The 115,343-nt window shown below is 29.6% G+C and carries 101 protein-coding genes, 4 tRNA genes, 2 pseudogenes and 2 other annotated features (1 of these 109 running past the window's edge); of the genes and pseudogenes, 24 read left to right on the forward strand and 83 right to left on the reverse strand.

The genetic code is table 11. From position 1 onward, the window contains the following. Positions 1 to 145: 145 nt before the first annotated feature. The 4 genes from WY13_RS12475 to WY13_RS12490 form a co-directional block, all read right to left on the reverse strand. Positions 146 to 427 carry a hypothetical protein gene (locus tag WY13_RS12475; protein ID WP_063555971.1) on the reverse strand — a complete coding sequence of 94 codons (282 nt, stop codon included), beginning with the start codon at positions 425 to 427 and terminating at the stop codon, positions 146 to 148. A gap of 326 nt (positions 428 to 753) precedes the next feature. After that, positions 754 to 2,154, reverse strand: coding sequence for a methyl-accepting chemotaxis protein (locus WY13_RS12480; protein WP_063555972.1), 1,401 nt, complete (start codon positions 2,152 to 2,154; stop codon positions 754 to 756). Positions 2,155 to 2,731: 577 nt separating this feature from the next. Further along, positions 2,732 to 3,010, reverse strand: coding sequence for a hypothetical protein (locus WY13_RS12485; RefSeq protein ID WP_063555973.1), 279 nt, complete (start codon positions 3,008 to 3,010; stop codon positions 2,732 to 2,734). Between the two features lie 508 nt (positions 3,011 to 3,518). Further along, on the reverse strand, positions 3,519 to 3,845 hold the full coding sequence (locus tag WY13_RS12490; protein WP_063555974.1) for a hypothetical protein: 327 nt from the start codon (positions 3,843 to 3,845) through the stop codon (positions 3,519 to 3,521). Between the two features lie 351 nt (positions 3,846 to 4,196). Between WY13_RS12490 and WY13_RS12495 the strand changes: the two genes are divergently transcribed. Together WY13_RS12495 and WY13_RS12500 are read left to right on the forward strand one after the other, a co-directional pair. Beyond that, a complete protein-coding gene (locus WY13_RS12495) occupies positions 4,197 to 4,817 on the forward strand; it encodes a hypothetical protein (RefSeq protein ID WP_063555975.1) in 621 nt (206 codons plus the stop codon). A gap of 169 nt (positions 4,818 to 4,986) precedes the next feature. After that, positions 4,987 to 6,477, forward strand: coding sequence for an AAA family ATPase (locus WY13_RS12500; protein WP_063555976.1), 1,491 nt, complete (start codon positions 4,987 to 4,989; stop codon positions 6,475 to 6,477). 344 nt (positions 6,478 to 6,821) lie between these two features. Here WY13_RS12500 and WY13_RS12505 read toward each other — a convergent pair whose 3' ends face one another. The 6 genes and pseudogenes from WY13_RS12505 to WY13_RS12530 all read right to left on the reverse strand — a co-directional run bounded on the left by WY13_RS12505 (position 6,822) and on the right by WY13_RS12530 (position 12,905). Next, a complete protein-coding gene (locus WY13_RS12505; protein ID WP_063555977.1) occupies positions 6,822 to 7,457 on the reverse strand; it encodes a hypothetical protein in 636 nt (211 codons plus the stop codon). Beyond that, positions 7,454 to 7,957 carry a hypothetical protein gene (locus tag WY13_RS12510; protein ID WP_082848496.1) on the reverse strand — a complete coding sequence of 168 codons (504 nt, stop codon included), beginning with the start codon at positions 7,955 to 7,957 and terminating at the stop codon, positions 7,454 to 7,456. Before WY13_RS12510 ends, WY13_RS12505 begins: the two co-directional genes overlap by 4 nt. 116 nt (positions 7,958 to 8,073) lie before the next feature. Beyond that, positions 8,074 to 8,304 (reverse strand): annotated as a pseudogene (locus WY13_RS20605) (transposase domain-containing protein); the annotation flags it as partial. An 809-nt stretch (positions 8,305 to 9,113) separates the two neighbouring features. Continuing rightward, positions 9,114 to 10,097 carry a hypothetical protein gene (locus WY13_RS12520; protein WP_156499034.1) on the reverse strand — a complete coding sequence of 328 codons (984 nt, stop codon included), beginning with the start codon at positions 10,095 to 10,097 and terminating at the stop codon, positions 9,114 to 9,116. 275 nt (positions 10,098 to 10,372) lie between these two features. Next, positions 10,373 to 11,416 (reverse strand): potassium channel family protein, encoded by a 1,044-nt coding sequence (locus WY13_RS12525; RefSeq protein WP_063555980.1) that lies wholly within the window; start codon positions 11,414 to 11,416, stop codon positions 10,373 to 10,375. Positions 11,417 to 11,594: 178 nt separating this feature from the next. Further along, positions 11,595 to 12,905 (reverse strand): SH3 domain-containing protein, encoded by a 1,311-nt coding sequence (locus WY13_RS12530; protein WP_063555981.1) that lies wholly within the window; start codon positions 12,903 to 12,905, stop codon positions 11,595 to 11,597. Positions 12,906 to 13,202: 297 nt separating this feature from the next. Between WY13_RS12530 and WY13_RS12535 the strand changes: the two genes are divergently transcribed. Together WY13_RS12535 and WY13_RS12540 are read left to right on the forward strand one after the other, a co-directional pair. Next, positions 13,203 to 14,780, forward strand: coding sequence for a deoxyguanosinetriphosphate triphosphohydrolase family protein (locus WY13_RS12535; protein ID WP_063555982.1), 1,578 nt, complete (start codon positions 13,203 to 13,205; stop codon positions 14,778 to 14,780). Between the two features lie 103 nt (positions 14,781 to 14,883). After that, positions 14,884 to 16,020: an HNH endonuclease gene (locus WY13_RS12540; protein WP_063555983.1), complete on the forward strand. Its 1,137-nt coding sequence runs from the start codon at positions 14,884 to 14,886 to the stop codon at positions 16,018 to 16,020. Between the two features lie 619 nt (positions 16,021 to 16,639). Here WY13_RS12540 and WY13_RS12545 read toward each other — a convergent pair. Then, positions 16,640 to 17,311, reverse strand: a complete 672-nt coding sequence (locus tag WY13_RS12545) for a recombinase family protein (RefSeq protein ID WP_063555984.1) — start codon at positions 17,309 to 17,311, stop codon at positions 16,640 to 16,642. Positions 17,312 to 17,526: 215 nt separating this feature from the next. Beyond that, entirely contained in the window at positions 17,527 to 18,591 is a 1,065-nt protein-coding gene (locus WY13_RS12550; RefSeq protein WP_063555985.1) for a GTP pyrophosphokinase, read from the reverse strand. Between the two features lie 277 nt (positions 18,592 to 18,868). Between WY13_RS12550 and WY13_RS12555 the strand changes: the two genes are divergently transcribed. Beyond that, positions 18,869 to 20,098 carry a hypothetical protein gene (locus WY13_RS12555; protein ID WP_063555986.1) on the forward strand — a complete coding sequence of 410 codons (1,230 nt, stop codon included), beginning with the start codon at positions 18,869 to 18,871 and terminating at the stop codon, positions 20,096 to 20,098. A 590-nt stretch (positions 20,099 to 20,688) separates the two neighbouring features. Here WY13_RS12555 and WY13_RS22325 read toward each other — a convergent pair. The 9 genes from WY13_RS22325 to WY13_RS12595 all read right to left on the reverse strand — a co-directional run bounded on the left by WY13_RS22325 (position 20,689) and on the right by WY13_RS12595 (position 30,472). Further along, on the reverse strand, positions 20,689 to 20,859 hold the full coding sequence (locus WY13_RS22325) for an Ig-like domain-containing protein (protein WP_082848516.1): 171 nt from the start codon (positions 20,857 to 20,859) through the stop codon (positions 20,689 to 20,691). A 35-nt stretch (positions 20,860 to 20,894) separates the two neighbouring features. Further along, the gene (locus WY13_RS12560; RefSeq protein WP_082848498.1) at positions 20,895 to 21,146 is read right to left on the reverse strand and encodes an Ig-like domain-containing protein; all 252 of its coding nucleotides are present in this window, start codon (positions 21,144 to 21,146) and stop codon (positions 20,895 to 20,897) included. A gap of 38 nt (positions 21,147 to 21,184) precedes the next feature. Continuing rightward, positions 21,185 to 21,595 carry a GIY-YIG nuclease family protein gene (locus WY13_RS12565; RefSeq protein WP_063555988.1) on the reverse strand — a complete coding sequence of 137 codons (411 nt, stop codon included), beginning with the start codon at positions 21,593 to 21,595 and terminating at the stop codon, positions 21,185 to 21,187. Positions 21,596 to 22,165: 570 nt separating this feature from the next. Next, positions 22,166 to 23,005, reverse strand: a complete 840-nt coding sequence (locus WY13_RS12570) for a tyrosine-type recombinase/integrase (RefSeq protein ID WP_063555989.1) — start codon at positions 23,003 to 23,005, stop codon at positions 22,166 to 22,168. A gap of 234 nt (positions 23,006 to 23,239) precedes the next feature. Next, complete coding sequence (locus WY13_RS12575) at positions 23,240 to 24,037, reverse strand: hypothetical protein (RefSeq protein WP_063555990.1); 798 nt, start codon at positions 24,035 to 24,037, stop codon at positions 23,240 to 23,242. A gap of 931 nt (positions 24,038 to 24,968) precedes the next feature. Next, positions 24,969 to 25,595, reverse strand: coding sequence for a hypothetical protein (locus WY13_RS12580; protein WP_063555991.1), 627 nt, complete (start codon positions 25,593 to 25,595; stop codon positions 24,969 to 24,971). A gap of 91 nt (positions 25,596 to 25,686) precedes the next feature. After that, complete coding sequence (locus WY13_RS12585; protein ID WP_063555992.1) at positions 25,687 to 26,115, reverse strand: GNAT family N-acetyltransferase; 429 nt, start codon at positions 26,113 to 26,115, stop codon at positions 25,687 to 25,689. Between the two features lie 959 nt (positions 26,116 to 27,074). Further along, on the reverse strand, positions 27,075 to 28,964 hold the full coding sequence (locus WY13_RS12590; RefSeq protein ID WP_063555993.1) for a DEAD/DEAH box helicase family protein: 1,890 nt from the start codon (positions 28,962 to 28,964) through the stop codon (positions 27,075 to 27,077). 422 nt (positions 28,965 to 29,386) lie between these two features. Then, positions 29,387 to 30,472: a DUF3883 domain-containing protein gene (locus WY13_RS12595; RefSeq protein ID WP_063555994.1), complete on the reverse strand. Its 1,086-nt coding sequence runs from the start codon at positions 30,470 to 30,472 to the stop codon at positions 29,387 to 29,389. 505 nt (positions 30,473 to 30,977) lie between these two features. Here WY13_RS12595 and WY13_RS12600 point away from each other — a divergent pair. Next, a complete protein-coding gene (locus WY13_RS12600) occupies positions 30,978 to 31,277 on the forward strand; it encodes a hypothetical protein (RefSeq protein ID WP_063555995.1) in 300 nt (99 codons plus the stop codon). Positions 31,278 to 31,587: 310 nt separating this feature from the next. Here WY13_RS12600 and WY13_RS12605 read toward each other — a convergent pair whose 3' ends face one another. Next, positions 31,588 to 32,286: a metallophosphoesterase family protein gene (locus WY13_RS12605; protein WP_063555996.1), complete on the reverse strand. Its 699-nt coding sequence runs from the start codon at positions 32,284 to 32,286 to the stop codon at positions 31,588 to 31,590. Between the two features lie 64 nt (positions 32,287 to 32,350). After that, positions 32,351 to 32,560: a cyclic-phosphate processing receiver domain-containing protein gene (locus WY13_RS21055; RefSeq protein ID WP_063555997.1), complete on the reverse strand. Its 210-nt coding sequence runs from the start codon at positions 32,558 to 32,560 to the stop codon at positions 32,351 to 32,353. Positions 32,561 to 32,755: 195 nt separating this feature from the next. Here WY13_RS21055 and WY13_RS12615 point away from each other — a divergent pair, with 195 nt between their 5' ends. Beyond that, positions 32,756 to 33,604, forward strand: a complete 849-nt coding sequence (locus WY13_RS12615; protein ID WP_063555998.1) for a GIY-YIG nuclease family protein — start codon at positions 32,756 to 32,758, stop codon at positions 33,602 to 33,604. A gap of 165 nt (positions 33,605 to 33,769) precedes the next feature. Here the strand turns inward: WY13_RS12615 and WY13_RS12620 are convergent, their stop codons facing one another. From WY13_RS12620 to hflX, 10 genes are all read right to left on the reverse strand, one after another. Next, positions 33,770 to 34,303, reverse strand: a complete 534-nt coding sequence (locus tag WY13_RS12620) for a hypothetical protein (RefSeq protein WP_063555999.1) — start codon at positions 34,301 to 34,303, stop codon at positions 33,770 to 33,772. A gap of 866 nt (positions 34,304 to 35,169) precedes the next feature. Continuing rightward, complete coding sequence (locus WY13_RS12630; RefSeq protein ID WP_242866488.1) at positions 35,170 to 35,622, reverse strand: hypothetical protein; 453 nt, start codon at positions 35,620 to 35,622, stop codon at positions 35,170 to 35,172. A 4-nt stretch (positions 35,623 to 35,626) separates the two neighbouring features. After that, positions 35,627 to 36,004 carry a hypothetical protein gene (locus WY13_RS12635; protein WP_063556001.1) on the reverse strand — a complete coding sequence of 126 codons (378 nt, stop codon included), beginning with the start codon at positions 36,002 to 36,004 and terminating at the stop codon, positions 35,627 to 35,629. After that, entirely contained in the window at positions 36,004 to 36,249 is a 246-nt protein-coding gene (locus WY13_RS12640; protein WP_063556002.1) for a hypothetical protein, read from the reverse strand. The genes WY13_RS12635 and WY13_RS12640 overlap by 1 nt, the downstream gene beginning before the upstream one ends. Beyond that, the gene (locus WY13_RS12645) at positions 36,249 to 37,169 is read right to left on the reverse strand and encodes a tyrosine-type recombinase/integrase (protein ID WP_063556003.1); all 921 of its coding nucleotides are present in this window, start codon (positions 37,167 to 37,169) and stop codon (positions 36,249 to 36,251) included. Before WY13_RS12645 ends, WY13_RS12640 begins: the two co-directional genes overlap by 1 nt. A gap of 166 nt (positions 37,170 to 37,335) precedes the next feature. Beyond that, entirely contained in the window at positions 37,336 to 38,076 is a 741-nt protein-coding gene (locus tag WY13_RS12650) for a YebC/PmpR family DNA-binding transcriptional regulator (RefSeq protein ID WP_063556004.1), read from the reverse strand. 124 nt (positions 38,077 to 38,200) lie between these two features. After that, the gene (locus WY13_RS12655) at positions 38,201 to 38,857 is read right to left on the reverse strand and encodes a YigZ family protein (RefSeq protein WP_063556005.1); all 657 of its coding nucleotides are present in this window, start codon (positions 38,855 to 38,857) and stop codon (positions 38,201 to 38,203) included. A gap of 233 nt (positions 38,858 to 39,090) precedes the next feature. After that, the gene (locus tag WY13_RS12660) at positions 39,091 to 40,512 is read right to left on the reverse strand and encodes a PLP-dependent aminotransferase family protein (RefSeq protein ID WP_063556006.1); all 1,422 of its coding nucleotides are present in this window, start codon (positions 40,510 to 40,512) and stop codon (positions 39,091 to 39,093) included. Positions 40,513 to 40,654: 142 nt separating this feature from the next. Continuing rightward, positions 40,655 to 41,551: a nucleotidyltransferase domain-containing protein gene (locus WY13_RS12665; RefSeq protein WP_063556007.1), complete on the reverse strand. Its 897-nt coding sequence runs from the start codon at positions 41,549 to 41,551 to the stop codon at positions 40,655 to 40,657. 155 nt (positions 41,552 to 41,706) lie between these two features. Further along, the gene (gene hflX / locus WY13_RS12670; RefSeq protein WP_063556008.1) at positions 41,707 to 43,494 is read right to left on the reverse strand and encodes a GTPase HflX; all 1,788 of its coding nucleotides are present in this window, start codon (positions 43,492 to 43,494) and stop codon (positions 41,707 to 41,709) included. Between the two features lie 308 nt (positions 43,495 to 43,802). Between hflX and hpt the strand changes: the two genes are divergently transcribed. Continuing rightward, positions 43,803 to 44,324 carry a hypoxanthine phosphoribosyltransferase gene (gene hpt / locus WY13_RS12675; protein ID WP_063556009.1) on the forward strand — a complete coding sequence of 174 codons (522 nt, stop codon included), beginning with the start codon at positions 43,803 to 43,805 and terminating at the stop codon, positions 44,322 to 44,324. A 174-nt stretch (positions 44,325 to 44,498) separates the two neighbouring features. Here the strand turns inward: hpt and yunB are convergent, their stop codons facing one another. Continuing rightward, positions 44,499 to 45,137, reverse strand: a complete 639-nt coding sequence (yunB, locus tag WY13_RS12680; RefSeq protein ID WP_063556229.1) for a sporulation protein YunB — start codon at positions 45,135 to 45,137, stop codon at positions 44,499 to 44,501. A 156-nt stretch (positions 45,138 to 45,293) separates the two neighbouring features. Here yunB and WY13_RS12685 point away from each other — a divergent pair, with 156 nt between their 5' ends. After that, positions 45,294 to 47,651, forward strand: a complete 2,358-nt coding sequence (locus WY13_RS12685) for a transglycosylase domain-containing protein (RefSeq protein ID WP_063556010.1) — start codon at positions 45,294 to 45,296, stop codon at positions 47,649 to 47,651. Positions 47,652 to 47,856: 205 nt separating this feature from the next. On the opposite strand, the gene sigF is transcribed toward WY13_RS12685, so the two are convergent. The 4 genes and pseudogenes from sigF to WY13_RS12705 form a co-directional block, all read right to left on the reverse strand. Continuing rightward, positions 47,857 to 48,612, reverse strand: a complete 756-nt coding sequence (sigF, locus tag WY13_RS12690; RefSeq protein ID WP_063556011.1) for an RNA polymerase sporulation sigma factor SigF — start codon at positions 48,610 to 48,612, stop codon at positions 47,857 to 47,859. A gap of 9 nt (positions 48,613 to 48,621) precedes the next feature. Beyond that, positions 48,622 to 49,050, reverse strand: a complete 429-nt coding sequence (gene spoIIAB / locus WY13_RS12695) for an anti-sigma F factor (protein ID WP_013240024.1) — start codon at positions 49,048 to 49,050, stop codon at positions 48,622 to 48,624. A gap of 14 nt (positions 49,051 to 49,064) precedes the next feature. Then, entirely contained in the window at positions 49,065 to 49,400 is a 336-nt protein-coding gene (gene spoIIAA / locus WY13_RS12700; RefSeq protein WP_063556012.1) for an anti-sigma F factor antagonist, read from the reverse strand. Positions 49,401 to 49,837: 437 nt separating this feature from the next. After that, positions 49,838 to 51,600, reverse strand: a pseudogene (locus tag WY13_RS12705) (Eco57I restriction-modification methylase domain-containing protein). A 154-nt stretch (positions 51,601 to 51,754) separates the two neighbouring features. On the opposite strand from WY13_RS12705, the gene pdaA reads away from it, so the two are divergent. Together pdaA and WY13_RS12715 are read left to right on the forward strand one after the other, a co-directional pair. Next, a complete protein-coding gene (gene pdaA, locus WY13_RS12710; RefSeq protein WP_063556013.1) occupies positions 51,755 to 52,621 on the forward strand; it encodes a delta-lactam-biosynthetic de-N-acetylase in 867 nt (288 codons plus the stop codon). A 134-nt stretch (positions 52,622 to 52,755) separates the two neighbouring features. Further along, on the forward strand, positions 52,756 to 53,169 hold the full coding sequence (locus tag WY13_RS12715) for an RrF2 family transcriptional regulator (protein ID WP_063556014.1): 414 nt from the start codon (positions 52,756 to 52,758) through the stop codon (positions 53,167 to 53,169). Positions 53,170 to 53,234: 65 nt separating this feature from the next. On the opposite strand, the gene WY13_RS12720 is transcribed toward WY13_RS12715, so the two are convergent. The 21 genes from WY13_RS12720 to WY13_RS12820 form a co-directional block, all read right to left on the reverse strand. Next, positions 53,235 to 53,948: a WecB/TagA/CpsF family glycosyltransferase gene (locus WY13_RS12720; protein ID WP_063556015.1), complete on the reverse strand. Its 714-nt coding sequence runs from the start codon at positions 53,946 to 53,948 to the stop codon at positions 53,235 to 53,237. A gap of 1 nt (position 53,949) precedes the next feature. After that, positions 53,950 to 54,603: a sugar transferase gene (locus WY13_RS12725; RefSeq protein ID WP_063556016.1), complete on the reverse strand. Its 654-nt coding sequence runs from the start codon at positions 54,601 to 54,603 to the stop codon at positions 53,950 to 53,952. A 104-nt stretch (positions 54,604 to 54,707) separates the two neighbouring features. Further along, complete coding sequence (locus tag WY13_RS12730) at positions 54,708 to 55,715, reverse strand: acyltransferase (RefSeq protein ID WP_242866490.1); 1,008 nt, start codon at positions 55,713 to 55,715, stop codon at positions 54,708 to 54,710. Positions 55,716 to 55,740: 25 nt separating this feature from the next. Next, positions 55,741 to 57,291, reverse strand: coding sequence for a murein biosynthesis integral membrane protein MurJ (gene murJ, locus WY13_RS12735; protein ID WP_063556017.1), 1,551 nt, complete (start codon positions 57,289 to 57,291; stop codon positions 55,741 to 55,743). Between the two features lie 14 nt (positions 57,292 to 57,305). Continuing rightward, a complete protein-coding gene (locus WY13_RS12740; protein WP_063556018.1) occupies positions 57,306 to 58,409 on the reverse strand; it encodes a glycosyltransferase family 4 protein in 1,104 nt (367 codons plus the stop codon). A gap of 519 nt (positions 58,410 to 58,928) precedes the next feature. Beyond that, positions 58,929 to 60,188, reverse strand: a complete 1,260-nt coding sequence (locus WY13_RS12745) for an O-antigen ligase family protein (RefSeq protein WP_063556019.1) — start codon at positions 60,186 to 60,188, stop codon at positions 58,929 to 58,931. Positions 60,189 to 60,221: 33 nt separating this feature from the next. After that, a complete protein-coding gene (gene wecB, locus WY13_RS12750) occupies positions 60,222 to 61,274 on the reverse strand; it encodes a non-hydrolyzing UDP-N-acetylglucosamine 2-epimerase (RefSeq protein WP_063556020.1) in 1,053 nt (350 codons plus the stop codon). Between the two features lie 20 nt (positions 61,275 to 61,294). Continuing rightward, positions 61,295 to 62,044, reverse strand: a complete 750-nt coding sequence (locus WY13_RS12755; protein WP_063556021.1) for an acyltransferase — start codon at positions 62,042 to 62,044, stop codon at positions 61,295 to 61,297. Positions 62,045 to 62,112: 68 nt separating this feature from the next. After that, positions 62,113 to 63,216 (reverse strand): Gfo/Idh/MocA family protein, encoded by a 1,104-nt coding sequence (locus WY13_RS12760; RefSeq protein WP_063556022.1) that lies wholly within the window; start codon positions 63,214 to 63,216, stop codon positions 62,113 to 62,115. Between the two features lie 36 nt (positions 63,217 to 63,252). Further along, positions 63,253 to 64,569: a nucleotide sugar dehydrogenase gene (locus WY13_RS12765; protein WP_063556023.1), complete on the reverse strand. Its 1,317-nt coding sequence runs from the start codon at positions 64,567 to 64,569 to the stop codon at positions 63,253 to 63,255. Between the two features lie 81 nt (positions 64,570 to 64,650). Then, entirely contained in the window at positions 64,651 to 65,856 is a 1,206-nt protein-coding gene (locus WY13_RS12770) for a maltose ABC transporter substrate-binding protein (RefSeq protein ID WP_063556024.1), read from the reverse strand. 40 nt (positions 65,857 to 65,896) lie between these two features. Beyond that, on the reverse strand, positions 65,897 to 67,438 hold the full coding sequence (gene murJ / locus WY13_RS12775; RefSeq protein WP_063556025.1) for a murein biosynthesis integral membrane protein MurJ: 1,542 nt from the start codon (positions 67,436 to 67,438) through the stop codon (positions 65,897 to 65,899). A gap of 180 nt (positions 67,439 to 67,618) precedes the next feature. After that, complete coding sequence (locus WY13_RS12780; RefSeq protein ID WP_063556026.1) at positions 67,619 to 68,599, reverse strand: acyltransferase family protein; 981 nt, start codon at positions 68,597 to 68,599, stop codon at positions 67,619 to 67,621. Between the two features lie 51 nt (positions 68,600 to 68,650). Continuing rightward, positions 68,651 to 69,940, reverse strand: a complete 1,290-nt coding sequence (locus WY13_RS12785) for an O-antigen polymerase (protein WP_063556027.1) — start codon at positions 69,938 to 69,940, stop codon at positions 68,651 to 68,653. Positions 69,941 to 69,978: 38 nt separating this feature from the next. Further along, positions 69,979 to 70,980, reverse strand: a complete 1,002-nt coding sequence (locus WY13_RS12790) for a glycosyltransferase family 2 protein (RefSeq protein ID WP_063556028.1) — start codon at positions 70,978 to 70,980, stop codon at positions 69,979 to 69,981. A 32-nt stretch (positions 70,981 to 71,012) separates the two neighbouring features. Then, positions 71,013 to 72,125 carry a glycosyltransferase gene (locus tag WY13_RS12795; RefSeq protein WP_063556029.1) on the reverse strand — a complete coding sequence of 371 codons (1,113 nt, stop codon included), beginning with the start codon at positions 72,123 to 72,125 and terminating at the stop codon, positions 71,013 to 71,015. Between the two features lie 7 nt (positions 72,126 to 72,132). Further along, positions 72,133 to 73,314 carry a glycosyltransferase gene (locus WY13_RS12800; protein ID WP_063556030.1) on the reverse strand — a complete coding sequence of 394 codons (1,182 nt, stop codon included), beginning with the start codon at positions 73,312 to 73,314 and terminating at the stop codon, positions 72,133 to 72,135. Between the two features lie 19 nt (positions 73,315 to 73,333). Beyond that, complete coding sequence (locus WY13_RS12805; protein ID WP_063556031.1) at positions 73,334 to 75,172, reverse strand: nucleoside-diphosphate sugar epimerase/dehydratase; 1,839 nt, start codon at positions 75,170 to 75,172, stop codon at positions 73,334 to 73,336. A gap of 240 nt (positions 75,173 to 75,412) precedes the next feature. Beyond that, a complete protein-coding gene (galU, locus tag WY13_RS12810; protein ID WP_063556032.1) occupies positions 75,413 to 76,330 on the reverse strand; it encodes a UTP--glucose-1-phosphate uridylyltransferase GalU in 918 nt (305 codons plus the stop codon). Between the two features lie 35 nt (positions 76,331 to 76,365). Next, positions 76,366 to 77,448 (reverse strand): tetratricopeptide repeat protein, encoded by a 1,083-nt coding sequence (locus WY13_RS12815; RefSeq protein WP_063556033.1) that lies wholly within the window; start codon positions 77,446 to 77,448, stop codon positions 76,366 to 76,368. 23 nt (positions 77,449 to 77,471) lie between these two features. Continuing rightward, entirely contained in the window at positions 77,472 to 79,199 is a 1,728-nt protein-coding gene (locus tag WY13_RS12820) for a phospho-sugar mutase (RefSeq protein WP_063556034.1), read from the reverse strand. A 263-nt stretch (positions 79,200 to 79,462) separates the two neighbouring features. Here WY13_RS12820 and WY13_RS12825 point away from each other — a divergent pair, with 263 nt between their 5' ends. Beyond that, on the forward strand, positions 79,463 to 80,923 hold the full coding sequence (locus WY13_RS12825) for an aminotransferase class I/II-fold pyridoxal phosphate-dependent enzyme (protein ID WP_063556035.1): 1,461 nt from the start codon (positions 79,463 to 79,465) through the stop codon (positions 80,921 to 80,923). A 352-nt stretch (positions 80,924 to 81,275) separates the two neighbouring features. Here the strand turns inward: WY13_RS12825 and tyrS are convergent, their stop codons facing one another. After that, positions 81,276 to 82,499, reverse strand: a complete 1,224-nt coding sequence (tyrS, locus tag WY13_RS12830; protein ID WP_063556036.1) for a tyrosine--tRNA ligase — start codon at positions 82,497 to 82,499, stop codon at positions 81,276 to 81,278. Positions 82,500 to 82,553: 54 nt separating this feature from the next. Then, positions 82,554 to 82,814 (reverse strand) — a binding site (T-box leader). 739 nt (positions 82,815 to 83,553) lie between these two features. Between tyrS and WY13_RS12835 the strand changes: the two genes are divergently transcribed. Together WY13_RS12835 and WY13_RS12840 are read left to right on the forward strand one after the other, a co-directional pair. Then, the gene (locus WY13_RS12835) at positions 83,554 to 83,772 is read left to right on the forward strand and encodes a helix-turn-helix transcriptional regulator (protein WP_063556037.1); all 219 of its coding nucleotides are present in this window, start codon (positions 83,554 to 83,556) and stop codon (positions 83,770 to 83,772) included. A gap of 3 nt (positions 83,773 to 83,775) precedes the next feature. Next, positions 83,776 to 84,117, forward strand: a complete 342-nt coding sequence (locus WY13_RS12840; RefSeq protein ID WP_063556038.1) for a hypothetical protein — start codon at positions 83,776 to 83,778, stop codon at positions 84,115 to 84,117. A gap of 141 nt (positions 84,118 to 84,258) precedes the next feature. Here WY13_RS12840 and WY13_RS12845 read toward each other — a convergent pair whose 3' ends face one another. From WY13_RS12845 to ytxC, 15 genes are all read right to left on the reverse strand, one after another. Further along, complete coding sequence (locus WY13_RS12845; protein WP_156499036.1) at positions 84,259 to 84,564, reverse strand: hypothetical protein; 306 nt, start codon at positions 84,562 to 84,564, stop codon at positions 84,259 to 84,261. A gap of 319 nt (positions 84,565 to 84,883) precedes the next feature. Beyond that, complete coding sequence (locus WY13_RS12850) at positions 84,884 to 85,189, reverse strand: hypothetical protein (RefSeq protein WP_063556040.1); 306 nt, start codon at positions 85,187 to 85,189, stop codon at positions 84,884 to 84,886. A 533-nt stretch (positions 85,190 to 85,722) separates the two neighbouring features. Beyond that, positions 85,723 to 86,739 (reverse strand): alpha-hydroxy-acid oxidizing protein, encoded by a 1,017-nt coding sequence (locus WY13_RS12855; protein ID WP_063556041.1) that lies wholly within the window; start codon positions 86,737 to 86,739, stop codon positions 85,723 to 85,725. Positions 86,740 to 86,860: 121 nt separating this feature from the next. Further along, a complete protein-coding gene (locus WY13_RS12860; RefSeq protein WP_063556042.1) occupies positions 86,861 to 87,325 on the reverse strand; it encodes a DUF523 domain-containing protein in 465 nt (154 codons plus the stop codon). 14 nt (positions 87,326 to 87,339) lie between these two features. After that, positions 87,340 to 89,700: an endonuclease MutS2 gene (locus WY13_RS12865; protein WP_063556043.1), complete on the reverse strand. Its 2,361-nt coding sequence runs from the start codon at positions 89,698 to 89,700 to the stop codon at positions 87,340 to 87,342. 56 nt (positions 89,701 to 89,756) lie between these two features. Further along, entirely contained in the window at positions 89,757 to 92,126 is a 2,370-nt protein-coding gene (locus tag WY13_RS12870) for a DUF3656 domain-containing U32 family peptidase (RefSeq protein WP_063556044.1), read from the reverse strand. 82 nt (positions 92,127 to 92,208) lie between these two features. Beyond that, the gene (locus tag WY13_RS12875) at positions 92,209 to 92,808 is read right to left on the reverse strand and encodes a cell division protein ZapA (RefSeq protein ID WP_063556045.1); all 600 of its coding nucleotides are present in this window, start codon (positions 92,806 to 92,808) and stop codon (positions 92,209 to 92,211) included. A 162-nt stretch (positions 92,809 to 92,970) separates the two neighbouring features. Further along, entirely contained in the window at positions 92,971 to 95,352 is a 2,382-nt protein-coding gene (gene pheT / locus WY13_RS12880; protein WP_063556046.1) for a phenylalanine--tRNA ligase subunit beta, read from the reverse strand. Positions 95,353 to 95,633: 281 nt separating this feature from the next. Then, entirely contained in the window at positions 95,634 to 96,647 is a 1,014-nt protein-coding gene (gene pheS / locus WY13_RS12885; protein ID WP_063556047.1) for a phenylalanine--tRNA ligase subunit alpha, read from the reverse strand. Positions 96,648 to 96,708: 61 nt separating this feature from the next. Next, positions 96,709 to 96,934: a binding site (T-box leader), on the reverse strand. A 63-nt stretch (positions 96,935 to 96,997) separates the two neighbouring features. Then, the gene (locus WY13_RS12890) at positions 96,998 to 97,780 is read right to left on the reverse strand and encodes a TrmH family RNA methyltransferase (RefSeq protein WP_063556048.1); all 783 of its coding nucleotides are present in this window, start codon (positions 97,778 to 97,780) and stop codon (positions 96,998 to 97,000) included. 78 nt (positions 97,781 to 97,858) lie between these two features. Continuing rightward, positions 97,859 to 98,218: a 50S ribosomal protein L20 gene (gene rplT, locus WY13_RS12895; protein ID WP_063556049.1), complete on the reverse strand. Its 360-nt coding sequence runs from the start codon at positions 98,216 to 98,218 to the stop codon at positions 97,859 to 97,861. Positions 98,219 to 98,246: 28 nt separating this feature from the next. Next, positions 98,247 to 98,444, reverse strand: a complete 198-nt coding sequence (gene rpmI / locus WY13_RS12900) for a 50S ribosomal protein L35 (protein ID WP_013240073.1) — start codon at positions 98,442 to 98,444, stop codon at positions 98,247 to 98,249. 19 nt (positions 98,445 to 98,463) lie between these two features. Then, the gene (gene infC, locus WY13_RS12905) at positions 98,464 to 98,985 is read right to left on the reverse strand and encodes a translation initiation factor IF-3 (protein ID WP_063556050.1); all 522 of its coding nucleotides are present in this window, start codon (positions 98,983 to 98,985) and stop codon (positions 98,464 to 98,466) included. A 199-nt stretch (positions 98,986 to 99,184) separates the two neighbouring features. Then, on the reverse strand, positions 99,185 to 101,098 hold the full coding sequence (thrS, locus tag WY13_RS12910; protein WP_063556051.1) for a threonine--tRNA ligase: 1,914 nt from the start codon (positions 101,096 to 101,098) through the stop codon (positions 99,185 to 99,187). 872 nt (positions 101,099 to 101,970) lie between these two features. Beyond that, a complete protein-coding gene (gene ytxC / locus WY13_RS12915; protein ID WP_063556052.1) occupies positions 101,971 to 102,870 on the reverse strand; it encodes a putative sporulation protein YtxC in 900 nt (299 codons plus the stop codon). Positions 102,871 to 103,184: 314 nt separating this feature from the next. On the opposite strand from ytxC, the gene WY13_RS12920 reads away from it, so the two are divergent. From WY13_RS12920 to WY13_RS12935, 4 genes are all read left to right on the forward strand, one after another. Continuing rightward, positions 103,185 to 103,260 (forward strand) — tRNA-Val (locus WY13_RS12920). Positions 103,261 to 103,323: 63 nt separating this feature from the next. Next, positions 103,324 to 103,399, forward strand: a tRNA-Phe gene (locus tag WY13_RS12925). A 12-nt stretch (positions 103,400 to 103,411) separates the two neighbouring features. Then, positions 103,412 to 103,486, forward strand: a tRNA-Gly gene (locus WY13_RS12930). A 5-nt stretch (positions 103,487 to 103,491) separates the two neighbouring features. Continuing rightward, positions 103,492 to 103,565: transfer RNA gene (locus WY13_RS12935), tRNA-Cys, on the forward strand. Between the two features lie 139 nt (positions 103,566 to 103,704). On the opposite strand, the gene WY13_RS12940 is transcribed toward WY13_RS12935, so the two are convergent. Continuing rightward, entirely contained in the window at positions 103,705 to 104,367 is a 663-nt protein-coding gene (locus WY13_RS12940; RefSeq protein WP_063556053.1) for a L,D-transpeptidase family protein, read from the reverse strand. Positions 104,368 to 104,494: 127 nt separating this feature from the next. Between WY13_RS12940 and WY13_RS12945 the strand changes: the two genes are divergently transcribed. Beyond that, positions 104,495 to 105,646, forward strand: a complete 1,152-nt coding sequence (locus WY13_RS12945; protein ID WP_063556054.1) for a pyridoxal phosphate-dependent aminotransferase — start codon at positions 104,495 to 104,497, stop codon at positions 105,644 to 105,646. A 75-nt stretch (positions 105,647 to 105,721) separates the two neighbouring features. Here the strand turns inward: WY13_RS12945 and dapB are convergent, their stop codons facing one another. From dapB to WY13_RS12960, 3 genes are all read right to left on the reverse strand, one after another. Continuing rightward, positions 105,722 to 106,474: a 4-hydroxy-tetrahydrodipicolinate reductase gene (gene dapB / locus WY13_RS12950; RefSeq protein ID WP_063556055.1), complete on the reverse strand. Its 753-nt coding sequence runs from the start codon at positions 106,472 to 106,474 to the stop codon at positions 105,722 to 105,724. A 139-nt stretch (positions 106,475 to 106,613) separates the two neighbouring features. Next, on the reverse strand, positions 106,614 to 107,495 hold the full coding sequence (gene dapA, locus WY13_RS12955) for a 4-hydroxy-tetrahydrodipicolinate synthase (RefSeq protein ID WP_063556056.1): 882 nt from the start codon (positions 107,493 to 107,495) through the stop codon (positions 106,614 to 106,616). Positions 107,496 to 107,551: 56 nt separating this feature from the next. Continuing rightward, positions 107,552 to 108,544 (reverse strand): aspartate-semialdehyde dehydrogenase, encoded by a 993-nt coding sequence (locus WY13_RS12960; RefSeq protein ID WP_063556057.1) that lies wholly within the window; start codon positions 108,542 to 108,544, stop codon positions 107,552 to 107,554. Positions 108,545 to 109,037: 493 nt separating this feature from the next. On the opposite strand from WY13_RS12960, the gene WY13_RS12965 reads away from it, so the two are divergent. The 4 genes from WY13_RS12965 (at position 109,038) to dapD (ending at position 111,955) form a co-directional block, all read left to right on the forward strand. Further along, on the forward strand, positions 109,038 to 109,307 hold the full coding sequence (locus tag WY13_RS12965; protein WP_063556058.1) for a small, acid-soluble spore protein, alpha/beta type: 270 nt from the start codon (positions 109,038 to 109,040) through the stop codon (positions 109,305 to 109,307). Positions 109,308 to 109,443: 136 nt separating this feature from the next. Next, on the forward strand, positions 109,444 to 110,184 hold the full coding sequence (locus WY13_RS12970; RefSeq protein WP_063556231.1) for a class I SAM-dependent DNA methyltransferase: 741 nt from the start codon (positions 109,444 to 109,446) through the stop codon (positions 110,182 to 110,184). Between the two features lie 29 nt (positions 110,185 to 110,213). Next, the gene (hslO, locus tag WY13_RS12975) at positions 110,214 to 111,104 is read left to right on the forward strand and encodes an Hsp33 family molecular chaperone HslO (RefSeq protein ID WP_063556059.1); all 891 of its coding nucleotides are present in this window, start codon (positions 110,214 to 110,216) and stop codon (positions 111,102 to 111,104) included. Between the two features lie 134 nt (positions 111,105 to 111,238). After that, on the forward strand, positions 111,239 to 111,955 hold the full coding sequence (dapD, locus tag WY13_RS12980) for a 2,3,4,5-tetrahydropyridine-2,6-dicarboxylate N-acetyltransferase (RefSeq protein ID WP_063556060.1): 717 nt from the start codon (positions 111,239 to 111,241) through the stop codon (positions 111,953 to 111,955). A 76-nt stretch (positions 111,956 to 112,031) separates the two neighbouring features. Here dapD and WY13_RS12985 read toward each other — a convergent pair whose 3' ends face one another. From WY13_RS12985 to pdaB, 3 genes are all read right to left on the reverse strand, one after another. Continuing rightward, positions 112,032 to 112,757 (reverse strand): single-stranded DNA-binding protein, encoded by a 726-nt coding sequence (locus WY13_RS12985; RefSeq protein WP_063556061.1) that lies wholly within the window; start codon positions 112,755 to 112,757, stop codon positions 112,032 to 112,034. 80 nt (positions 112,758 to 112,837) lie between these two features. Beyond that, the gene (locus WY13_RS12990; protein ID WP_063556062.1) at positions 112,838 to 113,335 is read right to left on the reverse strand and encodes a hypothetical protein; all 498 of its coding nucleotides are present in this window, start codon (positions 113,333 to 113,335) and stop codon (positions 112,838 to 112,840) included. A 163-nt stretch (positions 113,336 to 113,498) separates the two neighbouring features. Then, complete coding sequence (gene pdaB, locus WY13_RS12995; RefSeq protein ID WP_063556063.1) at positions 113,499 to 114,251, reverse strand: polysaccharide deacetylase family sporulation protein PdaB; 753 nt, start codon at positions 114,249 to 114,251, stop codon at positions 113,499 to 113,501. Positions 114,252 to 114,441: 190 nt separating this feature from the next. Between pdaB and WY13_RS13000 the strand changes: the two genes are divergently transcribed. Further along, complete coding sequence (locus WY13_RS13000) at positions 114,442 to 114,969, forward strand: DUF4364 family protein (protein WP_063556064.1); 528 nt, start codon at positions 114,442 to 114,444, stop codon at positions 114,967 to 114,969. Between the two features lie 4 nt (positions 114,970 to 114,973). Here the strand turns inward: WY13_RS13000 and WY13_RS13005 are convergent, their stop codons facing one another. After that, positions 114,974 to 115,343, reverse strand: the 3' portion of a protein-coding gene (locus tag WY13_RS13005) for a YncE family protein (protein WP_063556232.1). Its footprint extends 518 nt past the window's final position; 370 of the gene's 888 nt are visible here — the last part of the coding sequence; its start codon lies off the right edge, out of view; its stop codon occupies positions 114,974 to 114,976.

Raw genomic sequence — 115,343 nt, forward strand, 5'->3', positions numbered from 1 at the left:
ACTAATTTTGCTTTGAATTCAGAACTATAATTTTTTCTCATGTGATTCACCATCCTTAATAAAAATATTATGGAGAACCTAACTAAAAAGCAAGCATTTTTTTGTCTTAATTCTTGGGTCCATTATATTTTGTAATAGAAATAAACTATTTTATCCTAAATCTCCTCTTCAATTCTTCCATTGCATTAATAACTTTAGTAATATCACTTACCCCATTCTTATCAGGTTCTATCATATAATGTGGTGGATTTGTATGTGTTTCTAAGTGACCTTTATACTCCATCAGAACATAAATAACAGGTTTAAAATTTCCATTTTTGCCCCAACTTACATCACCACATCTTACAACATATTTAGTTGTCGGACTATGCATTGATTGAACCTTAATTTCATCATAAACTTCACCATAAACAATACCCTCATTCATTTTAAAACCATCCTCCGATATTTTATATCTACATTATATTACTCAGCTTGCTTTTTATGAAATTTGATATAATCTAGATTTTCCTATAACGTTACATAAGATGTTATATAGTTATCTCCTTCTTACTCTCTACAGTGCAATTTTACAAAAAAGAAAAGCAGGATAATTCCTACTATAATCTTTATAAAACTTAAATTTTATTAACAACACCAAAATCTTATTAAAATTATCTTAATAAAAACTTATACATTTTATTACAAGTCTAAATGTATATCTTTAACCTTAACTGTGATATTGGTTATTTTAATTAAGGTATTAGTATTTATCTACTCGTTATCAATCACATAATCTAGAAGTTTAATAGAACTGCTAGAAAGATTATTAACTGATTCTTTTATCTTTATAGTTGTACTTTGAATCTCCCTTACTGTATCTTTTGATTGTTCTGCAAGGTTTCTCATTTCTTTTGAAATAACATTAAAACCACTTCCTAAATCTCCAATTCTTGCAGCCTCAACTGATGCATTTAATGCTAATAAATTTGTTTTCTTATTTATTATAAACATAGATTCAAATAAAGTATTAATTTCTTCTACAACTTTTGCATTTAGTATAGCTTCTTCTAGTTGTTTTTTAGTACTTATAAATGACTCTTGATTCTTTTTCTTTAAAGTTCTACCTTCATCATTTATTTCATCTAATTTCTCTTGTATTTTCACTCTAACTATTTCAAAATATTTTTCATGTTCTTGTAATGTTGCCACCATCTCTTTCCAAGATAAATTTCCATTCTCCATCAATATGGAAACATCCGTAATTTCAGTAGATATTCTATTAATATCTGTCTCTAGATTATTCAATTTATTAATCGCCAATGATACGTCATTCTTTATATCATCTGTTTCTAATTTAAAATTATATATCATTTCACTAGTAGATTTCTTAATAGTGTTCACAGTTTCATTAATATATTTTGTATTATTATTAATTTCGGCATAATTTCTATTCATCTTATTATCATTTCTATTTTGTATAAAGGCTTGGAATACAGAATCAACAATTATGAATGTTAAAATTGCTTCTTTAATAGGAGGTAAGACATTTAATAATAAGGTTTGGTAATCCGTATAATTCCATTGCTTATTTATGATAGGTAAATAGTAGAACAATTGACTAAACAAACCTCCAGAAAGAATACTTAATGTACTAAATAAATATACAAATATACCTACTATATATATTCTTTTTCTATACTTTAATACAAATAAAAAAATTGAACTAAGGATTGTAAATATTAAGTAAAATAATCCCATTATTATATTGTCATCAATGTCATACATTTTTTTACAGTAATTCAATACATCATCTACCTCTAGGTTATGTTCATCTAAATAGCTTAAATATTCTTTATTCTCATTAATATACTTTTTGCTTATTACACGATTATTTGAAATCACCCCATAGATATCTTGATTTCTTGTTATTTTGGTAACTTTTGCTTTTTCTACAATTTTACTTATTGTTACGTCTAGTATCTTTGTTCTATCATTTATTTCCTTTGTAAAAAACATTTCCTTGTCATATTTGCCGTCTGTTCCATATCTGTAATATATTTTGGGACTAATTTTATTCATCAACGGAAACATCTGGGAATACAACACAAACACCACAACTATAGATGTTAGTGATAATACTATTGCTATAATAGGTCTTTTACATTTGTTCATAAGTTTATACCCCCTTACTTCAATTAGTTTTTTTCATTTGCATCTAATAAAACTGATATTTTATGTTAATCTAAACTTTATTCAATTATCGGTTGCTCATCTACCTCAAATGCATACCACTCTTCAATTTTCTGCTTACTCTTTTCATTTTTATTTCTACCTTATGCAGTTAATTTACTTTTGCTTCCGTTCTGTCTCAGCCTTAGTTCTGCATTTGGATATGTTATCTCCAATAAATGCTACTCCTATAAACTTTGCTGAATCTAAAATATCCTTCTCAATTATTATTCACCTTTCAAAATAAACTCTGTCTTTGATTTACTTATTTAATAAGAACTTTTGTACTATACACCGTAAATCTTTGATATATTCAACCATATCTTTATCTATCCAAAATGCATCAATGTCTGCATATTCATCTAAATACTTAAACCAATCTGCATCTGTATTTCCTTCTAAACATCTGCTTCTGCATATGCTCCTTCTATAGGAAGAACCCCAATAAAGTTTCCTATTGAGTTCTGATAGTCTTCCAATCTTTCATGTTCAGTCACTCTATCTAATTAAAACTTATGTTTTATTTTCTACTATCAAATATTTTATCATTCTTTAACTTAATGACAATGTATCTAAATTTGTTTATGTCATAAACAAACATACTTTTTACCTGTCTTTTTACATCATTGAATATTATATTCACTGAATTTTTATTCTTACTTGCTTCATTATGCATATATATACCACTATAATCAAAATTTTTAGTGTACTCAGTATCAATATCTGTCTCAATATATTCAATCTCAACTCCATAATTTCTATTGCAAAAGCTAACCAACTTATCTAAAATGTTTTTCATAATAAACCAATCCCCTTTATTTTTTGTAAATAAAACTAAACCTTTATTCTCTATAATATATATTATACCGTATATTGGTAGTATTAGAAATTACCAAATGATTAATCTATTATACATAAGCTTCATATAATGCATATAAGCTGTTTATTGCAATGAAAAAGTGTAACATTATACAATTCAATTGATAGGAATTTTAATTTTGCATTTGCAGGTTTAAAAATGCATTATAGCATATTTATTATTATATCAACGGTATAGAAACCTCATCACTCTGTGGATTCGCCATTGACTTAATAATAAATATGCAAAATGGTTGGTAAGAACCTGCAAAAGCACCTCTAACTATTAGAAATAGTTCAAATAAAAAATCATTGGTTCTTGTTACACTTTTATATTACACTAAACATCTTGGCGCAATTCCTTTTCTCCGATGATTTAGATGAACTGCCATACAAGAAAGACGTTTACAATTGTAAGAAAATATCATGACTCCAATCCTACTATTGCTCTAGCTTAAATCCAAGGTATTCCATCCATGTTCGATAATAGCATCTCTTATGTTTTGAAAATCATCTATACTATTAAATTCAATCTTAATCATACTGGGTTTTGTAAAAAACTTGATATAACATGATTTGGTAAAACTATCCCTCTGACCTACATTTCTATCTCTTTTCCTAATTTTTTGGCTCTCTATATCACTTGACCTTTGTTTTATAATCCGATATTCAATCCAGTTATTATTGCATATCTGAAAATCTATAAACTCAATTAATTTTGTTTCCTCATTGAGGTATTCAATTCCCTTGCTTGAAATACTTTGTATTATGTTCATATATCAATCTCTCACTCCTTTTAATCTTAAAATAATTATACATATATTTCCTTTGTATTAGCAACACAATTTAAAAAATCAGAATTTCTCCTGCTTATTTTAACTTATAAAATTTCGATTTTATATAGTTAACGCAAATTCCATTTTAATACAATATTTAACAAAGTATTACTTATAACTTTAAATACTCCCTAGTATATTTCTAGTATTATCCTAAAACCTTATATTTAAATTTTACATTTACTGTATTATAATGTAATTAAGTATATTATTATAACACTTATTATCTACTTTTAGAAATATATATTTTTTGTTTTATATAAATCTACAAATATGAGGAGGATATAAATTATGGATAAGTTAACCGATATTAAAAGCAAAAGATTTAAATTTATGGAAATATTATATGAAGCAACTGATGGCAATCAACATGCATTTGTAAACATGTCGGAGATAGGTAAGGAACTTGGATTTAACCGTAAAGAAACAGATTTAATAACCCAGTATTTAGAAGGTGAGGGATTGATTAAATTTGTTGCCCTCGGAGGTGAAATATCAATAACTCATTATGGGGTAACTCAAGTGGAAGAAGCACTTTCCGAGCCAGATAAACCAACTGAATATTTTCCACCAATAAACATAATAAATGTTCAAAATATGATTGGTTCACAAGTCCAACAAGGAACTACTAATAGTACTCAGAGAGAAACTTTTTCAACATCAGATATAGACAAGCTTACTGATTTTATCCAAGAACTTGATACAAAAGTTTCACAACTTAACCTAAAGCCAGAAGATAAAGATGAGTTAGATGCGGAAATATCAACTATTAAGGTACAATCTTCATCTAGTAGACCAAAACCATTAATTATTAAAGAGAGCTTAAAAACTATAAGAAACTTATTAGAAGGCATGACTGGAAGTATACTTGCAACCGAGTTATTAAATAAGTTATCTAATATTATTTTTTAAGGAACTTATACTTGGATATATACTAATACTTATTACCATACTATTGTCTCAAAATCATTTAACATGCGTTTAGACAAGTTGGTTTAGTAATAAATCTACTGATAAATACCTATGAATTGAAGTATTAACTAATTTAATAATTATAATTCTATACAAAGGAGATAGCAAAATGGAATATTTAAGTGAAATTAGAGATAGCCAAATTAATTTTTTATTAGAAAAAGTAGAACATAGAAATTATGGAAAATACCTGTATGAAGTTAGCCTTACTAATGTAAGAGGGTTTGTAAACGAAGTTCTAAGATTTGACTTCCCAGTTACAGCAATAATTGGCCCTAATGGTGGAGGTAAAACTACTATATTAGGTGCTGCCGGATGTGCTTATAAAGAAACAAAGCCTGGTAGATTCTTCACTAAGAGTGGAGTATATGATAATAGTATGCAACATTGGAAAATAGAATATAAGATAGTTGATAAAGCCATTAATTCAAGAAATTTAGTAAGCAGAACAGCTGCCTTTAATAACTATAAATGGACAAGGGATAACTTACTATCTAGAAAAACCCTCATATTCGGAGTCTCAAGAACCGTTCCAGCTACTGAGAGAAAAGAACTAAAAAAATGTGCTAATACAAGATTTTCTGTCCCAGCAAATCAAGTTTTTTCATTAGATACTCATATCTGTGAATGTGTTGGACGAATATTAGATAAGGATATAAATAATTTTTCTCAAATAAAAGTTGATAACAGAGGAAAAGTAACCCTTTTAACTGGAAGAACAGAACAAGGCTTAACTTATTCAGAATTTCACTTTGGTGCAGGCGAATCTAGTGTTATAAGAATGGTAATAGAAATAGAAGCATGCGATGATAACTCTTTAGTGCTAATTGAAGAAATTGAAAATGGCTTACACCCTCTTGCCACTATTAGATTAGTTGAATACTTAATAAGTGCAGCTGAAAGGAAAAAAATTCAAGTCATTTTTACAACCCACTCAAATGACGCATTAGTACCACTACCTCATAAAGCAATTTGGGTTGCTTTAAATAATAAAATATTTCAAGGAAAATTAGATATTCATTCTTTAAGGGCAATTAATGGACAAATATCATCTCAATTAGTTATCTTTACAGAAGATTTATTTGCAAAAAAGTGGATAGAAGCCATATTAAGTCTTGCTGATGAATTTATTCCAGGGTCAATTGAAGTTCATGCTACTTCTGGAGATGGAACGGCTGTAAATATAAATAAATATCACAATGAAAATCCTTCAATAAGAGTACCTTCTATTTGCTATATCGATGGAGATTCTAATCAAGAAACAAGTGAAACCCAATATGTCTTTAGACTCCCAGGAGAAATGCCGGAATCATACATATTTTTAAAGATACGTGAAAAAATTGATGAAATTATAGGAGAATTAACAGTATCATTACATAAACCTTATGAATCACAAGAAAAAGTTAAACAAGTTATAAACGAAGTTTGGCGAACAAATATCGATAGGCATTTACTATTTTCACAAATTGGTAAAAACTTAGGCTTTATATCTGAGGAAGTAGTAAGAAGTGCTTACCTTAATATCTGGTGCCGTTGCTATCCTAACGAGGTACAACCAATTTTATTGAAAATTAAAGAACATTATTCTGATGTTTGCTGAATAGAAAGCAAAATGTCCAAATCCTTCAGAAAAAGCTTACTTTTAGACAGCCCAAAACCTTAAATTAATATGATAAAAAAGAGTTTCAAAAAGCATCTTAACAACGCCCTTTAACATTTCCTAAAAAACACTAAAGACAAAATAGAAGTTTTATCTGCCAACATATATCAATAAAATCCGCTATACAGTCTGTCAGTTGTTAAAAAATAGTGTTGATAGCGATATAAGGTTACTTTTTTAGAAGCTCCCTTAATTTTCGTATTAAGTAATGTACGACGAGACTAAAACTAAAATTATGTTACATCAGCTTTACAAATTTAAATTTGGCAGAGAGCCTTATGTTATCAAAGGTTATTATAATATTTAACAAGGGCTTTTTCCATGTGTTCTAATGCGTACTTGTCAGCATCTTTTTCTTTTGGGATTTCTCTGTATTCAAGAGATAATTGCTTAAACAATGCTTTTTCCTTGGCAGTCAAGGGACAACTATTTCCACGTCTTATTCTTTCATCCCGCTGAATAAATGCCTGCTGCATTTTATCAAAATTTGCTTTGCTTAGTTCAATATCTTCACTTAAAAAGGCTTTAATTTTATTTGACATATTGGCAAACTGAATCCAATGTCCAACCTCGTGTAAAAAGATATAGATAACAAACACAATATCTTCGGACATATCATCTGAAAAAAAGGAACTTAATATATCCTTTGTTATTTCAAGTGACCCTGTTCCATCACACTCATAAATGTTTACCAATTCACGTACCGACAGGTCTGGCAAATGTATTGATGGTGTATTACTAACAAAGTTTGACTTATCTTTGCATCTTTCATAAAGCAATTTCTCTTTTTCATCCACACAAGTAAAATATATTGGATTCGTGACACCTGCACCTAACCTTCTAGCAACAATTTCAGGGCTATCAAAAACAACGGTAGCATTAGATGTATTTATTGTTTCAATCAGATATTTGACTCTCATTTGTTTGCTCCTCTACTTTCACACTTCAACAGTAAATTCAACTCTGTCCTTTCTTTTTTCCAAACGTCTTCATACATATTTCTTCCATCAGGACGTTGCTCTAAACATTGATTAAGTTTTTGATACTTATCAATATAATAACATTCTCTTGATGCCAAGTATTGCATATCTTTATTGTAGTTTTCATATTGAAAAGTAACTTCTTCAAGAACTCTAATGTCAATCCTCTTGTCCTCATTTTGCATGGCCTCACTTATAACTGAATTATATAATTTAGTTTCTTTAAGCTTTACTAAATGTGCTTTTTTTCCACAAAACATTCTTTTATAAATATTTGTTGCTTTGCCAATATAAGCACAGAATTCCTCTGAGTGAGATTTATCTACAACAAAAATACCATATATTCCTCTGTTCTTCTTGCCATCTAAAATCTCTAGAGGAACTGATATCTTATTTTTCATTACCCCGTTTATCCACTTTACTGTTTCATTCTTATTCAACTTTTGTAACCTCCCTACAAATTACTATTTATTGAGTTGTTTACATCGTAAGCGATAAACTACCCGGTGTATAAGCATAAAAATAAACGACCATTCATTAAAATGGTCGTAATTTATTATGCTTTCTTTTTGCAGGAAGATTGAACCCATGGGTCCCAGGGCAAGTATTCTTCTAAGAATTCAGGATGTGCTCCAAATTGAACGCCTGGTAAATTTTTAAACAAAAACTTGAGATAACTATAGGGTTCAAGTCCGTTAGCTTTAGCCGTTTCAATTATACTGTAAACTGCTGCACTGGCTTCAGCTCCCCTTGGACTTCCACTGAAAAGCCAGTTTTTTCTTCCTATTGCTCATTCCCTCAATGTGTTTTAAAATAATTTTCTGTTTCTATAACAATTCAATCACCTCCTACTATCCTCCTATTAGCATATTGCTAATAGGATATCATAATTTCTTTGTGAAGTGACCTAGTTTTCAATGAGCACTTGGCCTAATATTAGATTAGCATAAACAGCATTCACATATAGCTTTAATCCACTTATTCATTCTATAATCCTGTGTTGTTTTTTGTACATCCATTTAAAATCTCCTAATTAAAGTTTTTCAAGTTAACTTTAAAAACTTTAAAAACTTTAAAACTTATTTTAGAAGATTATCTCACATTTTTTAAACACTTTCTATCCAATTTCTTATTTGACGCTTACTACCAATTACTTTTAAAGCTTCCTGTTTGTCCATTATTATTTTATCCCCTTGTATTCTAATAAAAAAGGGGGATATCCACCGCAGTGAATCATACCCTTTTTTAACGACTGATTTTTTTGTTGTCCGCCAACTACATACCCATTCGTGGTGCATTCATTTCGGATTATTAAGGTGTTAGTCCACCAAAATTATACCTATAATCAACTATTTTTATGTAAACCTGAATAAATACTACTTTCAACTTTATTTTATTATTGCCCTAAAAAGGTCAAGTACGTTGCTATAAACTCTTCATACTTAATAACATTATTATATAAAACCTCAATGGCATTATTAAAAATTTCCCTTGAGAGTGAATTTCCAATAACATACATAACTAGACTTATTTCGTTCTTTTTACTTCAATTTTTAGATACATCTATCGCATAACTTCCTTAAATATTATAACTAATTAGCATTTATCTTTTATTATTCCAGCACGCTTCATTAAATTATTTCCCTCATAAAAGTACAATACTGCATAACCAGTATTACTTTCTTTGACTACATATCCTCTTTCCTCTAAAACAAATTTAAATTCTAAACTTTTACTAAAACATTTTGCTCCTGTTATATTTTCAACATCTTTTTTTATACTTCCATAACTATTTCTAAAATATTTCTCAATGTCTATCATATCTTCTAAAATATTATCAGCTTTCATTGTGTGTACTATATTTGTTCCAGCACTTGTTAACCCTCCACCTATAGGAATATATGTTTTTCCATTAATGTTATATAGTAAATAATCACCTTTTTTTCTTTTATCATTGATTTCTTTATCATTTAATTTAGGAACAAAGGTTTTAGGTTGAAGATTATTTTCTAAAAGAAAGTGCCAGTTTCTATCCAAAGTTTCTACTAGCTCCATTCTTGAAAATACATTTTTCTCATTATGATATAATATGTCTATAAAATATACTTCATTATTAGTTACTTTTACAAATAATAAATATTTTGACCTATTTCCATTTGTTTTACCATGCATTTGTTTTTCATTTCCTGCATCTTTTTCATTTAAATGAATATGATAAATACCCCAGTCATCTAATAAATAATCTCTCGATTTATTGTATATTTTGTTATCTTTATTTGAAAATAAATCAGCATAGTATATATTCGCACTTAAATGTCCATTCATATCTATTCCATTTTCAAAATTATTTTTAAATTTTAATAAAGCATTTATATATTTTTTATCTAATTTATTATAATAAATTATTTTTTTAATATTATCAGAAATAAACACGTTTCTTTTTTTTATCGTTATTGTTCTATTTAACGCATTTAAATAATTTATTAACAATTTATCCGTTGAATCTTGTTCATGAAATCTAATTTTTCCTTTTTTAAATGATTCAATTATTTGTTCTCTTAAATCTTTTTCAAAATTCATATTTAAATTTTTAATGAGAAAATATATGACAAATACCAAATTCTCATTAAAGTTCGCCTTCTTTTTAAACTATTTTATATACTTATAAAACCTGAACTTACTTGCTTGTCCTAAAATTTAATATAAAATACCTTTTATATTAAGTATCCCTTTTAACGCAATATATATTTAGATTATTCTAACATTTATTACTTCTTTTTATAACAATAGTAGTTTTTATATTATCATTTATATTTAGAAGATAATATAAAGATTTATACCTTTGAATTAAGTATTTATTTCTCTTCACTAATTTCATCTATACCATAAATACACTTAGTAGTTAACTCAACTATTTCATTATTAAGGCCTATATCTATATCCTTCATCCTGTCATTAATAAGATATTCTCTTAACTTTATTAAAAACTGCTTAAATTGCAATAAATTAATCTCCTTACGAGTGCCTACAAATTTATGAAATTCAACTTCTAATTCTAAGTCAAGTTTGTTCATTAATACATATCTCAAATATTGAACGAACTTATAATAATATTCTACATTCTTGTTTCTATAATCAACAAAGTCCCACTCTAATCTAAATTTTTCATACATTTCCTTTAATTCATAATTCAACCTAACACCAAATATTGTAGTTATCTTACCATTTGAATTCATTAAATGTATATTATACATATCCTTGTTATCTCTCTTAGATTTTATTTTTGCTAAATATTTAGAAAATATTTCTAGAAAGTGAAACCCCTCAATTGAAATTTTTTCGAAAAAAAGTATATCATATCCTTTGAATATAAACATTCTCAACATATCTTCTTTTTTACTCATTTCACTTAAATTTGACAAAATCATTGATATAATTATTCCTGTCAAAGCTACACCTAAAAAGCCCTCTATAATTGGAAATATCCTCACAATTCCGCTAACTGTTACATCACCATATCCAATAGTAAAAAAAGTCATACTACTAAAGTACAATAAATCTAGAAAGAATAGAGCAAAATTTCCATTATAGTCTGAAATATTAATACCTTTGATATGAAGAAAACTATTTACTATTTCTTTCTTTTCACAACTCGAAATATTCATACCATTAAACCCATTAGGATATTTTTGTTTGAAATTTTGTAAGTCTATAACAAATACTAATATATAAATAATCGCAAAAACAGCTATTAATAAAATAGCTGTAATAAAATAGCTAAACAAAGCCTTTCTGAAAATTTTAACTTTCTTAATAAAAACATACATTACTATTGGCATTATAGCAATTAACAAAATAATCAATATAGGAATTAGACTTAGATAAGATGATTCATTCATAGTATTACCCCCTAAAATCTAATAATATGTCTATATCAGCTTTAAGTACAAAAACCATTTCTTGTCACCTCCAAACTTTTCAACTTTACTTTTTTTATTTCTCTTATCTGTTAAAAACTTTCCTTTCAAATAAAATGGCATCATTAAGGAAATAACTTATAAAAATTTTAGCTCATATTTAATCAAATCTACTAATATAACGTGTATTTACCCAACCTTTTATATTTATTGTATTTTCATCATTAGTGTACTCAATTAAAGTCCAATTTTTATTCTTATTTATTACGTTAACTACTTGTCCTATATGTAATTGATAAATAACTGGAGATTTTTCTGTATTATTTCTTCTAACATTTATCACATTAACAGAAACAAATCTATAATCATTTAAAATTGCTTTCTTTATACTTTTGTCATTTAACTTTTTTTCTAATTCTTTCGTTACTTCTACTTTAATTTCTTTTTTATTAACATTTATATTTTTTAAGCTTGAACTATCAGTAAATTTTAGTGATATACTTTTTGCCTTTTCTTTTACTATATCACTACCATACGAGTATAGTGGTTGTATAATAAAAAAATTAAACATAAGGCAAAAAATTAAATATACAACAAAATGTTTCTTTTTAAATTTTTCAAATTTATCATACAAAGGAATATCTTCACTTGCTATTTCATCTATCTCATTACTAGTTTGCCCTATATCAATAGCTTCATCTAAATAGTTTACAGTTCCATCATTATTTATTTTGATAGAATCAAAATCTATTGACATTAATCCTTTTCGTAATTCTTTCGATGGAATACTTATCTTTGCTAACATATCACCTAACCCTTTTGTATTATTGAAAACATTACTTACTCCTACTGAAGAAATGCTAAAATTCATCGACTTTCTCATAGCTTCACTCATTTGTCTTAGTGTTGAACTTATCCCTAGTGCACTATCCATTCCTACTCCCACGGCTCCACTTAACCCTGCTATGTTCTTTAACGCATTATTTATATCTATTGAAGTATTCAACTCCATCGACTTTCTCATTGAATCACTTATTTGCCCTAGAGTTGGTGCTAATCCTCCCATATTGAATGACATACTCACTGCTGGAGAAATGCTTAACTCCATTGCCTTTCTCATTACATTACCCATTTGACCCAGGGGCGAGCTTATTCCTCCTATATTACTTAATGCATTACTCATTCCTGCATAATCACTTAATCCTGCTATATTATTTAATGCCCTATTTACTACTGAAGTGTTTAACTCCATCGCTTTTTTTACCGCATCACTCATTTGCATCACTGTTGAAGTTGCACTTGCTATATTATTTAATGTATTATTCATTTGCATAGATTCACCTAATCCTATGGTATTCTTTAATATATTTATTGCATCTGTTTTCTTTCCCGCTATATTACTTTGTTTAATACACTTTTCTGAATCATCTATTTCATTTAAACTTATTCTATTTTCTCTTTTTTCCTCCATATGTTTTCCACTCCTACATATATCTTTTTCTCAGTTGAGCATAGTCATATTTTTCATAGTCAAACATTTAAAGTATTATATTCCTATATTATCATAAAACTATTTCTTATTCATCAATACTTAAAACTATATTCAGATAAAACTTCGATTTTATTATAGAATACATATCCAAATATTTTACTACAACAACAATCAACGTTTGTCACTATACCTCAACATATTGATTATATTATTGATTTATATAACAATTATGTAATAAAATAGTGTTAGAGTTTTATTTACGGGGGGGGAATAAAAATGGATAATGATTTTAGTTGCTTAGCTATAAATGATGAATATGCTACAAGAATAAAACATGAAGATAAGCATCCTATAAGAAATCAATTCGAAAGAGATAGAGATAGAATACTGTATTCAAGAGCATTTAGAAGGCTTAGTGGAAAAACTCAAGTATTTTTAGCTTGGAAAGATGACCATGTAAGAACAAGATTAACACATACACTAGAAGTTTCTCAAATATCAAGAACTATATCAAAAGCCCTTGGATTAAATGAGTACTTAACAGAAGCAATTGCTTTAGGTCATGATATAGGTCACACACCATTTGGACACGTTGGTGAAAGAATGCTTAATAGAATAATGAATGGATGTTATGAAATAAGAGATTTTAATACTAATAATAAATTTTTAGATAATTCCAGAGGCTTTAAGCATAACTGGCAGTCTGTTAGAGTAGCTACTGAATTAGAAAGTAACATTAACTTAACTGACTATACATTATGGGGAATGTTACATCATAGCAACTTAAAAAACAAAAGTTGTGAAACATTATCTAAAAAGAATGAATGTCTTTTTAGGCATGAAATAAGCAAATTATGCAAAGTAAATTTAGCCGATAAAGAATCCTTAAACTTTTATAAGAACATGAAAATGTCTTATATTAATGTATATGATTTTATAAAAGAAAAATGGAGCTTTGAAGGTGTTATTGTCAGCCTCTCAGATGAGATAGCTCAAAGACATCATGATATAGAAGATGCATTAGAATATGAAATAATAGATAAACATGAACTTTATAATAAATTAAATCAAATACTTAATTTGAAAGAATATGAAGCAAAAATCAAAGAGGAATACTGCAATAATCCAGACCATGCCAATGAATTGTTAAATTCCATAGCTGAACATACTAAAAATTTTGAAGATGTAAAAAATTATATAAATACAGATTCCGTAGACTTATGCAAATCAGCATTATCAAAATTTATAGTAAATTTATTAACTACTGATGTTATATATAGTACTGCAAACAGATTTTATGATTTAACTAAAAATTTTAATATTAAAAATCAAAAAGACTTTTTTGAGAATAGAGAAAAAATTAATACTTCTAAAGACATAGAGGAAGATTTTGTTAGCTATAGTGTTTTTTTAAAAGAAAAAGATAATGAATTACAAGATTTTTTACGAAATAGAATTTTAAATTCTTACAAAGCACAAACGATGGATGGTGTTGGTCAACATGTAATTAAGGAACTCTTTAAGGCATATATTTTAAATCCACAACAACTACCAGATAAGACCATAGTTAAATTATTTAAAAATTTGTACAAAGAAGATGAACAAGAACTAAAAAAATATAAAGATGGAAGAACTAAAAATTATAATGTTGGAATTCTAAGAAACATTTTATCAAAATATCACTATAATGTTAAAAAGGATATCAATGATAGAATATATTATAAGAATATTGATTATGAATATTACAAAACTCAATTATTAAGAACAGTATGTGACTATATAGCAGGCATGACAGATAAGTATACCATAGACCAACATAGAAAATTATATAATATTGAAACATCCTCAAATTGATGACCATATATAATATATCATATGTTGTAGATAAAGGATGTCAAGTAATAACTTATTTTTAATAATACAAAAAACTAAATTTATTAAAGTAAGGAGAATGAATATGAAAAATTGTTATGTTTGTGGATGTGAATTAACAAAAGCAAATCAATCATTAGAACACATAATATTAAATTCTATTGGTGGAAAACTAAAATCTAAAAAACTATTATGTAAAACCTGTAACTCAAAATTTGGCGGTAATATTGACGATAAATTAGCAAAACAATTAAATGTATTTGCTAATTTACTTAATATAAAGCGAGAAAATGGTAACCCACAATCTATAAAAGTACTAGATGAAGAAACAAATGAAGAATATATTATTGAGCCAGGAGGCAAACCTGCGAGGTCAAAGCCCCTTGTTAAGATTACTAATGACGGGAATGAAGTTAAAATTAATGTCACTGCACGTAATATTATTGAATCAAAAAGAATTCTTAAACAACTAAATAAGAAATATAATCAAATTAATGTAGATGATTGGCTAAAAAACGCGGAAGTTAAATCTAATCCTATTAGTAATATAACATTACATGCATGTTTTGGAGGAAAAGAAAGCTTTAGGTCTATTTGTAAAACCGCTGTAGATTATTATTTGTGCACTGGAGGTATACAAAAATTTATAAACCATTTAATACCTTATATAGATGGGGAAATTGATTTAAATGTAGTTAATTTTTATTATTCTAAAAACAATACCCCAAAATTTAAAAAGATAACACATTCTATAATCGTTAAAGGCGATAAAAAAAATAAAATACTTTATTCTTACATAGAATTTTTTAATGTATGTAAATTTATAGTTTTATTAAATGGGAACTACACTGGTAAGTCATTTATCCAAAAATATTGCTATGATGTTATAAAAACAAAAGAAATAAAAGATAATAAAGAACTCGATTTAGGATTAGATGAAATTACCAGTTCCCTAAATAATAACGATTTACCTTATCATCGAATAGAAGAAGAGTTTGGGAAATTTCTTGAGTTTTGGACAGAAAAAACTACTAAGGAAAAAACAGATGAGATAGTTATCAATGCGGTTGAAGAAATGCAAACCAAATTTGCTAATGAAAAATTTATAACAGAAGAAATGATATCTTTCTTGTCAGATAAAGTAGCCCGTGAATTTGTGAAATTAGTGTGTAAAAGAAATGAACATCAAAGTAGCTTCACAGATAAAAAACCCTCTCCATAAAGTTCATATTTATCTTTATTCTCATGCGTCATTTGTAAAAAGGCTGAAAAACTTCTTAATTTATTTACAGTTTTGCTAAAATTGAAAAACTTCCTCATATTAATATTACCTTTATAAAATACCTTATCCACATTCTATATTTCTTATAACTTTTACACCATCAATTTATTATATAATTTCTATACTTTTACAAAGGTTACAATTACCTCTACATCATGATAAAATGTCTACTCTAAAAACAAATAAGTCAGGTAGCAACTGACTTATCTGTTCTCATGAAACACTTAAAATTTTTATTTTTCTATGTATTCTAATATTATTTACCTTATAAGAAATTTTATACATTAGTTGCCATTAAAACTTATATATTATAAAATCTATACATTTTCAAAATAATGGCATCCATTTGGACAATTATAAATCCATATTAACTGTTCTAACTCCTATTCACCCAATCCCCTATCATTTATTAGTTTCTTATTTTCAATCTCAATATTTTTCTATATGCTAAGAAATTAAGTGGGTGTAGTTCAAACAGTGTGATATCATTTTGGAGAATAGCCTTATTATAAAATGGAAAATACCCCCTGTTCTCATACTTTACACAAATAAAAAAATCTTATTCATTATTTCCTACTTCAATTACCTTAATATATTTTTTTAATGTGTTTCTACTAATGTTATGCTTATTCATTAAATCAATTTGCTTTATACTTCTATTGCTTAAGAACTCTTTTATATCTGCTTTTAGTTCCTCTGTCATTTTATCTAGTGTATTAAATTTTCTACCACTTTTTTTATTACTAGCTTCAATACCTTGCTTGATTCTTTTAACTATTATTTCTCTTTCCTTTTGTACTCTATCAAGTTCTACAATTAGTAGCAGCTTTATAGTGCTTTCTAACGCAGTTTTAGCAACCAAGTCCTGTTCCGTTGCTACTTTGCATAAATTTTTTATATAATCTGTACTTACTGTTGGATTATCTATAAATACTAAATTAATACCCTCATTCATCAATTCCATATACTTCTCATAACCTTCATTCGCCTGTCTCGTGAAACGTGATATTTCCTTGAATACTATCGTATCACCTTTTTGTAACAATCTTTCTAATTTTTGCCATTGTGGTCTTTTAAATGTACTTCCAGTTATATCATCCTTGAATTGTAGTAAATATTCTATATTGTTACTATCTGCATATACTTTTAAACTCTTCTCTTGTCTATTAAAGCTCTGTTTATCTGTACTCTCTTTCGTGCTTATTCTTAGATAACTATATACATTACTCATAACATCTTACCTCTTAAATATCAATTAATCTATACTTTAATTGATACTTGTATTATATAATCATTTAATGTATTCGTCAATATATTTTGACACTTTTATTGCAAACATTTTAGTGTATAGTTTATATGACATTTTCTGTATTAATAAAAGTATACTCTAAGTAATCACTAGTAAGTGGCAATATTAAAAAGAGCATCTCAGCTCTTTTCTTAACCTCAATTTTCGGATTCTAATATTTTTTTTGTTTCATTCAATACTGATTTAAAATCTTTTCCTAATCTAAACTTCTTTATAAAACAATCTAAAAGTTCCTCATCATTTTTTGATAGTACAATAATATATACAAGATAAAATAGTGATACTGTATTATACTGTCTTCCTGTTTGAGGATATACCTTTGAAAATTCTTTTATGTATTTTACAATTATTTCTTTATATTTCTCTAGATATTCATTTATTTCTTCAATTGTTTTTAATCCTAAGAATATAAATCGCTTCGTTATCATATTAATTCCAATATCACCTTTATAACTATCTTCTATCAATTCTCCAAACTCTTTAACAATTTTTAAATTAATCTCCTTAATAGTATCATTTTCAATGCAAAATTTATATAAACTTTCATCAGAAATCTCTATATTATATTCTTTGTTCCCAATCTTATCGTCTATTTTCTTACTTTCTTTTTCTTTTTCTAGACTTAACATTTGAAATTCATCATCTGCAATTTCTAATAGCGCTGATAAGCGATATATTCGTCGTTGTATATCTTCTGAAACTTTTTCATATCCTTTATATCCAATATCATGTTCATAATCAGGCCAAGCATGTTGCAAAATTGTTCTAACTTGTATTTCAAATTTTAAGTTTTTCAATAACTCATATTCAGGTAAGTTTTCTCGTTGCTTATCTAATTGACATATAATATGTAAAGACTTGTATCTAAATTCCTCAATATTTTTTTTCCTTTTATCTATGGTGTTTTTTTCATCAATTTTAAACTCTTTCTTAATAATTTCTGCAATTTTATCAACATAAGAATTTATAGGAACAATTATTCTCATACCAATAATATCTGTAATATCAAAAATACTTTCGTACTTACTTTTGTCAGCTATCTTTTTCAATAAAGATTTTTTAGTTTTTACTCTTGCTTCAATTTTAAAATATGTCTTTCTATCCAATATATTTAATAATAAAGATTGAATAATATTTTTTCCATGCTCTAATTTGTCTGAATTTTTATCATACCACTTTCCAGCATCTACTTCGCCTAACATATTTTTTCCCCCTAATGCAATATATATTACAATAATTATATCCTAGCCTTTCTATTGTATTCCATAATCATTCATAATTTAAATAATTTTGTAACATTTAAGTGAACGTATGTAAATTAAAAAGAGCATTTCTGTTCTTTTCTTCACCTCAATTTTCGAATGTAAGTTTTGGCACCGACCTACATATTGGCACTATGCTGTTACTTGTAATTTAAATTGCAATGCTGTAAAATTTTTATAAACAAACTTATTATGTTAAGTTTCTGGAGGTATTGAATTGAATATTATCGATGATATAGTGAATCAATTAAAAGAGCATTTTCTAGATACAAATATAGTTATACATAGTTATGATGAAGAAACAATTGTTTTTCGTGATACATATTGTAATGTATCTGTTGAGTTAACTTGGGAGGATTTTCTTTATGACCAAATAGACTTTGATAAACTAAAGGAAATTTTTAGTGACAATTTTAATATTCTTATCACTTTTCACTCCATTTCAGATAGCAATAGTTACATTCATTCTAATGATTCACTTAAAATATTTGGTAAAAAGATAAATTCTTTTAAAGACAGATGGATACAGGGTTTTTTCAAAGATAGATACGCTGAATTTTTAATTGAAGAAAATGTAAGATATTTAATCAATACTGAATATGATAAAGATACTATTTTGTACAATTTTTCCATAGGGGAAGTAGATGTGTCTATAAACTCTCCAAGTGACATTTTCAAACTCATTTTCTCTAGCAATAATACCTTTATTGCACTTTCTGGTTGGGAATACTATATTTCACTTTCACTAAAAAACGTGCCAGATGATGAATTAGAAAGTTATCTTCAGCAATCAATATTTATCCTCAATACTTATAATCCAAATGTATTTATATTTGGCAGTAGTGAAGTACGTCAAAATTTTCCTAACTATGGTGATATAAATACACTAAATTATAAAAATTTTAATGAAGCAAAACACATAGAGGCGTTGTGCTATTTTAATGAAGCAAAAAATTCAAATGACACAAGCAGTTTTTTATATTTTTATAATGTCTTAGAATACTTTTATACTGTGAATAAAAAGTCTTTATTGTTATATAAAATAAATGAATTTACTAATAATACAGCAAATTATACTAACCAAGATTTATTTAATAAGGTAAATGGTATTTTTACTAATAACGAAGAAAAAATGTTGAAAAATTTATTAATGAACCCTAACATAATTGAAAAAGTGACTCGTATTATAAATAATAATCATTTATTTCCAAGTCGTAGTGAAATTTCTATTAACAAGTTTGCAGAAAAATTATATAAATATAGAAACAGTATTGTTCACAGCAAAGAAGAGAAAAAAAATATAGCACGAATACCATATTTATTAACCGATTATAATGATATTCCTAAGGTAAGTGATTATGTAGTTAAAACTTGGAATGAGATATGTAAAAGTTTAGCACTTATATGCATACACTACTTTTGTTACAATAATAAAATAGAATTCTAACAAACACCATATAATTAAATTAAATCTTTATCATCAAGACTGATACTACAACCCTCAGTGGAATTGTATAGTAATAACGCTCTTTCATCTCCCATTACACCAACAGATTTCGATAGATTTTTAACACTACATTAGAAGCCACTTTGTAAATCCTTTAGATATAATAAAATACATTCTCAATATTTCCCAATTTTACTATATTAATGATACCATTATATTCTCTGTAAAATCAAGTATAACTTTGAAGTATTCTCTCAATATTAATCGAATTTTATCCTTTAAAAGATTCCTGCTTATAGTATGAAGAATTTTCACATCTACCACACGCTTGAATCAATCGTTACCCTTACAGATTTAGTTACATTAACATCATCAGCTAAGTATGCTTTCACCGTTACAACCCCAACATCACTATCACTCTTTAATGTACAGCTATTACTTGTAACATTTGTCAATGTACACTTACAAGCAGAACCATCAATAACAAACTTAACTGATGGTCCACTTGGAACTGTAGTACCTGTTATCTTTGAAGTACTGTAAGTACCAATCTTTGTTGAACTTGCAGTTACCGAAATTAATTGCTGAATTTAAGAACTTACATCAATATTAACTGTCTTTGAAATAGTAGTATTTTTGATTGTTATATTAATTGTAGAGTTTCCACTGGCAATTGCTGTAATAAGTCCACTAGCGCTAACTGTTGTTGCTGAATCATTACTTGATGTATATACTATTTCTCCACCATTTGGTGTTGTAATTTCTGTTAACTAAACTGTCTGCCCTATATTTAGATTTATTGGAGATGTATTCTGTATAATTTATCTGTGTAATGCGAAACTGCCATTATCTTAATCTCAACACTAACTATAACATTAGTATCTTTTATATTACATATCATAGTAGCTTTTCCTGCTTTCATTCCAGTTATAGTTCCATCTTCTTTAACTGTTGCAATGCTACTATCTGAAACTGAGTATTCCACAGCACCTCCAACTGGATTAGTGGTTACATATAAATTAATTAATAGGCCCTCTTTTATTTGTATATAATAACATTAACCTAAACCTGCAACAGCCTAAATCTTTAATGCTCTTTTTCGATGTACTTAACATTAAACATAAAGGACATCAATCCTTCAATTCTTCCACGTTCATTCATATCCCCAATTTTCATAAATTTAAAATAGCAATTATTTTTTAAATATTCTTTTGCTTCCTTCATTGATTTTATATTAGTTTCATTCAAGTCCTCGACCAAATACTTTTTCAAACGTGCTGTTGACTGATTTCCTTGTAAATGATTAGTATATATCCTTCTTCTCATATTTGTTGTTCTTCCAACATATAGAATTTGATTAGTTTCTTTATGTGCAATCAAATACACACCTGGAACTTCTTCAATCATTGAAGGCTTCAAATTATTAAATTCTAATATCTCATTGTCTTGTATTTTTTCACATAGTAGTTTTGCCTGTTCTAATTTCTTTTTAAACATAAAATCCATCCTTTTAATCTAATCATGATATAATTAATCATATCATGATTAGATTAATTCGTCAACTTTTACTTTCTCCTAAGATTTGCATAAAGAAAATTCACCACTCTCTTACCTATATTGGTCTATAACCTCAATATGACCCATTTCAATAATCTACAGCCGACTATACGTACTGCTATACTCCACAGAAATGCAGAATACATTCCAAGTTGTTAATTATCCCCCCTGTATGCTCACATATCGTAAAAAGTAACAGTGTTCACTGATTTATGTCATCTTTAATAACAGTAGCGTTAACAGTATGAAAATTTATATTTCAACATTTTTGATTATAACTTACCATATTAAAGTGTCAATTCAATTTACCATTGAATTTTTACAATTTATCTTTTTTTATCACTAAGCTACTTAAAATTACTCCTACAAATACTTTCATTTTAATGATTTATATGTCTATTATAATAACAGTCATATCCAACTGAACATGCTTTAAGAGCATATTATAAGGTGCTTAACTACTCCTGTACTATCTGCTACAACAAAAAGAGATGTCTTTTTAAACATCTCCTATAATAATTCTGCTTTACTTTTCATTTTTTCTTTCGTTGGGTTAGTATAAAGTAATGTTGTATGAATATTATGCCCTGCTTGATTTGCCACTTCATGTACTGAGTATCCAGATTCTAAAGCATTACTACAATAAAAATGTCTTAATGTGTGTGGAGTAATCTTATCTGAATATTTGTTGAATACCTTGTTCATAACTGTCCTATCAATCTTGTTTCCTTTATTTGATATAAATAAATAATCACATTCAACTTTTTTACGCTCCTTTAAATATTCCTTTACAGCTTCAATAATTTTAGAATTTATATAAACTAATCTTTCTTTTTTTCCCTTACCTTCTTTAACTCTAATCTCCTTTGAAATCAGATTTATATCATTCAAATTTAAATTTAGACATTCGGATACTCTAAGTCCTGCATAAGCCATTATAGTTACTATAGCATAATTTCTATTACCTTCATGTTTTAATATTTGTTGCCTAAATGCTTCAATATCTTGCTTGTTTACTGTTGCCAATGAAGCAGACTCATTTTGTATTTTTACGTTGTCCTTTTTACTCACCACTATATCTTTTTGAATTCCTTTCTCTTGTAGATACTCATTGAACTTTACTAGAGCCGACAACTTAGCATTTATTGTTTTAGCACTTTTAACACCCTTATCAACATTTTGTAAATATGCTTTATATTCTAATACATTCTGTCTATAAAGTTGAGTTGGTTTTTCACCAAAAGAATCATTATACCACTTAAAATAACCTTCTACATGAAGCAAATAAGATTTAATAGTATTTACTGACTTACCTTCTTGTATTAAATAATCTTCAAATTGTTCTAACATATAATCACACTCCGTAAATTATGTTGCATTTTTGTTTATCATTTCTTTATTCACTAATACATAAATTAGATTTAATGTTTAATAGGGCTTTCATTACTTTTAAGTTATAGTACCAATTCATTAAAAATAAAAAGAGCATTTCTGCTCCCTATGCTCCGCAATAAAATAATAATTTGAATCCAGCCAAACGTTCAAAATACCCTAGTGTCGAATGTTTGCCATGTAAAATACTATCTATATTTCACCTAAAAAAATGTTTTGTACTTTATTAATAAAGTCTTTCTTATTTCCACCTATATTAACATCATGCAAATAGAATTTTCCTGAACCAATTAGCCAAAATACTTTGTCAACATTATATGGTGTGTCATTACAAATATTAGCCATTTCTATAACTGCTTTATAAGCTTCATAATCATTATCCTCACACAAACCAAAAGAAGAGAAAATATCCTTTATATGTACATCAGGCTTTGGATATTGAGAATACCCCATCTCCTTTAAAAAATCGCAAGCTAAAGTAAACCCAAGACCAAACACTTCTTTTTCAAGTATCAACGGCGCTGCAACTGACGACAATCTATTATTTGAAAAGCTAGAAATAAAATTATCAAAATCAACTGCGGTCTCAAACCCACTAATAAATTTTGATGCAGAGATAATTGATTTAGAATATCTCATCCATAGGTTATTTTTACTATCTTTGTTTTTAACATTAAAATTAGCACAGAATTCTTCATATAAGGAATCTGCATCATATTGTTGTAGAATACTTTCTGCATCATATTGATATAAAATTTGTTCAAAAATATCTCTTCTATTTTCATTCCATAGTCCAATTACATTAGGCATTCTATTACCATTTTGAAGTGAGCCTAATAATCCATATAAAATATCACTTTTTGTTTTAAAAGTCTTTTCAATATTAAAATATTTCCTTAATTCTTCTCCCTGTAGCTCTAATGGTGTGATTTCTATTAAATATTCTTTTGCCTTCGTATAACAGATTTGCATCTTTTCCTCTTTTTTCATTATTAATGTTTCTCCCCATTTTATATGTATAAATTATAAATGTTACATCCACCAATGTAATATCAACCATATATTTTATTATTGATAGTATACATCTTTTCATATTATTTTTCATGAATAAAAAAGGCTAAAGTTATCTATTCAAGCAATCTTAATTATCAAAAGTATTCTTTTATTCACTCTAATACCTATTTGATGTTATAAAATAGTGTTCTATCCATTTATATTCTTTTTTTCTCATTTATACTTTGATTTACTAAGTTTTGAGTTTCAAATCCGCATATAAAATATGTATTTTATTACAAAATTACCTACAACTATTAAAATTGAATTCAAAAAAAGAAAATAGCCACTTTCGGCAAAGTAGCTACTTTCTCTAACAATCATTTGTTAACATTTTAACCACTGAAATATATTTTCTTCTTTTTTCTATTATAACCATAAAAATATATAACATTCATGTATTTAAAAATTTAATTCTTTAGCTATATCTTCTTGAGAAATTCGGACATTTTGTCCGTTTTTCTGTCTATTCCCAAAATATTTGCTATCCGTGTTTTGTTATATCCTTTTTTAAATAATGTTTCTATTGTTGTATGCATTCCTACCCCCCAGCATTTATTTCATCTCCTTTGTAGTATTTATTTAATTTAACTACAAAGGCAACTTTTTTCCATCCAAGTGGGGAATTTTCTTGCACTTTTTTGGGTAATTTTATCTTACCACTAACATTAATGTTGTAAGGTCTTCTCTTATTATTACTGATACTAGCTCAAATCATTAACTGATTTTAATACATCTCTTTGTTCTTGAAGTGATTTTATTGTTACTCTTGGCATTATGTTAAACTTCCGTTTAGTAATTAATTTATAAACCATTTTAAGTATACTTTATATGTTAATATAGTTCAAATATTAATGATAATTTAAATTTAACATTTTCTATAAACCTCTTCAGTTATACAACTATTACTTAATAAGGCACATTTACTACTTAATCTATTTTTATTATCAATGCTTAAAATAAATAATTCATAATCAAAGTTTGTCCCACCATAAGCAAGAGGCATTTGTCCTTTATTCATCATCCCAATTCCATGCAATATTATTTTATCATTTACAGACCAATTCAATGAGTATACATTATTTTTCTCATTTTTAACAATTCTTAAATCATAAGTTGGAGATTCATTTCCTTTAATGAAATATCTAACTTTATAATTGCCTTCTAAGTTTTGACTGGTATCTTCTCTTAATGCGATTCCAGAACCTAATGTATTGAAATTTTGCGTAGAAGCCCAAAGTGCAGAATTTGACCTTAAGTCACCTATTGGTCTATATAAACCTACTCCTCCTCCATGCACTTTGTTAGAAAATCTTGATATAAGTAGTTGGTTATCAACAAGCATCCCAATTCCTAAATATTCTTTTTGAACATCTTCCTTATTTATTTTCCAAGTACATTTGTATGTTTCTCCTGTCTTTTCAATATTAAGAGTTCCTTGCTCATCATTTAAATTCCAATTTCCTAAAAAACAAATATCTTCAGAATAACTCATTACTATTCCCTCTCTTTGATATTATTTAGAATAATTAGCCACAATTTACACTTATGTCACATAATTAGAAAATTTCGAATCAACTCAAAGGTTATTTTAAATGTTTTACCATTTCATAAGGTGCTGTTTCTGTAAATCCAATTGACGGATAAAACTTTTGTGCTTCTACATAATCAGATGAGAATCTTGTATATATCGTATCAATGTCTTGCTGTATAGCAAATTCCTCTGTCTTTTTATAAAGCTTTTTACCTATTCCTTGCCTTTTCATTGTAGATTTAACATAGAGCCTTTTTAACCACATTTCATTTTTTGAAACAATTTTAGTTCCAATACTTCCTATAACCCTATCATTATCATCAGTTGCTATCCAAAACATATTTCCAGTTGAAATATAATTAGCAGCAATATCAAGTAAGTCTTCATTTAAGCGTGGTATTCTTCCTAATGCGTTTTTTCCTTCCAGAATCATAAATATCATATCATCTCTATATTTTTGCTCAAATACTTTAATTTCCATTTTAGCACCTCCTAAATTAATTATTACGCCATAAATTACAATTATGAAGCAACTACTATATAAATTATACCAATAATTGCTATGTATTTATATATTTTTATAAATATTGGCATAACTAATCTTAAGCTGTTTATTATATAAATTAAAAATTCTTGTTATCGTACCTGCCATCGTGTTTATAAAATATTAAAGTAAGCAAGTTACAAATACTAAAGAACTTCTTAATATTTAATCATCTTTTATAAAAGTAACTGTTAACGTGATGCAATCGTGTTTAGTCATCATAAAGTCTAAGAAATTGTTTCCTATAATGCCAAAAACTTGCCTTAACCACCAGTTAAAAAATTTCTGTTCTGTTTTGGTGTAGATGCATCTGATATATTTTAGTAAATGCATCCCCATCTTTCCATTAGATTCTTCTTCTAGACTCTTCTTCAAGCACTATAGATTCTAAAAAATACGGTAAACTTCCACAAAACAGGCTGCTAAAATTTTTTCTTTCCTTTGTTATGTATCCTTGTTCTTCGTTTTTTTCATAAAATTTAATATGTATCTAACCTCTATGCTCATTATATAAATATTTGTATCTTTCATAATTCCTCCTAAGTAAATATACGTTCTTTTCTTTTACACCATCTCTATGGCATAAGGGCTAGTATGTCACTACCGTTCCTACTATCCCTAGACCATTCCATAGACCTATGCAAAAAGAAAATAACCAAAAGAAATGCATAATAATATTTTATTTTTGTACAACTTTTTCCATTCTTAATTCGGGGGGATTTTTCAACATCAAAATCTCTTTATTTTTCTAATGAAAAAATCAATTTTTATCCTTTAAGGGTCTCCAAGGTCTATATATATATTATATAAAGAGATGGGAGACCCTTATGTAATAAAAATCATCGTTAAATTAACTAATATTAATAGTTTTAGTCGTTTAAAAAATCCCCCCTTATTTAAAAATTGACCACTACAATATTATTTTTAAATTTAATTCCTAATTCTTTTTCATCAACTTTATTAGCAATATCCCGGGAAAAGTGTGTATTATCTATTCCTAATGTCTCATAAAACAACCGCTTGTCAACCTCATAATGATTTTTCTTGCCTCTTTTAACAGCTTTTTCCTTCTTACATGTTTTTCTATTAGTAATCTTATAGTTATTGTAGACTCCTTCTCGAATTTCACTTATTAAAAAATAAAAGTCATCGGCAATCTTCATATTTTGATTATCTGCATCTGCAACTATTCTTACATTTAATAGTTCCTTTTGTACTTGTTTTATAACATCTAAATTATTATTGTATATGTGGAAATTCCCAATAGGTTCCTTGGTTCTGCATATTCTCTTACATGCTTGATACAGCGCAGATATTTCATCACTTAATAATAAACTATCAAGAATTTCATCTTCAAATCCTACAGTATTATTTCCTCTGTGCTTGCCATAAGACATATTTATACCGCAAGCATTATCTATTTTTTTATAATACATATACATTAAAACATATATAGGAAAAGCGAATCGATGAGTATGAACAATAAAACACTCTTCATATTCAGCATATTTATCTACTCCCCGCATATTAAAAAAATTGAGAAGAGCATATTCTTTAAACTGTTTTTTAAATTCATCATTTAAAAATCTTTTATCTAGAGCTTCACACTCCGCTTTGTATGTTATTATTAACACTTTTGTGTCTTTTCTTGCTTTTTTCTTAATATCTTGAACTATAAATTTTCTCCATTCTGTCAATTCATTGTTATCACCATTTTTCTTTTTTGCACTCTTAGAAGTATTAATATTATGCCAATACAAACAACATCGTGAGTGGTCTATAATTCTTTGAGATTTAACAACATCAAACATATTACCTATTGTATATAACTTGTTGAATTTGGCAGAAGCATCAAGTAATACATTATTACTCAGCATTAGAAATCTAAAATTGAAATTACAACTGTATAACGTCCCATTCCAATATAATGTTCTATCAAGTGGTATATTCTTGCATAATATATTTATCTTCTGGATTTCCTCAATAATCTCATTTTTAGTAACATTCACTTTATTGTCCACGTTATAATCATTTATAACCTCATTATCAACAGAATTAATTAAACTTATAAGATTGTTGTATTCTTCACTTGTAAAGATATTGTCTATACCTACCTCCTCGGCCACAATAATTCTATTTTTTAAATTCTTTATATTTTCATAGAATTTTATAGTTCTCTTTGGTTGTTCACACAATTTATCAAATAAATTCAATATTTCATCATTATCAATAGATTTAATTAGTTTTAACATATTTTTATATGTATAATCACTGTAGCTACATAGGTTATTTACTACTGCATTTATTTCTTCATCAATTATTAGAAAACTAAAGTTTCCTTTGATATAATTCCGATAATCTCTATGAAATTCATTCTTTGGAGAGCATAAATTTAAATAAGTAGCATGAGTCACAATCAGCACTTGCTTTTCTGCACAATCATAAAAATTCTTACTCGATATTCCGCTCTTTTCTTCTCCTTTCTGAGATGGATTATAATACATAGCGACATTTTCTCCGACTTCTTTATTTATCAGTTCTGCTACTCTACTGCACTCCTCTAATGTATGTGTCGTAAATACATATTTTATTGGACTTCCACCTTTAATAGCTTTCGCTATAGCATAAGCGGTTCCTATTGTCTTGCCTCTACTTGTTTCTAAGGTAAAGACCTTAAATTTGTATTTACTACGTAATCCAATTAATGGATTTGATATATAGTTTATCATTTTCATTAAATCTTTATCTTTTTTGTTTATTATATTTTCTAATCTTTCCGTTACCAATAATTTACCTCCTAACTTACTACTTTAGGAAGTATTCAGCAACGGCTTGTCTTACCGCCGCTGAATTATTGAATATGTATACATTATAATTAGGATTTAAATTATCCACATCTTCTCTTTTCATTTTGAATCCTTTGTCTGTTAAATATTAGATAAATATATGCTAAGTCAAAGGAAAGTAGCTATAGAATGTCATATAAGACCCTCTACATTAAAGATGTATGTTGATAACACTATACAAAGAATCAATAAGGAAGATTTAGAGAGTCTATATAATTTTTTTAATAGGCTAGATGATAGGATTACCATAAGTGACATTGTTACTTTTAAAAATAATAATGAAAGCAGATAAAAATTTGAAATTCAGCGATATAGTTGAGCACGTAGATGTTGAAGTAAAATATGAGAAAACTCTATAATTCTTATTTTAGCTTCTTTATATAATCTTGAAACTTTTTGTCTTCATTCTTTTTTAGAAGTTCTCTTTCTATTGATACTTGTAAACAAGGAATATTAATACTTACATATTTATCTTTTCTGACTTTAAAAATTGGGTTGATATCATGTTTACTAACTAATTTTATAGGATTAGATATTATATAAAGTTTATAAGGCTTGTTATTTAAAAGTCTCAGTATGAACAGTTTATATTTTTCTTGTTTGTTATTAGCTTCCTCTAATTCTTTACGAGTCATATATATTGTAATCTTGCCATTAAGTTTCTTAGTTGATTTCACTTCTATAAATTTCTTCTCGCCCATAATATTAGCTTCTAAATCATACCCCTTACCACTTTTCGTTACATTTTCAATTAAAGCTTCACCTTTAAATATGTAATGTAAATAATCTTCAGTTGTTCCTTCACCCATTTTACCTATTTCTTTCTTAGACTTCAAACTGCTGTCTTCTTTAAAATCAGATGTTCTGGAACTTACAGACTCAATTTGTTCTCCAAAAAAATCAGTAAATAATAAATCTTTCTGCTTTTCATAACTATATTCATTTTCTCTATCAACTATATACTTCTTAAAAGCGTCTAATTCTGAATTTGTCTCAAGGTATTTTAAATCTAGGCTTTCCTTATAATATTTTAATTTATCATATTCACAGCAATGCTTTTTTCGATTCATAAAGATACTTTGTATCATATTACTACTAAATCTTTGCTTTATTGATAAATCTATTTTTTTATATTCATTATTTATTATATCTTGTATTTTGGCTTGAGCATCTCCAAAAAATTTTCTCTGCTGTTTAGTACGTTTTTTTCTACTTACATACTCCAATATAAGTTTATATAGGACTTTTTCATCCTCTTTACTCAATACTATGCATTTCATATAATTCAGTGCATTAAGAATGTTTGTATTAACAGTTTTTGCAGTATATAACTTTCCACAGCCGAGATTATTTTTATAAGCATATGCATCAAGATATATTAAAGCATCATATATACTATTTTTTCTTGATACATTTTTTAGTATTTTTTCAATTGCTAATTTATCCATTTTTACTTCATCCATTTCATCTTTTAATTAATATTAGTTTACCTAAATATTTTAGTAATATTATTTTCATATTTAATAACAATTATCTCTTTTCTTATTATGTAAATACTAGTAATATAAATTTGATGAAAATGGCTAAATATATAATTGAATTTAAAATGATTTTATGGTATTAGAAATAATGTTGTGACTGACAAAGTTATATGGAGATATTTTAGCCAACATACTTACCAAATTTTTACCATCATAAATCGATTACTATTCACATTAAACCTCTGAGTAGTCTGATTATAAGCACTTAAGTCTCGCCTCATAGTAGAATAAAGGCCTTGCAAATTGATAGACTATACCTTCCTCAATGTCAACAGAAACTATAAAAGCTGCAACAACATATAAAAAATTGATATTATTATAGTTATTAATAAATTACACTTTGCAAATTTTGATATGATTTTGTAAAATATAAGTTATTACATTTATTTCTTACATAAAGGAGGATTTTTAATTGAGCGCTAAATTGATTTTTAAATTTAAGAAGAACTTGTTACAAATATTTCAATGGAGTAGTGCCAATGCTGTTATTGATGGGAAAAATACTATAAAAGTGCCTTGGACTCAAGAAACAGAATTACTTATTAATGAGGGACATCATAGAATTCAGATGTCATTTCCTTATATGGGTAGTGAATCTGGAAAAGCAAGTATAGAATTTAATATACGAGATGAAGAAACTTTTATAATTACTTATAAGCCTCCACTAACAATCTTAACTGGTGGTACAATTTTGGTAGAAACCAACAATTGATTCTAATGTTAATACTTTTAAATATGCATTTTAAGAATAAATAATATTAGACAGACTTTAAACGGTGGAATATGCAAAAACTACCGTTTATCTATTTTAATAAAGCTTTTTTCGTCATACACTTAATTTACAATTTTATTACTAATTCTATTTCGCTTTTTTATCTAAAACATTAGTTATACTTTTCATATATGTTGATTAATATCAATTGCACTCTCAAGCATATATTTATTGAGATTAGCTTAATACTTAATAGTACTATAAAATCAGTCTATGCCCCACACCTTAGTACTTTGCTACTTTAATGATATTAAATATTATCTATTCTAATTATCTTTTCATATACTAAAGTATGTTTATCATCCACCTCTATATCCTCATGAAAGTGACCAAAGTACCAATGGTTATATTTACATTTTTCTTCTATTACCTCTAGATATTTGTTAACAGCATCTTCTGGTTTAGGTTGAAAACCAAATATTTCAGTTATCTTGTTAAGAATAGTTGTTGGACAAGTATGAGTCATTATGTAATCAACTTGCCAGTTATTTTTTTCAAGATTATTTAGTCCCTCTTCACATTGTGCATAATCTGGAAGCTCTTCTTCCCACCAAGAGATAGACCTGATTCGATTTTCCTTATCAACAGATGATGCTCCGCCAATTGTGAAAAGCTTTAATCCATTTATAGTATATACTTGTCCTCGCATTAGATGATAAATACTAGCATTTATTTTATGTATTTTTCCACCATTCCATTTTTCTACAGGAAAAGAGTTTAGCAAATCAAAATTTTCATGATTACCATCTACAAACAATGTAGTAAAATTTCTACTTTTTAACCACTTTCTCCAATATAATTCCTCTTTGCTTTCATTCCAAATGCCACCAAAATCCCCACAAATTATTACATAATCATCTTTATTCATGGCTTTCTGTTGAGGAAAATTATTGATATCTAATTTATGAATATCATGGGGTATATGAGTATCCCCTGTCACGTATATCATACATATTCTACCTTTCAGTATATTTATTTTGTGTAAAAGGATAATTATTTTATCATCCCTTAATTCATTCCCACAAATATATTTTATTTAATCCATATCCTGTTGAAATTAAGTTTCTGTCTTCACCTAAATCATGGTCTAACAAAATGATTTTTACATGATAATTTTCTAAATAATATATTGCTTGTTCTACAGTTTTTGCTAATATAAAATTTTTAGGAAAGTCACGCAGCTTATCAAGAAGTATATTTATATTTTGTATTTTTTCATTCATATATGTTTTTAATTATAAACATTTAGTTTTTAAATATACATATATACATACCTCAAAAATACTTATTATAAAGCATAAATATAATAAATGTGCCATTAAAATATCTTTAATTAACAAAATTGGGGAATGTATATTAAATTTCAAATTGTAAATAATAACCATTAGTTTAATATCTACAAAAAGGGTGATTATTATATGTATTGGGTATATAAGATTTTTGATAAAAATATAGTTTTATTATATGTTGGTAAAACAACCGATTTGCTTAATCGTCCTAAAGCTCATTATAGCGACCCTTGGGGTAATGAAATTGATAAAATAGTAATTACAGAATACAAGTCTGCAACTGATATGGAACTTTATGAGACTTATTATATTAATAAGCTAAAGCCAAAATACAATATAGCAAAAGTTATGGATACACCTACTGTTAATCTTCCCGAACCTAACCTTTGGTTAGATTATGAACAAGAATACCAAAAGAGAGAATTAGAAAATAAAAGCCAAAACAAATCTATCAATTATAAAAATGCTAAAGAAAATTTACTTAAACCTAGAAACTGTGATATTATATTAAAGAAAGATGAAAAAATAAATTTATTTTGCCTTAAAAAGTATTCTCCCGACAAAAGTATTCGCTATTACCTCAACGAAATGGATTATATGGAAATTAATCCATGTGGAAAGCCCGATACTATTATAGAAGATTTTCTATTATACTTTTTACAGTATGGAGAAAGACAATCCAATTACAACGATAAACTTATAATATTCTCTCGAACAGAAGATGTTTTTCAACATTTTGGTGTAAATTTTAGTGAAGAAAGTATTAATGATATTCTGATAAGACTTATGGTTTCACTTAAGCTCCTTAGTATTAACGGTTCAAATCGGAGTTTTTCTATTCTTCAATATTATAGTATAGATAACCTCTATATTAGTTTTTCTATTCAACACTTATCGTTATTAGCCAAGTATTTTAGATTGAATTCCATAGATTTTGAGACCATCTTTAAAAAATGTAATATTGAATACTCATTTTAAAATCACCAATTGAGAGACATAGCTTCCTTTTATTATGGTGCCTACAAAGTTATAAAGCTATATATGTAGATACTCAATGTCAATGGTTAATATATCTATTTTGAAATTTATATGCATTTTTATGGTTCTTTCCGCGTTATTATATTCCCATCTTAGCTATTATACTTATTTTTCACTTTTCCCATCATCTAATTCTAATGCTTTGGCCCATATCCCTTTGGAAGCAAATTTAACTACAGTTTCTATGCCAACATTTGCCATGAGCAAAGCTAATAGTTTGCAACATGTTATTTTATCACCAAAAGCATACCCATTAAAGCATTCCATCTTTTCTGGACTATATTTATCAAATTCTTCTACATCTAGTTCTTGTCCTTTCAAGCTAGGTATTAATCTACAAATAGGTTCTTCATTATTCAATACGAATTCTGCTTTATCTTCACGACTATACTCTCTTTCCCCATCTAGGCATAACTTTAAATAAGTCAATTCTGAATTGGTTGTATTACCATATTTATAATCCAATCCATTAATTGTCCAATATGCATTAACAAGTAAATCTTCATTTTGTAATCTAAAAATATCACTCTCATCTATACGTTCTCTTACAAGCTTTGCAGCAATTTTTCTACTAATTTTATTTTCCAATATATTATTAACTAATTCTTTTAACGTCTCTTTAATATCTAAATCTAACATTTATCTCTTCCACCTTATAAATTTTTAATTTACCAGTTTCTTTCAATATATTCATAAAAAGCATAGATAGATATGAGAAGTAGCCCCATTGAGAAAAAATATGACATAAAATCCTTCTTGCGCCAAAAAGCACATAAAGGTATAAACACACAACATAATATAAGTCCCAAATTAATCGAAATTGTAAGTACTAACTTTATAATTTTTAACTTTTTTTCTCTATTTGCATACATTGTAAATCTTCCTTTACATATTTCTCAAGTATAATATTCCATACTTTCTATTTTGCCCATATATATTTATTATAATAAAATAAATATACAAAATATAGATATTTATGTACTATTGCTACACATCTAATTTAGAATACTAATTTACTTTTGGATGTAAACTAGTATTAATACAATATATAACTGTAGTTTACATCCAAAAATAAACAAGTATATTTCTCTAATAAAAAAAATTACTTAAAAGCCACCCTTTAATTTTTAACTTTTATAATTTACAACAACTACCAACATAATACTCCTAATATAATCTGTAATTACATTTTACAACAACAAATAAACCTTTCTATAAACTATTTTTAAAAAGGGTAACTTTAATAAACATGCTCTTCTAATTTTTTGATAAAAGTTAGAAAAAATGATATAATATTATTAATGTTAAGTATATTAAATTTTAACGTTTTTGAAGGATTATGTAAGGTGCAAACTTATATAATCTCTTTTGTTTTTATATCATTCTATTTTATCCCAGCCTAATAACTTTTTCTCTAAAGCATCCCAGTCATACGTCCTTTGTTTGAAGTTATTAAATGTACTTACCTTGTTACCATTGCTATAATGGTTCTTATATTTCCCTTTCTAGCTCCCCTGATTCTTTTCATTTTTAGCCTTAAGTTCTTCCTGCTGTGCCTGAAATATTTGTTTAAGTAGTTCCAGCATTTCCTTCTTCTTTTGCATTATATAATAATTTGCTTTATTTAATCCCTGGCGTACCTTTACAAAAGGACATAAGGAGCTTTCCGACATACGGCTAATACAATGAGACATATATTCTCTAGTATACCCTAATTCGTTCGCTATTTCTTTCTGAGAGGCATATACTATCATGTAATTACTATTGTTATCATCCGTGTTAACACGACATTCCATGAAGTCTAATATCATGCTACAAGTACCTCGTATTCCTTTAGGCAATGATTTTAAGAAGTTTATTTTAATATTTAGTGCACTAGCATTACTAAATATTTTAAGATTCTTTAGGGGCATAAATTCTTTTCTTAATTGTTCCTTTAATTTTTGACTTAATAGCATAATTCTACCCCCTTACCTGCAATCCCATTTCTCTGAATCTAGTTTTCCATTTTGGCTTTATGAAAATTATTTCTATCCATTCAGGGTGATTATTTAATGCAATTATATATTTGTTAAAAGCTTCATCAGTTTTTATTTTTACGCATTCTTTTAATTTATCATAGTCCGGCATTTCTCCAAAAAACCAAACATGGTACTGTAAATAGCGAGTAAGTATTTGGCATTTAGTTTTATCATGTTTTCTTTCATAAGTTTCATCATTGTTCTTTAATAATAAATCCATATAATTTTCAGTATAAGGTGTACAATCTGGTTCAACAAAATCTTTTAGTACTTTAAATGTAATTTTATCTAAATTTATTTCTTCTCTTTTTTTTCTCATTATACTTCTGCCCCCCTTTCCTCCATAGCTTTTACCATATCTTTTTCTATGGTAAAAGATTCTACAGATATATCATTATTGTACCTTATTCCTTTGTATATTCGGTATCTGTTATATGACATAGCAACAATAATTGTAATTATCTCAAAATTATCTTTATGCTTGTGGGTTTGATAAATAATTTGTTCTTTATAATTACATAATATATTCATTTTTTCTAAAACTTCTTGTTGAAGATTCAACATTATTTTCTGCCCCCTTTAAAATTCATCAAAGGGCTTGTCTTAATAGACATTTCTACTATATCTTTATCATCCAGTGATTGAAGATATCGCTTGGTAATCATTATATTCTCATGCCCTAATACTCTTGACAACGAATATACATCTAAACCATTTTTAAGCTGTGTCTGAGCAAAATAATGTCTAAATGTATGTGGGGAACATCTTATCTCTTCTCTAACACCTGCACGTTCTCCTGCTAACCTTACAACACGTTCCAAAGCCTCTACCGTGAGTGGATTTCCACTATAAGACAGAAAGTAGTTATCGTGTCTTACAATTTTATCCTTAAAGTAAAATCCTTTAATCCTCTCATACTTAATCATAAATTTCTTTAACTGAGGACTTACACCAACATGCCTGTCTTTGTTTCCTTTTCCATGGATAGTTATATATGTTTCATCTATATCCTTAATCTTAATACTACATGTCTCATAGTTTCTTGCACCAGTATCAACGAGGAAAGCCAAAATAGTTTTATTCCTAGCATTAAGATAATTTGAAAAATTATAAGCATTAATCATATTTACTACTTCAGTGTCGGTAAAGGTGTTAATTAAAGTCTTTGGCTCCCTTTGCCATGATACCTTTAAACATGGACTTTTATTAATGTATTCCTCTTTTACACAATAAACAAAGAACGCTCTTAAACATTTTAGAATACTATTTACATATACTTCTGTTAATCCTTTATCTATTAAAAATTTAAAATAACTTTTTATGTGCAGATGAGTTACTTCCTCTAGTTCTACAATTTGATATTGTCCTTCTATATAATTAAAAAAACGCTGATTATTGTTTCTATAGCTTTTTATGGTTCTGTTACTCATTTTTCTTATTTCACAATCAAAAATATATTCCTTTAATACATCTTTTAATAACACAAAAACACCCTCCTATACTGGTATATACCAATATAAAAAGGTGTTCAAATCGTGCATCCATAATGCAAGATTTAAAATTCAAACATACATCTTAACCTATCAAGAATTGACGTTCGTATATCGTAATCCATCAGTTTTTACTATATGTAAAATATCTCTCAATCCTTTATCCTTCAAATTCCTCAGGAAATTCGGCATTGTGATAAACGTCCTGAACATCGTCATCGTCCTCAAGTTTATCTATAAGTCTTTGAACCTTTCCTGCTGTTTCCATATCAACAGCTACAGTATTATCTGGTATCATCGTAATATCTGCAGACAGGAATTCAAAACCCTGTTCCTCTAATTTTTCCCTTACTGTACCAAAGTCTTCTACAGCAGTAATTACCTCAAAGACTTCTTCTTCAGCAGTAAAATCTTCAGCACCTGCATCCAATACCTGCATCATTATTTCGTCTTCATCCATGTCTTCTTTTCTCTCTATTACTATCTGGCCTTTAGCCTGGAACATCCATCCTACACAGCCGTTAGCACCTAAATTACCACCATGTCTTGAAAATGCTGCCCTTACATTGCTAGCACTTCTATTTTTATTATCAGTTAAAGCTTTTACTATCATAGCAACTCCACTTGGTCCATAACCTTCATAGGATATTTCTTCGTAGTTTACCCCTGTAAGTTCTCCTGAACCCTTTTTAATTGCCCTCTGTACTGTATCCTGAGGCATATTATTTGCCTTAGCTTTTGCTATAACATCCCTTAATTTTGAATTGGAATCCGGATTTGACCCGCCTTCTTTAGCAGCAATTGCCAGTTCCTTACCTATTTTAGTAAATACCTTACCTCTTTTTGCATCTGCTTTACCTTTTTTTGCTTGTATATTATGCCATTTTGAATGTCCTGACATACAAATTTCCCCCTAACTTACGGTTATAATTATTTATATTAATTATGCAAATTGTATTATATCATATAAAAGCTGTTAAACACAAATGTACCCTACCTGCAATTAGTCATTTAGGAATTCAATGTTACTTTGCTATTTGTTCTTTAATAAGCCTTGTATCAATCTTAAAATAAAATTCCTCATCTCCAACTATTACTTCACATTTTCCATTTGTCAGTTCTATAATCTCATTTATTAATTTATCGACATCTTCCGAAATATAGTTTATCGACACACAAATCTTCTCCGTATATTCTATATTTTCTATATGAATCGACTTTTGCTCAAACATATATTGTAATTTTCCCAAAGTATCATACTCTATAAATATATCCAACTGACATCCTTTTACTTTCTCCACTATTCCAGATCCATCAATTGAGAGAGCAGCAGACTTTGTATAAGCCTTTACTAATCCCCCTTTACCTAGAAGCGTCCCTCCAAAATATCTAGTAACTACTATTACCACATCTGTTATTCCCTTTTTCTTTATGACATCTAGTACCGGTATTCCTGCAGTTCCTTGAGGTTCTCCATCATCACTGTATCTTTGTATATTCATTTTTTCTCCAATTACATAAGCATATACATTATGTGTTGCTTTAATATTTTTTTCCTTTACTTTACTTATAAATTTTTTAGCCTCGTTTTCAGTATAAACTCTTTTTATACTTCCTATAAATATAGACTTTTTCTCCTCAAATTGACAACTAGCTTCATCCTTTACTGTAAAGTAACTCACAGATAACCCACCTTTCAAAATATCCCTCTAAACTATTTTAATTTTTACTATAAACAGAGTTCTTGGCATCAGATGGAGTTTTTAACTCCATCTGATGCTTATTAACAGCCTTCTTAGTGCTTCAGCACTTAGAAGGCGTTATCCTTTAGGGAAAATCGTTATCCAGGGACGTAGCCGCTCTTTACTCACACTTGAAGAAGTGGGAGTATTAGTGCGGGTAGTCATCGGACAAATTATATAATTATAAGTTCGCTTAATATTTGAATTCCACTTTCTATATTCTTTTCATCCACATGTGAAAAACCAATTTTAAAGTACTTTTTACCTTCTGAAGGTACTTTATAAAACAACGTACCTGGTGTAATTAAAACTCTTCTATTTTTTGATTTTCTAAAAAGCTCTATAGAATCTACAACTATGTTCTGGTTTATTTTTAAATAAAAATGCAGTCCTCCACCTGGGTCTACAAACTTTACTTGATTTTTTAAATATTTATCTATACATTTTTTCATATATGCATATCTTTTTTTGTAGACTACATTTAAATCATTTATATAATTTCTCCACAAACCTTTTCTTATATATAAATCCAGAGCCCTTTGCATAAGACTGGATGTAGATATATCCGTATTTATTTTTGAATTTTGAATGCTTTCTTTAAATCTCTTAGGAGGTATCAAATATCCAATTCGTATTCCTGGCAAAAATATTTTTGAAAAACTTTTTATATAAACAACCCTGTCACTAGTATCTAAGCTTTTAAAACTGTTATATTTTATGTTATCATCATAAATTAGCTCCGAGAGATAATCATCTTCTATTATATAAAAATCATATATATCGGCTAATCTGAGTATTTGCCTTTTCTTTTCATTACTATAGCTTATCCCAGTAGGATTTTGAAAATAACTCATTGTATAAAAACATTTCACTTTATTTTTTTTTAGTATTTTTTCAAGGTTGTCTATATTAATCCCATCTTTTTCAATAGGAGTTTCGATTATTTCAGTTCTTCTCCATTTAAATACAGATAGTGCCCCACTGTATGTTGGTTTTTCAACTATTACGGTATCATTTGTATTTAAAATAGCCTTTGAAACTACATCTATACCTTGCTGTGCTCCTGAAACTATAAGTATATCATCCTTATCTATGTTTCCATTCCAGAACACATCACTTATACTATTTCTGAGTCCATCATATCCAAGGGATTCTTGACATATCAAAGCCGATGAGCCGTCCCTATCCAGAACCTCATTTAAAACACTTTTAAAGAAATTTATTTGGAAAAATTCACCACTTGGAGTTTCTCCGGTAAAATCTATATAATTTTCTACTTCATTGCTAGATATCTTCTTGAGAACCTTTGAGTATTCTCTACTAAAGTTCTTATTTATATCCCTCTTTTTAGCATAAGTTCCACTGCCAATTTTTTGAGCAGCATAACCTTCAGCTTGAAGTCTTTTATAGGCATTTACCACAGTGATTTTATTTACATTTAAAAATTCTGCCATTTCTCTTATAGAAGGTAGTTTCTCCCCGTCTTCAATTTTATTTGTATCTATCAATTTTTTTATATGTTTTTCTATTAACAGATATTTAACAGTTTCTTCTCTATTTAGATTCACAAAATATTTATTAGAAATAAAATTCACTTCCCTGCTATAATTTACAATAGATAATTGACAGTTGTCAATTGTTAATTGTCAACTGTCAATTACCACAAAACATCCCTAGTGCTAAATTCTATTTTATAACAATAACTGCATTATGTTAATACAAATTTAATTTATCCAATTAAATAAAATATACATTTTCCTTAAATAATACAGTTCCATCCTTTAACTTATAGTTTCTCGTTTCTTTTTTAAGTATATTCCTTTCCCACAGCTTATTTAATATTTCTTCCATATTTATGTTGTAATGATAAAATAACTCATCATTTTTTATATCTTCTGAACTTAAAAAACAATCCTTTTCTCTCATATAATTTAATAATAACTTAGTCGTATTTCTTATATTTCTATTTACATTTTCTGTCAAATAATCTATAGTGCTATTTATAGAATCAACTATATTTTCATTTTTAAAAAATAATTTGTCTACACATTTTTTAAAATTGTCATTTAAATTCATAGAAATAGTCATAGAATCTTTACTTATCATATGGCCTGAAGAATTTACATATAATCTGGAAAACTCTTCAACAGAACGTACTGCAGCAATATATGCAGTATATACATTGTCATTTTGAAGATATTTTTTACATATACCCATACTTTTAAATAACTCTCCAATATAATACATATTCCATCTTTCTCTATCTAAATCTGAATAATATCTTCCAGTATCATATTTTGAAGTTATTTCCTTATCCTTTGAAAATACCAGTCTGGATGAAGATATTATTCTAGATATAAATCCACCCTTTAAATTTTTTTCAGGCATCTGCAGGAAGCTACTCTTGCTTACAAGTTTAACATGAATTTGAATTTCCTTTTCTTCAGTGTATATGTTTTTAATACTGCCCCTTTTATTATCAAACACTACAAGTAAGTCGATATCAGATTCATCCCACAAATCTCCAGTAACCATACTTCCAAAAACCATAACTGCAAGGACAAAATCATTTGCTTTAAGTCTATCAATGGTACTGTTAAAAGCCTTTTGATATTGTAATATAGTTTTTTCCAATTTAGTCTCCCCCTTTTGGACTTTATCAACTTGAATTTCTATATATTATATAATATATTTTTATAAAAATACAATGGTAAAATTATTTTTTTGCTATTTTACCAAAAAAGAGCATCTAATATTTTCATACTAATACTCTCTTTTTAAATGTCCAATTATTTTGGGTTAATTATAAACTTCTTAAATTTATTGTATGTTTTTTTATCTACAAGTGCATTTACATAGGTGCCATCTTCCCTATAATCTTCATTCTTTACCTTACAATATTTGTGAATAAATGACACTGCAGACTGTTCTGTATAAGGAATTAAATATTCTGCTTTTTTTATGTTATGAGGAAGCATTTCCAATACTCTTTTCAAGAGCTCATTTAAATTTGTACCATATCTAGCTGATATAAATATTGCATTTGAATTTTTATATCTATCTTTTATACTGCTCAATTTAGTATCTTCCAATTTGTCAATTTTGTTTAATACGATAAGTACAGGTTTATCATTTACTTCCAGTTCGCTCAGTACTTCATTTACTGCATCTATCTGTTCTTCTGCATAATCAGATGATGCATCTACTACATGTAATAATAAATCAGCATATTGTACTTCTTCTAAAGTAGATTTAAATGCTTCTACCAGATCATGAGGAAGTTTTTTTATAAAACCTACGGTATCTGTCACTGCAATTGTTCTGCCATCTTCCAATTCCACAGCCCTAGTAGTAGTGTCCAAAGTAGCAAATAACATATCTGCTTCAAATACTTTTTCCTTATTTACATTTTCTCTAGTAACAGCTATTTCACACAATTTATTTCTTAAAGTAGATTTACCCGAATTAGTATACCCCACCAGTGATACCTTGTTTATCTCATCTCTTTTCTTTCTTTGAGTTTTTCTAACCTGCTTTATTTTCTTCAGTTCTTTACTAATTTCATATATCTTTTCTCTTATATGTCTTCTATCGGTTTCCAACTTCTTTTCACCAGGTCCTCTAGTACCTATTCCTCCTCCAGTTCTTGATAGAACTATACCGAGTCCTGAAAGCCTAGCTAACCTGTATTTTAGCTGTGCAAGCTCCACCTGTAACTTAGATTCCTTACTTCTTGCCCTTGAAGCAAATATATGAAGTATGAGAGTAGTTCTATCTATTACTTTTATTCCTAGGTTTTCTTCTAAGTTTCTAACTTGAGAACCAGATAATTCATCATCAAAAATTACTATATTTGCACCACTGAGCTGTGCAATTAATGCTATCTCACTTACTTTTCCCTTTCCTACGTAAAAAGCAGTATCTATAGTATCTCTTTTTTGAAGTATTTTTTCTAGCACATTAACATTACAGGCTTTTGCCAGTTCCTTTAATTCATCCAAGCTGTCTTCAGTATCTGTGCCCACAAGTAATGCTCTCTCTCCTTCTTCCTGCAGTACATATTCATCATTCATCGACTTTTCTATTTCATTTACTTTTTGTACTATATTAAAATTAACTGCGTCCTCTAAAGTAAGCTTTTCTGAAACTTCACTTATAACTTCTCCATCTTTTACCTTACAAAATCCTATAGTAATACCTGTAACGCCATCCTTGTCAACCCCTATAGCCGCTATGCAGTCTAATCTTAATTTTACTAAGGCTGAAATATCAATTTCGGAAAGTCTCGAATCTCCATTAGGATGGGTATGTACTATCCTAATACCACAGAGTTTATTTTGATTTGCCTCAATTTCAGTAATACTCACAGTACTACTATCTCCAACAGATATGCTTACGATTATTCCTCTTTTATCAATTGCAAGGCTTAATTCTCTATTTAAATAAGTAGTAATTCTAGAGAGCACTTCTACAATTTCCCTGCTGCATATGCTTTCTTTTGAAACTCTTATATCATAAATCTTTTCCAATTCATCTAATGTCGAATTTTTTATTCCTTCTGTATTTCCATATATCAAAATATCATCTCCATATCTATCAATTCACAGTCTACAATTTCAGTAGGTTTTCTGTTACAACAGAAAATCGTCTTTACTTGTGAATTGTTCATTATAAATTGATTACTTCATATTATTTTTATATTAAATCAAAATTTTGTATACACAAAAATTGAGTTTATAGCTATCGTATAATTCTATACTAAATAAAAAACATTGTAAACACATTACTTCAGGTCATTGAAAATTTTCAGAAATCTTGTTAATATTGATAATATAATTTTATATTATGGCAATCATTAATTTAATATACACCACGGAGGAATATTATGGAAAATAAATCAAAAAACATATTGATATCCCAAGAACGAATTGGAAAGAGGATAGAAGAAGTAGGTAAAATAATAACCACTAAATATAAAGATAAAAATTTATATGTATTATCACTTTTAAGAGGAAGTTTCATATTTACAGCAGATTTAGTAAGACAAATAAAACTTCCTGTAAAAATAGGATTTATGACAACTTCAAGTTATGGAAATTCTGAAACATCATCTGGTGAAATAAAAATTGTAAATGATATATTAGATGACATAAAAGGATATGATGTTTTAATTGTAGATGACATAACAGATACAGGTATTACTATGGACTTTGCTATAGACCATGTAAAATCTCTAGGTGCTTCCAGTGTAAAATGCTGCGTTCTTCTAGACAAGCCTGACAGAAGAAAAATTTCATTGACTCCAGATTTTTGTTGTTTCGAAATTCCCGATGTATTTGTTGCAGGTTATGGATTAAATTATGGAGATTATTATAGAAATGTACCTTATATATTTAACTGGGAATAATTTTGTTTATCTGATGGCTACCTACTGTAATACTTCCACTTCTATCAAAGTGGGAGATAACAGTAGCTACACCCCTAGATAATTCATCTAAACTTAGTGGAAAAAACAAGCTCCCACTAAGTAAGATTCATTGATAATGGCAAAGCTCTTTTTAACATTGAGCTTTGCCATTATTTAATTACTGGATTTTAACTTAACTCCGGTTTTATCAAGGCCTAAATCTATGGCCGTTTCTGGTACTTTTCCCACTATAATTGTTTCTGATATAGGTACTTCATTTTTTACCTGTATATCCTCACTTCCAAAGGGAATCATTACCCTCATATTTGTCTTTACCTGCACACTTATTTTATGTCTAGATTGATTTATGCCTGCACTTTCAAAGCTTGACAAATATTTAGTCTCTATGTACCCTATAGGCTGCATCTTAATTGTAATGCTAGGTCCAAAAAACGCTAGCAAATTGTTTTTCATTATATATCCCATGGGAATCTTCAAGCCAACTTTTCCTACATTTCTTAGCTTGTTTTGGGATTCCAATGCCACATCACAAGCGATTTTATTCATTTTTAGGGTATCTGCTCTAACCATAACTATATTATCTTCCTTATCCTTTTCCACCTGTATAATGTCTTTATAACTAAATTGTTTTGAATACTCCTGCATTATAACTGAGTTTATAGTTTGTGTAACTACAGCTCTGATTTCTACATCTGAAGCTGTAATTATAGCAGGAGTTATCCTTGAATTTACAAAATAGAGACACATTACTGTAAATAAAGTTATAACAGATATTATTAATACAATTTTCATTTTCTTAATGGGAACTTTAAATTTTTTTATCTCTTCCACATCCTTATGATTTGATACATAATATATATATGACAATAACTTCGTGTATTTACCTAAAGATTTAATTTATGTTATAATAATTTAAAAAATGTACACTTCAAAATAAGGAGGAAATTTATGGTCAAAAAGCGTAAAAAGGCTCGAAAAAAGGTTTTTAAACATGGAGCTGCAATTTTATGTGGATTATTAGCATTGGTATTTGCTGCAGCATTGGGTTTAACTGCAGCTGTTATAAAAAATTCTCCTCCACTAGACATAAGCCAAATATCGAATTTAAACGAACCTTCCGTTCTATATGATGATAAAAATAATTTAATGGACGTACTAGTTACCCCACAGCAAAGGACGGTAATACCTTTTAGCAGTATGCCCCAAAATTTAAAAAATGCTTTCGTAAGTATAGAAGATGAACGATTTTATAAACATAAAGGCATAGACTTAAAAAGACTCATAGGTGTAGTATTTATAGATATTAAAAGCAAATTTAGTGGAAATACTGGAATTCAAGGTGCATCTACCATAACCCAACAATTGGTTAGAAATATATATTTATCTTCTCAAATATCTTATAAGAGAAAAATGCAAGAAATATATCTTTCCTTAAAACTTGAAAAGAAATTGAGTAAAACTCAAATACTTGAGGCTTACATGAACACAATTTATTTAGGAGGAAGAGCATTAGGTGTTGAAGCCGCTGCCAAACAGTACTTTGGCAAATCAGCAAAAGATTTAAACTTAATTGAGTGTGCTTTTATTGCAGGTATGCCTCAAAGTCCTTCTGTATATTATCCTTATTCCCCTACAGCTAAAAAAAATCCATCTATATATTTAAACAGAACTACTACTGTAATAAAAAAAATGTATGAGAATGGATATATATCAAAGGATCAGTACACAACTGCTGTAAACGACATTGCAAATGGTAAACTGGATATAATGTCTCAACCTACTGTAAATAATGGATATAACAATGAATGGTTTACTGTACCTGTTATAAATGCAGTAGAAAAAGATCTAAAATCCAAATACAAATATACAGATGAACAGATTGAAAATTTACTTATGTATGGTGGTTTAAAAATACATACTACTATGAATGAAGACTTACAGGAAAAAACTGAAAATACCTTAAATAACGACAGTATTTTTAATTCTTCATCTGCAGATAAAAATGGAATAGTTCAACCTCAGGCTTCTGCTGTAGTCATGAATTATCATACAGGTGAGGTAAAGGCATTAGTTGGTGGAAGGGGAAGCCAGCCAGCTAGATCTTTCAACAGAGCTGCATCCGAAAAATATTTAAGGCCTTCAGGTTCCAGCATAAAACCTTTAACTGTATACAGCCCTGCTGTAGATTCAAAGCAATTTACTGCAGCTTCCACAGTAGATTCTTCTCCATTATCACCTGAACTTGCAAATAAATATGCTTCTAATGGAGAACCTTATGACCCTAAAAATGATGAAGATACTGATTTCGGAACTGTAACTTTAAGAACTGCCTTAACTAAATCATTAAATACAGTAGCAGTCAAAGTAGAAGATAGAATGGGTTTAAAAACCGGAGCTGATTATGCAGAAAAATTTGGTATAACTTTAGACGAGCATGATAGATCCAGTATAGCAGCACTTTCCCTTGGAGAGCTCCATCACGGTACAAATACACTTTTGATGTCTGCTGCTTATGGGACTTTTGGAAATTATGGGAAATACACTACTCCAAAACTTTACACTACAGTAGTAAATAGAAATGGTACAGTTTTACTTGATAATAAAACCCAAACTAAAAAAGCACTTTCTCCACAAAGTGCCTATGTGCTATATCAGATGTTAAAAGGCCCTGTAAGTGCAGAAGGAACTGGTAGCAATGCTAACTTAGGAGGCATGCCTGTAAGTGGTAAAACAGGTACTTCTGAGGATAGAAAAGATCTGTGGTTTGTAGGACTAACTCCTTATTATTCCGCTGCAGTGTGGATTGGTAATGATGATGATTCTGTATTAGATGGCTCCTTAAGCAGTAACTCTGCAGCCCAGCTTTGGGCTAATATAATGTCTCCTTTCCATCAAGGTTTAGAGGCAAAAGATATTGAAATGCCAGATGGGGTTGTAACTTCTCCTATATGTTCTAAATCAGGAAAACTTCCTGTTTCAGATTGTCATACAGATCCTACAGGTGATAAAGTTTATACTGAATATTTTATAGATGGAACAGTTCCCTCAGATTATTGTAATGTATCTCATTCATGGAATGCACTTGATAACTTGCCTGGGAGCAAAAACAAAAAAAATAACGCTACTAATAAAAATAACTGGAATTCTGATAATAATACAAATGATAATCCTAATAATACTAATACTAATACAAACAATAATACAACTACTGATACAAACACTAAAGATAAAAAAGACACTACCAACGATGAAAACTCAAAGGATGTTAACAATTTACCTACTACAGTTCCTAGTACAGGAAATTAACTATATATTGATTTAATTTAAAGGGGATGTGCAATCGCAATTTTTTAAATTGCTTTGAACATCCCCTTTTATAGATAAATCTGCTTAAAAGTTAACAATGAACAGTTGGCAGTTGAAGTAGAATTTTTCTGAAGCGTTAACGTAAGAAAATCATCCATAACTTTCAATTTCCCACCATCAATTGTCAACTGTTTAAAAACATATATTAACCTGTTAAAATTTCTTTCATAGCTTTTAACACTTTTTTCTCAATTCTAGAAACCTGTACTTGATTTATACCTAACATCTTTGCTACCTGTACCTGAGTTTTATCTTTAAAATATCTCAGCATTATAATTTGTCTCGATTTCACATCTAAATTGTTCAAAGCTTCTTTAAGTGCAATTTTATCCACCATCTCTACATCTTCCTTTGGATTTTCACTTATCTTATCTATCAAAAGCACTGGTGAACCATCATCTTGATGTATAGTATCATACAGATACTGCAAACTGCTAGCAGATTCTGTGGCAAAAATCAGTTCTTCTACTTCTACTCCAGAATACTCTGCTAATTCTTGTATTGTAGGTTCCCTATTCAATTTTTTAGTAAGTGCTTCTCTGTCATAGTGGAGTTTTTTTGCAGTATTTTTTACACTTCGGCTTACTTTTATCATTCCGTCATCCCTTAAGAAGCGTTTTATCTCCCCTAATATCATGGGTACAGCATATGTAGAAAATTTTACATTGTATTCTTCATTGAAATTATTTACTGCTTTCATAAGTCCCATACAACCTATTTGAAATATATCTTCATACTCGTATCCCCTATTTAGAAATTTTTTACTTATAGACGCCACTAATGGTAAATTCAATTCTACCAATTTATTTAGGGCATCTTTATCTCCTTTTTTTGCATATTTAATCAATTCCAAATTATCATTATAACTATATTTTAATTTTTTTGCTGTTTCCTCACTCATACTATTCACCTAACTTAATGAATTAAAAACTTTTTTCATAGTTAATCTTGTCCCTTTGTTTTTTTCAGATTCTACTTTAAGGGAATCCATAAAAGTTTCCATTACAGTAAATCCCATACCTGATCTCTCAAGATCAGGTCTTGAAGTATAAAGGGGTTGTCTAGCGAGTTCTATATTTTCTATACCTACACCTTGGTCTTCTACTATCAAAGTAAGTTCTTTTTCTTTAATAAAGGCTTGAATTTTAACTACACCTTCTTTATTTTCATAGCCATGAATAATAGAGTTTGTAACTGCCTCTGAAACTGCAGTTTTTACATCTGCCAATTCCTCCACTGTAGGATCAAGTTGTGACACAAAAGCTGCTACTGAGACCCTGGCAAAGCTTTCATTTTGTGATTTACTTATAAACTCTATTTTCATACTGTTATCGTACATAATTTATCCCCCCATTAAATATTCTGAAGTGCTTCCGCAACGCTGTCATAAAGTCCTATAATTTTAAACATACCTGAAAGTTCAAATACTCTTTTTACTGAATTGATTGCACCTACAATACATACGCTGCCATCTGCAGAATTTAGTTTTTTATACCTTCCTATTACCACCCCTATTCCAGAACTATCCATAAAGCTTACTCCTGAGAAATCCATTATCAACTTGTTTAAACCCTCTCTATCCAATCTATCATCTATTTTATTTCTCACTTCTTCTGCACTATGATGATCTAGTTCTCCTCTCATATAAACTATAAGTTTATTGTCCTTTACATTAAATTCCAAATTCATATATTATCTAAAGCTCTACTAAAGCTATACTAAATAAGACACCTGCCATATATAGCCTCAGCGTTAAAATCTCAATTTTAACTTTAATTTACCATATAACAATAAAGGCATATTGTTATATGACTGAAATTCATACTAAGAATTTTAGTCATATGCATAAATAATGCATAGTCCGAGCCAGACACTTTTACCCCCCTTCTTTCATTTTTAATCTAGAGTTACAATAAACCAAAAATGTGTACATATAGTTGTAATTTTTAATTAGTAACCCTCCATAAAGTCAAAACCTGTACTTTAATACTATTCTCCGTTTGGAATAATTTTCCTTCTTTTTTTATTAGTAATTTTATTATTTATTTTTACCATCCATTATATTTTTAAACACATATTGATAATTTTTTTAGTAAAATTTAAAAAGATAATTACTAAATACGAACTCAGCAATTATCTTTTATCTTTTCTACAATTTCAATTTCCTTATCTGTAAGCCGAAAAAAATCATACAACCTTTTTTTTACATTATTTTCTCCTCGAAAATCAATAAAAGGGATACACAATTTCATCAGATTATTAGGATAATACTCGTATAGATTTTCTCCTAATTTTTTTGCGAAAGTTTTAAAGTAAAATTCATACAAAGGACTGTTTAATATATTTAAAAGTATTTCATAGGTAAAAGGTACATTTTTTTTTAATACTAAGGAATATATATCTGCACTAAAATAGCTTCCCTTATCAAGAGCAAATCTATTGTCACATGATTTGTATGGGAATACAATTTTCTTTTCTTCGAAAATTTCCGGTTTTCTCCCCCATTGAAGCTCATACCACTTTCTCGTTCCTTTTTTACATTCTCTTCTTTCCATAAGCTTTTTTTGTACTGCCTTATATACTTTATAGCATTAGGACATTCTATCTCATTTTGTATTAAATTTGAGTATATAATAAATTTTTCACCTTTAATTACTTCGTTTTTTCGTATATGGCTGCTTTTCACCCAGGGTTTTATTAACCTTAATTCAATTTTTCTACTATTTATTGTGTCTCTATCAACTATAAAAGCCCTGTCGCATCCCGTTATTATACCCTGATAACTATGGCATATATCCTTTAAAATAAATTCACTTTTTGCTTCTATTTTATCCATTATATTTTTCTCAACTTCATCAACAAATACCCATCCATCACTATTTATAGACTTTTGAGGAATAGAAAATTTTTTGCATTTTTCAGATTTATCTAAAAACAAAGAATCAAGGAATTTATATTTTTCCTCTTTTTCACTTTTATTGGGTCTTATGATTTCTATATTATTGTTGCAATTTTTTGTTCTTACTAAAAATATTATCATCGGATCTATACCTACTCTTTTAAAAGGTCTTATACCATAAAAATCTATAATTTTATAAATAGAGGTATTTTCAATTAAAAACTTCCTAAGTTCTTTTCCGCTGCAAGATTCACAAAAATACCTAGAAGTAACAAAAACTAGTTTCCCTCCCTCTTTTAAACACTTTAATGACTTTTGAAAAAAACAGTAAGATATGTCTCCTTTATCTCTATATATACTTCCATATATTTTTCTTAAAATATATGAATAGCTAGAATCTACAGATTTATGTCCTATATATGGAGGATTTCCTATAAACACATCAAATTTTCTATCTATATTTTCCACCAGAAAATCCTTTACTTGAAAATTTTTTTCACTGAACTGATTGCTGATCAAAAACAAGTCTATTTTTAAAACTTTTATTGCAGTTTCATCTACATCAAATCCAAATAGATTGTTATGTACTATATGGTAACTTATATCTTTTAGTTTCAAATTTAAATTGTTTTTACTATTTATAACTTCAATATTTTTAATGAATATTTGATTTAAGTATAGAAAACACTTACAAATTAAATTTCCAGATCCACAAGAAGGATCTACTACTTTTATAAATGGATTTTCAATTACATCATTGACATTTATCAAGTTTTTAACCATAAATGCTGCCATTTCCGGAGGAGTATACACTACTCCGTTTTTTCCATTCATGATTTTCTGTTTATAGTATTCTTCTGAAAAGCTAATTTCTTTTTTCATATTAGATTTTTGCTTATAAGTTTCTATAAAATGAATCTTCTCTTCTACATCTGTATTTTTTTTAATAAAATTATAAATTTCTTCAACATCTTCAATAAAATTATTCATATTTTTGTCTCCATACTCAATATATGCATTACAGGGAAACATCGCTATACAACGTTTCCCTGCTATAATTTTCTTGCAATCTCTATTAATCTCAAGTATAAATTATTAAATTAAGTATACCATAAAATATATCTTATAAGGTAGGTGATTATATTTGAATAAAAAATTTACGTCCATATTTCTCCTATGTACAATTTTTCTATGTCCTTATAGTGTTAAAGGCTACCAGGTAGGAAAAACTACTTTAACAAATACAAAAAGCATAACTACTCTAGATGATAATAACGCTTCTTCTAGGTTAAAAAATCTAAACACTCAAAACTTAGATAGAAGAGAAAAAAATTGGTTTTTCAAACCTAATAATTCTGGTATGCCTTCAGAGGAACCTGCTGATATACTAAAACTCTTAAACAAATACTCTGGATATTATTTAGGAGATACCTCAAAGAAAATACTTTATCTTACTTTTGACGAAGGTTATGAAAACGGATATACTTCTAAGATCTTAGATATATTAAAATCCAACAATGTTAAGGCCGCTTTCTTTGTTACTACCCCTTATATAAAAGATAATGTGGAACTTGTAAAAAGGATGGTAAATGAAGGGCATCTAGTATGCAATCATTCAGAAAAACATCCTTCAATGGCAGATGCTGCAAAAGATCCTATAAGATTTGAAAGAGAATTTACAGTAACAGAAAATACTTATAAAGAAATTACAGGTAAAGAAATGCCTAAATTCTTTAGGCCTCCTATGGGAAAGTACAGTGAATTATCCTTATTTTATACAAAACAATTAGGATATAAAACCATATTTTGGAGCTTTGCTTACAATGATTGGAATAGACAAAAACAACCTTCACCTGTGGAAGCAAAAAAAATGATAAATCGCAGGACTCATAATGGAGCCATTATTTTACTTCATGCAGTATCAAAGACAAACTCTGAAATACTGGATTCGCTTATAAAAGACTGGAAAAATAAAGGGTATGTTTTAGAGGGTTTGGATAAATTACCTTAAAAATATCTTTTCTAATATATTATACTTTATAATGTTCTGTAAATTAGGTATAATTAACTTGTATATAACTGTATGTTATACCTAATTTACATTATTTTGAACTAGGTAAATATATTTATGTTTGGGGAGGTATTATGAAAATTACACAGGAATCAGATTATGGATTTAGAGTTGTACTTTATTTGTCAAATTTGGGGTACGGTAAAAAAATTGAAGCCAAAACCATAGCTAAAGATCAAAATGTGCCTCTAAGATTTCTTCTTAAACTTTTAAGGAAACTGACTCAAGCAGGTATAGTAAAATCTTTCAGAGGAGTTAATGGAGGCTATGCTTTAAATCGTGTGCCTGAAGATATTACTTTAAGAAATATTATTGAAGCCATAGACGGGCCTATTTACTTAAACAGATGCCTATACGATACAGAGCATTGCAATGCCCATAAAAAAGGACATTGTGGTGTGCACAATGCTCTTTCAAAGGTACAGGGCACTCTAATTAACGAACTAGAGAGTATTAATTTCAAAGATATAATGGAAGATAAAATTTAAAATTTTAAGGCCATTGATAACTAAATATCACACAGCCTTAAATATAAGTTTTCATAATTTAACATTTACTTTTTATTATATTCTGCAACCTTTAATAAAAACTTGGGTATAGAAGAAAGTCTCTTTATTCTATAAGGTTCCTTGCAAACTCTGTACAACCATTCAAGTCCTAGTTCTATCATCCATTTTGGAGCCCTTTTAGTTTTTCCCGCCAAAACATCAAAGCTTCCTCCTACACCCATATACACCCTACATGGAAGTATGTCCATATTCCTTGCTATAAATATATCCTGTTTAGGAGCACCCATAGCTACAAAAAGTGCATAAGCATTGCTTTCCTTTATATCACACACTATATCTTCGCAATTTTCTAGATCAAAATATCCATTATGGCTTCCGGCTATGTTAACCTCAGGGTATTTCCGTTTTAGATTTTCTTTGCACCCTTCAAGTGTTTCCTGCTTAGCACCTAAAAGATATATAGGCTTATTTTCCCTACTACATTTTTTTATTACATCTTCCATTATTTCTATACCTGCTATCTTTTCTTTTATAGGCACTTTCACTATTTTAGAAGCCAAAAGTGTTCCAATTCCATCTGGAATTATTACACTTCTACTTGCTGTAAAACTAGTCAATAGTAAATTATCTTTAAGCCCATTATAGAGTACTTCTGGATTACCAGAAACTATGTTTACTTTAGGAAACTTCTCTATATATTCCATGAGCTCCATTTTACTTCCATTAAACACGTTATATTTTAACAATTTTGTAAACATATTAAAATGCACCTTCACTTTTAAATACAGATGAGACTGTCTTTAGTAAAATTTTTATATCCATCCACAGTGAAAACTTTTTTATATACATCAAATCATAATATACAGTCTTTCCAAGTTCTATTTCTCCTCTTCCGCTTACTTGTGCCAATCCCGTTATTCCTGGTGTTACAAGCAACCTTTGTTTATACGAATCAGGATAAAATTTAACTACATCTGGTATTTCAGGTCTTGGCCCAACCAAGCTCATATTTCCAATAAATACATTAAAAAGTTGTGGAATTTCGTCCAAACTTGTTTTTCTTAAAAAAGCTCCTGATTTAGTTACTCTATTATCATTCTTACTTTGAAATATAAAATTTTCCAAATCACCGGGATCAATATCTAATTCTCTCTTTTTTTCCGCATTTACTACCATAGTTCTAAATTTATATATGGTAAAATTCTTTCCATCTTTACCCACTCTAACTTGTTTGAAAATAGCAGGACCTTTCGAATCCAATTTAATCCATATAGCCAATATTACAAATACTACACTAAGTATAATTATTCCTAGAAGAGATAATATAAAATCAGCTATTCTCTTGAGAAATAATTGAAAGGATTTACTTTTTATATCTTTATCCACATCTATTTTTATATCTTCTGTCTGCATAATTTTATGATCTGTAAATTTAAACCTACAAATCAGTTACTTCACCTGCCTTATTATATTTTACTTATTATATCATATTGCATATACTTTATCCGGCTATCTCTTTATAAAAGTTTTTTTATCTCGTTGAGTGCTATGGATCCTATCAATGTAACTGCAAAAGCATTTACACCAAAGCTTAAATTATCCAGATGCACATATCTTCCTATATAATATTGAGTATACAAATATAGTATACCTGCCTGGGATAAATAAATATCATAAGAAGTATTTGATATATACCTTATAATTTTCATAAACAATCCTTTTTTCCATTCAAAACTGAATATGAAGATCACAAAAAATATAGAATAAAAAATTACTGAAGGACGCTGAAAAGTCGTAATGTAGTCTATACTTTTACCATACTGATTTCCCGTTATAAAACTATACAGCAGTGTAAAAATTGAAAGTAAAAACATAACACACACTATAGGTCTAATTCTCTTTAATTTCTGGGATATATTATCTAGATTTTTTCCCATATATCCTCCTAATGAGAAATAAAAGATCCAGTAAAATAAATTTTTTTTATTCCAAAACCACTGATCTGGAGTCACTACTTTAAAGTAATAGGTATATATAATAAAAAATGATGTCATTAAAAAACTAAGTAATAGCCACCACTTTTTTTCCATAAATTTGTATATGAAAGGAAATATTATGTAAAGCTCAATGATTAAAGGTACAAAATAAAAGTGATAAAATACATTTCCATATACTATGTTGCTTAAATCAGCATGTATGTTAAAATCCTTAGTTATAATGATTATATATAGTAAGCACCACACTATATACTGTGGTACTACTTTTAAAAATCTTCTAATTATAAATTTAAAGTATCCGCATCCTTCTTTATAACTTATAGTGAGTCCCATTCCAGAAATAATTATAAATGCAGGAACGGAAAACCTTGAAAACTGATTCAATATAAAGTTAACATTGTAAGTGGTAGAATAAGGTGTGCTCCTATACAGTATAGTTGCAGAAACATGTAATACTATTACTGCAACTATAGCAAGTGCTCTTATTACATCCATCTCCAAAACACGTCTTTTTGTAATGTCTGCCACCTTCCTTATATAAAATATTTAATAACTAACCTGTAATTTTATTTTTAAGTCCATTTATTAGGTTCCTATACTCTTCTAATCCAGTAAAATACAAACATATAAAGTAAACTAAACTTCCACATATAAAAGATATGAAAATTGAAATCATACTTTGCTGCATAATAGAGAAAATTTTATTCATACAGAAATTGTTTATAACATATATAACTATTCCCATAATAGCAGAAGAACAAACTATTTTAGCAAAACTTAAAAGAAGTTTTCTAATATTCATTCCTTCTAATTTTTTGTTCAAGTTCCACATCATAAGTAAGGTAGTAATGACTGCAGAGATAGTTGTAGCTAAAGCAAGCCCTGAAACCTTCATATATTTTATTATAATTATATTTATAATTATATTTATAATTATGCCCACAAAACTGTTTGACATAGGGGTTTTTGCATCTTTAACAGAATAAAATGCTTTATTTAAAATATCCCTTACTCCATAGGCAATCATTGCAGGGCAGTAAAATAATAAGGCACTGGAAGTTAAATTTGCAGCTTGTGCTGTAAATGCCCCTCTCCTAAAAATTAAGTTTATAAGTGGATCTCTTAAAATTCCTATAGCCACTGATGCAGGTATCATTATTATCATTATGGTATTTATAGCACTTATAAGGGATTTCTTATACTTTACAACATCCTTTTTAACTGCTAGTTCAGATAAAGTAGGATATACAATCATAGCTATACCTATGGCAAAAACTTCATAAGCCAAGGTACTTACTTTATTTGAATAGTCCAGGACTGTAACTGCTCCAAAATATATATTATTTGCAAAACACCTATTTACAAACAAATTTAATTGAACTACTGAGGTACTTATAACTATAGGTATCATCAACTTAAACATCTGATGTACATCACTATTTTTAAAGTCCAATATAAATTTATATCTATACTTAAGTTTCCTATACCTTGGCAAATTTATTACAAATTGAGCGAAAAATCCTATTACTGTAGCTACTGCAAATCCCTTTATACCATATTTAGAAGTTAAGAACACTAAATACACTATATAAACTAAGTTAGATACAAATGCCATAGCAGCAGGTTCATAAAACCTTTTATGGGACTGAAGCACTCCTGTAACCACACTCCCTAAGGTTACAAATATAAGTGATAAAAACATTATCCTTATTATTTCAACAGACTGAGCAAATATTACACTGTTGGAAGTAAAACCATGTCCAAAAACATATATTATCTGCTTTGAAAATATTATGAGTACAGCTGTGAGAACTATTGTAAAAAGGGAAGCTATGTTTATTACATTGTTTACAAATTTATTTCTCTCACTTATAGTGCTATTTTCGATATGTTCTGAATTAAGCGGTATAAAAGTAGTAGTAAGTCCGTAACTTATAGTAGTTAAAAGGTATACCATACCCAATGCAAAATTATATATATCCGTAACATAGGTAGCTCCAAATTTTGCAGCTATAAGGGAATCCCTTACAAGTGCCAAAACTTTTCCGCCAATTATAAAAAGCATTACTATAATAGAACTTTTTATTAATTTCTTTTCTGCCATATTTTTCACTCCAACTATTTTTCTGAAAGTATTTTAGTATAAGCATTATAATATTTTGTGCAAAAGCTATCTATGGAAAATTTCTTAACTACAGCATCATATAATTTTTCTCCTTTTAGATGTATTTCATTTCTTTCCTCATAAATTTCTCTCATCCTTTTATATATATCTTCTACAGAATTAGGATTTATTAATGAAATTAAATTATCACCTAAAACTTTCCCTATGTCTCCTACATCTGGCGCTATGAAATATTTTTTCACTGCTGCACTTTCAAGCAAAGTCATAGGTGGTGCCCCACCTTCACTAAAAGAAGTTAAAATTCCTACTTCACCTGCATTTGCAAAATCCAATGCATTTGGCTTATAGCCTGTAAATATTACTTTATTCTCTAAATGAAGCTGTGCTACTTTTTGTCTCAAAGTCTCTTCCATAGGCCCATCTCCAACTATTAGCAGTTTTGCATCTTTAACTTGCTTTTTCAGCATGTTAAATGCCTCTATGAGGGATAACTGATTTTTTATAGGATGACATCTTGCTACATTTACATATACAAAATCATTTTCTAAGATATTGTATCTTTCTCGTATACTTTCTCTACTTTCCTTTATAACTCTATTATTAAAATTCATTCCGCTATTTACTACAAATTTCTCTCCTATAAATTTTTGCTTATCCAAAAGGCTTTTTATATAATCCGATACACATATGTATTGTTTAAAACTGCTTAACCCTAGTGCACTAAGTGGAGTGAAAAACAGGTATTTAATCCTATTATTTAAAAAATCTCTTCTATAGTCACTATGTACCGTGGCTACTGTAGGAACATCTATTTTATTTTTTAAAAAATAGTGCATAAAAAATGCTTTTGCCCCATGAAAATTTACAAGATCAATATGATTTTCTCTTACATAATCTATTAAGTATCTATCATAGGTGGCAGCTCTTTTAAACTTTACTGTATCTATATTCATACTTTTACTTTTATCATAAAGGCCGCCGCCGCCTATTGTACCTATAATTGAATGAAATTTATCCTTTGAATAAAAACTCAAATTCAACACATAATTTCCACCACCGCCTATATCATTTCCTGATATAACCTGTAGCACCTTCATATCTTTCACCTCCACTTAGAAATAGCTTCTAAGTAAAAATTTAACTATACTGCAGAATATGCTGACAAATTTCATTACCATAAAAACTTTTAATAAGTCTAAAGCTCGGTATTTTGAAAATCTAAAGAAGCTCATATAAACTCGTACCTCAAACATATATAAATTTCTAAGATTTTTCAAAATACCTCGCTAAGACTTATTTTAAAAGTTTTTAACTGTGATTTCAATTTTGTCAACATATTATTGAGTATGAGTTTAAATTTTACTTAGAAAAACAATATGCTATGTGCCTTTGACTTAAAGATCAACTCATTCGCAGAAATATTTTTACAATAATGAAGTACATTTAAATATTTTGTCCATAAGTCTTGTAAAAAATTTGTGGAAAGCTTAGAGCTTTTGAATTGTTTGAGGTACGAGTTTTCAAAAGTTCTTAGATTTCCTAAAATTTTTTACCTAGACTTATCAAAATATTTAACGTACTGAAGGTTGTAAAAATATTCGGAGCATGAGTGATTCTTAACTCAAAAACATGCCTTCGTTTTTCTTTTCCCTGTACATCATTCCCTGAGATACTGCTAAGAGTATCCAAAAGTAGGTTGTAGTTTTCGGTACAAAGAATAAGTTGTCAACTAAATTCATAACGTAAAAAGCTGCCATGGAAGCTAAAAATCCTATGTAAAAATGCTTATAAAATTTACTTTTTGTTGTATCTACAAAAGATTTAACTTTTATTAGTGAAGACAAAAGTACTGCAACAAAGGATACTCCACCTATAATTCCAAGTTCTGTCTCCATTTTTAAATAAGAATTATGGCAGGGCCACTTACTGTAACCATAAAATTTATATTGAGGATATATATTCGTATATTTGTCATACAAACTAATGTAATTCCCATTTCCAACCCCAAACAAAGGATGATCTTTTATCATCTTTTGTGCAATTTTCCAGAGATATATTCTAGATTGATTTTGAACTGGATCATTTATAGCCATTATTCGTTCTCTTATTTCTGGTATAAATAAAGACGCCCCTGAAATTACACAAAGAGGTAGTATAAACTTAAGACTATACATAACAACTAATATAACCATTCCTATTGCCACTCCAACAATGGCATTTCTAGAACCTGTAAATGTTAGATTCAAAAGCATCAAAACTGCCAGCAAGGAATAAAATAACTTTCTTTCTTTTTTCTTTTCATATACAGCTAGCATAATCATTGGGAATATGGCTAATATTAAGAAAGCTGCCAAATTATTAGGATTATCCATAGTGGCAGTTATTTTAAATTTTGCATACCCATAATTTTTGAATTGATTGCTAAGGCCAAATCCCGTAAAATTTTGATATATACCATAGACACATATTATGATATTGGTACATATGTAAGAACCTAAAATACCATTTAAAAGTTCTTTTCTATTCCACTCATATTTGATCATAAAAAACAATATAATATAGGATATAAATCTAAAGCTCTCATTAAGTGCAAGTTTTTTATCTGACGCATAGCTTACTGAAATTAGCATCATAAGTGCCAGTATACTCATAAAAACAGTAAGGTAGTTAGTAATAAAATCCCTTATTCCAGAAAAAAATCTAGTTCTACACTCTTTTGATGTAAGAAGTTTTACAAAGTATCCAATCAAAATAAGTGCTAGTATACAATCTGCAGGAGGAATATTTATTCTTCCTAGTGCCATCTTATTCGGTAAAAGTGGAAGCAGTATTATATAAGCACAGATCAAAACATATAAAAATTTATCTAAAAACAAAACCTCACCTCCATATCAAATACTGTAAAAAAATCATTTATCTAATATTTCTAGTATTTTTCCAGAAGCATTCCCATCTCCAAATATATCTTTTTGCTCCTTTTTAGGTACAAAGTTTACTATGCTATTTAATATCTTTTCTTTATCAGTTCCAACTACTACATTCCAGCCATTTTTTACGGTTTCTACCCATTCAGTTTCATCTCTCATAGTTATACAAGGTTTTTTCATGAAAAAGGCTTCTTTTTGTACTCCACCGCTGTCTGTCACTATCTTCTCAGAATTCATTTCAAGGTTTATCATCTCTAGATATCCAACAGGTTCTATAACCTTTATATTCTCATTAAATTTAAGTCCATAATCCGTCATGTATTTTTTAGTCCTAGGGTGAAGGGGAAGTATTACTGCTTTATTACATTCATTTAAAGCTTCAACTATATTTTTTAATCTATCTATGTGATTTGTATTCTCAGCTCTATGTATAGTAGTTAGTATATAATCCTTACCCTGAAGTCCTATTTCTTTTATAATCTGATTCCTATTTTCTGCTAACTTTTTAAAATTAAGTACTGCATCAAACATTACATCTCCTACATTATACACACCTTTTGTAATCCCCTCATTCTTCAAATTTTCTACTGCTGATTCTGTAGGAACAAATAAAAGATTAGACAAATGATCTGTAAGAACTCTATTTTGCTCTTCAGGCATATCTCTATTAAAACTTCTAAGTCCTGCCTCAACATGAGCTACAGGAATTAAAAGCTTACTTGCACACAATGCTCCAGCAAGAGTTGAATTTGTATCTCCATACACAAGTACAAAATCTGGCTTTTCCTTTTCATATATCTCTTCTAATTTTATAAGCATCATTCCAGTCTGTCTTCCATGACTTCCAGAACCCACTTCCAAATTGTAATCTGGTTTTGGTATATTGAGTTCATCAAAAAATACCTTTGACATGTTTTCATCATAATGCTGACCTGTATGAACCAATATTTCTGTATGATGTTTTCTTATTACATTTGATACAGCAGCAGCCTTTATAAATTGAGGCCTTGCCCCTACAACTGTTAATACCTTCATGTTTTTCCTCCCTGCAAAGTTTACTGTTGATTTTTAAGAAGTTGATCTTCTGGAACTTTTCTAAATTGTTTAGCAGGATTACCTGCTACTATAATCTCCTTTTCTACATCCTTTGTAACCACACTGCCTGCTGCTACAAATCCATCTTCATTTATTATCTTGCCTGGAAGTATAGTAGCTTGAGCTCCAATTCTTCCACCTTTCTTTACTGTAACACCTTTGAAATGTTTGTATCTTTCCTTAGACCTTGCCGCAAAGTTATCATTTGAAGTTACAACTCCAGGTGCAATAAACACATTGTCTTCTACTTCTGAGTAAGCTGTAATATATACATTTGTTTCAATTTTACAGTTAGAACCTATCTTAGAGAAGTTCTCTATAGCAGCTCCTCTACCTATTATTGTTTTACTTCCTATAGTTACGTTTTCTCTGACTGTAGCTAAATCTGCAATAAGTGTATTTTCACCTATAACACAACCGCAGTATACTATAACTCCTGCCCCAATAAGACATCCATCCTTTATAACAGCAGGATCAAATTTTTTCTCATCTTTAAATATACTGTTCACTGATCTCATAGGTTCTTTACCTACTACACTGTTGTCATCTATCCTTACATTAGCTCCAATTTTACTTCCCTTATGTATAACTACATTATGACCTATCATGCAGTTATCTCCTATTGTAACATCATCTTCAATAACTACAAACTTTCCTATACTTACATTATTGCCAACTTTTGAAGTATCTGATATATAATTTTCAGACATATATATTCTCCTTTTCCTGCATATTTAAGAATTGAGAATGAAAAGCCTCCATTCTCAATTCTTAATTGCTACTTGTTTATTTTTTTCACTCCAACCATATCCATAGTTGAGAAATCTCCCATAGGGAATTTTACAGGCATACCTGTAAGCCTTGATTTATAAGCCGCCAAAATTATAGACATTCCCTTTTTGCCTTCTTCTCCATCTATAAGAGGCTTTCTATTATTATTTATTGCATCTATCATATCCTTGAAAAGAGGTATATGTCCAAAACCATATACAGTATCAGGATCTCCCTCTTGTGATTTTAATATTTCATCATCTAAATCCTTGTGATCTTCAAAATTCCAGGTTTCTATTTTATTTACTGCAAGTCCACCTATACATACTGTTCCCTTTTCTCCAAAGATGCTTAAAGTTTCTTCTAAGTTTTTAGGGTAAACACAAGCAGTACCTTCAATTATACCTATAGCTCCATTTTTAAATCTTATAACAATAGCTCCAAAGTCTTCAGCTTCTATGTCTCTTAGAAAAGTATCACACTGAGCATAAACAGTGTCTATCTCTCCCCCCATCATCCACTGCAGTAAGTCTATATTATGTATACATTGATTCATCAATGTTCCACCGTCTAGCTTCCAAGTTCCTCTCCAAGGTGCCTGATGATAATATCCCATATTTCTGTTCCATAGTATTCTAGCTGTACCATTCACAAGTCTGCCAAATCTATTTTCCTCCACAGCAGATCTAAGCTGCTGCACTGGTTTATTAAATCTATTTTGATGGCTTACACATAATTTTACATTGTTCTTTTTAGAACAAGCTATCATATCATCTGCATCTTTTATTGAAAGTGCCATAGGCTTTTCACATATTACATGCTTTTTGTTGTTCATACAGTATATTGCTATTTCAGGATGATATCCACTTTCAGTAGCTATAGTAATTACATCTATATCCTGCTCTTCAAGCATTTTCTTATAATCAGTATAAACTGCTACTTTAGCATCTCCAACTTTTTCTATATACTCACTTTTTCTTTGCTCCGCCTTTTCTTCTACCAAATCACACACTGCAACCAAAACAGCTTCTGCCTTATTAGCTGCTAGAGCTTCTACATGTTTGTAAGAAATTCTTCCGCATCCTAAAATGGCAAATTTCAATTTACTCATAAAAACACCTCTTAAAAAGTAATATTTGTGTACAATTTATAGCTTATGAATTTTTTCTCTGTTATTCTTTACACCTTTAGTTGCATTTCTTGTATCGTAAACAATTTTAGCTCTTTCTGCCACAGCTTCATAATCGTAAGAGCTGTGATCTGTAGTTATAATTACTATATCAGATTCATCTATTACATCTTCCCATTTTACTGTATGATATACTTTTCCACCGCGTTTGAATTCAGGAATAAATGGATCACTTACAATTACTTCCGCTCCATTTTTCTCCAAGTGATCTATTACTTTAAGGGCTGGTGACTCTCTTAAATCATCTATATCCTTCTTATAAGCTACTCCAAGAAGAAGTACTTTTGCACCATTCATAGCTTTTTTATGTCCATTTAAAAGCTTCATAGCATTGTCAACTACAAATTCTGGCATAAAGTCATTTATTTCTCCAGACGTTTCTATTAATTTTGTATGATAATCATATTCTTTTGCTTTCCATGAAAGATAAAATGGATCAAGAGGTATACAATGTCCTCCAAGTCCTGGTCCTGGATAAAAAGCCATAAAGCCATAAGGTTTTGTTTTGGCTGCATCTATTACTTCCCATACGTCTATTCCCATTCTTTCACAAAGTACAGCCATTTCGTTGGCAAGACCTATGTTTATATTTCTGAAAGTATTTTCAAGTATCTTCTCCATTTCTGCTACTGCAGGACAAGATACAGTATATATTTCACTTTCCAATATATTTCTATAAAGTGTAGCTGCCACTTCTGTACATTCAGGAGTACATCCTCCTACTACCTTTGGGGTATTCTTTGTCTTATACTGCTTATTACCTGGATCTACCCTTTCTGGTGAAAATGCAAGGAAAAAGTCTTTTCCACATTTAAGTCCGCCTTCTTCTAATATAGGCTTCAACACTTCTTCCGTAGTTCCTGGATAAGTAGTACTCTCAAGTACTATGAGCATTCCTCTGTGCAAATATTTTGCAACACTTTTAGTAGAACTAACTACATATGATATATCTGGCTGTTTATATAAATCTAATGGAGTAGGCACACATATAGAAACTGCATCCACATCTTTTACAAAACTAAAATCTGTAGTAGCTTTAAGTCTTCCTTCCTTAACCAATTTCTCTAAATCTGAATCCACTATATCACCAATATAGTTATGTCCTTTATTTACCGATTCAACTTTTTTATCCTGAACATCAAACCCAATTACTTCATACCCTGCTTTAGCTTTTTCTACTGCAAGTGGAAGTCCTACATATCCTAATCCTACTACTCCTAGCTTAGCTTTCCTATTCTCTAATTTTTGAATTAATTCGTCTCTCAACTGCGACATCTTTTTACCTCCTAGTTTAGCATCATTTCTACTTTTTTTATTATAATACAACCCAATTTCTTTGTCATCTTCACATACATATTATTGCTTTTCTTTTACAATAAAATCAAGTATATCCTTTTCTATTTTTTGTCCACATTCCTTTGGAGTTATCTTTCCAGAAGTAAGCTCTGTCATTACCTTATTTGCATTTTGAAGAGCCTGAACCTCAGATACATTTGGCAGTATTTGCCCATACTCAGACTGCTGTACAAAAGTTCTTTCCTTAGGGTCATTTTTCACTTCTTTTATGTTGTAATCCACTTTATATGGAGGAATCCTTCCCGTTATTTTAAAAAGTGGAGTACTAGAATGATTAATGAGATATTTCATAAGACTCCAGTCTTCTTTTTGATGTTGGGATTTAGAACTTACATAACCTACCTGTGCCGTTACAAAGGATGTCATCTGTTTACCATTGTATTTTGGAAAAGGTACTACAGAATAATTAAGTCCTGATGCATCTAGTTCTTGAAGATCCCAGGATCCACTTACATAGAAACTTGTTTTCCCATTTTTAAAATTGTTTCTTGCAGTTATACTATCTATATTTTCAGGCATCAACTTATATTTCTGTACCATATCCTGAACCATGGTATATCCCCTAATTGCAGCTTCATTATTGAGTCCTATATCTTTTACATTGTAATCTCCATTGTCCTTTTTAAATATGTAAGCACCATTTGCTTGAAGAATTGGGAAACTTAAATAAAAGTTATTTATATCATACTGAAATCCCTGTTTTTCTCCCATGGAAATCAATTCTTCCAGCGTCTTAGGTACTTTTTTAACTTTATCTTTATTATAATAAAGTCCATAGGTTTCTATAGATATAGGTATTCCGTACATCTTATTCTTAAAAGATACAGTTTCAAGTGCCGATGGTATATATTTATTTTTATCTATAAGGTTATCTGGAACCTGTGCTAATAATTTTTCATTATGAAGTTTTTCCATTCTATCATGAGATACTCCAAATTCTATATCTGGCTCCATATTACGTAAGGATGCTTCAATGTAAGCCCTGTTGTCTCCTTTATCTGAATGAATTATCACCTTGTATCCCGAGGTTTTGGACCACTGATCTGCTAAAGTCCTAAGTTCTGTTATTTCAGGATCTGTGAGATGTGACCAAATTACTATTTCCTTGTCATTTTTACTTGTACCTGCAGTCTGTGCTGTGGTGCAGCCAGTTAAAAAAAGTGCAGATACTAAAACCACAGATATAAGTTTATAAAATCTTTTCATTAGAACTTTCTTCTCCTTTTCACTGCATTAATTAGCAAATTTATGCAATTCTTAATTTCTTTTTTATCAAATTTATTATATTAGCAAGCTCCTGTACTTTTAACACAAGCAGCATAATCACATACACTGCGATACCAACTATGATGCAAATAAAGAGTGTCAAAAGCTGTCCCTTAAATCCACCTAGTAAATTTCCCAGGAAATTATTTATTAAAAATATACACACTCCCATAGTACCTGCAGCTGTCATTATCTTTATTCCAACCTTAAACATATTGACTCCATTTATATTCCCAACTCTTTTTCTTAAATCCTTAGCTAAAAGCACACAGCTTACAAATGCAGAAATTGTTGTAGCTAAAGTAAGCCCTCCTATACCCATCTTTTTCACAAGTACTATGCTCATAACTATATTTACAGCTACACCTAAGGCACCATTTATCATAGGTGTAGTAGTATCCTGGATAGCATAAAAAGCTCTGTTGAATACATCTCTTATGCCCCAAAATACCAGTCCAGATACCAAGAAAAGTAATGCATCAGCAGTCATATTAACTGCCTGCCTATTAAAGGCACCGTGCATGAAAAGTGCACTTATTACAGGAACTCTAAGTATCAACATTCCTACTATAGCCGGTATTACTATAATATTGATATTATTTACTGCTGCGCTTATATGTGATTTAAAATCGTCATAATTTTTAAGACTTCCATCCCTGGATAAAGAAGGATATATAACTGTAACTATTGCAGATGCAAAAGTGAAATAAACAAGCATATTTAATTTATTGGCATAATCAAGTGCCAATATACTTCCTACTGCAAGAGTAGAAGCCATTCTCTTTTGAACTACTTCATTTACCTGATTAACACCTGTTCCAATCACAACTGGAGCGATCAATGAAAGCATCTTTCTTATCTTAGGATCTTTTAAATTTATTTTAGGGCTGTATTTATACTTATTCTTTATGAGCCATGGAATTTGTACCACTATCTGAAGTCCGTTTCCAAGCATAGTAGCTGCTGTGAGCCCTACAATTCCATAATGGCTTCCCATTAACACATAAGCTATTATAGGTATGTTCATTGCTATTCCAACTAATGCTGGAGCTGTAAAATCATCTAAAGTTTGAAGCACTGCCGTATAGCCGCTGTTTAAACTCAAAAAAAGTATATTTATCATACTCATCTTAGTTAACAATATGGTTAAATTATACCTTTCACCTTTAAAATTAGAGATTACATTAACTATATCTGTAGTAAATATCCACCCTAAAACACATAAAAACAGCGAAATAATCATTAGGATGTTCATTATACAATTGGCGAATTTAAACATTTCTTCTTTACCATGTTTACTATATGTTTCACTGAGTATTGGAATAAAAGTTGTAGTAATTGCAATTCCAAACAAATTAAACATCAAATTTGGTATTGTAAGGGACATAGTATAGGCATCTGAACTAGCAGATGCTCCAAATGCACTGGCAATAAGTGCATCCCTTACAAATCCTATTACTCTACTTGCCATTGAAATTACCATTACTACACCAGCAGCTTTAACAAGCCCATCTTTCTTCATATCTTCCTCCAAAATTATCCTACCTGCATCTAAGCACTGCCTAAAGCATTTTCAAAGAAATAACCAGTTAGTATGCCAGCCTATTTTCTTTCAAATGCCTAATGTGTAAATTATATCTTCAAGTATTTTATCACTAATCAATTTCATATACAACGAATTGAAAATAGCCTGTTAATATCTTTACTTATGTCCTAAAAATACTTTACTTAGTATAGGTATTTTATTAAGTATCCATTTACATATTAAAATAGGTATAAATCCTACTAAAATCATTATTACAATTACAAAGCTATAATTTAATTTCAACATTTGATAACATAAAACCCTGGCTCCTGTTTGTGAAAACCAGGACAAGAGGTAAATATCATAGCTGTATCTTCCTACTTTTCTAAACAATTCTCCACCTGAAGTATTTATTATGAGTTGGGATACCATTAAAAATATACTACTTCCGAGAAGAGATGTAACTAGGTTGTAGTAAGGATACGCTTCCTTTCCCACATCAAATACATTCATAGCCATAAGAACTATAGAAAATACTAAAACTATGGCGTACTTATTTTTAATACTCTTCCATTTATCGTAAGTATTTTTTAAATATACTCCGAAGAAAAAGTAAAACAAATAATGAATTACACCATACACATAAAATAAACCTATTTGCTTTGTAAACAACAGATTTAAGAGCAAAGCTATTACTAAAGTCAAATTTATAGGCAATTTTTTAAAAATTGGTGCGACTGCAAATATGAAAAATAATGTATATATAAACCAAAAATATTGTATTGGAATATCTAAAGGATAAATCAATATATTCGTTATGAGACTGTTTAGCTTTACCGGTCTCGCAGCATAGTTATTCATATACAATTTTATGGGCACCGCCACTAGTGACACTGCAAAATATGGAACCATAAGCCTTTTAAATTTTCCATAAACAAAGCTTCCATAATCTCTTAAAGTGTTTATACTATATATCTTATAGGCAAAAAAACCTGATATAACGAAAAAGAAAGGCATATGGAATGAATATATGAGTTTATATATATAGGCATAAAACACACTGCCATTAAACTGTGAATCAGGAAACGAATGTCCTAGCACTACTAAAAATATACCTATTCCTCTAGCTATATCCATATCCTTATAATACTTCTTCATCACTCTTTACTCCTCCACAAACAATCAATACTAAAAATTTAGCAAAATTAATTATATTTCCTTAGGCAGCAAATATGCCAAGAGTAATCCAAGACCCAATCCACTAGTAAGCAATGTAGTAAGTATAGGTCCGTTAAATAATGCCATTATACCTCCAAAAAGAAGAGTTGATACTAAAAGTATATTTTTATCTTCTACAGATCTTATAATTATCATTATAAAATAGAGCAATATGGCAAATAAAACTATGCCTATAATTCCAAAATTCATATATGCATCTCCATACCAGGTTACATTTAATCTCATGTCTGGCCTTCCATAGTAAACTGTAGCCATATAAAAATTAGGATCCATATTGTATATATTTTTAAAGAAATGTCCTAGTATGCCTTGAGCTAACTTCATCTTAGGGTACATAGAGAAGAAATCAAAATACTCTAGTGCTATAAGTGAAGGCCATAAAAATACTCTTATTATTATAAGTAAATATATTGATAATTTTTTCAAATACAATGATATAATTCCTACTGCTACAGCAGCAGCCATTATTTTCTCTATAAAACTTCTCTTTATTCCATATCTCAATATCATTCCAAAAAACGGTGCTAAAAGTAGAACTGCAAATTGAGTCTTATATGCAGCATATCCATATAACACAAGCTGCAGCACAAAAGGTATAAATACAAGTTTATATTTTCTCTTGTATATTAAAAATGCAAGTATAAATGGATTTATTATATTCCCAAGCCACTGTACAAAGTAATCTACAAATCTTCCTGCATGGTCCCTGTAATCCAGTCTTACTGAATATACATCTTTAAAAGCCTGAATTATTTTAGTAGGCATTCCAAGCTTATAGATTATGTATCCATAACCAACTACCATAAATGCTATTAAGCCTATCCAGAAAGTTTTAGGACTAATATTTATTTGAGGTATTTTAAAATCAAACTTACTAGTAAGCAAAACCCCTATTAAGCCTACTGCAGCTATTGTATATATAAATACTGGTGAATTTTTACTATCTCCAAGTCCGCTCATAATATATACTATTAGAAGTGGCGTAGTACTTAAAATTAAAAACAAAAGCCAATACAAACTTGTCAGTTCCTCAATTCTATGAGGCAGTAAAAAAACAGCCGTATATATTATAACTACAAACAAAGGCAGCATAATAAGTGACCTTTTCAAAATACCCTGATTTATTATAAAATTAAAAGATTTATAGTACTCTATTGAATGTATGTATCCAAATGTTAGTGCAGCTATTATAAATAAATATAAGATAATAGATAATATCTTGCTATCCTTATCTATCATATTGTAAATTTTATGTATCATCCAGAAACCTCCTATTTTCACTGATCACTTATGGCTTATCATTTAGATCTACCAAGCACAAGTGATTTAAAAAATCCAACTGCAGTTCCTGCGCCATATGCAATATGCAGTAGGAAAAATAATATAAACATAAGTGGCATATACTTTATACCATTCTTTGAACCTATCTTTATACATTCCAGTATATCTATAAGGAAATAACTCCCCAGTGCTAAAATTTCTATAACTTTGCTGAGTAAGAATAATCTATATGTTGCACCAAACAGCAGTATGGTAAGAAGAAAAATTAAAGGTACAAGATGCCTTATTCTAACTATTTCCCTATTTGTAATTAAAGAACCTCCTATTTCCTTCCCATTTGCAAAATTTTGAGATATTATCTTTTTTATACTGCTTCTTGGTTTATAATAGGATATTATGTCTTTATTCTGGTATATTTTATATCCAGCTTTTAATATTCTATTATTCATATCATTGTCTTCACTTCTAGCTAAACTTTCATTGTAAAATCCTACTTTATCAAATACCCATCTCCAGAAAGCTCCATTCCAAACTGTATCTACAAATCCTTGGTAATCCTTCTGCCTAAATTTAGCTACACCTATCCCAAATTTACTTTCGTGTAAAAATACAATACAATTTTCTATATAGGATTTTGATGTTAAAAGATAAGTAGGGCCTCCTACATTTACTACATTTTGTGGTTTTAATTTATTTAAAGTACTTACACATTCACTTACATAGTTTTTGTCATAAAGTGCATGACCATCTACTCTGACAACTATATCTCCTTCTGCCATTTTTATTCCCTTATTTAAGCCTGCAGATTGTATTTTTTTAGGATTATCTATTATTTTAATCTTCTCATTTTCAAATTTTCCTATTATATCTCTAGTTGAATCAGTAGACATACCATCTAAAACCAATATTTCAATAATATTATCATAGGTTTGATTTATTATGGAATTAAGGCACTTTTCTATATGTATTTCTTCATTGTACACAGGAATTATTATTGAAACTGTATCCTTACTATACATACAAATCTCCCTTTCAGTTTTCTGGAAGTAGTTTACTTTTCATATATTTTACTTAATATCGGTTCATTGGCTTCCCAGAAATAATTATTCTTCAATCTTTTCATATTGTCTACTATACTCTTCTTTTCTTCCCGATCTTCTATGAGTTTTCCTATGATATGCTCTAGTGTATTCTTAAGATTACCTCCATCTATTCCATATCCAAAATTATTTTTGCAAACTTCATATCCAAATTCTGTAACCTTATTTGCAATAACGGGGGTTTCAGTTATTATGCTTTCATAAAACTTATTTGGCATAGATATAGTAGCCGTATCTCCTGGATAAAAGGCATAAGTTATATCTATGTTCCTGTAAAGTTCTTCTAATTGATCTATATGATAAGCTCCTCTTATATCTACATTTGAAAACTTTTTTGAATATTCAGCAAGCTTTTCAGAATATATTCCCCTTCCACAAACAACTATTTGCACAAACTTGCTATATTTTTGAGAAGCATCAATTAATGCTTTCATTTCATCATAATATCTGACAGATCCTATAAAACCAATTCTAAGTTTATCACTTGGAGTTTTTTCTATATTATTAAATAGATTTTTATAAGGAGCATTGTTCACTATGTAAATATTTTTACTTATTTTACTGTAAACTTCCTTCATTTTTGGTGTAACTACTATATGAATATCTACTTTTCTTAACATATGTCTTTCCATTAAAATTATTAAATTATAGATACATTTGTTTAAAAATCCTTTTCTGTTATAAAAGTACATATAAAAAAGATCATGTTCATCATATATTAATTTCAACTTAAGTTTTTTATTTATACCAAAACCTATGAAAAGTCCATCAAAGTCATGGCAGTGGAGTACCTGAAAATCTTTATTTTTTAAATAGTTGTATACATCTCTTTTAAAATTTAAAAATTTAAAAGCCTGCTTATATCCACTTCCGTACTGAGCATTTCCAAAAAATCTTACTATTTTTATGCCATCCAAATTTTCTTCAGGCTTATCAATATAGGTTCCTTCCCTGTCCCAGCATAATATAGTAATTTTATGGCCAAGTTTTGTCAAAGACTTCGCCTCTTTATATACCCTGGGGTCAGGATCAAATCCATTTGTAAGTATCATTGCAATATTCAATATTCTTTCACCTCATAATCTCATTGTATATATGAATAGTTTTTTGAGCATTTCTAAGCCAGGTAAATTCACTTAATACTGTTTTCTTCCCATTTTCGCCTACAATCTTAGCCTTATCCTTATGACTCAATATGTAATCTATAGTACAAACTAAATCATCTAAATCATGAGGTTCAACCAAAAATCCATTTTTTTTATCCACAATAACATCCTCTATTCCCTGGCCTTTAACACCTATAACGGGTATACCACTATTCATTGCTTCTATATACACTATTCCAAAACCTTCCTGCCAACTTGGAAGTGCAAATACGTCACATTTTGGGGACATATATTTTATTACTTGAGAATGAGGTAACTTTCCTAGAAAAATCACATTTTTATTTAAACTCAAATTATCTACAAGCCTTTTTAAGTTCCTATATTCCTCTCCATCGCCAATTACGTAATATTTTATAGTAGGATATATATTTACAAGCTTCGAAACAGCTCTTATATTCAAATCTATTCCCTTTGTCTTTATTAAAGCAGACACACTGAGCATTACATAATCTCCCTCTAGCTCAACCTGCTTATCTGCCACATATTCTTCTGGGTTAATTCCATTATTTATTACTACTGTTTTATCTAGAAGTTCCTTCTTTTCTATAATATTTCTCAGTTTATTACTTACAGTTATTATTTTGTTTGCATTTTTCAAAACTTTAGTCACATTTTTTCTACACATATTATTCTTTTTTATAGTATATTGAAAATCCTGCCCATGAATTGTCACTACAAAAGGCACTTTATACTTTTTACTAAGCCTTATACTTGCAAATCCTACAGGTATAGCTGTATGTGCATGTATTACATCGAATTTAAACTTTTTATACAATTTGCTTATAACTTTTCTTATGCCTAAGTACATAAAAAATCCTGAGTATTGAAGGAATAACCCTCCCGGAAATTCTATATATCTAGGATAAAAAACTTCTACACCATCAAGTACCATTTTAGATGGAATATCAATGTAGGATTTATACTTCTTTATGTTCCCTAAAAAAGCTGGTACATAGGGAACAGGGCACACAACCTTTACCCTACAGCCTTCATTTATGAGTTTTTGCACTTGTTTGTGGACAAAAATACCTAAAACACTGTTAGAAGATGAGGGATACATATGTGAAATAACTAGTACATTCTTCATGGCTTTATTCATCCTTTTGCTATTTTTTTCTCTTATAGGTTGGCACTTTTTCCTCTATAAGTTTGATTATTTCCTCTTTATCTTCATTTACCACTTCTCTAAACTGTTTTATAGACTCCTCCACAAAAGTCATATCTATTTTAGCTGGTTTTTCAACAAATATCTTATCGTGTTCCGTGGAAGTTAAAGCTACTTCATTCATAAGAAGTTCCTCATATAATTTCTCTCCCGGTCTTAAACCTGTATATTCTATTTTTATATCCACATCAGGTTCATATCCAGATAAAGTTATAAGATCTTTAGCCAGATCTACTATTTTTACGGGTTTTCCCATATCAAGTACAAAAATTTCTCCACCATGGGCTATGGCACCTGCCTGAATTACAAGCTGTGCTGCTTCAGGTATAGTCATAAAAAATCTATTTATTTCAGGATGGGTTACCGTAACAGGTCCCCCATGGGCTATTTGCTTTTTAAAAAGTGGGATTACCGAACCATTACTTCCTAAAACATTTCCGAATCTTACAGCTACATACTCAGTCTCACTAACTTCATCAAAAGCCTGCACCATAATTTCACAAAATCTCTTTGAAGCTCCCATAACATTAGTTGGATTAACTGCCTTATCCGTACTTATTTGAACAAACTTATTCACTTTAAATTCATCACAACATTTTAATACATTATAGGTACCAATTATATTATTCTTCACGGCTTCTGCCGGATTACCCTCCATAAGTGGAACGTGCTTATGAGCAGCTGCATGAAAAACTACTTCAGGTCTATATTTGTCAAATATACTTCTTAATCTGTCTTCATCCCTTATAGAAGCTATAATTATGGCTTTATTTAATTTTGAATAATTATAGTTTAATTCCATCTGCACATCATAAACGTTATTTTCATATATGTCTAGTATCAAAAGTTGTTTTGGACCAAATCTAGCTATCTGCCTGCATAATTCAGATCCTATAGATCCTCCACCACCTGTGACCATTATAACCTTATCCTTTATGTACTTATTTATATTTTCATTGTTAAGCTTAACTTCGTCTCTTCCAAGAAGATCTTCTATGTTTACATCTCTTAATTTGCTCATATTTAAATTTCCATCTATCATTTCATATATGCCAGGCAAAGTTTTAAGCTTGCATTTTGTACTTTTGCATATATTTATGATTTCCCTTTTAGTCTTTATATCTGCAGAAGGCATTGCAATTATTATTTCTTCTATATTTCTTTCTTTGCATATTCTTGGTATGTCATTTCTTCCTCCTAAAACTTTTATACCATTAATCAATTTTTTTCTTTTTGTCTCATCATCATCTATAAGTCCAACTACATCATAATCAAAATTTCTATTTTTCTTTATCTCCTTTATAAGTACTGCCGATGCATCTCCTGCACCAATTATAAGAAGCCTTTTATTTCTTATTTTTTTATATTGTCCTACACTTTTATCTTGGAGTAACCTGTATATAAATCTTATTCCGCCTAATGCTAATACAGATAATATCCAAAAAATTATATGTACGGTATATGGAAATCTATAATACCTATTTTCAAGAAACTTATAATTTATAAAATAGCTGTAAATTACAAATATAATATTGGATACAGAAACAGAATATACAATAGAAATTAACTCTTCTACCGATGCATATTTCCATATACTATCGTATAAATTAAAAACTTTGTTAAATACTAAAGTTATAATCACCATAGGAATAACTGAAATTTTAAAAAATATTATATATTCCGGCTGTATATTAAAATCAAATTTAAGTAATAGGGCAAAATATAAGGAACCTATAAGAAATAATATATCGTATACTATGAGTTTTTTGTCTTTTTGCATTTCAACACTTCCTAAATTATTGTAAAAATTTTATATAAAAACTCCCTTTATCTATTTTACATCATAAACAAAATTATTCAACATATTTTTTAACAGGTAATGTCACGTATCACACAATTTAATACTGCTGTTCTATTTCACCAGCAGTATTGATAAATTAGTTAATTTTTTGTTACTAAATAAATTTGCATCTATAATTTCACATAAATTCTAAAATTATAGATGCAGCTTTATTAAACTCTATTTGTTCTGAGAATTAGAAGTTATATCATCATAAACTTCTTTAAATAGTTTTTGTTCTTTTAGTCCCAAAAGATATTTCATAAAAGGTTTTTTTAATTCATCCCTCTTCAAGGCATATTCCACAGTAGCTTGTAAAAATCCAAGTTTGTCTCCCACATCATACCTTCTTCCCTCAAAATTATATGCATACATAGCTTCATTTTGAGCTAAGGTTCTAAGGGCATCTGTAAGTTGAATTTCTCCTCCCTTTCCCGGGGTAGTGTTATCTAATATTTCAAATATGGAAGGTGTTATTATATATCTTCCAAGTATGGCTATATTAGATGGAGCCTCTTCCACTTTAGGTTTTTCTATTAAATCTTTAACTTTATATACCCTATCTTCTATATACATTCCTTTTACTATGCCATATCTATCTACGTATTTTTTAGGAACCTCCTGTACACCTATAATTGAAGTTTTATATTCATCATAGCATTTTATAAGCTGTTTTAGGCAAGGTTCTTTACTATCTACCACATCATCTCCGAGCATTACCGCAAAAGGTTGATTTCCAACAAAAGTTTTTGCGCAACTTATTGCATGTCCAAGGCCTTTAGGTTCCTTCTGTCTTATGTAATATATATCTGCCATATTTGATATATCCTTTACCATTTTTAAAAGGTCCTTCTTGTCTTTACTTTCCAGCTCCTGTTCCAATTCTACGGATTTATCAAAGTGATCTTCTATTGCCCTTTTATTTTTTCCTGTTATTATTAAAATTTCTTCTATTCCAGACGCTACTGCTTCTTCTATAATATATTGGATGGTAGGTTTATCTACTATAGGAAGCATTTCCTTAGGTTGAGCCTTCGTGGCCGGCAAAAATCTTGTTCCAAGACCAGCAGCTGGTATTATAGCCTTTTTTACATTCACCTTAAAATCTCCTTTCACATTCATGTTACATAGGATTACTTTTTTTCAAGCTTCTTAATAAAGTTATCTATTTCAATAACAACTTCATCTTTAGGATCTATTTTCTTTGCAATTTCCAGATGTTTTTTTGCATCTTGTAAATTTCCAGAGTCCAAATAGCACATTATAAGATTAGTGCATATTTCTACTGATCTGGTGGCTTCAAATGCTTTTCTCAAATAAGCTATAGCCTTTTCATAGTCTCCAATAGATGCATAATTTATACCCATTTCGTTTACAATTTCTACTATACTGCTATCTATATTAAGTGCATCATTTAAGTAATAAATTGCCTTTTCATAATTTTCTAGTTTTCTATATCCAACTGCTATGTAGTAATACAAAGAAGCATTATCTCCAAAGGTATCCATAAGAGGTATTAACAATTTTAATGCTTCTTCAGGATTATCTTCTAAAAGCTCTTTTCCTCTGTCATAGTGTACAATAGATTTAAGCTCTTCTTTCATATCTGTTATCTCTAAGGTTTCTTTTCCACCTTTTCCTACATAGTTATTTATATAAAACAATGCTTTTTCATAATCTCCCTCTTCTCTTTTAATAAGAGATTCATAAAGATATGGTAGTGCATAATTTTCTTTGGATTCGGCTTTTTTTAATATTTGCAATTCCTCTTCCTTATATATTTTATTGGTTTTTCTAATCTCATCTACCATGGCTATAAGTTTGTCATATATTTCTGTAGAATCTTCCATAGTAGATAACCCTTTTAACAATATATAGGCATCTTCATACTCTTTATTTTTAACATTCTTTGCTATTATGCCTTTTATAAATCTAATGTATTCATTATTTCCGGCTATTATGCTTTTATACTGCTTGCTAAACTTAAAATTTTCATCTGCACCTAATACGTAAAACATGCCTTCAATAAAATACCCTATTGGTATTCTATCCATATTGTTTCTAATTTTAACATTGTCAACTATATTTTTAGAATTTAAAGGCAAATATATATCTCCTGGGAAAGTAACTTTAAATATTTTTTCTAAACTTTTTTCATTTACTTCTACAAATAATAATTTAGATAATTTTTCCGCAAAATGTGATTTTATATCCATTAATTTACCACCTACACAATTTATTAGCAATTTACATCGTCTATTATTTTCATAACTCTTTTCTCAAATACATTCATTTTTTCTTCAGCATCTTTCAAGCTGTTTCCTATTATTGAGAGATAAATTTTTATTTTAGGTTCCGTTCCTGAAGGCCTAACTACAAACCAAGATTTATCTTCCATAATAAATTTCAACACATTTGACTTAGGTAAATCTATTTTACTTTCATTTATATTTATTAAATCTTTTTCTACACTTAACTTATAATCTAACTTTTTAACTATTTTTGCATCGCCAAGTGTTCTTTTCATGGAATGCCTCATATACTGAAGAATATTTTCTATTTTTTCATGACCTTCTCTTCCTTTAAGTTCTACTGAAATCAACTTTTCTTTATAAAATCCATATTTTTTATAAAGCTCTAGTAAAGCTTCGTAAAGACTTATGCCCTTCATTTTATAGTATAGCGTCATTTCACATATAAGAGTAGATGCAATTACAGCATCCTTGTCTCTTACAAAATCTCCTGCCAGGTAGCCGTAGCTTTCTTCAAATCCAAATATATAATCTTTATTTCCCTTACTTTTAAATTCTTTTATTTTTTCTCCTATATATTTAAATCCAGTTAAAACATTTACCAATTCTACTCCATATTCTTTTGCTATATCTTGAGCCATCTCCGTAGTCACTATAGTCTTTACCACAACACCATTTTGGGGTAATTTATCAGTTTCCTTTAAGGATGAAAGAATATAATGGGTTAAAAGAACACCTACTTGATTTCCAGTAAGTGTTTTATACTGGCCTTCTACATTTTTCACTACTATCCCTATTCTATCACAATCTGGATCTGTTCCAAATATTATATCTGGCTTTATAGTCTGTGCCATATCTAAAGCCAGTTCAAAAACTCTAGGATCTTCAGGATTAGGGTATTCTGCTGTTGGGAAGCTTCCATCTGGGCTTTCCTGCTCTTTTACTATATTCACATTTTCATATCCAAGTTCTTTAAGCGCCCTTCTAACTGGAATATTACCAGTTCCATGCAGCGGAGTATATATTATTTTTAAATCTTTTGCATGTGCTTTTATAAGATCTTTCCTTATAGCCAGGCTTTTTACTTTCTCTATATAGGATTTATCTATATCTTCTCCCAACATATTGAGTATACCTTCGTTTTCAGCTTCTTTTAGATCCATATGCTTTATTTCTGAAAAATCACTAATACTTTCTATACAAGATAGTATTGCATTTGCAAAATCATCTGTTACCTGTCCCCCATCTTCCCCATATACCTTATATCCATTATATTGCTTTGGGTTATGAGATGCTGTTATAACAATACCTGCCTTACTTTTAAGTTCTCTTACTGCATAGGAGAGCATTGGTGTTGGATGAAGAGTTTTAAAAAGATTTACTTCTATACCATTTGCACATAAATTACTTGCAGCGGCCTCTGCAAATTCCTTGGACATTATTCTACAGTCATAAGCTATGCATACGGAAATATTTGTATTATATTTCTTTATAAGATATTTTGATAATCCTTCTGTGGCTTTTCCCACAGTATATATATTCATTCTATTGGTACCTATACCTATTACACCTCTAAGACCTCCTGTACCAAATTCCAAATCCTTATAAAATCTATCTTCTATTTCCTTTTCATCTTCTATATTTTTTAGTTCCATTTTTCCATCCTGATCCACATAAGGTGAACTCAACCAATATTCATATTTTTCTCTATACATATCTTTACCTCCTATATGCAATATTTAACATTTACTATTATACTATAAACTATATCTAAAAACATGTATACAACCATATTTTTACCTCATAATATATATATATAACTTATTTCTTAATTTTAGGTTAATTTATTTATATAAATTGGTATTATTGAATCTCTACATGAATTAACATATAATGATATTAGTTTTTACTAAGTATGATTATCCCTTTAATTCCAAGAGTTAAAGGGTATCTTTTTTGAAGGAAGGTGTTTATCAAGGTGTATAAATTAGATCAAAGTGAAACTCCACTGTTTGACGCATTAATGGAATACGTAAATAGGAATACCATTCCTTTTCATGTGCCAGGTCATAAAAAAGGGAACGGTATAGACGAAGAGTTTAAAAATTTTATGGGAGAAAACCCCTTTAAAATTGACGTTACTGTATTTAAATTAGTGGATAGTCTTCACCATCCTACTGGTCCAATAAAAAGGGCACAGCAATTAGCTGCAGATGCCTATGGCTCTGATGCCGCTTTTTTTTCAATACATGGAACATCTGGTGCTATACAAACCATGATCATGTCTGTAGTGAATTCAGGAGATAAAATAATAATTCCAAGAAACGTGCACAAATCCGTTACTGCTGGAATTATATTAAGTGGTGCAATACCCGTATATATGCAGCCTGAACTAGATAAAACAATAGGAATTGCCCATGGTGTTACTTCTGAAACCGTAGAAAATACTTTAAAACAAAATCCTGATGCAAAAGCTGTTTTAATTATAAATCCTACCTATTACGGAGTAGCTGCAGACATTAAAAAAATATCAGATATAGTACACAGTTATGATATTCCTTTAATTGTAGACGAGGCCCATGGACCACACCTTGGTTTTAACGATAATTTACCAATATCAGCTATGCAAGCTGGTGCCGATATGTGTTCCCAAAGTACTCATAAAATAATAGGTGCTATGACCCAATGTTCGCTGCTTCACATTCGTTCAGAGCGTATTGATATACACAAGGTTCAACAAGTTTTATCTCTACTGCAAACAACTTCACCTTCTTACGTCTTAATGGCTTCGCTGGATTGCGCTAGAAGACAAATAGCTCTCCATGGGAAAGAACTGCTGAATAAAGCTATTGACCTGTCAAGTTATGCCAGGTATAAAATCAACAATATCCCAGGATTCTACTGTTTTGGTGAAGAAATAGTTGGTAACCCTGGTGTAGTGTCCCTTGATCCTACCAAAATAACCATAACCTGTAGGGATTTGGGTATTACAGGCTATGACTTAGATATGATTTTATCAAATAAGTATCATATACAAATGGAACTCTCTGACTTATATAATATTTTAGCTGTTGGTTCTTTTGGAGATACTAAAGAAAATATAGATGCTCTTATAAATGCACTAGAGGAAGTAAGCACAGAATACTATGGGAGAGGAAATAGAAAATCAGATTTTCTGGATATACCTCCTATACCAAGACAATTAGAAATTCCGCGAGATGCCTTTAATTCTGAAAAAACACCGGTGCTGTTAAAAAATAGCATAGGTATGATAAGTGGAGAATTTTTAATGGCATATCCTCCTGGAATACCAGTACTTTGCCCGGGCGAGGAAATAACAAAAGAAATTGTAGACTATGTACAAGAACTAAAAGACACTGGATTGTATGTTCAAGGTACAGAAGATCCTGAAGTAGAATATATCAAAGTAGTAAAATAATATATTTCTCAAACAAAAAATTGAAATATTATTTTAGCTCTTATAGATAATATTTTAGGCATAAACTACCTATAAATATATTATACAATGATCTCTAACTTAAAAATCAACTTATACGCAGGCATATTTTTACAATAATGAAGTTCTTTTAAATATTTTGCGTATAGGTCTTAGGAAAAAATTCGTAAAAACTTAGAACTTTTGAATTGTCTGAGGTACGAGTTTTCAAAAGTTCTTAGCTTTTTTAGAATTTTTTACTTAGACTTATCAAAATATTTAATGAACTGAAGGTTGTAAAAAATATCCGTAGTATAAGTTGATTTTTTACTTAGACCCCCATGTATAGATATTACTAAACATTCTTTACCTTAACAAACCTGGACTTTCCAACCTGAATAACAAAACTATTACCTGGATTTTGTATTAGAAAATTATTATATCTTTTACCATTTACTTTTATAGCATTTTGAGTTATAAGACGCTTAGCCTCACTATTACTAGCTGCAATTCCACTTCTTGTAATAATTTTTACTAAATTCACCTCGTCATTTGATGCAAGGCAATCTTGAGACAAAATAAATTCGTCAATATCATTTGGAATGAGATTTTTTTGAAATACAGTCTTAAAATGCTCTTCAGCAGATTCTGCTTCACTTACTCCACAATATAAGGTTGTTATTTCTTTTGCAAGCTGCATTTTAATGTCCCGGGGGTTTGTTTCTGTATTATTAAGCTTTAACTTAATTGCTTCAACTTCATCTGGATGAATATCTGTTGCAAGTTCAAAGTATTTAATAATAAGATTATCTGGGATAGTCATTGTCTTTTGGTAAATTGAAATGGCATCCTCACATATTCCAATATAATTTTCTAAACTTTTACTCATTTTTTCAACACCATCTGTGCCTTCAAGTAAAGGCATAAATAAAGCTATTTGGCTTTCCTGGCTGTAATCACCTTGTAATGTACGCCCCATTAAAACATTGAAGGTTTGATCTGTACCACCCATTTCAATATCTGCCTTTACCGCCACAGAGTCATACGCCTGCATTAACGGATAAAAAAATTCATGTAATCCTATAGGTTTATTGTTTTTATATCTTTTCTCAAAATCATCTCTTTCTAGTATTCTTGCAACAGTAACTTTTCCAGCAAGCTTTAACACATCTTCAAAATTGAGCTTAGATAACCATTCGCTATTAAACCTAACTTCTGTTTTATCTCTATCAAGTATTTTAAATACCTGTTTTTCATAAGTCCTAGCATTTTTAATCACCTGCTCCGTTGTCAATTGTCTGCGGGTTTTGCTCTTGCCTGAAGGATCACCAATTTTGCCAGTGAAATCACCAATTATGATTACTGCTTGATGTCCTAAATCTTGCATTTGTTTGATTTTTCTAAGTACAACTGCATGACCAAGGTGTATATCTGGTGCAGAAGGATCAAGTCCAAGTTTAATCCTAAGGGGGATTCCTAAGGACACACTTCTCTCCAGCTTTTGCTTTAAATTTTTTTCGCTCACAACCTGACTTACACCTTTCATAATAATTTTAAACTGTTCTTCAACATCTTTCATTTCTGTCATCCTTTCTTATAAACAAAAATAAAAAACTCCCGTCCGCTGCATTACGCAAAGGACGGGAGTTTTACTCACGTGTTACCACCTCAAAATTTATTTATACATCACTGTATAAACCTCATTAGGTACGGCACAAAAGGCTTATACCCTAGCGATGTAACGGTCGCACCCGGCAACAGCCTACTAAGATATAAATCCTTTCAGTGTACCACTCAGAGATGTATTTCAAAATCTGTTTTCTACCCCTCTCATCAACCGGTAGCTTTCTGTTGAAAACTTATGATTTCTACTTCTTCTCATCGCAGTTTTTAAATATATAGCTCACATTATATCACTTAAATCTAATACAAGTCAATTTTTACTATAGACAAGCTTTCACTTGAGGGTCAGCAAATTTATCTATTTTAGAAATGATAAAATTATTAAATTCAACTTTATTATGGACATAACATTTAGAAAAGATAACCAAAAACACCACAAAATTCAAATGAATAATGTGGTGTTCTAAAAAATTGTTAATTTTTTTAATTTTTATTTAAACCAGCTAATTATTATTTTGTTTTAACTGTAATACTCTTATCCTTCATAGTGTTATTCCTCTTTTAAATTATTTAAGAAATTTCTATTTTGATTTATATTTATAATTATTAGTTTCTATCTTAAAACCTTATAAAATATTCCCCTTTCCACCAATATGAATTGAATTATTCCTAAAAACAATAAATCATTAGATCTCATACCTTCTAAAAATAGCAAAGCCTTGGATTATCATATTTAAAATATGCTGTCACAGCATGTATAATAATATGTTTAAGTACCGTTGCAATAAGTAATCCTATCTTAGCTGTTAATATTACGCAAATAGCTGACTTAAACGGTAACTGGGAATTCAATATAAAAGTAGATAAAAATGAAATAGAAACTAAGTACAAATATAACACAATATAATATTATTTAAATTAAGTCATCTATAAGTATACTTGTCGTTTTGACAAGTATACTTGACATGTATATTTCCATATGATAACATCTATTTAATGGGGGTGTTACCTTGGACAATAAAACAAAATTAAATAATCATTTAAAAGTCGCACGTGCTGAACTTAATATTTCTCAAGAGCAACTTGCCAATATTGCCGGAGTAAGCCGCCAAACAATAAGTTCCATAGAAACTGGTCAATACTGCCCAACTGCTAAATTAGCACTAATTCTTTCAAAGTGTTTGCAAAAAAAATTTGAAGATTTATTCTATTTAGAGGAGGAGGAATAAAAAATGTTTAAAAAAAGTAACAAACAAAATAAAGTTACTCCTATTTATGGCATTATAGATGAAAGGACAAGAGCTATTGTATATAAAGGTGATGCTTATGCTGGCAGATTTATGTTGTTTGCAGTTCTCATAGATGGATTTATAAGAGGACTACATTTAAGTAGTCCTCTTATAAAATCAAATGGAGATTTACTGTTAATTGTAATAATTGGAGGTTTAATATCAACAGCTTATCAGATTAAAAATAAGGTTGTTTCTCATCATTCTTTTGTTCGTAGTTTTATTTTTATTGCGTTATTTACCGCATTTATTGCATTCTTAGTAACATCTCTCTTTTTAAAATAATTGTTGGTTTTATGGCTGTGTTTATTAAAATAAAATCTTCACGGCCTTTTTTTAATTAAATTCTGAATTCACATTTAAGTCACTGCATCTGCTAATTTTAATCCAGGTAAAATTTCATCCCTATATCTATCCCAAATTCTTTTAACTCTGCACTACTTGTATTCCATCAGAGCCTTCTGCATCGAATGGCTCAAGTTGTGATAATAATTCATCTTCTCTCTTTAAGACAATATGTTCTGGTGTATTATATCCTCCATAAGACTCTACTACAAGCAAAAAATTTGTGTTTGGAATAACTTTTTCAATAAAATCAATTACAATATCTAACATTATATTCAAATTTACAATCCAATTCTCAGGCTTTGTTTTTCCCATACCTGGTAAGTCAATATATATTCTTTTATACTCCTCTCTATTCTTAAATACAGGTTCCATGCATCCCTTCATTAATCTATGATCTACATGAGATCAATGTAACATAATAATCGGTTTGCCATTACCTATTATTTCATAATTAATAGATATATTTTTTATCTTACACTAGTCTCTAACTTAAAAATATAATTACATAACTCAACTTTCACACATACAAAATTTTTACTTAAATATAAGAAGAAAATCTATCTATCATAAATTTATAATACATCAACATAATTTTTGTTTTACGAACATAAAAACGCCGTAAAATTTTTTTAAATAATATGGGGTTTCAGTAAATTATTGACTTTTAAATTGTTATATTAAATAAGAATATTAAGAAATAACTTTATTTGTTTAAATTATTTTTTATTCTTAAAAAAACCCCTAAACGAATTACAGTTATAACATCTATGATAGCAATTATAGATGTTAAGATTACCATAATTAATAAATTTGATTCTAAATAAGCAAGCAGAAATAAAAACATTAAGTTTAAACCAATAACTATATTATTATATTTAATTTGCCTTTTTTCCAAATCTTTACTAAAAGTAAATTTATTAATTTTATACTTACTATATTTACTTATAATTAGCTTTATTATCCCCATTACAACTATAAAGTTAATTATAATTAATAAAATTTCAGGCATCTTTATCTCCAATCTAATAAATATAAATTTTTATAGTTACACCTTGATATCTTACGATTCTGACTATATCATAGAAGAATTATATCACACTTTTATGTTATATATCACCACTTATGTAAAATAAGCTTATTTTTGGCACCGCATTATTCAATTTTCAAAGATCATTTTTCATATTTCAAATAGATTTATATAATTAAGAGTTGACTTATATTCGGAAAATATGATGACAAAATTGAAATCACGTTTAAAAACTTTAGAAATGAACTGTTTATAAGTATACTATACAATAATCTCTAACTTAAAAATCAACTTATACGCAGGCACATTTTTACAATAATGAAGCTCTTTTAAATATTTTGCATATAAGTCTTAGGAAAAAATTCGTAAAAACTTAGAACTTTTGAATTGTCTGAGGTACGAGTTTTCAAAAGTTCTTAGCTTTTTTAGAATTTTTTACTTAGACTTATCAAAATATTTAATGAACTGAATGTTGTAAAAATATTCGTAGTATAAGTTGATTTTTTGCTTAGATTCTATTTATAAAGTATTCTACCATCTATATTTTTAACAGACTTACATCCTGTCAAAACCATAGCTGATTTTAGTTCACTCTTCAAATTTTCTACATAAACCTTTACTCCTTCTCTTTGTCCTCCAAAGGATGCAGTTACAAAAGGTCTTCCTATAAGTACGGCATCTGCACCTAAAGCTAACATTTTAAGTACATCCACACCAGTTCTCACGCCACCATCTGCAAGTATTGTAACCTTGCCTTTAACTGCCTTCGCTATCTCTGGAAGTACCTCTGCCACTCCAGGAGTTTGATCTAAAACTCTTCCACCATGGTTTGAAACAACTATGGCACTTACTCCAGCTTTAACTGCAAGTTCTGCTTCGTCTGGGGTCATTATTCCCTTTAATATAAAAGGAAGTTTTGTACTTTCTACAACTTCTTTTATTTCTTCTAAAGTCTTAGGTCCTACAGGTTTTCCATGAAGTGCTAAGGTTATTAATCCTGCAGCATCTATATCCATTCCTACTGCAAAAGCTCCTGCTTTTTCAGCAAGTTTTATTTTACTTATAACATTTTTATTTTCCCAAGGTTTTATTACAGCTATGCCTTCTCCATTAAATTCTTTAAGCTTTTCAAGATTAGTTATAAGAAAAGAATCTACTGCTGTATCTCCTACCATAGGATATATTCCTGCATCCAGACATCCTCCTATAACTGAAGAAATGTACTCTTCCTCAGTAAACTTTCCACCCATATTCAAAGTAGTTCCTGATACAGGTGCTGCAAAAACAGGTATGTCCATCTTTTTTCCAAATAACTCTATTGAGGTGTCAGGATCTTTAGCATCATGTATAACTCTCATATTCAATTTACATTTGCTTAGTGAATTAAAATTTTCTTTAAAAGAGTCTCCTGTTCCCTTTCCTCCCATGCCTGGTACTTCTCCAGCACATGCGTTTCCATTACAGGCAGGACATACCCTGCAGCTTCCATTTAAATTTTCCCTTGCATTTTTTAATACATCTTTATAGTTCATAATAATGCCGCCAAATATTAAATTTCTTAATATTTAACAGTTCTTCACCCCTTTCAAGTAACATTTTATTTAAATATTGAATTTAGGCATTTTCAGAGAAATAACTAATCCATATACCAGCCTATTTTCTTTCAAATGCCTTATTAAAATCATCTTCTCCATATATCTTTATATGGTTTTTGCTTAAAAGTTCTGCTGTTATTCCGGCACCTTCAATAATGTTTCCATTAAAACTTCCATCATATATTTTACCAAAACCACAGGATGGACTTTTAGACTTTAGAACAGCTTCTTTTATATTACATGCCTTAGCTACTTTTAGAGTTTCATAGGCTCCCTTTAAAAATTCACTTGTACAATTTTCTCCAGTAGAACTCATTACAGCAGCTTTTCCATCTATCACATCTTTACCTGTACCACCACATATTTCGCAAGGATTTCTAGGAGTCTTAAGTCCACCTAACTGTTCTGGACATAAGGGCAGCGCCTTTCCTTCTTTCACGAGACTTAGTATTTTCTCGCAAAGATTATTTCCTCCATTATATTTAGTATCAATACCACACAAGCATGCACTTACTAATATCACTCCAGCCACACTCCTTATTTCAATTCAACTATTGTAACTCCTGTGCCACCTTCACCATATTCTCCAAGCCTGTGATTCTTTACATGAGAATGCTTCTTTAACATATCAGTTATAGAATTTCTGAGTACTCCGGTACCCTTACCGTGTATTATGGTAACTTCTTTAAGTCCTCCCATGTATGCATCATCTAAATATTTATCTACAGTATAGGTTGCCTCTATAGAATCCATTCCCCTTAAATCAACTGAACTTGAAACATTTCTTAAATTTAATTTGGCTTCTCTTTTTAACTTCTTCTTTTCACTTTTTGAATTACCACTAGAAGCTCTCAATTCTTTCAACTTCACACTTATTTTCATGATTCCTGCTTGAACCTGTACTTCCCCCTTACTGTCAGGTTTTGATAATACCACTGCTTTTTGATTTAATGAAGGTATGAATACTTCCTGTCCTTCTTTTACAGATTTAAGCTCTTCTCCAACATCACTTTTATTATCATATAACTTTTCTTCAGTTTTCTCTAATCTATCCTTGAGTTTTTTTCTGTTTTCCTCTAATTTATGTCTTACAGAAGAAGTGTATCCCATTCTTTCCAGTTCTCGCATATCCTTTAGAATTTTATCTGCTTCTTCTTTAGAACTTCTTATTATTTCCTTTGCCTCTCTCTGTGCTCCAATAATAGCCTTATCTCTTATATTTTGAAGTTTACTTGCTTTTTCTTCATATTTTTCTTTGATTTTAGCTGCCTCACTTTTTAGTATTTCTGCTTCTCTAGCAAAAGTTTCAGCTTTTGATTTCTTTTCCTGAAGGCTTTGAATTAAATCTTCAAATTGTAAGGCATCGCTAGCTATATTTTCTCTAGCATCTTCTATTATAAACTCTGGTAGTCCAAGTCTTTTGGATATTTCAAAGGCATTAGACTTTCCCGGTACTCCTATCATAAGCCTATAAGTAGGTCTCAAAGTTTCTACATCAAATTCTACAGATGCATTTTCCACTCCCTCATTTTTTAAAGCATATACTTTTAATTCACTGTAATGAGTTGTAGCCACTATAGTGCATCCTCTTTTTCTTAAATTTTCAAGTATGGATACAGCAAGAGCTGCACCTTCTGTAGGGTCAGTACCTGCACCTAATTCATCAAACAACACAAGAGATTTTTCATCAAACTTTTCAATAATATTTACTATATTAGTCATATGTGATGAAAATGTAGATAAGTTCTGCTCTATACTCTGCTCATCTCCAATATCTGCAAATACCTCTGTAAAAAATCCTACAGTAGAATTCTCCCTGGCAGGTATCATAAGTCCACTTAGTGCCATGATGTGCAAAAGTCCTATAGTTTTAAGAGTTACAGTTTTTCCTCCTGTATTAGGTCCTGTTATAACCAAACAGCTAAAATTTCTACCTATATATACATCCATAGGTACTACTGTTTTTTTATTTATAAGTGGATGCCTTCCTTCTATAATATTGACTACTCCATTTTCACTTACATTTGGAATATTTCCATTTAACTCACTGCCAAATTTAGCTTTGGCAAATATAAAATCAAGTTCCCATATTATATCTGCATCTCTTTCAACTACTGTTATATTGTCATATATTTGCTGAGATAGTTCAGCTAATATCCTATCTATCTCTGCTTTTTCCTTTAATTTTAGTTCCTTTATTTCGTTGTTCAAATTTACAAGTCCCATAGGTTCTATGTAAAGGGTTGCCCCACTTGAACTTTGATCATGGACAAGTCCTGGTACGGATGACTTATTTTCCGCTTTTACAGGAAGCACATACCTGTCTCCCCTCATAGTATATAAGTTATCCTGCAGGTAATCAGAATAACTTCTTATAAGTGAATTTACCCTATCCCTCACTGAAGCATTTTTATCTTTTAAACTTTTTCTGATATTATAGAGAAGAGAACTTGCCTCATCAGATATTTCATCTTCACTTTCTATAGCCATAAAAATTTCATCTTCTAAATTTTTTAAAGGCACAATACCTGCACATATGTCTTCTATAATTTTAAAGTGCTCTTCATCTTCTGTCACAGTTATATACTTCTGAATTCTCCTAGCAGCCCTGAGTATTGCTCCTATTTTAAGAATTTGCCCTGCCATTAAAGTAGAACCTTTCCCTGCCATTTTTATACCCTGTCTTACATCATAGACCCCTTCAAAAGGAGGGTTGCCTTTGGTTACAAGAAGTTTTAAAGCCTCTTTTGTTTCCTGTAAATGTTCCCTCACTTCATACAGATTGTCATAAGGGCTTAATTTTTCTATTAAATCTTTAGCTGCTCCAGTATTTGCATAACCTTTTAATTTTTCCTTTATTTTATAAAATTCTAAAACCTTTAATGATTTTTCGTTCATTTAAATTTATCAATCCCTTCAGATCAAATGACTTTAATTTTGTGTTACCCATAATCTTACTCTATACTGTTTTTATAATGTCCTCTGGTAAACTCACTAAAATCACCATGAAATTCTTCTTTTTCAAAGCATTCTAATATTTTTTTAGTCTTGCTATAATCTTCATCAATAAAATCTACCCTAAAACTGTCAATTTCTATATTCCTAAGTTCTTCTATATGTGGTATAAGGTTAGTTGCAACAGAATTATATATGTAGCTTCTGCAAAATTCATCCGTATTTAATGGAAACTCTTTTTTCTTTCTGTCTATAAGAAAGAACTCCCCTTCTTTACAAGCACCTTTACAATTTTTAGAAGTAGCTTTGCCTCCAAAAGTGCTTCCTATAGCACAGTACTCACTTACCATAAGTTCCACTTTCCCATATACAAACATTTGAGCTTTAAAATTACTATTTCTAATTAGCTCATTTATCTCATGTTTACTTAGTTCCACACTTAAACAAGATCCATTCATAACTTTGCTATAAAAATCCAGTGCACAGCTGTTTGTTATGTTTAACTTATAGTCACCTAGTATATTTAGCTTATTTCTAAACTTACTTATTATACCTAAATTTGCAGTAACTATGCCTTCAATTTTATCTAAGTTTTTATCTATAAATTTCTCTATATAATTAAATTCGTTTTTAACTATATTAGGAACTTTAATATATATTTTTTTAGATTCAATATTATTTAAATTATTTATTTTAATTTGTTTAAACGGATTTATACATACATATTCAAAACTTGATTCCATCACTGCCTTCAATTGCTCATTAGTATTTACAAATACCATTTTAGGTGGTAAATATACTTTATTAAAGTTATTTTTCAGCACAGGTACTTCATATACTTTTTTGCTTGAAATACTACTTTTTTTATTTTTATTTAGTATATATTGCTTGATTTCATCTAAAATTCTTCTTCTAATTTCATTTAAATCAGATATAGGCAAAAATCCAGGTTGAAATATTTCAAATTCTATGCTGTCAAACTTAAATATATTATTTCCAGTTTTATTTAAACTTTTATATATTCTCTCTTTGCTCAAAGGCTGCTTTAAAGCCTCTTCTACTATTTGGCCTTCCACCTTAAAATCATTTTTATCATAATGACATTGTAAAACAACTGGCTTTCCAACTTCAAATTGTATTTTTAAACATAAGTTAATTTTCTTGCCATAATGGTCTTCATATATCTTTTCTAACTTTTGAAGCTGAATTAAGTCAGCAGTTTTATATACCCTGTCTCCTGCTTTATAATTTGCTGGAAAGATTTTAACTTTTTCCCCCTTATAAGCCTTTTCAGTTTCTTTTCCGGACTTCACCAGTTTAGAAATAGTAAAACCACTAGTTCCAATTCTAACTCCATCTCCTTCTGATATATCTTCAGTAAGTAGAATGCTTTTTTCATTATCTACTTTACCTATTTCTATACCTGTATTCTTAGGGAAAGAATACGCCATCATATCTTTTCCAGTATTTTTGTGTAAGTAAGCCTTTGAAAATCCCTGCCTGTTAAACAATTGCAAAAGTCTTTTTTTACTACCTTCTATATAAGATAAATCCTTTAATTTTTTACCTTCTTGGTAGAAATCATCAATGGCATTTCTATATTCAGATACAACTCCTGCCACATATTCCGGTCTTTTCATTCTTCCTTCTATTTTCAAGGAACTTGCTCCACTTTCTATTATTTCCTTAATATTTTCAATAGTACACATGTCTTTCGGACTTAAAATGTAACCTTTATATTTGCTTTTGTCTTTCTTATTTACAATTTCGTAAGGAAGCCTGCAGGGCTGGGCACATCTTCCCCTATTTCCACTTCTTCCTCCAATCATACTGCTCATAAGACACTGTCCGGAATAGCAAATGCATAGCGCCCCATGTATAAATACTTCCGTTTCTATATCAAGATTTTTAGATATATACTCTATTTCTTTTAATGAAAGTTCTCTAGAAAGCACTATTCTTTTAAAACCTAGTTTGCTTAAAGACAAGGCAGCTTCTCCATTATGTACTGTCATTTGAGTAGAAGCATGCAGTTCAAGTTCAGGAAGCTTTTCTCCTAAAAGAGATGCCAATCCTATATCCTGTATTATAAGGGCATCTACCCCTACATTATACAAAAATTCAGCATATTTACAAGCTTCTTTTAATTCCTTTTCTTTCATTATAGTATTTATAGTAACATATACCTTTACATTATATAGATGGCAATATTCCACTGCCTCTTTCATAGTTCTATCATCAAAGTTAGAAGCATAAGCCCTTGCAGAAAACTTATTTCCTCCAAGATAAACAGCATCTGCCCCTGCTTGAACTGCCGCATATAAACTTTCTAAATTTCCTGCTGGAGCTAATAATTCTACTTTTTCCATTATTCCATCTTCTCCTGTTTAAATATTTAAATTTATTCACTCACTAATAAAATCCGAACCAAGACCATCGTCAGTTCGGATTTTATTTTACTCCATTATTTAAAAGAGCATTTTTCTTTTTTCTCTCTTTTGCCAGACTTATCTGGTTTTCTTCTAGCTTATGTTGAAGATCTATTATTTTATACTTACCCGATTGTACTTGAAATTTCAGTTCCTTATTTTGTGCCGTCATTTTAGTATTTTCATTCATATACTTTTGAGCTGCTTCTTTTATAATTTTTATTTCTTCTTCCAATTTCTTTATTTCTTCATCTTTTTCTTTTAAAGCCTCACCACTACTGCTATTCTTTAATTTTATTTTAAATTCAGCATTGAGCTCCTCCGTATACCTAAGCTGCTTTCTCAAAGATTTAATCTGATCCTCGTATACTTTTCCTACTCTTTCTAGCTCATCCACTCTTCCCGACAACTGGTCTTCTTTTTCCTGAGCTTTTAACATATCGTCTGCTACATTAAGTGCGGATAAAACAGCTGCTGAGGAAGTGCTTAATTTGCTATTATTTTTTATAATACTCTTAACTTTTTTATCCACATAACTTGCTACCTTATGTAGATATTCTTCTTGCTCATCACCTTTTAAATTATATTCAACTCCATTTATAAAAACCGTCACCATACTCATTTAAACACCCTCTTAGATCATGCTGTTTCCAATTCTTTATAACAACATTCTATCACAAATTCTCCACATATGAAATATTTTATTTTACCTTAAAGAGCTAAAGCATCATAAAATAGGCTGGATGAACATTAAATTCATCCAGCCTTATTGATCAATGAATCCTTACTTTCTAAGTTGTGCTCCTAAATTATGCTCTAGTGATCTTATTATTTTGCTATGAACTTTATTAACTTCTTTATCTGTAAGAGTTTTATTTTCAGCTCTATAAGATATTGAATAAGCTATGCTCTTCTTTCCACTTTCTATCTGTTTTCCTCTATAAACATCAAACAACTTAACTTTCTCCAGGATGTTTCCTCCCTGTTTTCTTATAATGTCCTCCACTTCCTGTACCATTATATTGTCATCCACTAAAACTGCAAGGTCTCTAGAAACTGCAGGGAATTTAGGCAGAGGTCTATATTTCTTATCTGAATCAGCATGTTCATACAAAACATCTAAGTTTAATTCAGCAATATAACATCTTTCGTCTATACCATAATTTTCGCATACAGTTGGGTGGATTTCTCCAAGCACTCCTGTTAACTTTCTATTTACATAAAGGGCAGCTGTTCTTCCAGGATGGAAAGTTGGATTATCGCTTTCTCTCTTAAAAGAAAACTTCTCTATTCCTAAGGTATCTAATATGTTTTCCACTATACCTTTTAAATTGAAGTAATCACATTCACCATACATTCCAATGGTTACAATATTGTCTTCTTCAGGTAAAGTATCACCATTTTCTAGTGGAAGATACACTCTTCCAATTTCAAATAACCTTACGATTTCATTTTTTCTTGAATAGTTTCTACCTAAGCATTCCATCATAGACGGTAATGTAGTTGTTCTCATTATGCTGTAGTCTTCTCCCAAAGGATTTTTTATAGCTACAGCATTTCTAAGTTTGCTATCTTCAGGTAAAAGTATTTTGTCAAATACTTTTCTACTTACAAAAGAGTAACTTATAGATTGATTTAGTCCGCTTGAAATAAGTGTTTCTACCAATTTATCATCAAGTTTCTGCTTTGGATTCTTTCCGCCTTTTGTACTTACACTTCTTATTACAGTAGTAGGTACATTGTTGTATCCATATATTCTAGCTACTTCTTCTGCCACATCTTCTCTTATATTTATATCTCCCCTAAAAGTAGGAACATCTATATGTAAAATGACTCCTTTAAGCTGAGTTTTTAATTCCAGTCTATTTAAATAATCTACCATATCCTCCTTAAGTATCTCAGTACCCAAAAATTTATTTACCCAGTTGGAATCAACGTCTACGCTGTGAGGTTCAACTTTTTCATCATATACATCAATTGTACCTTCCATAACTTTTCCTGCTTTTAGCATTTCAACTAAATTGCAAGCTCTGTTCATAGCAATTTCAGCTAAATTAGGATCAAGATCCTTTTCAAATCTACCTGAAGCTTCTGTTCTAAGTGCAAGCTTTTGTGAAGAAACTCTTATATTAGTACCATCAAAGTTAGCACACTCAAATACTATAGAAGAAGTATCATCTCTTATCTCAGAATTAAGTCCTCCCATTATTCCTGCAAGTCCGATAGTTCTGTCTCCGTCCTTAATGGTAAGCATATTCTGATCTAATTGCCTTTCCTCTTCATCAAGAGTAGTAAATTTTTCTCCATCTCTAGCTTTATCTACAACTATAGTACCAGATTTTATCTCCCTTATATCATAAGCATGCATAGGTTCTCCAATTTCAAGCATTACAAAATTAGTTATATCAACTATATTGTTTATTGGCCTTACACCTGCTTCTAAAAGTCTCTCCTGCATCCATGAAGGTGATGGCTCTATTTTTACATCTTTTATACCCCTTGCCATATACCTTTTGCAAAGCTCATCTTTTATTTCTACTTTTAATGTGTTTTGAATATTTTCGCTGCAGGAAGGCTTATAATCTAATTCCGGCATTTTGTAGCTTTCATTTAAAGTTGCAGCAGTTTCCCTTGCCATTCCTATAATGCTAAGACAATCAGGTCTATTTGAAGTTATCTCAAAATCCAGTATAGTACTTGTCATATCAAGTACTTCCTTTATGTCCTTGCCAATTGGCGTATCTTCTTTTAAAATCATAAGTCCATATACAGTTTTATCTCCTGCTATGCCAAGTTCTTCCTCAGAGCAAAACATTCCATTTGACATAAGACCTCTTAATTTTCCTTTTTTTATCTTTACTCCACCATGAAGTGTAGAGTCATGAAGCGCTACAGGAACTATATCTTGTTCTTTCATATTAGTAGCAGCTGTTATAATTTGAATAGGTTCTTCTTTTCCTATATCCACCTGACATACAACAAGCTTATCTGCCTGAGGATGACTTTCTATCTTCATTATTTTACCTGTAACTACATTTTGGATTTCATCCCCAGTTACAATTGCTTCTTCAAGTTTTGAACCACTTAAAGTCAATCTATCTCCTAATTCTTTTCCTGGAATATCTATTTTAACATAATCCTTTAACCATTTTACTGGAACTTTCATACAAAAATCTCCTTTCAAATTTTTAATCTTGATACACTTTCTAGTTAAAAATAAAATTATTCTCCGATATATTTTTACAACCTTCAGCTCGTTAAATATTTTGATAAGTCTTAGTGAGATATTTTAGGAAATCTTAGAAGCTTAGATATGTTTGAGGTACGAGTTTAGCTAAGCTCCTTAGATTTTCAAAATATCGAACTTTAGACTTATTAAAAGTTTTTATGGTGATGAAATTTGTTATCATATTCAGCGTATATGTCAATTTCAATTTAGAAACTCTATTAAAATTGATTTAAAAATCTCATGTCACTTTCATACATGTTTCTTATATCATCTATTCCGTATTTTAACATAACCATTCTGTCTACACCCATTCCAAAAGCAAATCCACTGTAAATTTCAGGATCTATTCCACAGTTTCTAAGTACCTGTGGATGAACCATTCCACATCCTAAAAGTTCTATCCATCCTTCGCCTTTACATACCCTGCAGCCTTTTCCATGGCATACAAAGCAACTGGCATCCATTTCTGCAGAAGGTTCTGTAAAAGGGAAATGATGAGGTCTGAATTTTGTACGTATGTCATTTCCGAATAACTTTTTAGCAAATAACTCAAGAGTACCCTTTAAATTTGCAAAAGTTATACCTTTGTCAACTACTAGACCTTCCATTTGATAAAATATAGGTGAATGAGTGGCATCCACTGAATCTGAACGATAAACTTTACCTGGAGATATCATCTTTATTGGAGGTTTTTGTTTTTCCATAGTTCTTACCTGTATTGGAGAAGTTTGAGTTCTAAGCACTACATTGTCATTTATATAAAAGGTATCCTGTTCACCCCTTGCTGGATGATTTTTAGGTATGTTAAGTGCTTCAAAGTTATAATAATCCTTCTCTACTTCAGGACCTTCTTCTATAGTAAATCCCATAGAAATAAATATCTGTTTCATCTCTTCTAGTGTTTGTTCTAGCGGATGGCGCTTTCCTACAGTTTGCTTTATGCCAGGCATAGTAATATCAATGGTTTCATTCTGTAGCTTTGCTTGTGTAGCACTTGATTTTATCTTTTTTGATGCCTCTTCTATAGCATTTTCCAGTGTACTCCTCACTTCATTGGCAAGCTTACCAATTGCAGGTCTTTCTTCTTTGGAAAGATCCTTCATGCCCCTGAGTATTTTTGTAAGTTCTCCCTTTTTACCTAAATATTTAACTCTTATATCCTCTATATCTAACTTTTTATTTTTTAATTCGCTAAAGGCATTTTCCTTTATCTGTTTTAATTCTTCTTTCATTTTAAACTCTCCTTTCATTACAATCTTTTTAATTTAAAACAAAAATAAAAAGCCCATCCCTCTAAGGGACGAACTTTGATCCGCGTTACCACCCAAATTGATACTATTAGAAAATAATATCCTCTTTGTATATTTTAACGATAATTAACCGCTGACTGCTAATTATAATTTCACAGCCAGTACTCCAGGAGGAACTTCAATATATAATGTTTTTAAAAAAGCTTCCAGCCCTGACTTTTTTTCTCTGATAAAAATCATATATCTACTTTCTCTTTCACAGTAAATATCCTTATTCAATTTTTATTGTTTATATCTTTAAATTTTACATATATATTTACATATTGTCAACATTAAATTGAATTTTGTCTAACTGCTTCGAACATCATTATAGAAGCTGCTGCAGATACATTTAATGATTCAGCACCACCTGGCATCGGTATCTTTACCTTTATATCAGAAATATCCTGTATGGTTTTGCTAAGACCATTTCCTTCATTTCCCACTGCAATTATAACTTTTCCCTTTAAATTTGCACTATAAAAGTTAATATCCGTGTCCAGGGAACTTCCTATCAACTTAAATCCACTTTTCCTGAGAAGTTCTACTTTTTTCAAGTCCTCATCATAGATTACAGGTACATGAAATATAGAGCCCATTGTTGATCTCAACGTCTTCTCATTGTATATATCTACCGTTCCCTTTGTAATTATAACCCCTAAAGCTCCAGAAGCATGTGCACTTCTTATTATAGTACCCATATTGCCTGGATCTTGAATCTTATCTGCCAGTATATAAAATCCTTCTTTGTTTGGGGCTTTCAATTCTCTATTTTCCACTACCGCAGCTATTCCCTGAGGATTTTCAGTATTCACCATAGCCTTAAATACACCTTTTTCCATAAAATATACAGGAAAATCACATTCAAAGTTTTCTTTTGGTAAAAGTTTTTCCCACTTATCCTCAAAGTCATTGCTTAAGAAAATTGAAGATATTTTGAAATCAGAATAAAGAGCCTCTCTTACAAACCTAAAACCTTCTATTAAAAACTTGCCCTTTTGAGTCCTATATTTCTTTTCCTTTAACTTTTTCACTTCTTTTATATGTGCATTATCTTTACTTTTAATTATATCCATAATAGTCCACCTTATTATGATAATTTGCCTATAAAAAAGTACAGCATAATTATGCTGTACTTTTTATGTAATATAATATTATGCATTTAGTTGTTTTTTAGCTACTTCAACTAATTCAGTAAATCCTTTAGGATCATTTATTGCTATTTCTGAAAGCATCTTTCTATTCATATTAATGCCTGCAGTCTTTATTCCATTTATAAACTTGGAATATGAAAGTCCATTCATTCTAGTTGCAGCATTTATTCTAGCTATCCATAATTTTCTAAAGTCCCTCTTCTTTAATCTTCTTCCTACATATGAATATCTTAGAGCCCTTAAAACTGTTTCGTTAGCAGTTCTAAATAATCTACTTTTTCCGCCGTAATAACCTTTTGCAAGCTTTAATATTTTTTTATGATGTTTATGAGCGTTCACTGCTCTTTTTACTCTTGCCATAGTAAAACCTCCTTTTAGAATCCTTCAATTATACGTAAGGCATTAATTTTTTCATGATTTTTTCTTGAGTTTCTGAAACAAGTCCTGCTTTTCTTAAATTTCTTTTAGTCTTTGCACTTTTCTTTGTAAGTATATGACTCTTAAAAGCTTTTGATCTCTTTAACTTACCAGTTCCTGTAATCTTAAATCTTTTTGCTACACTTCTTTTAGTTTTCATTTTTGGCATAATAAATTCCTCCTCTCAATTATGCTTTCTTTGCTGATAAAAACATTATCATGTTTCTTCCTTCAAGCTTAGGTTGCCTTTCTATTACACAAACATCCTGAAGTTTAGAATGAAATATATCTAAAATTTTTTTACCTATAAAGGAATAATCAGCTTCCCTTCCTCTAAATCTTACAGTAACTTTAACTTTATCTCCTGCAAGTAAAAATTTTCTTGCATTTTTAGCTTTAATGGAAATATCATGTTCTTCTATTTTAGGGCTAAATCTAACTTCTTTTATATTAACAACTTTCTGTTTTTTTCTAGCCTCTTTATCTTTTTTAACCTGATCATACATAAATTTCCCATAATTCATGATTTTACAAACTGGTGGCTTTGCATTTGGAGATATCATAACCAAATCCAATTCCTTTTCTTCTGCAAATCTTAATGCTTCTTTTGATGATATAATTCCCATTTGACTTCCATCATCTGAAATAACTCTTACTTCTTTTTCTACTATATCCTGATTTATAAGAAAATTTTTATTAATGATTTTCACCTCCTAGGTGGAATTTAACAAAGCATATAAAAAAGGACAGCTACCGCCGTCCTTTGAATACATCAATAATAAAGAATCCTTTTAATTAAGAAATCTTCATAACCTTACTGGCTGTGCCGTAAGGTGAGAAACGGCTAGTTTCTTCTTAACGAATTACATTATACTATTGTTATAGCTTATAGTCAATATATAATTTTAATTATATATCACTTATTTTTTTATCTATTTCATCTTTAAGTTTTGAAATGAAGTCATCTAGTGCCATAGTTCCCATATCTCCGCCTTTTCTGCTTCTTACAGATATAGTTTTATCTTTCATTTCTTTTTCTCCTAGTACAATCATATAAGGAACTTTCTGCATTTGAGCTTCTCTTATCTTATATCCTATCTTTTCATTTCTCATATCTGATTCTACTCTTATATCATTTTCCTTTAACTTTTCAACTACTTCATTTACGTAGTCATCCTGAGCATCAGTAATATTCATTACTTCAACTTGTACTGGTGCAAGCCAAGCTGGAAATGCTCCTGCGTAGTTCTCTATCAAAATTCCTATAAATCTTTCTATAGATCCAAATACAACTCTGTGAACCATAACTGGTCTGTGCTTTTCCCCATCTGCTCCAACATAAGTTAAATCAAATCTTTCTGGCATCTGGAAATCCAATTGAACAGTTCCACACTGCCAAGTTCTTCCTATGGAATCTTTTAAGTGGAAATCTATCTTAGGTCCGTAGAAAGCTCCATCTCCTTCATTTACTTTATAATCAAGTCCTACTGCTTTTAATGCATCTTTAAGTCCTTCAGTTGCAGCTTCCCAGTCTTCATCACTTCCCATAGAATCTTCAGGTCTTGTTGATAATTCAACGAAATACTCAAATTTAAATACTTTATAGAAACTGTCTATAAGTTTTATTACCTTTACTATTTCATCTTTCATATTATCTTTAGTCATAAATATGTGGGCATCATCTTGAGTGAAGCATCTTACCCTCATGAGTCCATGAAGAGCTCCAGATTTTTCATGTCTATGAACAATTCCCATTTCACCATATCTTATAGGAAGGTCTCTATAAGAATGTATTTTGTTCTTATAAACAAGTATAGAACCAGGGCAGTTCATTGGCTTTATAGCATAATCTTCATCATCTATTTTTGTGAAATACATATTTTCTTTGTAGTGATCCCAATGTCCTGATTGATGCCACAATTCTTCATTTAATATAATAGGAGTCATTATCTCATCATATCCTGCTTTATGGTGAACTTGTCTCCAGTAATTTTGAAGTTCATTTCTTATGATCATTCCATTTGGATGGAAGAATGGGAATCCAGGTCCTTCTTCGTGTATACTGAAAAGATCAAGTTCTTTTCCAAGTTTTCTGTGATCTCTCTTTTTAGCCTCTTCCATCATTGTTAAATAATCTTTAAGGTCATTCTTTTTTTCAAAGGCAGTACCATATATTCTCTGGAGCATCTTGTTCTTTTCATTTCCTCTCCAATAAGCTCCTGCAATTGAAAGAAGTTTTACAACTTTAACTTTACCTGTTGATGGTACATGAGGTCCTGCACATAAATCTACAAAATCTCCCTGTTTATAAAAAGATATAACTTCATCTTCAGGCAAATCTTTTATAAGTTGAACTTTATAAGGCTCATTCTTTTCTTCCATTAATTTTATAGCTTCATCTCTTGGAAGTTCAAATCTCTCCAATTTTTCATTTTCTTTTATTATCTTATTCATTTCAACTTCAATTTTTTCAAGCAATTCCGGTGTAAATGAAAAATCAGCATCCATATCATAGTAAAATCCATCATCTATAGAAGGTCCTATAGCTAATTTCACTCCTGGATACAATCTTTTAACTGCCTGTGCAAGTATGTGAGATCCAGTATGTCTCAATATCCTTTTTCCATCTTCATCTTCAAATGTCAAAATTTCAAGTTTGCAATCTTCATTAATTTCCTTGTTAAGTTCTTCTACTTTACCATTTATTTTAGCTCCTAGAGCCTTTTTACCAAGTGAAGTGCTTAATTTTGCTGCAATATCAGCTACTTTTGATCCTTTTTCTACTTCAAGTTCTTTTCCATCTTTTAAGATTATCTTTATCATATTTACTCCTCCTCATATAATTAGTTTTATACTGAATTTATCCGATGACTACCTGCTCTAATACTCCCAGAGTAAAGAACAGATACGTCCCTGGATAACAATTTCTAAGCATCAGGTGGAGTTAAAACTCCACCTGATGCCAAGAACTTTGTTTATCTTCAAACAGTACTTGAAACTTAAAATTAAGCAATAAAAAAACTCTCCCACAAAATGGGGCGAGTATTATCACGGTTCCACCCAAATTAATAGCATTAATCTTTTATAAAACAAATAAATATACTGCAAAAAAATCATACTTACATATTATATGTAAATTAAAACTTTTTTCACAATTACTTATAAGATTAAGCTGTCTGCTTTAATTAAAAAATTAAAAGCAACATGCTATTATCTTTGAATCCATAACGCAGATTAGCGGGAAATACTTACTTAATTTCAGTATACAACTCAAAGGTGGTATTCAATAAATCTTGCCTAAAGGATATTCCAGCTTAAAATCCTTCTCTCTTAAGGTAATTGATTTACTTACTTTTCCTTTTCATGGTCTTTATCCTATTTGAGCTTATTATATTATTCTGCAATGGGTATGTCAATATAAGAATGTAAATTTTTTTATTCAATAGTTGTCCAATTCTATAACATATGAAGGCTTCTACGCAAAAATTAAATCATACTCTAAATAATTAACTTCCGAACATATGAAATTTTGACTTAATATAAAAATAATGCGAAGCTTTGCTTCGCAAGTTAAGAATTAATAATGAAAAATGAATAGTAGAAATCTTAATCAAAGGTTTTTTGTAGTGCGTAGTGTAACGAAAAAATCCACATTAACTATTAATTCTTCATTATTAACTATTAATTAAAAATATCTACACCCTGTTTAAACTATTTTTTATAGTCTTGCAAATACCACAATTGTTACAAAATTGTACCTTATGAGTAAACACTTTTTTAATAGTATCAATAAGTTCTGTATTTTTACAATTTTCCACACAATGAATAACTATTCTTTCAGGCGAATTAGTTATAAGTGCACTTATTAAAATATCATCGGAATAAGCATCGCTGCCATATCTTAATTCCGTTAAATCTCTAAAAAAATTATCTGTTATTTCTTCTCCTTTTTTATTTTTTATAATATAGCTTCCATCATTATCAATAATTATATTCACATAATCTATTTTGCTCTCTTGGATATCCACAAAATACTTTAAAAGTTTTATAAATTCATCGTATTCTTTTTCTACCATATATTTTTCCACTACTTTATCAACTATAACTTCTAAATCATTGAAAATCTCTTTTCTCCTAAAAGTTATGAAACCATCTACGTTTATTTCCTTATTTTCAGCCATACAATCTGATATTTTATTCAAGATATCGTTCTTTTTATTTATACAGTAAATGGAGTTTTCATCTATAATTGTGGTTCTTCCCTTTAATACTTCCATGCTCTTTTCTCCAATTTTCTCTAAATCTTCATATTTTAAAAAGAAATACGTATCTGATAGAAAAATCATAGCATCTTTTTCATAAAATTCATCTACCAATATATTATAAATTATATTTGAAACACACATATTAAATATATTCATAAGTTTATTGTTAATTTCCCCATCACAAAATACCTTAAGGAAGTGAGTACCTTTTTCAATATTTTCATATATTCCAATAAGCACATTTTTATTTTTAAAATATTCTTTTAAATCTCTTATTCCCTGGATTATACACTCTCTTTCTTTACTATATACCATAGTCAATAACAGCACCTCTCAACACTCCCTTCCAAAATAGTATGTGTCTAAAATAAATCTATATTCAAATTTCTATTGTCAAATATCGACAGCGAAATTCTCCAAAAATACCCAATAAAAATTAATTTAGCAAGTGATTCTTAGGCTCAGCTGGAGTTTACTCATAAGGATGACTTTCTCCAGCTGAACTTTATTAATAGTATAGAAAAGACATAGGTGTTAGTAATGGGAGCGATCGAATAAAATTATTACAAATATTTAATGCACAAGTATTGACAATATACATATACCAAGATATAATATTAACTGTTGTGACAATATTGTCGTAAGGGCGCATAGCTCAGCTGGGAGAGCATCTGCCTTACAAGCAGAGGGTCACAGGTTCGAGCCCTGTTGTGCCCACCAATTTATATACTATTACTTCTTTAAAGTGTAGTTTGTAAATATTCGAGGTAATACATTGTCTTTGGCCAGATAGCTCAGTCGGTAGAGCAGAGGACTGAAAATCCTCGTGTCCCTGGTTCGATTCCTGGTCTGGCCACCAGATTCAAAATATGCGGGAGTGGCTCAGTGGTAGAGCGTCACCTTGCCAAGGTGAACGTCGCGAGTTCGAATCTCGTCTTCCGCTCCAATAATGGCGCTATAGCCAAGTGGTAAGGCAGAGGTCTGCAAAACCTTTATCTCCAGTTCAAATCTGGATGGCGCCTCCATAAAAAAGTAGTCTATTCAATGGGCTGCTTTTTTTATTGTATGAAGAGTATTGTTAATACAGCTAAAAGTCAATTACTTATGTGCACAAAATATATCACAAATAATAAGCCTATGTAATAGTAGTTATTATTGTGCAAATTAGTCCATCAATATTATTCTAAGCTTTTTATAAAAATTCTTATCCACATCATGACTTTCCGGAAGTTTATTATCCCTTCTAAATTTCATCACACATTTTTTCATACTTTCTCCATAGATACCATCCATACTTCCGCAGTAGTATCCTGCATCTTTTAACCTTCTCTGTATTTCATACACATCTGCTCCCCGAACTCCAGGAGTTAATGTTCTCAATCCTTTTCCAAAAGAGCCATATGGGCCGCCGTAAACAGCTACAATCATACCGTAATAAACGTAATTATATAAATCTTCTACATCGCTGTTAAGCATTCTTATACATCCATGAGAAGCCTGCCCGCCTATACTATGCGGTTTATTTGTACCATGTATTCCAAATTTACCCCAGGGAACATTTAGTCCTATCCATCTTGTACCAAAGCCTCCGCTCCAAGAAGCCATACTGACAACCTTCCAAGTTCCTATAGGTGAAGGTGTTTCAGATTTACCGCTAGCCACAGGATATTTTTTTATAATTGTGTTTTTATCTTCATCAATAAGATACAGCATTTCTTCTGTAATATCTACTAGTATCCCAAGGTTTTTCCTGGATTCCTTAGCTCTAATTATCGATGCATTAGGGAAAAACAAAATTAGCAATAGTATAAAAGATATTTTTCTCAAAAATTACACCTCCATTTTACTAGTGTTTTATTTCATAATAAAAATATACATATATATAAAAAGTGGAATAATTTTATGAATTAGAGTACAATTCAAATAAATAAATATATAGATTGGAAGTGAAAATTTGAATAGTATATCAAAAAATGTTAGTTCTATAGAACTTTCAGGTATTAGAAAATTTTATAACAAATTAGTTAACTACCCAGATGCCATATCTTTAACCTTAGGTCAGCCTGATTTTAATGTACCTAAAAAAATTAAGGCAGCCATGATACAATCTATTGAAGAAAATAAAACTGGATATACCTCAAATGCTGGAATTATAGAGCTGCGAGAAGAAATATCAAAATATCTTGCAAATTTAAACATACATTATACTGCAAAAGAAACCTGTATTACCATAGGTGGAAGCGAAGCTTTAATGGATGTATTTGCAACTCTTGTAAATACAGGTGATAAAGTATTGATACCAACTCCTGCCTATCCTGCTTATGAAAGCTGTGTAAAAATTTTAGGTGGAAGTATAATAAACTACAGTTTAAACGATGACTTTTCCATTAATTTTGACAGATTAAAAAAAATATTAGAGAAAGAAAAACCTAAATTAATAGTTCTCTCCTATCCTTGTAATCCAACAGGTGCTATTTTATCTAAAGAAGACAGCACTAATTTATTTAATTTATTGAAAGCAAATGATGTATTAGTGTTAAGTGACGAAATATATGCTTCATTATGCTTTGAAAAAGATTATTACTCTATTGCACAATACAAAGAAATAAAGGATAAAGTTATTTTAATAGGTGGTTTTTCCAAAATGTTCTCAATGACAGGCCTTAGAATAGGATATGTATGTGCAAACACATACTTTATGAATGAGATAATAAAAGTGCACCAATACAATGTATCCTGTGCTCCTTCCATTTCTCAATGGGGAGCTTATGAAGGTTTAAAAAGCTGTATGGAAGATGTAAACTACATGAAGTCTAAATTTATGGAAAGAAGAGATTATGTTTTCAACAGGTTAAAATCCCTGGGATTCGAGGTAAACCTACCCAAAGGTGCTTTTTACATATTCCCATCAATAAAAAAATTTGGCATGAACAGCAATGATTTCTGCGAAAAACTCCTAAAAGAAGGTGGTGTAGCCATCGTACCAGGTTCAGCTTTTGGATCAGGTGGAGAAGATCATGTGAGAATATCCTATGCCTATAGTATGGAAGAACTTAAATTGTCCCTATCAAAAATAGAGAAATGGTTAGACACTTTAAATATATAAAGAAATCATCCATACCCTTCCACTATGAATTTAAAAGGGCTGACACACTAATTAATTAGCGAACAGCCCTTTGTATTATTTACCATTAATTACATTTTTCATTGAATAAAAGCCTTTTTCTCTCTTATACATAAACTCACAAGCATGAAGTGCTCCTACAGCAAAGACCTCTCTTGAAATAGCAGTATGCTTTATCTCAATAGTCTCACCCTGGCCTGCAAATATAACCTCATGTTCTCCTACTATAGTTCCACCTCTTACGGCATGAATACCTATTTCATTATGAACTCTCTTTCTAATTCCTTCTCTTCCATTTACATAGTCAATCTTTTCTGGTATAGAATCTTTTATTGTATCTGCTAAAAGTAATGCTGTTCCACTTGGAGCATCTACTTTTTGATTATGATGTTTTTCTATTATCTCTATATCAAAGTTTTTATATAAAAGAGCACTTACATCTTTTAATACCTTATTTATGACATTTATACCTATAGACATATTGGCAGATCTAAAAATTGGAATAAACTTTGAGGCTTCCTGAATTTTTTTAATTTGTTCTTCACTATATCCTGTAGTGCAAAATATAATTCCTATATTATGTTTCTTACCATATTGTAGAAGTGAATCCAATGAATCAGGTCTTGAAAAGTCTAATATTACGTCTCCTTCTACATTACATTCTAATATATTGGTAAACACAGGAAATGCTGATTTTTCATCCTTCTTATCTATTCCTGCACATATGGATAAGTCCGGGAAATCCTCTACTAAATTGGTTATTACTTTTCCCATTTTGCCATTACATCCACTTAGTATAATTTTAATCATTTAAACCTCTCCTCAAATTATTTAATAATCATTAATTACAAAGTCACATATTGATTTAACGTGAAAGAAATAAATCTTTCACGTTAAATTAAAGAAAGCTAGCTTTCGTTTTACACAATAATTTAAATAAACTTGTTTTTTATTTTAAAAGTCCATAGTTTTTAAGCTCTGATTTTAAAACATCCAAATTTTCCTTAGACATATCACAAAGTGGAAGTCTTAAATTTCCAACATTCATATTCAAAACATTCATAGCAGTTTTTATAGGTATAGGATTTGTTTCTATGAACATAGTATTCATAAGTGTAAGAGCCTTTAATTGCATCTTTAGTGCTTCTTTTACATTTCCCTCTAAAAATAATTTACACATATCATGCATATCTTTAGGAATAATATTTGCAAGAACAGATATAACTCCAAGCCCTCCTAAAGACATTATAGGGACTGTCTGATCATCATTTCCAGAATATAAATCAATATCATCCCCGCATAGAGCTTTCATTTTAGCAATTTGACTTATATTTCCACTGGCTTCTTTAACAGCTACCACATTATCTAATTTGCATAATTCTTTTAAAGTTTTAGGCTGTATATTTAATCCTGTTCTTCCTGGTACATTATATACTACAATAGGAGTTTTTATAGCTGAAGACACTGCCTTAAAATGCTCTATCAATCCCTTTTGTGTAGTTTTATTATAGTAAGGTGTGATTACAAGGACTCCATCTACTCCTATACTTTCTGCCCATTTGCTCATGTTTACGGCAGATTGTGTACAATTACTGCCTGTACCTGCAATAACTGGTATCCTCTTATTAACAGTATCTACTGTAAATTTTATTGTATCTTTTCTTTCCTTTTCAGTCATAGTGGAAGCTTCACCTGTAGTCCCACAAATTATTATTGCATCTGTACCTGATTTTATTTGCCACTCAAGCAATTCTTTTAATTTATCAAAGTCCACCCCATTATCATTAAATGGGGTAATAATAGCTACCCCTGAACCTTTAAATAAGCTCATTAAAAGCACCCCTTCTCAATTCAAATTTAATATGCCTATCATCTTAAATTATATTGTTATTTATCCTTAACTATGCATTCTGCTATTTGAACAGCATTAGTAGCAGCACCTTTTCTTATGTTATCTGCTACAACCCATAGATTTAATCCATTGTCTACGCTAAAGTCCCTTCTTATTCTTCCTACAAATACTTCATCTTTTCCTGCTGCCTCTATTGGCATTGGATATACTAAATTGTCCACATCATCTTTTAACACTACTCCAGCAGCATTCTTGTACAATTCAAAAATATCCTCTATTTTAAAGTCTTTTTTAAGCTCTACATTTATACTTTCACTATGAGAATAAGTTACTGGTACTCTTGCTGTAGTAGCTGTAACTCTCAAAGTATCGTCATGTAATATTTTTCTTGTTTCGTTTACCATTTTCATTTCTTCTTTAGTGTATCCATTTTCCAAAAATACATCTATATGAGGAAGTATATTTCCTGCTATTGGATATGGAAACTTCTTAGGTGCATTTCCCTTATATCCTTCTAGTAAATCATTATATCCTCCCATTCCAGCGCCAGATACAGCCTGGTATGTAGAATATACAATTCTTTCTACTCCATATTTATCATAAAGAGGTTTAATTGCTACTATTGCTTGTATAGTTGAACAATTAGGATTTGCAATTATACCTTTATTCCATTTTATATCCTCTGGATTTACTTCAGGAACTACCAAAGGTACCTCTTTATCCATTCTCCAAGCACTACTATTATCTATAACTACTGCACCATATTTTGAAAATATAGGTGCAAATTTAAGGCTTACACTTCCACCTGCTGAGAAAAGAGCAATATCTATCTTTTTATTTTTTATGTTATCTTCTTTTAATTCCTCTACAGTATAATCTTTATCTTTAAATTTTAATATTTTTCCACTTGATTTAGCAGATGCAAACAAATACAATTTTTCTATTGGAAAATCTCTTTCTTCCAGCACCTCTATAAATTTTCTTCCTACCATTCCAGTACACCCAACTACTGCCACATTACAACTCATTTTAATATTCCTCCTAAAAATTTTATAATATAAATTGATTAAATATTTAAGTTTAAGATCTATTATTAAATATAATACCATGATATCTTAATAAAGATAACCTATTTAATTTTAAATATATCTTACTAAATATTTTACACTAAACTTTTGAAATATGTTCATAGAAATAAATATTATTGGGAATTAAAAATAACGCATACTTCATACTGCTTAATGTATTATATGCAATGTATAATGCACTTTAGAATAAAATTAATTGTTTCCGTTCAAAAGCCAAATAATAATTCTACTTGGAAAGCTTATTTAATTACCATAATATTCCTGTAGCTACGTGCATGTCATTTAGATTGCTGCTTTAAATGTATATTATATTTAAAATATATACTATAATTATTATAGTATATTATGTATTTATTCTACAGCAATTATAGTATGTATAAATCTCGCTTTTGGGGTAAAAATAATCTATAGTAAAAGTGGGAGGATGGTATCTATGTCAAAAACTCCATTAAAAAAAATCATAAAAGCAAAATTGAAATCAAACAGAGAGCTTACAGAAGCTGAAAAACTTAGAGAAAAATTAAAATATGAAATAGCTGAAGAACTAGGATTAAAAGAGAAAGTTAATTCATTTGGCTGGAGCAGTTTAACAGCTGAAGAAACTGGAAGAATTGGTGGCATGATGACTAAGAGAAAAAAGGAATTAAATATACCTAAAAATGAAAGTCTAGTAAACCATAGTAAAAACAAAGATAAACAATAAATTTGACTTATACCTCAAAAATATATAATATTAATTGATAAATACAATTTTACCTTTTTTAACTTTAAACACCTATAAAAATACCTGTAAGAAGGGAGTTAAAGACCGTTATGAAAATTTGATAACGGAAATAAAAATGAACTGCTATGGAAAATTTGCTCATATATATGACAATCTAATAAACAGCGATATAGATTACAGCACATGGGCTAAAAAAATTATAAACATATGTGAAAAATTAAATATAGACAGAGAAAATTATCTGGATTTAGCCTGTGGTACGGGTAATATGACAGAAAAGTTGGCACTTTATTTTAAAAATACCTGGGCAGTAGATTTATCCAGTGAAATGCTATCAGAAGCAGATATAAAGCTTAGGAACAGTGGATTAAAAGTAAACTTTATATGTCAAGACATAACTAATTTCGAGTTAAACAGGAAATTCAATCTCATAACTTGCTGTCTTGATTCTACAAACTATATATTAAAAGAATCAGAATTACAAAGTTACTTTAAAAGTGTGTTCAATCATTTAGAAAGCAATGGAATATTCCTATTTGATATAAATTCCTATTACAAAATTACAAATATACTAGGTAATAATACCTATACTTACGACGATGAAAATATTACGTATATGTGGGAAAATTATTTAGAAGATGACATTGTGGACATGTACCTCACATTTTTTATACGTCATGAGGATTTTTATAAACGATTTGATGAAAACCATCGCGAAAGGGCTTATACTTGCGAATATATAGAATCCACATTGAAAAATTGTGGGTTTAGAATTGTAAATAAATTGGACAACTACAGTGATAAAACTGTAACTGATACTTCTGAAAGAATATCATATATAGTAACTAAACTTTAATACACGTATGATTAGGAGATGGAAATTAAATGATAGATAAATTAATAAGAGCCACAGCTAAAGATGATAACATTCGAATAATAGCAGCCTCTACTACAAATCTAGTAAATGAAGCTGTTAAAATTCATGAATGTGCTCCTACAGCTGCAGCAGCCTTTGGAAGGATGCTCACGGCAGGAAGCCTTATGGGGGCAATGTTAAAATCACCTAAAGATAGCTTATCCCTTATAATTTCTGGAGGCGGTGAAGCTAAAGGAATATCTGTAACTTCCTATGCTGACTGCCATGTAAAAGGATATATAGGAAACCCACTTGCAAATTTGCCACCAAATAGTAAAGGAAAACTTGACGTAGGTGGAATCATAGGAACTAATGGAAATTTAACCGTAGTAAGAAATATGGGACTTAGAGAACCTTACTCCAGCAAAATTCCTATACAAACTGGGGAAATAGGAGATGATCTAGCTTACTACTTTACAGTTTCAGAGCAAACTCCATCTGCAGTAGCCCTTGGAGTTCTCGTAGATGTAGATTTAAGTATAAAGGCCTCAGGAGGATTCATCATTCAGATGCTTCCTGGAGCAGAAGATCTCCTTGCAGACTTAGTTACCTATAGGTTACAGGAACTTCCATCTATATCAAATATGCTAGCTAAGGGCATGAGTATTTCACAAATATTAAATGATATCTTTAAGGATATGGGATTAAAGATATTAGATGAATTAACACCTACTTATAAATGCGATTGTTCAAGGGAAAGAGTTGAAAAGGCTCTTATAAGCATAGGTGCAAAAGATTTAGAGGAAATTTATAATGAAGGAAAAACTGAAGAATTAAAATGTAACTTTTGTAAGACATCTTATAAATTTACCCATGAGCAAATAGGTGAAATACTTAAAAACTCCACAAAAAAATCCTGATATTAAGTACAAATTATCTACATACTTAAACTTTTATATGTTATAATTTGCTTAAAAAACTAAAAACGTAGTTATGCTTACTATAAAAGACTAAAATTTATTCATTATAAATAAAATGGAAAGGATGATTTAAAATGGAAGCAAAATATGACCTTACAGATCCATATCAAATAGCAAAGTATATAAAAGAGGCTAAAAAATCTACTCCAGTTAAAGTTTACCTTAAAGGTGACATATCAAATTGTGATTTAGGCAGTATAGAAAATTATAATAGTGGTGATTTTTACATTCTCTTTGGAGAAAGCGATGAAATATCAAAATTTTTAGAAGAAAACAAAGATAAGATCAAGCAATTTAGAATAGAACAGGACAGAAGAAACTCAGCCATTCCCCTTGCTGATTTGACAAACATGAATGCCAGAATTGAACCTGGTGCTATTATAAGAGATAAAGTTAAAATAGACAAAAATGCAGTAGTAATGATGGGGGCAGTTATAAACATAGGTGCAGAAATAGGTGAAGGCACTATGATAGATATGAATGCAGTAGTAGGTGCTAGAGGAAAACTTGGTAAAAATGTTCACTTAGGTGCTGGAGCTGTAGTAGCTGGAGTTTTAGAACCACCTAGTAAATCACCTTGTGAGATAGGTGACAATGTACTTATAGGAGCTAACTCCGTAATCTTAGAAGGAGTAAAAATTGGAACTGGCTCTGTAATTGCAGCAGGTTCAGTAGTAACAGAAGATATACCTGAAGGAGTTGTAGCTGCTGGAAGCCCTGCAAAAATAGTAAAGTCAGTAGATGATAAAACTAAAGGCAAAACTAAAATTTTATCAGATTTAAGGAAATAATTCATCTAGAAAATACAGGGTATAACCTCCTTAAAATTCAAGGACAAGGCCTATACCCTGTAAATACAGATTCTGTTTATGATATACGCTTATCGCCTATGTTATCCCCTAAGCTATTTTCATCTTCATTTTTAGGTTGTTCTTTTTCCTCTTCTTCGTTTTCTTCCTCCATTTTTTCTTTATCTCTGTTAACTTTTTCCATTTTAGATATAGAAACTTCATAAGCTATTTTCCTTACAGTTTCAGTATCTGATATCTTTTTTTGATATTCTCTACTCTGTAATCTTCCCCAAACCCTTATATTGTCACTTACTTTTAATGACTTACAAAACCTAGAATTTCTTCCCCAAGCAATGGTAGGTATGTAATCAGACTTATTATAAGCTCTGTTTACAGCTAGAAGCATATCTGAGATTTCTCTACCAAAGGGAGTTGTCCTATAAACTGGCTCCTTGCATATAAATCCATCAAGAAAAATTTGATTTGGATTTTTACTCCTTTCAGTGCAAAAATCTATATTTCTTGCAAATACAGTTAATATCAATCTATTTGCCCCATCCACAAATTTATTGTAGGACCTAAGCTGTCCTTCTATTATTACATCAGTTCCAACTTTGATATCCATTCCACCTATAAGTCTCTCTGAAATTGTAATGAATAGTATATCCTTACTTTCACTTAATCTAGGAACCTCAACATTAAAGGTGTAAAAACCCTCTCCATACATTTCGTGGCTAAATTGTAATTCTGAAGCTACTGTACCTTCAAGATAGATCTTATTGTTTAACATTAAATTGTCCATCATAAACCCCTCTTTCCCTTAGTTTTAAATGTTTCACTATCATATAGTTATTCATCAAAAAACAAAAATATACTTATAATTTAGCTTAAAGTCATAAATGTTTTATTTTTGATCAAATCATAAATGCACTTGTCTTCCATAAGACCTATAGTTATAGCTACTACAGCTGCGTAAAGTTCATCAATATCTTTGAGTGCCATATTAACTGGAATTTCCTGAGCCTCAATCACCCTTTTTCCCTCATATATAATATCTCTTTGGAGGCAATATACAAATCCGCTAGAATAGTCTAAGCTCGATATAGTAACCGTATTCTTATTTCCCAGTCCATAGGTTATGATGCAACCGGATATATCTACATTATTTTTCTTTTTACATATTAAATCCATATTTACAAAACAATAATCTCCATCCAGAACTTTGTACCTTTTGTCTATAGAATTTAGCACTACATAATTTATCCTTCTACTAGCATCATTGCTTGTAAACGTACAGTAGTCTAAATTCATTAAATCAAAAAGCTCTACCAAATATCTCTTAAACTGGGCATTAGTTTCAATAACTTCTATAGATTGCATCTTTATTACCTCCCGCTAAAATATATGTTTTAAAATTATTTTAAACAGGATATGTTTTTTTATACTATTTTCTAAATTGTAATCCAATCATTGATGCTTGCCCTCATTGCCATTATAATACATATTTATTGTGTTTTTCAATAATTGTTTAATATAAGTTATATTAATTTCTCATCTGCTTTCCGTCATAGTCCATTTTATAGTTATCTTTATATATCAAATCTCCTACCTTAACAAACTTGTATCCTTTTTCCTTTAAGTTTACTATTACCCTTTCTAAATTAGATGGTGTATACTTTGCACTATTATGAAATAGTAATATAGAACCAGGTTTTGTACTTTTTATAACCCTGTTGTATTCAAGATCTGCCCCCTGCTCTTTCCAGTCTATACTATCTACATCCCATTGAATGCAGTAATATCCTGAATTCTTTACTGTATCTATTACATCGTCATTATAAGACCCTTCAGGACATCTAAACAGTTTTGTTCCACTTCCTGTTATACTTCTTATTTTAGCTTCATTTATGTTTATATCTTCAATAATTTTATCTCTAGATATTTTCGTCATATTAGGGTGCCTATTTGAATGATTTCCTATTTCGTGTCCTTTATTATATATCTCTTTTAGTTTATCGGGATTTCTATCAACCCAGTCCCCTACTACAAAGAATGTAGCTTTTATATTATGTTTATCCAGTACATTTAATATCTCATCAATGTATTCATCTCCTAGACTAACATCAAAAGTTATAGCAACTTTTTTATCTTTTGTGTCAACACAATAAATAGGTAATTTCCTATTTACTCTTGCAAATGCCCCTTCATATCTATAATTTGCAAATAATGATACGCCAATAGCTATAAGCAATAATATGGACACCATAAATATTTTTTTTATACATCTTGATTTCAATTTTTACCTCCACAATATATTTATTTCATAATTTTATATAGTATTTTATAACAACAAATATTACAAAATTCAAAAAATTTATTTTAGATATATTACATTCAAAAATATGCATTCAAATATTTTATACAACTATGCTATAATATACATATATATTATTTTAGTATTCTTAATTCAATGGAGAGGATTTTAAATGTTTGAAAACACTTTAGAACTAGCAGAAAATAAATTACTTCTGCTTTACATATTTAAGAAAATCAAGTTTCCTATTTCCAATAATCAAATAACTGAAGTCATACTGGAAAATGACTTCATAAATTATTTTACTCTTCAACAATATTTAAATGAGCTTCTATCTTCTAATTTTATCAAGCAGATAGATTCTCAAAGTAACCATAAATTTATAATTACAAAAAAAGGCATAAAGGTGTTGTCCCTCTTCGGAAATAGAATTTCCAAAGATAAAATAGATATATTAGACAACTATATAGATGAGCGTTTTAATGACATAAAAAGTAAAATCTCAGTAAATGCCAACTATACAGCTAAACATAAAAACAGTTTTATGGTAAATTTAAAAATATCAGAAAGTAATTCCACCTTAATGAATTTGAAGCTAAATGTGGACTCTAAAAAAACTGCCCAAGGTCTATGTGAAAAGTGGGAAAAAAACTTTTCAGAAATTTATTATAAAATAGTTGAATTACTTATGGAAGATTAAAGATTTATTTCACAACCATACCTGTAGGTTCTCCACCTATAGGTATATATTTTTTATTTTCATCTTTTAAATTTACCTTTATCAATAAATTGTTATAGTTATCACCCACGTATAAACTTCCCCTTCGTTTTAATACACTTGCAGGCATACCCCCTACAATCAACCTCTTTTTCTCCTTATAGTTATTTATATCCAAAACACTTATTGTGCCATCTCCAAAATTAGATACAAAACAGTATCTACTGCTGCAGTATATGTCTACTGGCGAATTTCCCACAATAATTCTATTTATAATTTTATAGTTTTTAAGTGATAATATGGCTATACTTCCCCTAAACTCCGATCCTATATTGCTTTCACAGATAAGTATATGC

The sequence above is a fragment of the Clostridium ljungdahlii genome, assembly GCF_001636845.1.
GTDB classification, from domain to species: domain Bacteria; phylum Bacillota; class Clostridia; order Clostridiales; family Clostridiaceae; genus Clostridium_B; species Clostridium_B ljungdahlii_A.

Bases quoted from the DNA above. Each gene is read 5' to 3' on its own strand.
- WY13_RS21055 (WP_063555997.1), bottom strand. From the start codon at position 32,560: ATGAATGAAAAAATACAAAATATAAATATACTTCTTGATAAGCTGCGT.
- sigF (WP_063556011.1), bottom strand. From the start codon at position 48,612: ATGAGTGAGGAAACAGCAAAAAAATTAAAATATAGTTATAATGATAAT.
- WY13_RS12620 (WP_063555999.1), bottom strand. From the start codon at position 34,303: ATGTTAGATTTAGATATTAAAGAGACGTTAAAAGAATTAGTTAATAAT.
- WY13_RS12490 (WP_063555974.1), bottom strand. From the start codon at position 3,845: ATGAACATAATACAAAGTATTTCAAGCAAGGGAATTGAATACCTCAAT.
- WY13_RS12545 (WP_063555984.1), bottom strand. From the start codon at position 17,311: ATGAGTAATGTATATAGTTATCTAAGAATAAGCACGAAAGAGAGTACA.
- WY13_RS12820 (WP_063556034.1), bottom strand. From the start codon at position 79,199: ATGTATAGAGAAAAATATGAATATTGGTTGAGTTCACCTTATGTGGAT.
- WY13_RS12740 (WP_063556018.1), bottom strand. From the start codon at position 58,409: ATGAAGGTGCTACAGGTTATATCAGGAAATGATATAGGCGGTGGTGGA.
- rplT (WP_063556049.1), bottom strand. From the start codon at position 98,218: ATGGCAAGAGTAAAAAGAGCAGTGAACGCTCATAAACATCATAAAAAA.
- WY13_RS12985 (WP_063556061.1), bottom strand. From the start codon at position 112,757: ATGGACAATTTAATGTTAAACAATAAGATCTATCTTGAAGGTACAGTA.
- WY13_RS12715 (WP_063556014.1), top strand. From the start codon at position 52,756: ATGAAAATTACACAGGAATCAGATTATGGATTTAGAGTTGTACTTTAT.
- WY13_RS12855 (WP_063556041.1), bottom strand. From the start codon at position 86,739: ATGAACTATAAAGATGTATTAAAAAATGCAAGGGAAAATTTAAATGGA.
- WY13_RS12790 (WP_063556028.1), bottom strand. From the start codon at position 70,980: ATGTATAGTAAGGATACAGTTTCAATAATAATTCCTGTGTACAATGAA.
- murJ (WP_063556017.1), bottom strand. From the start codon at position 57,291: ATGGCAGAAAAGAAATTAATAAAAAGTTCTATTATAGTAATGCTTTTT.
- WY13_RS12630 (WP_242866488.1), bottom strand. From the start codon at position 35,622: ATGCTATTAAGTCAAAAATTAAAGGAACAATTAAGAAAAGAATTTATG.
- dapD (WP_063556060.1), top strand. From the start codon at position 111,239: ATGGAAGCAAAATATGACCTTACAGATCCATATCAAATAGCAAAGTAT.
- WY13_RS12725 (WP_063556016.1), bottom strand. From the start codon at position 54,603: ATGCAGACAGAAGATATAAAAATAGATGTGGATAAAGATATAAAAAGT.
- WY13_RS12570 (WP_063555989.1), bottom strand. From the start codon at position 23,005: ATGTTAGAACAATTTGAAGATTATTTAATACAAGAAGGTAAGTCAGTA.
- WY13_RS12870 (WP_063556044.1), bottom strand. From the start codon at position 92,126: ATGGAAAAAGTAGAATTATTAGCTCCAGCAGGAAATTTAGAAAGTTTA.
- WY13_RS12495 (WP_063555975.1), top strand. From the start codon at position 4,197: ATGGATAAGTTAACCGATATTAAAAGCAAAAGATTTAAATTTATGGAA.
- WY13_RS12595 (WP_063555994.1), bottom strand. From the start codon at position 30,472: ATGGATAAATTAGCAATTGAAAAAATACTAAAAAATGTATCAAGAAAA.
- WY13_RS12780 (WP_063556026.1), bottom strand. From the start codon at position 68,599: ATGAAGAAGTATTATAAGGATATGGATATAGCTAGAGGAATAGGTATA.
- yunB (WP_063556229.1), bottom strand. From the start codon at position 45,137: ATGAAAATTGTATTAATAATATCTGTTATAACTTTATTTACAGTAATG.
- WY13_RS12525 (WP_063555980.1), bottom strand. From the start codon at position 11,416: ATGAATGAATCATCTTATCTAAGTCTAATTCCTATATTGATTATTTTG.
- WY13_RS12480 (WP_063555972.1), bottom strand. From the start codon at position 2,154: ATGAACAAATGTAAAAGACCTATTATAGCAATAGTATTATCACTAACA.
- WY13_RS12965 (WP_063556058.1), top strand. From the start codon at position 109,038: ATGTCAAAAACTCCATTAAAAAAAATCATAAAAGCAAAATTGAAATCA.
- pheS (WP_063556047.1), bottom strand. From the start codon at position 96,647: ATGAAAGAAGAATTAAAACAGATAAAGGAAAATGCCTTTAGCGAATTA.
- WY13_RS12760 (WP_063556022.1), bottom strand. From the start codon at position 63,216: ATGAGTAAATTGAAATTTGCCATTTTAGGATGCGGAAGAATTTCTTAC.
- pheT (WP_063556046.1), bottom strand. From the start codon at position 95,352: ATGAAAGTTCCAGTAAAATGGTTAAAGGATTATGTTAAAATAGATATT.
- WY13_RS12845 (WP_156499036.1), bottom strand. From the start codon at position 84,564: ATGAAGGGATGCATGGAACCTGTATTTAAGAATAGAGAGGAGTATAAA.
- WY13_RS12475 (WP_063555971.1), bottom strand. From the start codon at position 427: ATGAATGAGGGTATTGTTTATGGTGAAGTTTATGATGAAATTAAGGTT.
- WY13_RS12990 (WP_063556062.1), bottom strand. From the start codon at position 113,335: ATGCAATCTATAGAAGTTATTGAAACTAATGCCCAGTTTAAGAGATAT.
- WY13_RS12615 (WP_063555998.1), top strand. From the start codon at position 32,756: ATGTATTGGGTATATAAGATTTTTGATAAAAATATAGTTTTATTATAT.
- WY13_RS12805 (WP_063556031.1), bottom strand. From the start codon at position 75,172: ATGCAAAAAGACAAAAAACTCATAGTATACGATATATTATTTCTTATA.
- WY13_RS12685 (WP_063556010.1), top strand. From the start codon at position 45,294: ATGGTCAAAAAGCGTAAAAAGGCTCGAAAAAAGGTTTTTAAACATGGA.
- WY13_RS12865 (WP_063556043.1), bottom strand. From the start codon at position 89,700: ATGAACGAAAAATCATTAAAGGTTTTAGAATTTTATAAAATAAAGGAA.
- WY13_RS12485 (WP_063555973.1), bottom strand. From the start codon at position 3,010: ATGAAAAACATTTTAGATAAGTTGGTTAGCTTTTGCAATAGAAATTAT.
- wecB (WP_063556020.1), bottom strand. From the start codon at position 61,274: ATGAAGGTATTAACAGTTGTAGGGGCAAGGCCTCAATTTATAAAGGCT.
- WY13_RS12575 (WP_063555990.1), bottom strand. From the start codon at position 24,037: ATGAAAAAAGAGGAAAAGATGCAAATCTGTTATACGAAGGCAAAAGAA.
- WY13_RS12755 (WP_063556021.1), bottom strand. From the start codon at position 62,044: ATGTCTGAAAATTATATATCAGATACTTCAAAAGTTGGCAATAATGTA.
- WY13_RS12765 (WP_063556023.1), bottom strand. From the start codon at position 64,569: ATGTCGCAGTTGAGAGACGAATTAATTCAAAAATTAGAGAATAGGAAA.
- rpmI (WP_013240073.1), bottom strand. From the start codon at position 98,444: ATGCCAAAAATGAAAACTAAAAGAAGTGTAGCAAAAAGATTTAAGATT.
- WY13_RS12875 (WP_063556045.1), bottom strand. From the start codon at position 92,808: ATGAGTATGGTGACGGTTTTTATAAATGGAGTTGAATATAATTTAAAA.
- WY13_RS12550 (WP_063555985.1), bottom strand. From the start codon at position 18,591: ATGTTAGGCGAAGTAGATGCTGGAAAGTGGTATGATAAAAATTCAGAC.
- WY13_RS12960 (WP_063556057.1), bottom strand. From the start codon at position 108,544: ATGAGTTGTAATGTGGCAGTAGTTGGGTGTACTGGAATGGTAGGAAGA.
- WY13_RS13000 (WP_063556064.1), top strand. From the start codon at position 114,442: ATGTTTGAAAACACTTTAGAACTAGCAGAAAATAAATTACTTCTGCTT.
- dapB (WP_063556055.1), bottom strand. From the start codon at position 106,474: ATGATTAAAATTATACTAAGTGGATGTAATGGCAAAATGGGAAAAGTA.
- hpt (WP_063556009.1), top strand. From the start codon at position 43,803: ATGGAAAATAAATCAAAAAACATATTGATATCCCAAGAACGAATTGGA.
- WY13_RS12815 (WP_063556033.1), bottom strand. From the start codon at position 77,448: ATGGATATAAAATCACATTTTGCGGAAAAATTATCTAAATTATTATTT.
- WY13_RS12585 (WP_063555992.1), bottom strand. From the start codon at position 26,115: ATGGAAATTAAAGTATTTGAGCAAAAATATAGAGATGATATGATATTT.
- dapA (WP_063556056.1), bottom strand. From the start codon at position 107,495: ATGAGCTTATTTAAAGGTTCAGGGGTAGCTATTATTACCCCATTTAAT.
- hslO (WP_063556059.1), top strand. From the start codon at position 110,214: ATGATAGATAAATTAATAAGAGCCACAGCTAAAGATGATAACATTCGA.
- WY13_RS12650 (WP_063556004.1), bottom strand. From the start codon at position 38,076: ATGTCAGGACATTCAAAATGGCATAATATACAAGCAAAAAAAGGTAAA.
- murJ (WP_063556025.1), bottom strand. From the start codon at position 67,438: ATGAAGAAAGATGGGCTTGTTAAAGCTGCTGGTGTAGTAATGGTAATT.
- WY13_RS12520 (WP_156499034.1), bottom strand. From the start codon at position 10,097: ATGAATTTTGAAAAAGATTTAAGAGAACAAATAATTGAATCATTTAAA.
- tyrS (WP_063556036.1), bottom strand. From the start codon at position 82,499: ATGAAAGATGTTGAAGAACAGTTTAAAATTATTATGAAAGGTGTAAGT.
- thrS (WP_063556051.1), bottom strand. From the start codon at position 101,098: ATGATAAAGATAATCTTAAAAGATGGAAAAGAACTTGAAGTAGAAAAA.
- WY13_RS12970 (WP_063556231.1), top strand. From the start codon at position 109,444: ATGAACTGCTATGGAAAATTTGCTCATATATATGACAATCTAATAAAC.
- WY13_RS12530 (WP_063555981.1), bottom strand. From the start codon at position 12,905: ATGGAGGAAAAAAGAGAAAATAGAATAAGTTTAAATGAAATAGATGAT.
- WY13_RS12635 (WP_063556001.1), bottom strand. From the start codon at position 36,004: ATGAGAAAAAAAAGAGAAGAAATAAATTTAGATAAAATTACATTTAAA.
- WY13_RS12850 (WP_063556040.1), bottom strand. From the start codon at position 85,189: ATGCCTGAAATTTTATTAATTATAATTAACTTTATAGTTGTAATGGGG.
- WY13_RS12720 (WP_063556015.1), bottom strand. From the start codon at position 53,948: ATGTTTACAAAATTGTTAAAATATAACGTGTTTAATGGAAGTAAAATG.
- spoIIAB (WP_013240024.1), bottom strand. From the start codon at position 49,050: ATGTACGATAACAGTATGAAAATAGAGTTTATAAGTAAATCACAAAAT.
- WY13_RS12770 (WP_063556024.1), bottom strand. From the start codon at position 65,856: ATGAAAAGATTTTATAAACTTATATCTGTGGTTTTAGTATCTGCACTT.
- WY13_RS12540 (WP_063555983.1), top strand. From the start codon at position 14,884: ATGAAAAATTGTTATGTTTGTGGATGTGAATTAACAAAAGCAAATCAA.
- WY13_RS12565 (WP_063555988.1), bottom strand. From the start codon at position 21,595: ATGTTTAAAAAGAAATTAGAACAGGCAAAACTACTATGTGAAAAAATA.
- WY13_RS12640 (WP_063556002.1), bottom strand. From the start codon at position 36,249: ATGTTGAATCTTCAACAAGAAGTTTTAGAAAAAATGAATATATTATGT.
- spoIIAA (WP_063556012.1), bottom strand. From the start codon at position 49,400: ATGAATTTGGAATTTAATGTAAAGGACAATAAACTTATAGTTTATATG.
- WY13_RS12500 (WP_063555976.1), top strand. From the start codon at position 4,987: ATGGAATATTTAAGTGAAATTAGAGATAGCCAAATTAATTTTTTATTA.
- WY13_RS12785 (WP_063556027.1), bottom strand. From the start codon at position 69,940: ATGATACATAAAATTTACAATATGATAGATAAGGATAGCAAGATATTA.
- WY13_RS12605 (WP_063555996.1), bottom strand. From the start codon at position 32,286: ATGATATACGTGACAGGGGATACTCATATACCCCATGATATTCATAAA.
- WY13_RS12505 (WP_063555977.1), bottom strand. From the start codon at position 7,457: ATGAGAGTCAAATATCTGATTGAAACAATAAATACATCTAATGCTACC.
- WY13_RS12535 (WP_063555982.1), top strand. From the start codon at position 13,203: ATGGATAATGATTTTAGTTGCTTAGCTATAAATGATGAATATGCTACA.
- WY13_RS12890 (WP_063556048.1), bottom strand. From the start codon at position 97,780: ATGGATATAATTAAAAGTAAAGATAATGCACATATAAAAGAAGTGAAA.
- WY13_RS12800 (WP_063556030.1), bottom strand. From the start codon at position 73,314: ATGAAGAATGTACTAGTTATTTCACATATGTATCCCTCATCTTCTAAC.
- WY13_RS12840 (WP_063556038.1), top strand. From the start codon at position 83,776: ATGTTTAAAAAAAGTAACAAACAAAATAAAGTTACTCCTATTTATGGC.
- WY13_RS12580 (WP_063555991.1), bottom strand. From the start codon at position 25,595: ATGAGTTATTCTGAAGATATTTGTTTTTTAGGAAATTGGAATTTAAAT.